The 112,642-nt window shown below is 70.7% G+C and carries 107 protein-coding genes (1 of these 107 cut by a window edge); 74 read left to right on the top strand and 33 right to left on the bottom strand.

The features are described 5' to 3' along the window. From PKE85_RS10490 to PKE85_RS10480, 3 genes are all read left to right on the top strand, one after another. Positions 1-554, top strand: partial view of an ABC transporter ATP-binding protein/permease gene (locus PKE85_RS10490; RefSeq protein ID WP_271204689.1) — the end only. 1,174 nt of this gene lie to the left of the window's left edge; 554 of the gene's 1,728 nt are visible here — the last part of the coding sequence; its start codon lies off the left edge, out of view; the stop codon is at positions 552-554. Between the two features lie 126 nt (positions 555-680). Next, a complete protein-coding gene (locus PKE85_RS10485; protein WP_271204688.1) occupies positions 681-1,610 on the top strand; it encodes an ABC transporter ATP-binding protein in 930 nt (309 codons plus the stop codon). A gap of 5 nt (positions 1,611-1,615) precedes the next feature. Further along, complete coding sequence (locus tag PKE85_RS10480) at positions 1,616-2,377, top strand: ABC transporter permease (protein ID WP_271204989.1); 762 nt, start codon at positions 1,616-1,618, stop codon at positions 2,375-2,377. 290 nt (positions 2,378-2,667) lie between these two features. On the opposite strand, the gene PKE85_RS10475 is transcribed toward PKE85_RS10480, so the two are convergent. From PKE85_RS10475 to PKE85_RS10465, 3 genes are all read right to left on the bottom strand, one after another. Continuing rightward, positions 2,668-3,549 (bottom strand): type 1 glutamine amidotransferase, encoded by an 882-nt coding sequence (locus PKE85_RS10475; protein WP_309299075.1) that lies wholly within the window; start codon positions 3,547-3,549, stop codon positions 2,668-2,670. A 314-nt stretch (positions 3,550-3,863) separates the two neighbouring features. Next, positions 3,864-5,366 (bottom strand): amino acid permease, encoded by a 1,503-nt coding sequence (locus tag PKE85_RS10470; RefSeq protein ID WP_271204687.1) that lies wholly within the window; start codon positions 5,364-5,366, stop codon positions 3,864-3,866. Positions 5,367-5,527: 161 nt separating this feature from the next. Continuing rightward, positions 5,528-6,343, bottom strand: a complete 816-nt coding sequence (locus PKE85_RS10465) for an SRPBCC family protein (protein ID WP_271204686.1) — start codon at positions 6,341-6,343, stop codon at positions 5,528-5,530. A gap of 105 nt (positions 6,344-6,448) precedes the next feature. Between PKE85_RS10465 and PKE85_RS10460 the strand changes: the two genes are divergently transcribed. Beyond that, entirely contained in the window at positions 6,449-7,138 is a 690-nt protein-coding gene (locus PKE85_RS10460; RefSeq protein ID WP_271204685.1) for a fumarylacetoacetate hydrolase family protein, read from the top strand. Positions 7,139-7,238: 100 nt separating this feature from the next. Further along, complete coding sequence (locus tag PKE85_RS10455; RefSeq protein WP_271204684.1) at positions 7,239-8,222, top strand: transporter; 984 nt, start codon at positions 7,239-7,241, stop codon at positions 8,220-8,222. Between the two features lie 330 nt (positions 8,223-8,552). Here PKE85_RS10455 and PKE85_RS10450 read toward each other — a convergent pair whose 3' ends face one another. Beyond that, a complete protein-coding gene (locus PKE85_RS10450; RefSeq protein WP_271204683.1) occupies positions 8,553-8,918 on the bottom strand; it encodes a DUF1127 domain-containing protein in 366 nt (121 codons plus the stop codon). A 192-nt stretch (positions 8,919-9,110) separates the two neighbouring features. Between PKE85_RS10450 and PKE85_RS10445 the strand changes: the two genes are divergently transcribed. Beyond that, complete coding sequence (locus tag PKE85_RS10445) at positions 9,111-9,998, top strand: LysR substrate-binding domain-containing protein (protein ID WP_271204682.1); 888 nt, start codon at positions 9,111-9,113, stop codon at positions 9,996-9,998. A 218-nt stretch (positions 9,999-10,216) separates the two neighbouring features. Here the strand turns inward: PKE85_RS10445 and PKE85_RS10440 are convergent, their stop codons facing one another. The 4 genes from PKE85_RS10440 to ypfJ all read right to left on the bottom strand — a co-directional run bounded on the left by PKE85_RS10440 (position 10,217) and on the right by ypfJ (position 12,741). Then, complete coding sequence (locus tag PKE85_RS10440; RefSeq protein ID WP_271204681.1) at positions 10,217-10,390, bottom strand: hypothetical protein; 174 nt, start codon at positions 10,388-10,390, stop codon at positions 10,217-10,219. Between the two features lie 91 nt (positions 10,391-10,481). Continuing rightward, on the bottom strand, positions 10,482-11,180 hold the full coding sequence (locus PKE85_RS10435; protein ID WP_271204680.1) for a DUF2076 domain-containing protein: 699 nt from the start codon (positions 11,178-11,180) through the stop codon (positions 10,482-10,484). Positions 11,181-11,338: 158 nt separating this feature from the next. Next, the gene (locus PKE85_RS10430) at positions 11,339-11,824 is read right to left on the bottom strand and encodes a DUF3617 domain-containing protein (RefSeq protein ID WP_271204679.1); all 486 of its coding nucleotides are present in this window, start codon (positions 11,822-11,824) and stop codon (positions 11,339-11,341) included. A gap of 14 nt (positions 11,825-11,838) precedes the next feature. Further along, positions 11,839-12,741, bottom strand: coding sequence for a KPN_02809 family neutral zinc metallopeptidase (gene ypfJ, locus PKE85_RS10425; RefSeq protein WP_271204678.1), 903 nt, complete (start codon positions 12,739-12,741; stop codon positions 11,839-11,841). Positions 12,742-12,892: 151 nt separating this feature from the next. On the opposite strand from ypfJ, the gene PKE85_RS10420 reads away from it, so the two are divergent. Then, positions 12,893-14,710 (top strand): methyltransferase domain-containing protein, encoded by a 1,818-nt coding sequence (locus PKE85_RS10420; RefSeq protein ID WP_271204677.1) that lies wholly within the window; start codon positions 12,893-12,895, stop codon positions 14,708-14,710. A 163-nt stretch (positions 14,711-14,873) separates the two neighbouring features. Here the strand turns inward: PKE85_RS10420 and PKE85_RS10415 are convergent, their stop codons facing one another. The 3 genes from PKE85_RS10415 to PKE85_RS10405 all read right to left on the bottom strand — a co-directional run bounded on the left by PKE85_RS10415 (position 14,874) and on the right by PKE85_RS10405 (position 16,818). Next, entirely contained in the window at positions 14,874-15,683 is an 810-nt protein-coding gene (locus PKE85_RS10415) for a uracil-DNA glycosylase (RefSeq protein ID WP_271204676.1), read from the bottom strand. 42 nt (positions 15,684-15,725) lie between these two features. Further along, positions 15,726-16,388, bottom strand: coding sequence for an FMN-dependent NADH-azoreductase (locus PKE85_RS10410; protein ID WP_271204675.1), 663 nt, complete (start codon positions 16,386-16,388; stop codon positions 15,726-15,728). Between the two features lie 115 nt (positions 16,389-16,503). After that, positions 16,504-16,818, bottom strand: a complete 315-nt coding sequence (locus PKE85_RS10405) for a DMT family transporter (protein WP_271204674.1) — start codon at positions 16,816-16,818, stop codon at positions 16,504-16,506. A 134-nt stretch (positions 16,819-16,952) separates the two neighbouring features. Here PKE85_RS10405 and PKE85_RS10400 point away from each other — a divergent pair, with 134 nt between their 5' ends. The 10 genes from PKE85_RS10400 (at position 16,953) to PKE85_RS10355 (ending at position 27,922) form a co-directional block, all read left to right on the top strand. Next, positions 16,953-17,864 carry a LysR substrate-binding domain-containing protein gene (locus PKE85_RS10400; RefSeq protein ID WP_271204673.1) on the top strand — a complete coding sequence of 304 codons (912 nt, stop codon included), beginning with the start codon at positions 16,953-16,955 and terminating at the stop codon, positions 17,862-17,864. Positions 17,865-17,901: 37 nt separating this feature from the next. Further along, positions 17,902-18,543, top strand: coding sequence for a CDP-alcohol phosphatidyltransferase family protein (locus tag PKE85_RS10395; RefSeq protein ID WP_428981342.1), 642 nt, complete (start codon positions 17,902-17,904; stop codon positions 18,541-18,543). Continuing rightward, positions 18,540-19,169: a lysophospholipid acyltransferase family protein gene (locus PKE85_RS10390; RefSeq protein ID WP_271204672.1), complete on the top strand. Its 630-nt coding sequence runs from the start codon at positions 18,540-18,542 to the stop codon at positions 19,167-19,169. The genes PKE85_RS10395 and PKE85_RS10390 overlap by 4 nt, the downstream gene beginning before the upstream one ends. Continuing rightward, a complete protein-coding gene (locus PKE85_RS10385) occupies positions 19,166-20,092 on the top strand; it encodes a phosphatidate cytidylyltransferase (protein ID WP_271204671.1) in 927 nt (308 codons plus the stop codon). Before PKE85_RS10390 ends, PKE85_RS10385 begins: the two co-directional genes overlap by 4 nt. Before the next feature lie 106 nt (positions 20,093-20,198). Next, positions 20,199-21,278, top strand: a complete 1,080-nt coding sequence (locus tag PKE85_RS10380; protein ID WP_271204670.1) for a methyl-accepting chemotaxis protein — start codon at positions 20,199-20,201, stop codon at positions 21,276-21,278. A 148-nt stretch (positions 21,279-21,426) separates the two neighbouring features. After that, positions 21,427-23,100: an electron transfer flavoprotein-ubiquinone oxidoreductase gene (locus PKE85_RS10375; RefSeq protein ID WP_271204669.1), complete on the top strand. Its 1,674-nt coding sequence runs from the start codon at positions 21,427-21,429 to the stop codon at positions 23,098-23,100. A 118-nt stretch (positions 23,101-23,218) separates the two neighbouring features. Further along, the gene (locus PKE85_RS10370; protein ID WP_271204668.1) at positions 23,219-24,286 is read left to right on the top strand and encodes an AAA family ATPase; all 1,068 of its coding nucleotides are present in this window, start codon (positions 23,219-23,221) and stop codon (positions 24,284-24,286) included. Further along, positions 24,279-24,887: a HEPN domain-containing protein gene (locus PKE85_RS10365; protein WP_271204667.1), complete on the top strand. Its 609-nt coding sequence runs from the start codon at positions 24,279-24,281 to the stop codon at positions 24,885-24,887. Before PKE85_RS10370 ends, PKE85_RS10365 begins: the two co-directional genes overlap by 8 nt. 907 nt (positions 24,888-25,794) lie before the next feature. After that, a complete protein-coding gene (locus PKE85_RS10360; RefSeq protein ID WP_271204666.1) occupies positions 25,795-26,541 on the top strand; it encodes an extensin family protein in 747 nt (248 codons plus the stop codon). Positions 26,542-26,617: 76 nt separating this feature from the next. Then, positions 26,618-27,922 carry an SAM-dependent methyltransferase gene (locus tag PKE85_RS10355; RefSeq protein WP_271204665.1) on the top strand — a complete coding sequence of 435 codons (1,305 nt, stop codon included), beginning with the start codon at positions 26,618-26,620 and terminating at the stop codon, positions 27,920-27,922. A 33-nt stretch (positions 27,923-27,955) separates the two neighbouring features. Here the strand turns inward: PKE85_RS10355 and PKE85_RS10350 are convergent, their stop codons facing one another. Next, the gene (locus PKE85_RS10350) at positions 27,956-28,501 is read right to left on the bottom strand and encodes a L,D-transpeptidase (protein WP_271204986.1); all 546 of its coding nucleotides are present in this window, start codon (positions 28,499-28,501) and stop codon (positions 27,956-27,958) included. A 160-nt stretch (positions 28,502-28,661) separates the two neighbouring features. Here PKE85_RS10350 and PKE85_RS10345 point away from each other — a divergent pair, with 160 nt between their 5' ends. Continuing rightward, complete coding sequence (locus PKE85_RS10345) at positions 28,662-29,177, top strand: thermonuclease family protein (RefSeq protein ID WP_271204664.1); 516 nt, start codon at positions 28,662-28,664, stop codon at positions 29,175-29,177. A gap of 148 nt (positions 29,178-29,325) precedes the next feature. Here the strand turns inward: PKE85_RS10345 and acs are convergent, their stop codons facing one another. Beyond that, complete coding sequence (acs, locus tag PKE85_RS10340) at positions 29,326-31,281, bottom strand: acetate--CoA ligase (RefSeq protein ID WP_271204663.1); 1,956 nt, start codon at positions 31,279-31,281, stop codon at positions 29,326-29,328. A 170-nt stretch (positions 31,282-31,451) separates the two neighbouring features. Between acs and PKE85_RS10335 the strand changes: the two genes are divergently transcribed. Together PKE85_RS10335 and PKE85_RS10330 are read left to right on the top strand one after the other, a co-directional pair. Further along, positions 31,452-31,679: a hypothetical protein gene (locus tag PKE85_RS10335; RefSeq protein ID WP_271204662.1), complete on the top strand. Its 228-nt coding sequence runs from the start codon at positions 31,452-31,454 to the stop codon at positions 31,677-31,679. Continuing rightward, complete coding sequence (locus tag PKE85_RS10330) at positions 31,676-32,065, top strand: type II toxin-antitoxin system death-on-curing family toxin (RefSeq protein ID WP_271204661.1); 390 nt, start codon at positions 31,676-31,678, stop codon at positions 32,063-32,065. The genes PKE85_RS10335 and PKE85_RS10330 overlap by 4 nt, the downstream gene beginning before the upstream one ends. On the opposite strand, the gene PKE85_RS10325 is transcribed toward PKE85_RS10330, so the two are convergent. Genes PKE85_RS10325 through tsaD form a run of 4 tightly spaced genes read right to left on the bottom strand, consistent with a single transcriptional unit; the run spans position 32,046 to position 35,193 of the window. Further along, positions 32,046-32,753: a class I SAM-dependent methyltransferase gene (locus PKE85_RS10325; RefSeq protein WP_271204660.1), complete on the bottom strand. Its 708-nt coding sequence runs from the start codon at positions 32,751-32,753 to the stop codon at positions 32,046-32,048. The genes PKE85_RS10330 and PKE85_RS10325 overlap by 20 nt on opposite strands. Beyond that, complete coding sequence (locus PKE85_RS10320; protein ID WP_271204659.1) at positions 32,714-33,136, bottom strand: EVE domain-containing protein; 423 nt, start codon at positions 33,134-33,136, stop codon at positions 32,714-32,716. The genes PKE85_RS10325 and PKE85_RS10320 overlap by 40 nt, the downstream gene beginning before the upstream one ends. 27 nt (positions 33,137-33,163) lie before the next feature. Beyond that, a complete protein-coding gene (locus PKE85_RS10315) occupies positions 33,164-34,135 on the bottom strand; it encodes an NAD(P)H-dependent glycerol-3-phosphate dehydrogenase (RefSeq protein ID WP_271204985.1) in 972 nt (323 codons plus the stop codon). Then, positions 34,135-35,193, bottom strand: a complete 1,059-nt coding sequence (gene tsaD, locus PKE85_RS10310; protein WP_271204658.1) for a tRNA (adenosine(37)-N6)-threonylcarbamoyltransferase complex transferase subunit TsaD — start codon at positions 35,191-35,193, stop codon at positions 34,135-34,137. Before tsaD ends, PKE85_RS10315 begins: the two co-directional genes overlap by 1 nt. A gap of 143 nt (positions 35,194-35,336) precedes the next feature. Here tsaD and hemC point away from each other — a divergent pair, with 143 nt between their 5' ends. The 12 genes from hemC (at position 35,337) to PKE85_RS10250 (ending at position 51,036) form a co-directional block, all read left to right on the top strand. Continuing rightward, positions 35,337-36,266, top strand: coding sequence for a hydroxymethylbilane synthase (gene hemC / locus PKE85_RS10305; protein WP_271204657.1), 930 nt, complete (start codon positions 35,337-35,339; stop codon positions 36,264-36,266). Positions 36,267-36,271: 5 nt separating this feature from the next. After that, positions 36,272-37,021, top strand: coding sequence for a uroporphyrinogen-III synthase (locus PKE85_RS10300; protein WP_271204656.1), 750 nt, complete (start codon positions 36,272-36,274; stop codon positions 37,019-37,021). Positions 37,022-37,075: 54 nt separating this feature from the next. Next, the gene (locus tag PKE85_RS10295; protein ID WP_271204655.1) at positions 37,076-38,641 is read left to right on the top strand and encodes a hypothetical protein; all 1,566 of its coding nucleotides are present in this window, start codon (positions 37,076-37,078) and stop codon (positions 38,639-38,641) included. A gap of 10 nt (positions 38,642-38,651) precedes the next feature. After that, entirely contained in the window at positions 38,652-40,355 is a 1,704-nt protein-coding gene (locus PKE85_RS10290; protein WP_271204654.1) for a heme biosynthesis protein HemY, read from the top strand. A 546-nt stretch (positions 40,356-40,901) separates the two neighbouring features. Further along, positions 40,902-42,110: an aminotransferase class V-fold PLP-dependent enzyme gene (locus PKE85_RS10285; RefSeq protein WP_271204653.1), complete on the top strand. Its 1,209-nt coding sequence runs from the start codon at positions 40,902-40,904 to the stop codon at positions 42,108-42,110. A gap of 127 nt (positions 42,111-42,237) precedes the next feature. After that, the gene (locus PKE85_RS10280; protein ID WP_271204652.1) at positions 42,238-43,179 is read left to right on the top strand and encodes a D-2-hydroxyacid dehydrogenase; all 942 of its coding nucleotides are present in this window, start codon (positions 42,238-42,240) and stop codon (positions 43,177-43,179) included. 179 nt (positions 43,180-43,358) lie between these two features. Then, positions 43,359-44,225 (top strand): NADP-dependent methylenetetrahydromethanopterin/methylenetetrahydrofolate dehydrogenase, encoded by an 867-nt coding sequence (locus PKE85_RS10275; protein WP_271204651.1) that lies wholly within the window; start codon positions 43,359-43,361, stop codon positions 44,223-44,225. After that, positions 44,225-44,851 carry a methenyltetrahydrofolate cyclohydrolase gene (fchA, locus tag PKE85_RS10270; protein WP_271204650.1) on the top strand — a complete coding sequence of 209 codons (627 nt, stop codon included), beginning with the start codon at positions 44,225-44,227 and terminating at the stop codon, positions 44,849-44,851. The genes PKE85_RS10275 and fchA overlap by 1 nt, the downstream gene beginning before the upstream one ends. A gap of 59 nt (positions 44,852-44,910) precedes the next feature. After that, entirely contained in the window at positions 44,911-46,089 is a 1,179-nt protein-coding gene (locus PKE85_RS10265; protein WP_271204649.1) for a malate--CoA ligase subunit beta, read from the top strand. A gap of 14 nt (positions 46,090-46,103) precedes the next feature. Beyond that, the gene (sucD, locus tag PKE85_RS10260) at positions 46,104-47,003 is read left to right on the top strand and encodes a succinate--CoA ligase subunit alpha (protein ID WP_271204648.1); all 900 of its coding nucleotides are present in this window, start codon (positions 46,104-46,106) and stop codon (positions 47,001-47,003) included. A gap of 98 nt (positions 47,004-47,101) precedes the next feature. Then, complete coding sequence (locus PKE85_RS10255; protein WP_271204647.1) at positions 47,102-49,873, top strand: phosphoenolpyruvate carboxylase; 2,772 nt, start codon at positions 47,102-47,104, stop codon at positions 49,871-49,873. 188 nt (positions 49,874-50,061) lie between these two features. After that, positions 50,062-51,036 (top strand): HpcH/HpaI aldolase/citrate lyase family protein, encoded by a 975-nt coding sequence (locus PKE85_RS10250; RefSeq protein WP_271204646.1) that lies wholly within the window; start codon positions 50,062-50,064, stop codon positions 51,034-51,036. A gap of 156 nt (positions 51,037-51,192) precedes the next feature. Here PKE85_RS10250 and PKE85_RS10245 read toward each other — a convergent pair whose 3' ends face one another. The 3 genes from PKE85_RS10245 to PKE85_RS10235 all read right to left on the bottom strand — a co-directional run bounded on the left by PKE85_RS10245 (position 51,193) and on the right by PKE85_RS10235 (position 53,577). Next, positions 51,193-51,936: a YebC/PmpR family DNA-binding transcriptional regulator gene (locus PKE85_RS10245; RefSeq protein WP_271204645.1), complete on the bottom strand. Its 744-nt coding sequence runs from the start codon at positions 51,934-51,936 to the stop codon at positions 51,193-51,195. A gap of 142 nt (positions 51,937-52,078) precedes the next feature. Continuing rightward, complete coding sequence (locus PKE85_RS10240; protein ID WP_271204644.1) at positions 52,079-52,354, bottom strand: hypothetical protein; 276 nt, start codon at positions 52,352-52,354, stop codon at positions 52,079-52,081. A gap of 17 nt (positions 52,355-52,371) precedes the next feature. Then, positions 52,372-53,577 (bottom strand): GTP-binding protein, encoded by a 1,206-nt coding sequence (locus PKE85_RS10235; protein ID WP_271204643.1) that lies wholly within the window; start codon positions 53,575-53,577, stop codon positions 52,372-52,374. A gap of 160 nt (positions 53,578-53,737) precedes the next feature. Here PKE85_RS10235 and PKE85_RS10230 point away from each other — a divergent pair, with 160 nt between their 5' ends. From PKE85_RS10230 to alr, 9 genes are all read left to right on the top strand, one after another. Further along, positions 53,738-54,841, top strand: coding sequence for an ATP phosphoribosyltransferase regulatory subunit (locus PKE85_RS10230; protein ID WP_271204642.1), 1,104 nt, complete (start codon positions 53,738-53,740; stop codon positions 54,839-54,841). Further along, complete coding sequence (gene hisG, locus PKE85_RS10225) at positions 54,838-55,848, top strand: ATP phosphoribosyltransferase (protein WP_271204641.1); 1,011 nt, start codon at positions 54,838-54,840, stop codon at positions 55,846-55,848. The genes PKE85_RS10230 and hisG overlap by 4 nt, the downstream gene beginning before the upstream one ends. Positions 55,849-56,187: 339 nt before the next feature. Then, the gene (gene rpsF, locus PKE85_RS10220) at positions 56,188-56,643 is read left to right on the top strand and encodes a 30S ribosomal protein S6 (RefSeq protein ID WP_271204640.1); all 456 of its coding nucleotides are present in this window, start codon (positions 56,188-56,190) and stop codon (positions 56,641-56,643) included. Then, positions 56,643-56,891 (top strand): 30S ribosomal protein S18, encoded by a 249-nt coding sequence (rpsR, locus tag PKE85_RS10215; protein WP_271204639.1) that lies wholly within the window; start codon positions 56,643-56,645, stop codon positions 56,889-56,891. Before rpsF ends, rpsR begins: the two co-directional genes overlap by 1 nt. 178 nt (positions 56,892-57,069) lie before the next feature. Continuing rightward, positions 57,070-58,023: a DUF2232 domain-containing protein gene (locus PKE85_RS10210; RefSeq protein WP_271204638.1), complete on the top strand. Its 954-nt coding sequence runs from the start codon at positions 57,070-57,072 to the stop codon at positions 58,021-58,023. A 46-nt stretch (positions 58,024-58,069) separates the two neighbouring features. Next, positions 58,070-58,669, top strand: a complete 600-nt coding sequence (gene rplI / locus PKE85_RS10205) for a 50S ribosomal protein L9 (RefSeq protein ID WP_271204637.1) — start codon at positions 58,070-58,072, stop codon at positions 58,667-58,669. A 162-nt stretch (positions 58,670-58,831) separates the two neighbouring features. After that, a complete protein-coding gene (locus PKE85_RS10200) occupies positions 58,832-59,464 on the top strand; it encodes a DsbA family protein (RefSeq protein WP_271204636.1) in 633 nt (210 codons plus the stop codon). Between the two features lie 176 nt (positions 59,465-59,640). Then, a complete protein-coding gene (locus tag PKE85_RS10195; RefSeq protein WP_271204635.1) occupies positions 59,641-61,131 on the top strand; it encodes a replicative DNA helicase in 1,491 nt (496 codons plus the stop codon). Positions 61,132-61,153: 22 nt separating this feature from the next. Next, positions 61,154-62,293 carry an alanine racemase gene (gene alr / locus PKE85_RS10190; RefSeq protein ID WP_271204634.1) on the top strand — a complete coding sequence of 380 codons (1,140 nt, stop codon included), beginning with the start codon at positions 61,154-61,156 and terminating at the stop codon, positions 62,291-62,293. A 264-nt stretch (positions 62,294-62,557) separates the two neighbouring features. Here the strand turns inward: alr and PKE85_RS10185 are convergent, their stop codons facing one another. From PKE85_RS10185 to PKE85_RS10175, 3 genes are all read right to left on the bottom strand, one after another. After that, positions 62,558-62,914: a DUF6481 family protein gene (locus tag PKE85_RS10185; RefSeq protein ID WP_271204633.1), complete on the bottom strand. Its 357-nt coding sequence runs from the start codon at positions 62,912-62,914 to the stop codon at positions 62,558-62,560. Between the two features lie 163 nt (positions 62,915-63,077). Next, the gene (locus PKE85_RS10180) at positions 63,078-63,380 is read right to left on the bottom strand and encodes a hypothetical protein (protein WP_271204632.1); all 303 of its coding nucleotides are present in this window, start codon (positions 63,378-63,380) and stop codon (positions 63,078-63,080) included. 154 nt (positions 63,381-63,534) lie between these two features. After that, complete coding sequence (locus tag PKE85_RS10175) at positions 63,535-64,350, bottom strand: cell wall hydrolase (RefSeq protein ID WP_428981341.1); 816 nt, start codon at positions 64,348-64,350, stop codon at positions 63,535-63,537. 329 nt (positions 64,351-64,679) lie between these two features. On the opposite strand from PKE85_RS10175, the gene PKE85_RS10170 reads away from it, so the two are divergent. The 21 genes from PKE85_RS10170 (at position 64,680) to PKE85_RS10070 (ending at position 85,225) form a co-directional block, all read left to right on the top strand. Then, on the top strand, positions 64,680-67,241 hold the full coding sequence (locus tag PKE85_RS10170; RefSeq protein ID WP_271204631.1) for an HWE histidine kinase domain-containing protein: 2,562 nt from the start codon (positions 64,680-64,682) through the stop codon (positions 67,239-67,241). Between the two features lie 50 nt (positions 67,242-67,291). After that, the gene (locus PKE85_RS10165; protein ID WP_271204630.1) at positions 67,292-67,840 is read left to right on the top strand and encodes a sigma-70 family RNA polymerase sigma factor; all 549 of its coding nucleotides are present in this window, start codon (positions 67,292-67,294) and stop codon (positions 67,838-67,840) included. Continuing rightward, a complete protein-coding gene (locus tag PKE85_RS10160) occupies positions 67,824-68,642 on the top strand; it encodes an anti-sigma factor family protein (protein ID WP_271204629.1) in 819 nt (272 codons plus the stop codon). The genes PKE85_RS10165 and PKE85_RS10160 overlap by 17 nt, the downstream gene beginning before the upstream one ends. Further along, positions 68,639-68,836 carry a hypothetical protein gene (locus PKE85_RS10155; protein ID WP_271204628.1) on the top strand — a complete coding sequence of 66 codons (198 nt, stop codon included), beginning with the start codon at positions 68,639-68,641 and terminating at the stop codon, positions 68,834-68,836. Before PKE85_RS10160 ends, PKE85_RS10155 begins: the two co-directional genes overlap by 4 nt. Positions 68,837-68,931: 95 nt before the next feature. Continuing rightward, positions 68,932-70,623 (top strand): Na/Pi cotransporter family protein, encoded by a 1,692-nt coding sequence (locus PKE85_RS10150; RefSeq protein WP_271204627.1) that lies wholly within the window; start codon positions 68,932-68,934, stop codon positions 70,621-70,623. A 167-nt stretch (positions 70,624-70,790) separates the two neighbouring features. Beyond that, the gene (locus tag PKE85_RS10145) at positions 70,791-71,348 is read left to right on the top strand and encodes a hypothetical protein (protein ID WP_271204626.1); all 558 of its coding nucleotides are present in this window, start codon (positions 70,791-70,793) and stop codon (positions 71,346-71,348) included. 73 nt (positions 71,349-71,421) lie between these two features. Further along, complete coding sequence (locus tag PKE85_RS10140; protein WP_271204625.1) at positions 71,422-72,192, top strand: dienelactone hydrolase family protein; 771 nt, start codon at positions 71,422-71,424, stop codon at positions 72,190-72,192. 403 nt (positions 72,193-72,595) lie between these two features. Then, on the top strand, positions 72,596-73,309 hold the full coding sequence (locus PKE85_RS10135; RefSeq protein ID WP_271204624.1) for an SIMPL domain-containing protein: 714 nt from the start codon (positions 72,596-72,598) through the stop codon (positions 73,307-73,309). 146 nt (positions 73,310-73,455) lie between these two features. Next, on the top strand, positions 73,456-74,796 hold the full coding sequence (locus tag PKE85_RS10130; RefSeq protein ID WP_271204623.1) for a methyl-accepting chemotaxis protein: 1,341 nt from the start codon (positions 73,456-73,458) through the stop codon (positions 74,794-74,796). Between the two features lie 139 nt (positions 74,797-74,935). Then, entirely contained in the window at positions 74,936-75,631 is a 696-nt protein-coding gene (locus PKE85_RS10125) for a response regulator transcription factor (RefSeq protein ID WP_271204622.1), read from the top strand. A gap of 157 nt (positions 75,632-75,788) precedes the next feature. Then, positions 75,789-77,672 (top strand): methanol/ethanol family PQQ-dependent dehydrogenase, encoded by a 1,884-nt coding sequence (locus PKE85_RS10120; protein ID WP_271204621.1) that lies wholly within the window; start codon positions 75,789-75,791, stop codon positions 77,670-77,672. Positions 77,673-77,788: 116 nt separating this feature from the next. Continuing rightward, the gene (locus PKE85_RS10115; RefSeq protein ID WP_271204620.1) at positions 77,789-78,472 is read left to right on the top strand and encodes a pentapeptide repeat-containing protein; all 684 of its coding nucleotides are present in this window, start codon (positions 77,789-77,791) and stop codon (positions 78,470-78,472) included. Then, entirely contained in the window at positions 78,469-78,882 is a 414-nt protein-coding gene (locus tag PKE85_RS10110) for a hypothetical protein (RefSeq protein WP_271204619.1), read from the top strand. The genes PKE85_RS10115 and PKE85_RS10110 overlap by 4 nt, the downstream gene beginning before the upstream one ends. A gap of 34 nt (positions 78,883-78,916) precedes the next feature. Beyond that, positions 78,917-79,330, top strand: a complete 414-nt coding sequence (gene pedF, locus PKE85_RS10105; RefSeq protein WP_271204618.1) for a cytochrome c-550 PedF — start codon at positions 78,917-78,919, stop codon at positions 79,328-79,330. Between the two features lie 7 nt (positions 79,331-79,337). After that, complete coding sequence (locus PKE85_RS10100) at positions 79,338-79,649, top strand: hypothetical protein (RefSeq protein ID WP_271204617.1); 312 nt, start codon at positions 79,338-79,340, stop codon at positions 79,647-79,649. After that, a complete protein-coding gene (locus PKE85_RS10095) occupies positions 79,646-80,335 on the top strand; it encodes a response regulator transcription factor (protein ID WP_271204616.1) in 690 nt (229 codons plus the stop codon). The genes PKE85_RS10100 and PKE85_RS10095 overlap by 4 nt, the downstream gene beginning before the upstream one ends. Continuing rightward, entirely contained in the window at positions 80,329-80,919 is a 591-nt protein-coding gene (locus PKE85_RS10090) for a rhodanese-like domain-containing protein (protein WP_271204615.1), read from the top strand. The genes PKE85_RS10095 and PKE85_RS10090 overlap by 7 nt, the downstream gene beginning before the upstream one ends. Further along, on the top strand, positions 80,916-81,632 hold the full coding sequence (locus PKE85_RS10085) for a quinoprotein dehydrogenase-associated SoxYZ-like carrier (RefSeq protein ID WP_271204614.1): 717 nt from the start codon (positions 80,916-80,918) through the stop codon (positions 81,630-81,632). The genes PKE85_RS10090 and PKE85_RS10085 overlap by 4 nt, the downstream gene beginning before the upstream one ends. Then, positions 81,629-82,588 (top strand): quinoprotein relay system zinc metallohydrolase 1, encoded by a 960-nt coding sequence (locus PKE85_RS10080; RefSeq protein WP_271204613.1) that lies wholly within the window; start codon positions 81,629-81,631, stop codon positions 82,586-82,588. The genes PKE85_RS10085 and PKE85_RS10080 overlap by 4 nt, the downstream gene beginning before the upstream one ends. A gap of 109 nt (positions 82,589-82,697) precedes the next feature. Further along, positions 82,698-83,864 carry an FIST N-terminal domain-containing protein gene (locus tag PKE85_RS10075; RefSeq protein ID WP_271204612.1) on the top strand — a complete coding sequence of 389 codons (1,167 nt, stop codon included), beginning with the start codon at positions 82,698-82,700 and terminating at the stop codon, positions 83,862-83,864. Next, a complete protein-coding gene (locus tag PKE85_RS10070; RefSeq protein WP_428981340.1) occupies positions 83,861-85,225 on the top strand; it encodes an ATP-binding response regulator in 1,365 nt (454 codons plus the stop codon). Before PKE85_RS10075 ends, PKE85_RS10070 begins: the two co-directional genes overlap by 4 nt. 16 nt (positions 85,226-85,241) lie before the next feature. Here PKE85_RS10070 and PKE85_RS10065 read toward each other — a convergent pair whose 3' ends face one another. Then, positions 85,242-85,940 (bottom strand): GntR family transcriptional regulator, encoded by a 699-nt coding sequence (locus PKE85_RS10065; protein WP_271204982.1) that lies wholly within the window; start codon positions 85,938-85,940, stop codon positions 85,242-85,244. A 136-nt stretch (positions 85,941-86,076) separates the two neighbouring features. On the opposite strand from PKE85_RS10065, the gene PKE85_RS10060 reads away from it, so the two are divergent. After that, the gene (locus tag PKE85_RS10060; protein ID WP_271204611.1) at positions 86,077-87,027 is read left to right on the top strand and encodes a PfkB family carbohydrate kinase; all 951 of its coding nucleotides are present in this window, start codon (positions 86,077-86,079) and stop codon (positions 87,025-87,027) included. A gap of 162 nt (positions 87,028-87,189) precedes the next feature. On the opposite strand, the gene PKE85_RS10055 is transcribed toward PKE85_RS10060, so the two are convergent. Both PKE85_RS10055 and xseA read right to left on the bottom strand, forming a co-directional pair. Next, a complete protein-coding gene (locus PKE85_RS10055) occupies positions 87,190-88,014 on the bottom strand; it encodes a patatin-like phospholipase family protein (protein WP_271204610.1) in 825 nt (274 codons plus the stop codon). Then, on the bottom strand, positions 88,011-89,474 hold the full coding sequence (xseA, locus tag PKE85_RS10050) for an exodeoxyribonuclease VII large subunit (RefSeq protein WP_271204609.1): 1,464 nt from the start codon (positions 89,472-89,474) through the stop codon (positions 88,011-88,013). Before xseA ends, PKE85_RS10055 begins: the two co-directional genes overlap by 4 nt. 320 nt (positions 89,475-89,794) lie before the next feature. Here xseA and PKE85_RS10045 point away from each other — a divergent pair, with 320 nt between their 5' ends. Together PKE85_RS10045 and purD are read left to right on the top strand one after the other, a co-directional pair. Next, positions 89,795-90,157: an amicyanin gene (locus PKE85_RS10045; RefSeq protein WP_271204608.1), complete on the top strand. Its 363-nt coding sequence runs from the start codon at positions 89,795-89,797 to the stop codon at positions 90,155-90,157. 129 nt (positions 90,158-90,286) lie between these two features. Then, positions 90,287-91,552 carry a phosphoribosylamine--glycine ligase gene (gene purD / locus PKE85_RS10040; RefSeq protein WP_271204607.1) on the top strand — a complete coding sequence of 422 codons (1,266 nt, stop codon included), beginning with the start codon at positions 90,287-90,289 and terminating at the stop codon, positions 91,550-91,552. A 23-nt stretch (positions 91,553-91,575) separates the two neighbouring features. Here purD and PKE85_RS10035 read toward each other — a convergent pair whose 3' ends face one another. From PKE85_RS10035 to PKE85_RS10015, 5 genes are all read right to left on the bottom strand, one after another. Further along, on the bottom strand, positions 91,576-94,293 hold the full coding sequence (locus tag PKE85_RS10035; protein WP_271204606.1) for a bifunctional acetate--CoA ligase family protein/GNAT family N-acetyltransferase: 2,718 nt from the start codon (positions 94,291-94,293) through the stop codon (positions 91,576-91,578). An 84-nt stretch (positions 94,294-94,377) separates the two neighbouring features. Next, the gene (locus PKE85_RS10030; protein ID WP_271204605.1) at positions 94,378-95,685 is read right to left on the bottom strand and encodes a methyl-accepting chemotaxis protein; all 1,308 of its coding nucleotides are present in this window, start codon (positions 95,683-95,685) and stop codon (positions 94,378-94,380) included. Between the two features lie 154 nt (positions 95,686-95,839). Then, entirely contained in the window at positions 95,840-96,751 is a 912-nt protein-coding gene (locus tag PKE85_RS10025) for a LutC/YkgG family protein (protein ID WP_309299074.1), read from the bottom strand. A 2-nt stretch (positions 96,752-96,753) separates the two neighbouring features. Continuing rightward, the gene (locus tag PKE85_RS10020; RefSeq protein WP_271204604.1) at positions 96,754-98,184 is read right to left on the bottom strand and encodes a LutB/LldF family L-lactate oxidation iron-sulfur protein; all 1,431 of its coding nucleotides are present in this window, start codon (positions 98,182-98,184) and stop codon (positions 96,754-96,756) included. Beyond that, a complete protein-coding gene (locus tag PKE85_RS10015; RefSeq protein WP_271204603.1) occupies positions 98,181-98,960 on the bottom strand; it encodes a (Fe-S)-binding protein in 780 nt (259 codons plus the stop codon). The genes PKE85_RS10020 and PKE85_RS10015 overlap by 4 nt, the downstream gene beginning before the upstream one ends. 213 nt (positions 98,961-99,173) lie before the next feature. On the opposite strand from PKE85_RS10015, the gene PKE85_RS10010 reads away from it, so the two are divergent. The 6 genes from PKE85_RS10010 (at position 99,174) to PKE85_RS09985 (ending at position 107,420) form a co-directional block, all read left to right on the top strand. Next, complete coding sequence (locus PKE85_RS10010; protein WP_271204602.1) at positions 99,174-100,619, top strand: FAD-linked oxidase C-terminal domain-containing protein; 1,446 nt, start codon at positions 99,174-99,176, stop codon at positions 100,617-100,619. Beyond that, positions 100,616-101,809, top strand: coding sequence for an FAD-binding protein (locus PKE85_RS10005; RefSeq protein WP_271204601.1), 1,194 nt, complete (start codon positions 100,616-100,618; stop codon positions 101,807-101,809). The genes PKE85_RS10010 and PKE85_RS10005 overlap by 4 nt, the downstream gene beginning before the upstream one ends. Further along, positions 101,793-102,398 carry a DUF2585 domain-containing protein gene (locus tag PKE85_RS10000; RefSeq protein ID WP_271204600.1) on the top strand — a complete coding sequence of 202 codons (606 nt, stop codon included), beginning with the start codon at positions 101,793-101,795 and terminating at the stop codon, positions 102,396-102,398. The genes PKE85_RS10005 and PKE85_RS10000 overlap by 17 nt, the downstream gene beginning before the upstream one ends. 27 nt (positions 102,399-102,425) lie before the next feature. Then, positions 102,426-103,763: a glycolate oxidase subunit GlcF gene (glcF, locus tag PKE85_RS09995; protein WP_271204599.1), complete on the top strand. Its 1,338-nt coding sequence runs from the start codon at positions 102,426-102,428 to the stop codon at positions 103,761-103,763. A gap of 248 nt (positions 103,764-104,011) precedes the next feature. After that, the gene (locus tag PKE85_RS09990) at positions 104,012-104,920 is read left to right on the top strand and encodes a sulfite exporter TauE/SafE family protein (protein ID WP_271204598.1); all 909 of its coding nucleotides are present in this window, start codon (positions 104,012-104,014) and stop codon (positions 104,918-104,920) included. A 25-nt stretch (positions 104,921-104,945) separates the two neighbouring features. Further along, positions 104,946-107,420 (top strand): P-type ATPase actuator domain-containing protein, encoded by a 2,475-nt coding sequence (locus tag PKE85_RS09985; protein WP_271204597.1) that lies wholly within the window; start codon positions 104,946-104,948, stop codon positions 107,418-107,420. A 34-nt stretch (positions 107,421-107,454) separates the two neighbouring features. Here the strand turns inward: PKE85_RS09985 and PKE85_RS09980 are convergent, their stop codons facing one another. Beyond that, complete coding sequence (locus PKE85_RS09980; RefSeq protein ID WP_271204596.1) at positions 107,455-107,778, bottom strand: hypothetical protein; 324 nt, start codon at positions 107,776-107,778, stop codon at positions 107,455-107,457. A 1-nt stretch (position 107,779) separates the two neighbouring features. Next, entirely contained in the window at positions 107,780-108,694 is a 915-nt protein-coding gene (locus PKE85_RS09975) for an exopolysaccharide biosynthesis protein (protein WP_271204595.1), read from the bottom strand. A 428-nt stretch (positions 108,695-109,122) separates the two neighbouring features. On the opposite strand from PKE85_RS09975, the gene PKE85_RS09970 reads away from it, so the two are divergent. From PKE85_RS09970 to PKE85_RS09960, 3 genes are all read left to right on the top strand, one after another. Then, entirely contained in the window at positions 109,123-109,530 is a 408-nt protein-coding gene (locus tag PKE85_RS09970; RefSeq protein ID WP_271204594.1) for a hypothetical protein, read from the top strand. 62 nt (positions 109,531-109,592) lie between these two features. Continuing rightward, a complete protein-coding gene (locus tag PKE85_RS09965) occupies positions 109,593-109,919 on the top strand; it encodes a hypothetical protein (RefSeq protein WP_271204593.1) in 327 nt (108 codons plus the stop codon). Between the two features lie 4 nt (positions 109,920-109,923). Continuing rightward, the gene (locus PKE85_RS09960) at positions 109,924-112,527 is read left to right on the top strand and encodes a heavy metal translocating P-type ATPase (protein ID WP_271204592.1); all 2,604 of its coding nucleotides are present in this window, start codon (positions 109,924-109,926) and stop codon (positions 112,525-112,527) included. Positions 112,528-112,642: the final 115 nt, after the last annotated feature.

Here is a 112,642-nt window from a genome sequence, read left to right as displayed (position 1 = left end):
CCGGCGGCTGCCTGTGGATCCGCGGCCGCTCCGGCCTCGGCAAGAGCACCCTGCTCAAGGCCGTCGCCGGGCTCTGGCCCCATGGCGAGGGCGTGATCGAGCGCCCCGGCGGCGCGGTCGCCGTGCTGCCGCAGCGGCCTTACGCGCCGCTCGGCGGCCGGCGCGAGGCCGCGCTCTATCCGCACGGCGACGGAAGCGACGACGAGGCCCGCGCGGCCCGCGTGCTGGCGGGGCTCGGCTCGGGGTCGCGGCCGGCCGCCGGCGGCGACGCGGCGTCCACGGCGCAGCTCGGCCTGTCCGGCGGCGAGATGCAGCGGCTCGCGCTGCGGCGCCTGAAGGAGAGCCGGCCGGACTGGGCCTTCCTCGACGAGCCCACCAGCGCGCTCGACGAGGCCGCGGAGCGGGAGGAGCTGTCCGCGCTGCGCGCCGCGCTGCCGGACGCGACCTTCGTCATCGTCGCGCACCGGCGGCCCGAGGGCCTCGGCGAGGTCGCCGAACTCCGGCTCGATCCGGCGGCGGACGACGACATGCGGGGGCGGCGCCGGCTGGGGTGACGCGCCCCTCCTCGCGCCCGAGGGTTCATTCGGGCGCACGATGGCGCTAGAACGCGGGCGACCTAAATCTCATCCGGCGACGCCGCCCCCCGCGGCGCCCCGCGTTCACGTCGGACCCGCCTCGCGATGCCCCCCATTCTGCAGATTTCCGGACTGGCGAAGACCTATTCGTCCGGCTTCCAGGCGCTGAAAGGCGTCGACCTCACCATCGAGGCCGGCGAGATCTTCGCCCTGCTCGGCCCCAACGGCGCCGGCAAGACCACGCTGATCTCCATCGTCTGCGGCCTCGTGAACCGCACCGGCGGAACCGTGACCGTGGCCGGCCACGACATCTCCGCCGACTACCGCGCCGCCCGCGCCCTGATCGGCCTCGTGCCGCAGGAGCTCGCCACCGAGCGGTTCGAGAGCGTGTGGCAGACGGTGTCGTTCTCCCGCGGCCTGTTCGGCAAGCCGAAGAACGACGCCTATCTGGAAAAGCTGCTGCGCGACCTGTCGCTGTGGGAGAAGCGGGACGAGCGCATCATGGCGCTGTCCGGCGGCATGAAGCGGCGGGTGCTGATCGCCAAGGCGCTGGCGCACGAGCCGCGGCTGCTGTTCCTGGACGAGCCCACCGCCGGCGTCGACGTGGAGCTCAGGCGCGACATGTGGCGGCTGATCCGCGAACTGCGGGAGACCGGCGTCACCGTCATCCTCACCACCCACTACATCGAGGAAGCCGAGGAGATGGCCGACCGCATCGGCGTCATCACCCATGGCGAGCTGATCCTGGTGGAGGAGAAGGCGGCGCTGATGGCGAAGCTCGGCCGCAAGGAGCTGATCCTCCAGCTCTGCGAACCGCTCGCCCGCGTGCCGGAGACGCTCGCCCGCCACGGGCTGGAGCTGCGCGACGGCGGAAACGAGCTGGTCTACGTCTACGATTCGGCGCGGGAGCGCGCCGACGTGGCGGTGCTCCTGACCGAACTCGCGGTGGCCGGCGTCGGCATCAAGGACCTGCGCACCACCCAGTCCTCGCTCGAGGACATTTTCGTCACTCTCGTGAACGGAGAGCGCGCGTGAGCGGCGTGAACCTGCGCGCGGTCGGCGCGATCTACAAGTTCGAGATGGCCCGGGCGCTTCGCACCGTGATGCAGAGCGTGATCTCGCCGGTGCTGTCCACCTCGCTCTATTTCGTGGTGTTCGGCGCCGCCATCGGCCAGCGCATCCAGCATGTGGACGGCGTGCCCTACGGCGCCTTCATCGTGCCGGGCCTCGTGATGCTGTCGCTGCTGACCCAGAGCGTGTCCAACGCGTCGTTCGGCATCTACTTCCCGCGCTTCGCCGGCACGATCTACGAGGTGCTGTCGGCGCCGGTGTCCTATTTCGAGATCGTCCTCGCCTACGTGGGCGCCGCCGCCACCAAGTCGATCGCGATCGGCCTGATCATCCTCGCCACCGCCTCGCTGTTCACGCCGCTCACCATCCTGCATCCGTTCTGGATGCTGTCCTTCCTGGTGCTGACGGCGATCACCTTCTGCCTGTTCGGCTTCATCATCGGCGTCTGGGCCGACGGCTTCGAGCAGCTTCAGGTGATCCCGCTGCTGGTGATCACGCCCCTCACCTTCCTCGGCGGCAGCTTCTACTCCATCGACATGCTGCCGCCGGTGTGGCGGACCATCAGCCTGTTCAACCCGGTGGTCTATCTGGTCTCGGGCTTCCGCTGGAGCTTCTACGGCAAGGCCGACGTCCACATCGGCGTCAGCCTCGCCATGACGCTGGCCTTCATGCTGGTCTGCATCCTGGTGATCCGCTGGATCTTCAAATCCGGCTACCGCCTGAAGGCGTGAGGCGGCCCCCTCACCCGGCCCTCCGGGCCGACCTCTCCCCGCCGGGGAGAGGTGAAGGGCGGGCTTCCTCACGGTCCTTTCCACGTGTCTTGGAACGCGACGGCCGAACCGCGCTCACCTCTCCCCAGTGGGGAGAGGTCGGAGGGCGTCAGCCCTCCGGGTGAGGGGCGTCAGGCCCAAAGCGCCCGTTTGAAAATTCTGGCGAACCGTCATGCCCGGCCTTCGCCGGGCCTGACGGCGGAGGCCGATCGCCCCCAAGGCGCCGTCACGTCAGCTCAAGGGGCCCTTCCTCACGCCCGGCCGCGGGCGCTCGCGGTCGGGGCCACCTGCCGGGCGAGCCAGTTGACGATCTCGTTGCGCCGCGCCTTCGGGTCGCTCGCCGAAGGCGACACGCCGAGCCGCCACGCCACGTCCCGCGGGACGGGATCGGCGTCGAGCGTCATCAGGTCGGCGATGTGCTTCTCCGCCTCCTGCGCGTCGCGCACGAAGCCCTCCGCCACCATCGCCGGGACGTAGCGCTCCAGGATGCCGCCAAGCTCCCTGAACGTGTATTCCGGGTGGTACTGGACGCCCCAGAACACGCCGCCGTCGTGGCGGATCTCCGCCGCCTGCACGCCGCAGAGGTCGTTGCCGGCGGTGACGGTTCCGCCGGGCGGGACCACCGCCACCTCGTCGGAATGGATCGCGGGCGCGTCGAACACGTCGCCGCGGCCCGCGTGCATCGGATGGGCGCGTCCCGCCTCCGTCAGCCGGATGGACCGGGCGAGCCCGACCTCGCGCCCCTGCGGGTTCAGCTTCACCTCGCCGCCGGCGGCGGCCGCCGCCACCTGCAGTCCCCAGCAGGAGCCGAAGAACGGGACGCCCGCGCGGAAGATCTCCCGGGCGAAATCCACCTGGATCAGCGACTCCGGCTCGCCCTTCCAGAGATTGAGCCCCGAACCGGTGATGACCACGCCGTCATAGGACGCGAGCCCGGCACCATCCGGCAGATTGGCGCCCGGATCGGTCGGGTAGGCGATGTCGACCGTGGCCTTGAGCCCCTCCCAGCCGGCGGCCTCCTCCAGCACCGCGGCGTAGAACGCGCTCGGCGTGTGGCCGGCGACCGCGGCGTGGCGCTCGCGCATCGCCTTTGTGTTGCCTTCGACGACGAGCAGGCGGAAGGGGCGGGACACGATGGGAGACTCCTGAAAGATCAGCCTTGCGGCGTCTAGAACCGGCGCGCGATGGTGACGCTGGACATCGCCATGTCCAGCGCGAACATGGCGCGTCTCCGCCGCCCTCGCCACATAGCTCACAGCGACGCTCAAGCGCTCCGATCCCGGTCCGGTCCCGGCACGAAAAAGCCCGCCGTGACGGCGGGCCAAGTCGGGGTTGAAACGCTCCGGGGAGGAGCATGCCCAATGTGGGGGACGCGACGGCGCCTGAAAAGGCCGGCGCCGTCACGAAACCGACAGAGCCGCGCGAGCGCGCGGCGCGCGCGGAGTCGTCAGTGCGACTTGTACTCCGCCGCGCCCTTGGAGAGGGCGAACTCCTCCTCCGGCGACAGCACCAGCTTGTGGCGGCCGTAGACCGCGAAATAGACGGTGGCGATCGCGAACCAGACCAGCACCCACATCACGCCCTTGGTGAAGTTCGGATCCTGCACCTGGTAGAACAGCGTCACCACCGCGATGACGATGGTGAGCGCCGCGCCCGGCACGCCGAGCGGGCTCCGGAACGGGCGGGCGATGTGGCTCGCGTTCTTGCGCAGCAGGATGAAGGACGCCGCCTGGGCGATGTAGGAGAACATGGCGCCCGAGACCGCCATGTTCAGCAGCACGCTGCCGATGGCGGCGCCGCCCGTCTCCGCGCCCAGCGCGAACCAGATCACCAGCATCACCGCGAGGCCGACCAGCGAACCCACGATCATGGCGACATGCGGCGTGCGGTACTTGGAGTGGGTGACGGACAGGCCGCGCGGGAAATAGCCGGCGCGGGAGAGCGAATAGACCTGCCGCCCCTGGGCGTAGAGGATGGTGTGGAAGCTCGCGATCAGGCCCGTGAGCGCCACGATCCCGAGGATGACCACGCCGCTGTCGCCGTAGACCGCCTTGAAGCCGTCGAGCAGCGGCTCCAGCGAGGTGGCGAGGTGGAACGAGCCCACGCCCACCACCGAGGGGTTCAGCAGCACGATCATGAAGGCGGAGACGATCAGCGTGAAGATGCCGAGCACGATGCCCTTCGGCATGTCGCGGGTGGGATCGACCGACTCTTCGGCCGCGAGCGGCAGCTGCTCGATGGCGAGGAACAGCCACACCGCGAAGGGCAGCGTGGCGAGCACGCCCGAGAACCCGAACGGGAAGAACGAGCCGCCGCCCTCGGGCAGCTCCGTCATGGCGCCGTCGGGGCCGACGCCGATGTTCAGCGCCCAGCGGGAGAAGTCCATGTGCGGGATGGCGCTGGCCCAGAAGAACACGAGCACCGCCAGCGACAGCAGCGTGAACACCATCGTCACCTTGAACGACAGCTCCAGCCCGAACACGTTCAGACCGACGAAGATCATGAAGAACACGATCCAGATCAGCGGCGAATAGGCCGGATCGAAGCCGAAGATGGCGTTCACGTAGCCGGTGATGAAGGTCACGATCACCGCCGGCGTGATGACGTACTCCACGTTCTCGCACAGGCCGGTGAAGAAGCCGCCCCACGGCCCCATGGCGGTGCGGGCGAAGGAGTAGGCAGCGCCGGTGTGCGGCAGCGCCGCCGACATTTCGGCGATGGAGAAGGTCAGGCCGAGATACATCACAGCGATGATGGCGCCCGCGGCCAGCATGCCGCCCCAGCCGCCGGTGGCGAAGCCGAAGTTCCAGCCCGAGAAATGGCCGGAGATGACGGCGCCGACGCCGAGCGCCCAGAGGCTCGCGACGCCCGCGTAGCGGGTCAGGCCCCGCTTCTCGAAATATCCTGCGTCCACCTTCTGGTAGGTGACGCCGCTCTGCTCCTGCGACATGGCCTGCGCGATCCCCGTTGCCGGGCGGGCGACGCCCACCCGCCTCTGATCACGGGATCGTTTGATTTGATGACGCCACTGTCAACGCATCGTGAGCGACATGGGCCCGACTTTCAGGCGCTGGCGCACATTTGAGCATATAACTTTCGTCGCAGGCGCCGTTACGGCGCGGAAACGGGCGCCGAAGGCGCGGCCGGAGCGGGCGCCTGGGGCGCGGGCTTCGGCGCGAAGGCCACATAGGCCACGATGCCGATCGCGATCACCACCGCCGCCACCAGCGTGATGCGCCCGACCGACGATCCGGCGGAGACCGGCGCGCGCCGGCCCTCGTCCGAAGGCGCGGCGGCGGGCGGCGTCCCGGCCGACAGGGCCGAAGCGGTCGCCGGCTCCACGGTGGCCGCCGGTTCGGCGACAGGCGCGGCCGGGGCCGGCGCCGGCTGCGACGACGGCCTGGCGACGGGCGCCTCCTCCTCGTCCGCGGGGGCGAGCGGCGGCGCGTCGGCCACGGCGGGCGCCGGGGCGTCGGCCGCAAGCTCCGGCCGCGCCTCGATCTCGCGGGCGAGATTTGCGAAGAAGGTCTCCACCGTCTGGCGCGCCACGCCGGTGACGAGGCGGGAGCCGAGCGCCCCGATCTTGCCGCCCACCTCGGCGTCGATGCGCCAGGTCACCACCGTCTCCGCACCGTCGCTCGCCAGCGCCACGTCGGCCACGCCCTTGGCGAAGCCGTCCGGCCCCGCGGCGCCCTGCCCCGAAAGCTTTGCGGAAACAGGGGCCTCGCGGCTCTCCACCGTCCAGCCGCCCTGCAGAGCGGCCTTGACCGGACCGATCTTGGCGGCGCCCGTGGCGCGGTAGGCGTCGCCGGTCCGCTCCAGCGTCTCGCAGCCGGGCAGGCTCGCCTTCAGCGTGGCGTCGTCGTTGAGCGCGGCCCAGACGCGCTCGCGCGCCGCGGGGATGCGGTGAGACCCGGTGAGCTCCATGGCGGCTGCCCCTTCGGCGGTTCGCTTTTCGTCGCGCGGAGTTCTAGAGTCCGGGTGGACGACGGTCCAGCGGCGACGCCCCTAAACGTCTGACAGGAACGCTTCATGCCCGATTTCGTGTTCGCGCCGCCGCCGCAGCCCGCTGTGGCGGTGCGGGGAAGCTCCGCGCTGTTCCCGGCGCGGCGGGTCTACTGCATCGGCCGCAACTACGCCGCCCACGCGGTGGAGATGGGCCACGACCCGGACCGGGAGCCGCCGTTCTTCTTCCTGAAGACGCCGGACGCCCTGCTCCCGGACGGCTCGGTCTTCCCCTACCCGCCCGGCACCTCGGACCTGCATTACGAGGTGGAGATGGTGGTGGCGCTGGAACGGGGCGGCCGGGACGTGGTCGAGGCGGAGGCGCTCGATCTGGTGTTCGGCTACGGCGTCGGCGTCGACTTCACCCGCCGCGACCTGCAGGCGGAAGCGAAGAAGCTGCAGCGGCCGTGGGAGATCGGCAAGGCGTTCGACCACGCCGCCCCCTGCGGGCCGCTCGCCCGCGCGTCCGAGATCGGCCACCCCACCCGCGGCGCGGTGACGCTCGACGTCAACGGCGCGCGCCGCCAGACCGGCGACCTGGACCAGATGATCTGGAAGGTCCCCGAGATGATCGCCTATCTCTCCCGCTATTTCGAACTGGCGCCGGGCGACCTGATCTTTTCCGGCACGCCGGCCGGGGTCGGCCCCACGGTGCGCGGCGACCGGCTGGTCGGCCATGTGGAGGGCGTGGGCGCGCTGGAGCTGACGATCGCATGACCGCTGGCGCCCTTCGCCGGAACGTCATAGAGGGGCGCTAACGGATCACGCCGGCGTTACGCCCGCCGGGGCGACCGCACCCCGCAGTCTGGAGGCCGTGATGCTCGTCAGCGACGACAAGCGCCTGATCTACGGCGTCCGCACCACCGCGGACGGCCAAGTGGAGCGGCTCGGCTGGGCGGACGTGGACGCCGCGCTCGCCGCGCCGGACGGCTTCGTCTGGCTGCACCTCGACGCCTCCGACGCCCGCGTCCAGCAATGGCTCGCCACCTGCCCGCATCTGCCGGAGGACGCCCGCGAGATCCTCGCCGGGGTGGACCGCCACATCCGCATCGAGGCCGGGCCGCACGGCGTCATGGGGGTGCTGGGCGACCTGCACCACGACTTCGCCGACGACCCCAACCGGGTGGGCACGCTGCGGCTCTATTTCGACGACCACCGCTTCGTCACCGCGCGGCGCAACGCGCTGCGGGCGGTGGACCGGCTGCGGCGGTCGGTGGAGCTGAACCGCTGCGAGCGCAAGCCGGCGCCGCTGCTGGTGGAGCTGCTGCACCACCTCTCGGACGCCTTTTCCGGCACGCTGCTGGAGACGATCGAGGAGCTGGACGACGTGGAGACCGACGTGCTCGCCGACCGGGTGAAGGACGGCGGCGCCGCGCTCGGCCGCGCCCGCAGGACGCTCGCGCATCTGCGCCGCCATCTCGGGCCCCAGCGCATCGCGCTCGGCGGGCTGCTGGCCCGCCTGCCGTCCTGGGCGACGCCGGAGGAGGCCGCGGACCTGCGCGACGCGGTGGCCCGGCTCGACGCGGTCGGCCACGACCTCGATCTGGCGCAGGAGCGCGCCCGCCAGCTTCAGGACGAGCGCGCCGGGCGCCTGGCCGAGATCACCAACCGCAACCTCTATGTGCTGTCGATCTTCACCGCCATGTTCCTGCCCATGACGCTGGTGACGGGCGTGTTCGGCATGAACGTGGGCGGCCTGCCGGGGGTGGAGTCCTCCCACGGCTTCTTCTGGACCATGGTGCTGATGTTCGGCACCGGCGCCTGCACCTACGGCGTGCTCCGCATCGCCCGCATCGTGTGACCTCAGCCGTCATGCCCGGCGTATGCCGGGCATCCACGACTTGAACGCGCAAGCCTTCAACGCCTGAAAGTCGTGGATGCCCGATGACCACGCTCGGGCATGGCGGCGAGCATAGCTTTTTGAACCGCCCTCAGACGCCGTCCGCCCCCTCACCCGGAGGGCTGACGCCCTCCGACCTCTCCCCGCCGGGGAGAGGTGAACGCAGGTCCGCCGTCGCGCTTCATCCCATGACGGCTTTTAGGCGCGGAAGCCCGCCCCGTCACCTCTCCCCGTCGGGGAGAGGTCGGCGCGTGAGCGCCGGGTGAGGGGGCTTGCGCCCAAAACGCCGCGTCAGCCGTCGGCGAGCTGCCGGGGAGCGGGACGGGGGGTCTCGGGGCGGCGCCGCCCGGCGATCACGCCCCGCCGCCAGCGCTGGTGCGCCCGCTCCGCGGCCCGGCGCTCCACCGCGAAGGCGGACAGCCGGAGCGTGGGGTCGCGCCACAGCGGCTCCGCCGTGGCGGAGGCGATGTCGCCGCGCGCAAGGCCGAGATCCGCCAGCATGCGGTCGTCGAGCGCGGCGAGCTCCATCAGGCCCGCGCGGCGGCGCCAGGCGCAGGCGGCGCGCCACAGGGTTCGCATCATGTCCTTCGCCACGAAGGCCACGGCCTTGGCCGGGGCGATCCGGGCGGGCGTGAGGCTTTCGAACGACGACGGCATGGCGACCTCCTGATCGACGGTCCGGCGGAAGAATCCGTGTTGGCGTGAGACGACGATCCGCGGCTTCGCCCATCGAAGCCACCCGAAACCGCCGCCCGCTGGGCCGGAACGCCGCCACCATGCCTGCGCTTGACTGATCAGTGAAACGAATGTTTCTAATGGTGGGCATCATCACCCGTGATGGATGACGCCATGACCGCCCTGCTCGACGTGGACCAGCTGCGCACCTTCGTCGCCATCGTCGACACGGGCTCCTTCACCCGCGCCGCCGACGTGGTGTTCAAGACCCAGTCCGCGGTCTCCATGCAGATGAAGCGGCTGGAGGAGCGGGTCGGCCGGCCGATCTTCGCCCGCGACGGCCGCGGAACCAAGCTGACCGAAGACGGCGAGCGCCTGCTGGATTACGCCCGGCGCATCGTGCACCTGTCGCGGGAGGCGGTGTCCGCCTTCGAGGACGACGCCCTCACCGGCCGCGTTCGGCTCGGCGTGCCGGACGACTACGCCGAACGCTACCTGCCTGAGATCCTGGCGCGGTTCTCGCGCTCCAATCCAAGGGTCGAGGTGTCGGTGATCTGCGAGCCCACCAGCCATCTGGTGCAGTTCGTGGAGCGGGACGAGCTGGACCTCGCCATCATCACCCACGCCGCGCGCCGGCCCGTGGGCGAGATCATCCGTCAGGAGCCGCTGCTCTGGGTCACCTCCCAGCGGGGACTGGCGCATGAGGAGGCGGTGCTGCCGCTGGCGCTCGGCACCGCGGTGTGCGAGTGGCGCGAGACCGCCATGGCCCAGCTCGAGGCCGCCGGACGGCCGAGCCGGGTGCTCTATTCGAGCTGCAACTTCACCGCCGTGGGCTCGGCGGTGCTGGCGGGGCTCGCGGTGTCGGTGCTGCCGGAATCCGCGCTCCGCCCCGGCATGCGGGTGCTCGGCCAGGCGGACGGCTTTCCGCCGCTGCCCACCTGCAAGATCGCGCTGCTGCGCAACGTGGGCTCGCTGACCGAAACCGCCCAGGCGCTGGCCGACCACATCGTGGCGAGCCTCGACAACCTCACCGCCGGACTGGAGTCCGTCGCCGCCGAATGACGGCGGGAACGGCGCGCCCAAGCCCCTCGTGTTTTGATTCCGCGCGCCCCCTCACCCGGATGACTGCGTCATCCGACCTCTCCCCGCCGGGGAGAGGCGAAGAACGGAGCCGCCTTGACCACCTCTACCCGACGGGGGAGAGATCGACGCGGAGCGTCGGGTGAGGGCGTAGTCGCGGTCCGACGGATGCGATGGCAAGGATCGGCCTCGCGCGCGCCTCACCAGCGCAACGCGCCGTCGCGGGGCGGCGTGAAGCGGTCGAGGAACGAGTCGGCGCCGGAATCCTCGACGCAGGTCGCGCCGTCCTCCAGATCGTCCGCCGGGTCTGCGCCGTGGGAACCGTCGTTCGCGGCCTGCGCCGCGAGGCGGGCGCGCTCGTCGTCCGTGATCATGTCCGCGCTCCTTTTGTCGGAAGGAGAACGGGCGTTCCGGGCCGGGAGCGGCCGGAACGCCCGGATCGTTCAGCGTGTCGGCGCAGGCTCGTCAGGCCCAGTCGCCGTCGTCTCCGCCCGCGTCGCCGCCGTCATCGCCGCCGCCGCCGAGCAGGCCGGAGAACCAGCCGCCGTCGCCGCCGTCCGCGTTGGCGTCCTGCACGTTGGCGTCCTGGGCGCCCGCGTCCGCCTGCGGCTCCGCCGCCTTGGCGGCCTCGGAAGCCGCGGCCTCCGCCTGGCCGCCGCCGAACAGGGACGAGATGCCGGAGAACAGCAGCGCGCCGCCGGCGACGCCCGCCGCCGTCTGCAGCGCGCCCGACAGGAAGCCGCCGCCCCGGGAGGGCGCGGCCTGCTGGCCGAAGGGGGCGCCCGGCTGCTGGCCGTAGCCGCCGGTGTTCGGCACGCCGAAACGGTTGGCGGAGGCGCCGCCGGCGGGCGCGCCCATGGCCTCGCTGGCGCGCGGCCCCCAGGGCGAGGCGCCCGGCTGCTCGTAGCCGCCGCCGAAGCCGCCGCGGGCCGGCTCCGCCTGCTGCCGCTCGAGCTGGCGCTCCAGCTCGGCGATGCGGGCCTGCGCCTGCTCCAGCGCCTGGTTCTGCACCACCAGCGTCTGGGTCATGGCGTAAGGCGCGTGGGGAATGCTGGACACCTCGGACCGGATGAAGGCCTCGGCGTCCGGGTCGCGATACCCGACGTCGGTTCCGCGCAGCCGCGCGAACAGGTCGGAGATCAGTCGGCGTTCTTCGGCGTTCATAAACGTCGTCGCTCCTCGGACAGCGCCCGTCGGACCGGACGCGCGGGCTCAGCGTTACGGCGAGTTGTGGCGCCCGTGTGATCAACTCCGCGATGGTTCGGTGACGCCTTCGTGACCGCAATGCGGCGGGGGCGGCGCCCCTCGTTCCGCCGCTTCGCTCACCCGCCCGCGGGCGGCACGTTCACCACGGTTCCGTTCGGCAGGATGACGTCGCCGGGGCGCTGGTCGGGGGCGCAGTCGCCCAGCCGGCGGGCCTCGATGGCGGTGAAGAACCGGCGCGACCCGCCGCTCTCCCCCGGCAGGCCGGTCATCACCGTCACGTTCTCGGCCCGGGCGAAGGTCTCGAAGTCGCCCGACAGCGTCACCTTGTTGTCGATGGACATGCCGCCCGACGAGCAGACGGCGCCGGCGGAGTAGCCCTCCGCCGTCACCTTGAAGTCGTCGTTGCGGCAGGTGACGCCCGCCATGATCTGCCGCGTCAGCCGGTCGGTGCGGGCGTCGACGCACTCCTTCGCCACGGTGCGGCCGGCGTCGGTGAGGGTGACGGTCTCCCACAGGCCCGGCGCCCGCTTGGGCGGCGAGGCGGCGAAGGCGGGGCCTGCGGCGAGAGCGGCGAGCAGCGCGGCGCGGAGCATGACGGTCATGGGCTGCGCCTTGGTCACAGCTGGCGGGTGGCGAAGGTGTTGCACTGCTGCGGATCGCCCGAGGACAGCCCGGTCTTGAACCAGCGCACCCGCTGGGCGGAGGAGCCGTGGGTGAAGCTGTCCGGCACCACCTCGCCGCCGGAGCGGCGCTGCAGCGTGTCGTCGCCGATGGCGGTGGCGGCGGTCAGCGCGCTCTCCACGTCGCCGGGCTCGATCACGTTGAAGCGCTTGTTGGCCCAGTAGCCCCAGACGCCGGCGAAGCAGTCCGCCTGCAGCTCGATCCGGACCGAGATGGCGTTGGACTCCTCCTCCGAGCGGGCGTTCTGCCGGCGCTCGTTGGCCATGCGCATGATGCCGAGCTCGTTCTGCACATGGTGCCCGATCTCGTGGGCGATGACGTAGGCGCGGGCGAACTCGCCCGGCGCGCGGAACTTGCGCGACATCTCCTCGAAGAACTCGGTGTCCAGATAGACCCGCTGGTCGCCCGGGCAGTAGAACGGCCCCATGGCGGCGCTGCCCAGGCCGCAGGCGGTGCTGGTGCGGCCCGAATAGAGCGTCAGGCGCGGGCGCTCGTACTGCTTGCCGGACTGCTGGAACAGCTGGTCCCACACGTCCTCGGTCTGGGCCAGCACGGCGCGCACGAACTCGCCCTGCTTGCGCTCGTCGTCCGAGAGCTGGCTCGGATCGCCCTGGGGCCGCTCCTGCTGGGAATAGCCGGAGCCGCCGCCCTGCACCGCGTCGAGGCCGGCGAGGATGACGCGCGGATCGATCCCGAGCGCCCAGGACACGAGACCCACCACGATCAGCCCGCCGATGCCGACGCCGCCGCCGCCGCCCGGGAAGCGGAACCCGCCGCCTCCCCCGCCGCCGCGCTCGTCATCGACGTTGTCGCTTCGACGAAAATCATCCCAACGCATGGTCCGTCCCCGGAACGCCCTCTCGAGTCCGGAACCTAGCGCGCTTCGCGCCCGCGCACACGGGTCCATGCGGCGGAAAGCCGGCTTCGTTGACAGCGGCGTGAGCGCGAGGTGATCCTCCGACCTGCACGACGGGAGGAACAACCGGAAGATGAGTCGCTCCACGCTTTCCGCCGTCGATCCGGCCTCCGCCGCCGCGCCCGACCAGCACGCCCATTTCCGGGCCAACGGCTTCAGCCTGCGCCGGGGGCTTCTGGACGCGGAGGAAGTCAGGGCGCTGTCCGCGCGGCTGCGCGAGGCCTATCTCGGCGAGCAGCTCAAGTTCCTGCGCAACGACGTCGCCAACAACGTGCCCGAGGTGACCCCGTACATCTGGGACCCGCGGGTGGTGGAGTTCGTGGAGGCCTCCATCGGCGGCCCGCCGAAGTTCCTGCAGGCCTCCGACTTCCAGATCAACCACAACGTGTTCGGCTGGCACCGGGATTCCCCGAGCCGCAAGTTCGGCGGGGTGGACTGGCAGGAGTTCGACGGGCCTTACGCCTGCGTCAAATGCATCCTCTACCTCGACACCACGGATTTCGGCCTCGGCGTCGTGCCCGGCAGCCACCTGCATCCGATCCCGGTCGAGGACGTGCACAACTACAAGGGCGAGACCGTGACGCTGGACGAGGGCGAGGCGCCCGACTTCGGCTACGGGCTCGACGACTGGCGCCCGGTGAACGTGGTGGTGCAGCCGGGCGACGCCCTGCTGTTCGACCAGCGGCTCTACCATCGGGGCTGGCCCACCGCCCGCCGCAGCGCCGAGGAGCGGCGCCTGCTCAGCCGCGCCGGCCAGTACAAGTATTCCGGCGGCAAGATCACGCTCGCGCTGTGCTACGGGCTCGAGAACTTCCACTCCCACCGCTACTACAGCGCCTTCCGCTTCCACCGCGTGGACCTGAAGTTCCAGGACCTCAAGCCGGACATCGTCCAGAAGCTCGACGAGCATGACCTCCTGCTGTCCAGCATGGGGCGCAACCTGTTCGAGGACGACGAGGCCGCGAGCCAGGACCTCTACTCCTCGCTCAAGATGGCGCTGGCGGTGGAGAAGCTGCCGGAGGCCGAGGACGTGGTGTTCGAGACGCCGCCGGCGACGCGTTCGGACAGCCGCATCAAGGGCGAGTCGCTGACCCGGCCGTTCATCAAGTTCCAGCGCCAGACCTGTCCGGCCTGCGGTTCGGCCGAGCCGCCGCTCGCCAGCAACTACCCGTCCGGCAATCAGGAGTTCTTCGCCAACCTCACCGTGCTCGGCTGCGCAGGCTGCGGCTTCGCCTTCGTGCCGAACCGGGTGCTCGGCCTGTCGCGCTTCCGCCGCCGCGCCGCGCCGGACGGCGCGCTGAACGACCCGGCGGCGATCGCGCGCTTCCGTCCCGACCATCCGTTCGCCGCCGCATGGCCGGAGGCGACGGCGGCGCTCGACGGCCGCACCGTGCTCGACATCGCCGGCGGCTACGGCGCGGCGCTGGCCGAGTTCGCCGGCGCCCGCCGCATCGCCGTGGAGTTCGATCCGGAGATCGCCGCCGTCGCCCGCGCGGGCGGCGTCGAGACGGTCTCCCGCCTGTCCCAGGTGGAGCCCGCCTCCGTCGACATCGTCATCGCCGACCGCTGGCTGGAGTCGCTGCCGCCGAAGGAGATCCTGGAGGAGCTGAAGGAGGCCCTCCCGAAGCTGAAGCCGGACGGCGCCCTGCTGCTGAAGGTCAGCAACGCCTCGCTGCTGCGCCTCAACACCAAGCGCGCCCGCCATGCGCCCAATCTCAGCTTCTTCTCCGCCCGCTCGCTGAAGGCCATGGTGAAGAAAGCCGGCTACAGAACCGTGGACGTGCGCGACGCGGGCGCGAATTTCAAACTGCACCGCACGCCGCTCTACGTCCCCTCCAAGGGGCGCGACGACGTGCGCGGCGAATGGCTGATGGCGCTGGCGCGGGTGTAAAGCGTCCTGCACGGCGCCGAGGCGCGCCATTCAAGCTCCCGTCATGCCCGGCGAAGCCGGGTATCCACGAATTTCTTTGGAGCGAACGCTTGCGCGTTCAAATCGTGGATGCCCGAGGCAAGCTCGGGCATGACGGGCGATGGCGTTCTCAAACCGCCCCCCCTCACCCGCCGTCGAGCGCGCGGCGGACGGCCTTGAAGTCGCGCCAGGCGAAAGCCTTCTGGCCCGGCTGGCGCAGCAGATAGGCCGGGTGCAGGGTCGCGAGCGCGCGGATGCGGCGGCGGCCGGTGTCGTAGTCGAGCCAGCGGCCGCGCAGCCTCAGGATGCCTTCCTTCGTCTGGAACAGGCTCTGGGCCGCGGGCCCGCCCAGCGTCACCAGCACGTCCGGATCGGCGAGCGCGATCTGGCGGCGGATGAAGGGCAGGCAGGTCTCCAGCTCCTGCGGCGTCGGCGTGCGGTTGCCGGGGGGGCGCCACGGGATGACGTTGGCGATGTAGGCGCTCGCGCGGTCGATCCCGATCGCCGCCAGCATGCGGTCCAGAAGCTGGCCGGAGCGGCCGACGAAGGGGAGGCCCGACAGGTCCTCGTCCCGGCCGGGCGCCTCGCCCACCAGCATCAGCCGCGCGCCCGGGGTTCCGTCGGAGAACACGGTGCGGCTCGCGGTGGCCTTCAGCGCGCAGCCGTCGAAGCGCTCCAGGATCGCGCGCAGTTCGTCGAGCGTCTCCGCGCCGGACGCCGCGGCGCGGGCGGCGGCCGCGGTCCGCTCGGGCCCGTCGAGCGCCTCCGCCGGCGGCCCCGGACGCCGAAGCGCCGGTTCGGGCGCGGGCGGCGGGGCCGCGGCGGCCCTGCGGGCGGCGACCTCGGCGAAGCGGTCCTGCCCTTCCTCCTCGATCGCGGCGTCCACGCCCATGGCCGCGTACCAGTCCAGCAGCGCGTGGGCGTCTTCGGGAGAGAGGGGCGGTCGGGTGTCCATCGCCGCCCAGTCTAGCGCCCCGCCGCCGCCCTGTCGCGGGGATCAGGCGGGGACGTGAGCCCCCGCAAGCTCCGCGACCAGGGCGTCCACCGCATGGCCCGCCGCGTCGCGGGAGCGGTCAAAGCGGTCGTCGTGGAACTCCTGATACTCGATCGCGACCGTGCGGATCGCCTCCGGCGCGACGCCGAGATAGGGCGCGACGGTGGCGAGGTGCGGATCGAGATGGTTGCGGGCGGCCCGCGCCCCGCCGGGAGCGAAGCCGAACTCGCCCCGCGCGCTCAGCACGACCATCCGCTTGCCCGTGAGGATCGGCGCGATCGGCTGGTCGCCCCGGGCGAGATCGAAGCTGAAGGTCCGCCCGACCCGGACCACCTGATCGACCCAGGCCTTCAGCGCCGCGGGCATGCCGTAATTGTACATGGGCGCGCCGAGCACGATCAGGTCCGCCTCCGCCAGTTCGGCGATGGCGGCGTCGGAGTAGCGCAGCGCCTCACGGGCGGCGGCGGCGCGCTCGGCCTCGGGCGTGAAGGCGGCGGCGATCCACGCCTCCGACAGCAGCGGCGGCGGCGCCTCCGCCAGATCGCGGCGGATCACCCTGTCCTGCGGCCGGGCCGCCCGCCAGCCGTCCACAAAGCGGCGCGACAGCGCCCGGGTGAGCGACCGCGACTGACGGCCCGAAGCGTCTATGTGGAGCACGGTCGACATTGTTTTCTTCCTTCTCAAAGCCCGTTTGGTGTTGGACGGGCGCGATGTTCGGGCTCCGTCATGCCCGATGACCAAGCTCGGGCATGACGCCAAGCGTGAAATCTCAAACAGGCTCTCAGGCCGAAAGCTTGAGGCCGGCGACGCCGCCGACGATGGCGAGCGCCGAGAGCACCTTCGCCGCCGTCAGCGCCTCGCCCAGCAGCGCGACCCCGAGCGCCACGGTCCCGAGCGTGCCGACCGCGGTCCAGACCGGATAGGCGACGCTGACCGGCAGCGTCTTCAGCGCCAGCGTGAGAAAGCCGATGCCGCCCGCGACGGCGATCACCGTGACGAGGGTCGGGCCGAGGCGGGAGAAGCCGTCGGCGTATTTCATGCTGAGCGCGAACACCACTTCGAACGCCGCCGCGATCGCGAGAAACACCCAAGCCATGGCGAACCTCCTGTTCTGGCTGAACCGAACTCAATCGTTCCTTCGGTCCTCAGAGCTAAGCCTTCCATTTCAAGGCGACAAACGACGATTTTTCAGGATATGGATGATCTGAATTCATCTGAATGGAGCGCGCCATGCGCCGCCTTCCGCCGCTCGCCGCGCTGCGCGCCTTCGAGGCCGCGGCGCGGCGGCTGAGCTTCAAGGACGCGGCGGAGGAGCTCGGCGTGACGCCCACCGCCGTCAGCCACCAGATCCGCCGGCTGGAGGAGGGTCTGGGCGTGGCTCTGTTCGTGCGCGGCCCGCGCCAGGTGGCGCTCACCCCGAAGGGCGAGGCCCTGCTGCCGCCGCTGCGTCGCGCCTTCGACGCCATGGCGGAGGCGGCGGAGGAGGCGCGCCGGCGCCCTTCGCGCCGGGTGGCGACGCTGTCGGCCACGGTCGCGTTCACGGCCAAGCTGCTGGTGCCGAAGGCGGCGCGGTTCCGGGAAATCAACCCGGACTGGGACCTGAGGCTGCATGCGGCCGACGGCGTGGTCGACCTTGCGGCGGGCGAGGCCGACGCCGCGATCCGCTACGGGATCGGCCCCCGCCCCGGCCTCGTAGGATCGCCGCTGATGACCGATCTGTTCGCGCCCCTCGCCAGCCCGCGGCTCGGCCTGTCCTCCCCGGCCGATCTGGCCCATGCGCCGCTGATCCATTTCGACTGGCGCGTCGGGGCCAAGAGCACGACGCCGACCTGGCGCGCCTGGGGCGAGGCCGCGGGCGTGTCCGGCGGCGACTGGCAGGCGGGCGTCACCTTCAACGACGAGGCGAGCGCGATTCAGGCCGCGGTGGCGGGCCAGGGCGCCGCGCTGCTCAGCCGCGTGCTGGTGGCGAGCGAACTCGCCTCGGGCCTGCTCGTTCAGCCGTTCGGACCGGAGCTCGCCGGCTTCGCCTATGAGTTCGTCTGCCCCGAAGGCGCCGGGGACCGGCCCGCGGTCGCGGCGCTGCGGCGCTGGATCGAGGCGGAGGTGGCGCCGGGTCGACAGCCGCCGTCCGATTTGGTGTAACTCGCGCGGCGCCTCACCGGAGGCGGCGAGGAGAACGATGCAGCCGGACGAGGCAATGACACGGGCGGAGCCCGCCCGCCGGCCGATCGCGAGCCGGTCGTCCGGCTGGGCGATCGGCCTTTCCAGACGGCTCGCCGCGTCGTCGGTCACGCCCAACCAGATCTCGGTGGCCTCCGTGGCGGTTTCGGCGCTCGGCGCCGCGCTGATGCTGCTGTGGGCGCATCCGGCGGCGTGGATTCTCGCCGCCCTGTGCGTCCAGTTGCGGCTGGTCTGCAACCTGCTCGACGGCATGGTGGCGATCGAGGGCGGCCGGAAGAGCGCCGTCGGCGCGCTCTACAACGAGTTCCCGGACCGCGTCGCCGACACGCTGTTCCTCGTGGCCGCCGGCTACGCCGCGGGTCAGCCCGCGCTCGGCTGGGCGGCGGCGCTGGCGGCGGCGCTCACGGCTTACGTGCGGGTGTTCGGCGGCTCGGTCGGGCTGCCGCAGGACTTTTCCGGCGTCATGGCCAAGCAGCGCCGCATGGCCGCGCTGACGGCGGCGCTCGTCGCACAGTCGGTGGAATGGGCCTTCGCCGACACGCGCTGGTCGCTCGGGATCGCGCTCGGGCTGATCCTCGCCGGGTCGCTCGTCACCTGCGTCACCCGCACGCTCCGCATCGCCAAAGGGCTCGCGTCATGATCGCCGGCGCCGTCCGCCAGATCCTCGTCATCCTGGTGCGCGTGCTGGTGGGCGCGCGGGGCGAATGGGTCGGCTCGGCGCCCGAGCCGCGCACCCGGATCTATTTCGCCAATCACACCAGCCATTTCGACACGCTGGCGGTGCTGTCCGCCCTGCCCCGCGGCCTGCGCCGGCGCACCCGGCCGGTGGCGGCGCGGGACTACTGGGGCGGCTCGGCGCTGAAGCGCTTCGTCGCCGAGGACGCGCTTCGCGCCGTGCTGATCGACCGCGACGGAAGCGGCGGCGGCGACCCGCTGGAGCCCGTCGAGGCCGCGCTCGCCCGCGGCGACAGCGTGCTGATCTTCCCCGAGGGCACCCGCGGCGCCGGCGAGACGGTGGCGCCGTTCCGCAGCGGCCTGCACCGGCTGGCGGAACGCTTCCCGGACGCGGAGCTGATCCCGGTCCATCTGGAGAACCTCGCCCGCGTCATGCCCAAAGGCTCGTTCCTGATCGTGCCCGTCACCTGCACCGCCCGCTTCGGCGCGCCGCTGCGCCAGACGCCGGGCGAAACCAGGGCGGAATTCCTGGAGCGGGCGCGGTCCGCCGTCGCCGAGCTCGACCCCCGCCGCGAGGGGACCGCGACATGAGCGCCTTCGGCTGGGTCATCGCGGGCGCGCTCGCCATCCTCACGGTGGCCACCATCGTGGGCGCGGAGCTGGAGCGCCGGGCGAAAACGCCCGAAGGCCGCGCCACCATCGCCAATCTCAACGCCCGCACCCGCTCGTGGTGGGTGATGGCGCTGATCTTCGGCGGCGCGCTGGCGCTGGGGCCGACCACGACCATCCTGCTGTTCGCCGGCCTGTCCTTCATGGCGCTGCGGGAGTTCTGGACGCTGGCCCCGTCCCGGCCCGGCGACCACCGGGCGCTGTTCCTGTCGTTCTTCGTGGCGCTGCCGATCCACTACGGGCTGCTGCTGGACGGCTGGTACGGCCTGTTCGCGGTGTTCATCCCGGTCTACGCCTTCCTGATCCTGCCCGCGATCTCCACGCTCGCCGGCGACGTGAAGGACTTCCTGTCCCGCACCGCGCGGGTGCAGTGGGGCCTGATGCTCACCGTCTACATGCTGAGCCACGCGCCCGCGCTGCTCATGCTCGACACCGGCTCGGACACCGCCATGCTGGTGCTCTATCTGGTGGTGGTGGCGCAGATCTCGGACGTGGCGCAATACGTGTTCGGCAAGCTGTTCGGCCGCACCCGGTTCTCGCCCAACGTCAGCCCGTCCAAGACCGTGGAGGGGCTCGTGGGCGGCTGGGCCTTCGCCGTTCTGGTGGGCGTGGCGCTGGCGCCGCTGACTCCGTTCTCGCTTCTTCAGGCCGCGGGCATGAGCCTCGCCATCGTGGTGGCCGGCTTCTTCGGCGGCTTCGTGCTGTCGGCGGTGAAGCGGGACCTCGGCGCCAAGGACTGGGGCTACGTCATCCAGGGCCACGGCGGCGTGCTGGACCGGGTGGACAGCATCATCTTCGCCGCCCCGATCTTCTTCCACCTCACCCGCTACTGGTTCACGCCCTGACGGCGCGCAACGCAGCCCATTTTTTGAGCGCGCCGTTTTAATCATCCACTAATCATCGTCCGACCAGTGTGCGCCTGCGGGATGTCATGGAATCGGGGCGGATAAAATGGCGGAAGACGCAGGCGACCGTTCGCTGGCGCGCATCGTTGGCGGAGCGGCGGACACGCTGAAGGATGCGGCCTGGGCCAACATCGCGGCCATCCGCGGCATCACCGGGCGCATGCGGCTGCTGGCGCTGAACGCGCTGATCGAGGCCGCGCACGCCGGCGACAAGGGCGCCGGCTTCTCCGTGGTGGCGCAGGAGGTGAAGGAGGTCGCGGCCGAGATCGAGCGGCTGGCCGCGGGCCTCGGCGACGACGTGGGCGCGCGGGCGGACGACCTGCGCCAGGCGGTGGCCGCGCTGTCGGCGGAGGCCCAGGCCGAGCGCTACACCGACCTCGCACTCAACGCGGTCGAGATCATCGACCGCAACCTCTACGAGCGCACCTGCGACGTGCGCTGGTGGGCGACCGATGCGGCCATGGTGGACTGCGCGCAGGCGCCCTCGGAGGACCGGGCGGCCCACGCCTCCCGGCGGCTCGGCGTCATCCTGTCGTCCTACACGGTCTACATCGACCTGTGGCTCTGCGACCTCGACGGACGGGTGATCGCCAACGGCCGCCCGGACCGCTTCCCCGGCGTGATCGGGCTGGACGTGTCGTCCGAGCGCTGGTTCGCCGCCGGCCGCAACCTGGCCTCGGGGGACGACTTCGTGGCCGCCGACATCGAGCGCGCCGCGGCGCTCGGCGGCGCGCAGGTGGCGACCTATGTGGCGCAGGTGCGCGAGGACGGCGACGCCCACGGCCGCCCGCTCGGCCTGCTGGCGATCCATTTCGACTGGGAGCCCCAGGCCCGCGCCGTGGTGCAGGGCGTGCGGCTGGCGCCGGCGGAGGCCGCCCGCAGCCGGGTGCTGCTGCTGGACGCCCGCGGCCGCGTCATCGCCTCGTCCGACGGGCGCGGCGCGCTGCAGGAGACCTTCCCGCTCGAGACCGGATCCGGCCCCTCGGGCGCCTACCACGCCGCCAACGGCCGGCTGATCGCCTATCACCTCACCCCCGGCTACGAGACCTATCGGGGGCTCGGCTGGTACGGCGTGATCGAGCACCATCCGGAGCGGGGCGCCGCGGCGCAGCGATCGGCCGCCTGACACCCGGCTGATCCGGCTTATTCGCAGGTCGGATAAACGAATTGCTCGTCTTCGACGATCCTCCCGATAGCGTCGGGCGCGCTAAAATGCGAACCGTTCCAACGTGCTTCGCAGCGCAACAGGTTTTGTCGAGGGAGTTTCGCCGGCCATGACCGACACCACCGCTTCGGAGGCGCTTCCCGAGCGCGAGGGCATGGACTACGACGTGGTGGTCGTGGGCGGCGGCCCTGCGGGCCTCAGCGTCGCGATCCGCCTGAAGCAGCTCGATCCCGAGCTCTCCGTGGTGCTGCTGGAGAAGGGCTCGGAGGTGGGCGCCCACATCCTGTCGGGCGCGGTGATCGATCCGATCGGCCTCGACGCCCTGCTGCCGGACTGGCGCGCGGACGAGAGCGCCTTCGCCCGCACCGAGGTGACGGACGACCATTTCCTCTACCTCACCGAAAGCCGCGGCTTCACGCTGCCGGCCTTCGGCATGCCGAAGATCCTGTCCAACCATGGCAACTTCATCGCCTCCCTCGGCGACGTGGCGCGCTGGATGGGCGCGCAGGCCGAGGCGCTGGGCGTGGAGATCTATCCCGGCTTCGCCGCCAACGAGATCCTCTATGACGAAAACGGCGCCGTCACCGGCGTCGCCACCGGCGACATGGGCGTGGGCAAGGACGGCGAGCCCGGCCCCAACTACACCCGCGGCATGGAGCTGCGCGGCAAATACGTGATCTTCGCGGAAGGCGCCCGCGGCCAGCTCTCCAAAGAGCTCATCCAGCGCTTCAACCTGTCCGAAGGACGCGACCCGCAGAAGTTCGGCATCGGCCTGAAGGAGCTGTGGCAGGTGGCGCCGGAGAAGCACCGGCCCGGCCTGGTGCAGCACTCCTTCGGCTGGCCGCTGGACGACAAGACCGGCGGCGGCTCGTTCCTCTACCACTTCGGCGACAACCTGGTGGCCGTCGGCTTCGTGGTGCATCTCAACTACCAGAACCCGTGGCTGTCGCCGTTCGACGAGTTCCAGCGCTTCAAGACCCACGCCGCGATCCGCGACGCCTTCGCGGGCGGAAAGCGCCTCAGCTACGGCGCCCGCGCCATCACCGAGGGCGGCTGGCAGTCGGCGCCGAAGCTCGCCTTCCCCGGCGGCGCGCTGGTGGGCTGCGCCGCGGGCTTCGTCAACGTGCCGCGCATCAAGGGCAGCCACAACGCGGTGCTGTCCGGCAAGCTCTGCGCCGAGCATGTGGTCGAGGCCCTGAAGGCCGGCCGCGCGCAGGACGAGCTGACCGCCTACGAGAACGCCTGGCGCGACAGCGCCATCGGCCGCGACCTGAAGCCGGTGCGCAACGTGAAGCCGCTGTGGTCGAAGTTCGGCACCCGCATCGGCGTCATGCTGGGCGGCCTCGCCATGTGGGCGGAGCAGTTCGGCATAAGCCTGTTCGGCACGCTGTCCCACGGCAAGCCGGACTACGCCGCCACCAAGCCGGGCAAGGACTTCGAAAAGATCGCCTATCCGAAGCCCGACGGCGTGCTCACCTTCGACAAGCTGTCCTCGGTGTTCCTGTCGAACACCAACCACGAGGAGGACCAGCCGCCGCACCTGAAGGTGAAGGACATGGGCCTGCAGAAGACGTCCGAGCACGACGTCTACGCCGGCCTGTCGCAGCGCTACTGCCCGGCCGGCGTCTACGAATGGGTCGAGGACGGCGCCTCAGGCCCCCGCTACCAGATCAACGCCCAGAACTGCGTCCACTGCAAAACCTGCGACATCAAGGACCCCAACCAGAACATCACCTGGGTCGCGCCGGAAGGCGGCGGCGGTCCGAATTATTCGGGGATGTGAGGGAGACAAGATACCGCCAATTCGGGCATCAAATCTACCGAACACCATTGACATAGAATAGGAACGAGATTCACTATCACGACATATATAATCGAATTTGAAGCGAGATGCCCCCGATATGGCTAGACCTCATCAGATAGCTTTTTTTAATCACAAAGGCGGGGTTTCCAAAACGACATCTGCATTCAACATCGGATGGAAGCTTGCTGAGTTAGGCAAGAAAGTACTTCTCATCGATTGCGATCCTCAATGTAATTTGACCGGATTGGTATTAGATTATAAGCACGAAGACGAGTATAATTTCGAAGGGCGAAGAGACCAGCCGCCACGCAACATTAGGGACGGACTTTCGCCAGCCTTTGATGCTAGACCCGTTCCCCTGACACCTGTACAGGTACAAGTCGTGCCTGCGCGTCCGGGTCTGTTTGTTATGCCGGGACATGTCGGCTTGTCCGAGAATGAAAACACGTTGTCGATAGCTCACGAACTGTCTGCATCCCTAACGGCATTCCAGAATATACCTGGATCGCTTCGTAAATTATTTGACATCACAGCTGACGCTAATGATATTGACTATACAATAGTTGATATGAGCCCGAGCCTAGGCGCTCTAAATCAAAATATACTTTGCACCAGCGATAGTTTTATTGTTCCTATGGCCCCTGATTTCTTTTCAGCGATGGCGATACGGTCGCTGGCTCGCGTTCTGCCTAAGTGGCGCGCTTGGTCGCAAAAGGCAGGGCAGTCAGAAATTCTGCAAGAAGCCGATTACCCTTGGCCTACCGTGAGCCCCAAATATTTGGGCTCAATCGTTCAGAACTATCGCAGAAGGTCGCGCGGTGGCCAAGAAGCCCGCCCTACGCAAGCATATCAAAAATGGTTTGACGCTTTAAATGAAGCTAAACTGACTTACCTCAATCCAGCGCTTAAGAGTATAGATTATCTACTTGATGAAGACATTTACGAAAGAACAAACGCGTCTCTTAGTGGGTTTTTGCTAGAAATCCCAGACTTTAACAGCCTTATTGCGGTAAGCCAAATCGTGTCAAAGCCAGTTTTTGCGCTGACCCAAGCCGATATTGGAAGCAGTGGAATTGTCTTTGAGGCTCAAGACAAAAATATACAAGATTTTAATGGAGTTTACGAATCTGGAGCTAATAAAATAATTGCACTGACCAATGGATAGATATCGAAAAGTTAGAGAGACATTTGAGTCAAGTCTTTATAGGGCGAGAAATTTAACTGAAGTTCAGGATTATTTGTCGAAAAACTACTCTGTTGCACTGGATACTTCAGACATGCTGAGGGCATCTGTTGTCCTAAGCGTTAGTTCGTTTGACCATCTAATCCATGAAATATTTCGCGTCGAGGTTTTGCATAGACTGAATTTTAAAAAAGAAATCAATAATTTCGATATACCATTTAATATTCAAATAGCGGATGCCGAACACTGGCCACACCTTGTGGAAAATTTTGTTAGGAATAAGAATTCCTATAAATCGTTCGTAGACCCTGGGAAATTTTCTGAGGCACTCAGCTGTTTTATATCAGACCCTTGGTCACATATAGCCGATGACACCGGGCTTAAGGCGAAAGACCTCAAGGCGAGACTACGAACGATATATATGTGGAGGAACCGAATTGCACATGAAGCAGATATAAATCCTGTCCTCGGTGGCGTCAGCCTGTGGCCGATAATCAAAGAAGACGTAACAAAAGCGATTGGTGATTTAGAAAAAATAGGCAAATCTGCAATAAAAATTATGCATAACGATAGCACAACATAACAGACGGTAAGTGCCGTGATTTTGACCGCTGCCGCAAGCACAGCAGCAAGACGCGTCATCAACGGCTCGCAGCTGCGAGCCAAACTCTGCCGTCACGCCTCAGCCTTCGCGCTGGCATGCACGACTGGGCGTCGAGCAATACGAGGGAAGTAACTTTTGAAAGCCTGCTAATGCGCGGCATTACTCCATCTTCAATCGCGAGCTGCGAAAATTTCCAGACGGGCCCTGCCGTCTACAGTCCAAATTACGACCCAACTCTTTATAGGATAAAATTCCTTGACATCCGCCTGAGCCTCCCGCACCCTGTCCTCGCCCTTCCCCCGGATGGGAGGCGTGTCCGGACCGGCCGGCCATGTGGGGAGGGGGCGGCGCTCAGGCGGAGGATGACCGGATGTCCTCCCCCTGGGACGTTGGTCTGCGGGGCCGTCCGCGCGCAGGCGTTTCCCTCGATCGGGGCGCCGGGGCGCGGATGCGTTAAGAGGCCCGCCCGCGAACGACCGAAGCGGGCGTTCCTGGAGGGGAGCGGACACGCAGGGTCGCGGGGCGCGCACAGGGCCCGGCTCCAAAGGCCGGCGTTCCGAGGCGCTCCGCGGGACGACCGGGGTTTCGGCGCACGGCTTTCGCCGCGCACCGGGAACGCCCGGCCCGTCAGGCCCTGAGCGGTCCGGCGCCGTCCGCAGCCGACGCGAAACCGCCGCGCGCGGAACGCCGGAAGACCGGCATTCTGACTGCCAGATATGGGTCGACCGGCGTTCCGCGCCCGTCCCGCAATCTCGATCCCCCTCGCGTGGGCGCGACGCGCCCCGCGGGAACGCGCCCCCGTGCCGGGAACGTGAGGCAGGCCGCCGCTTGGCGCGGGGGCCTTCGCGCTCCAGGTGAGGCAGGCCCGCCCTCCGCCTCGAGCCCCATGGCCGCCGCACCGCCCGACCCCGCTCCGCCGCCCAAACCGGCCCCCTCCCCGCGCCGGCGGCCGGTCGCGGGCCGGCTGCTGCTCACCGCGCTGCTGGGGCTCGGCGCGGTGGCGGGCGCGACCCTCACGTGGGTGGCGGCGGCGCCGGAGGAGCGGCTCGCGTTCGATCTGAACGCCCCGCCGGACGCTTTCACGGGCCTGCGGCTCCGGCTGCTGGCGCTGTCGCCGGGCGCCTGCCGGGCGACGCTTCAGCGCTCCGGCCTCGGGGCCGCCCCCGCCCCGCCGCGGCCGTTCACGGACGGCTGCGGCTATGACGACGGGGTGGTCCTGAGCGGGCTCGCGCTGGCGCCCGCTCCCGTGATGCGCTGCCCGCTCGCGGCTGCCTACGCGCTGTTCGAGCGCCACGTGCTGCAACCGGCGGCGGAGCGCCGGTTCGGCGCGCGGGCGGTGGCGGTGGGGCATTTCGGGACCTACGCCTGCCGCAACGTCTATCACCGGGCGTCCGGCCGGCGCTCCCAGCACGCCACCGCCAACGCGCTCGACCTCGCCTCGGCGCGGCTCTCCACCGGGCGCGTGGTGACGGTGGCCGGCGGCTGGGACGAGCCCGGCCCGGCGGGCCTGTTCCTGCGCGACCTGCGCGCCGGCGCCTGCGGTCTGTTCGGGACGGTGCTGTCGCCGGACTACAACGCCGCCCACGCCGATCACTTTCATCTCGACCGCGGCATGGCCCGCATCTGCCGGTGAAACGGCCCGCGGCTTGACCGGGGCGCCCATCCGGGCGACACGACGGCGGGCCGAAACAGGGGGACACTGCCGCGCCATGACCGCCGCCGAACGCCGTCTCGCCCTGGCCCGCGAACTCGCCGACGCCGTCGCGCCGCTGCTCGGGCCGCATCTGGCGCTGAAGCTGTGGGACGGCGGGACCTCGCCGCGCCAGGTCGGGCCGGACAAGCTGATCGTGCGCTTCGGCGACGAGGGCACGCTGGCGGCGCTCGCCAAATCGCCCAAGCTCGACACGCTGGTGCGGCTGCACGCGCTCGGCCGCATCGACCTCGAGAACGGCGACCTGTTCGATCTGGCGGAGCGGCGGCCGTCGCTGCGCGGGCGCGATCTGCTGCGGGCGGCGGGGCCCTTGCGCCTCGCCCGCACCGCGGCGGCGTTCCTGAAGGTGCCGGCGGGCGAGACCCGGCTGCCCTGGGAGGGCCAGCCCGGCGCCGCGCCCGGCCGCTCCGGCGATCCGGACGACAACCAGAAGAACATCGCCCACCACTACGACGTCTCCAACGCCTTCTACCGGCTGTTCCTGGACGAGCAGCTGATCTACTCCTGCGCCTATTTCCACGACTGGGACGAGGATCTGGACGCGGCCCAGCGCAACAAGATCGACCTCGTGTGCCGCAAGCTCAGGCTCCAGCCCGGCGAGCGCTTCCTGGACGTGGGCTGCGGCTGGGGCGCGCTGATCTGCCATGCGGCGGAGGCCTACGGCGTCACCGCCCACGGCGTGACGCTGTCGCGGGAGCAGCTCGCGGGGGCGCAGGCGCTGATCCTTGAGCGCGGGCTGCAGGGCCGGGTCACGGTGGCGCTCGCGGACTGGAGCACGGTGGGCGGCGAGTTCGACAAGATCGCATCCGTCGGCATGTTCGAGCATGTGGGGCTGAAGAACGCCGACGCCTATTACAAGGGCGTGCGCCGGCTGCTGAAGCCCGGCGGACTCTACCTTCACCACGCCATCACCCGCCGGGCCAAGCGCGGCGACGACCGCAAGCTGCGCCCCGAGGCCAAGGCCATCCTGCGCCACATCTTCCCCGGCGCGGAGCTGGACCACATCGGCTCCACCCTGTCCGGTCTGGAGCGGGCCGGCTTCGAGCCGCAGGACGTGGAGGCGCTGCGCCGGCATTACGCCCGCACCACGGCATTGTGGTGCCGCAGGCTGCAGGCCAACCGAGAGGCCGCGATCGCCGAAGCGGGCGAGGTGCGCACGCGGATGTGGATCGCCTATCTCGCCGGCGTGTCGCTGGCCTTCGCCCGCGGCTCCATCGGCGTGTGCCAGACGCTGGCCTCGTCGCGGACGAAGAGCGGCGCGGTCGACCTGCCCTCGACCCGCGCCGACATCTACCGCGCCTGAGCGGTCTGGTCTGGTGGTCCGCGGACGCCGGCGTCAGGGAATGACGACGACCTTCGCGCCCACCCGCACCCGGTCGTACAGGTCGATGATGTCCTCGTTGCGCATGCGGATGCAGCCGTAGGACGCGTAGGTGCCGATGGATTTCGGCCGGTTGGTGCCGTGGATGGCGTACTGGTCCCGGTCGAGCAGCAGCGCCCGCGGGCCCATGGGGTTCTTCGGCGAGCCGCCGGGGATCACGTCCGGCAGGTTGGGCTTGTCGCGCCGCACCTCCTCCGGCGGCGACCAGGCGGGCTGGACGTATTTGCCCTTGATCCACGCGGCGCCGAACCACTGCTTGCCGGGCTTGCCCACGGCCACCCGGTAGCGCAGCGCGCGGCCGTCGCCCCCGACCAGATAAAGCGCGCGCTCGGCGTTGCGGATGACGATGGTGCCGGCGCGGTAGTCCTCGCTGGCGAAGGGCACGATCTCCCGCGCTTCGGCCGCCGCGGCGCAGGCGATGAGCGCGCCGCAGACCACGACCGCCCGCACGCGCCCCGCGACCGCCGAAACGCCCCGCGCCACGACCACCGACCCGTCCATGTTCCGCCACGCCTTGTTGAACGCCACGGCCACGACGCCGTCCGCTTCTCTATGGACCGGCAACGGTTAGCGCCCGGTTGCCGCGTATGGGCGGACAGGCGCGAAATGGCCTTCTAATGATTATATTCCTTTAATGTGCGGATTGTGATATGCGTATGGGATGATGATCCGCACCGCCCACCGCTTTACTCTTTACCGCCGCCTCCGCGACGCCGCCGCCGGCCTCGCGCTCGGGGTGGCGGGAACGCTCGCCGTGACCGGGGCGGCCTCGTCGCGGCTCGACGTCGCGCCCTCGTCCACCCCCGCCGCCATCGCCCCGGCGCCGGGCGTGTCCGCGCGGGCGCTGGGCGTCATCGACGGCGACACGTTCGAGGCGCGGATCGCCGCCTTTCCGGGGCAGGAGATCGTGGCGCGCGTGCGCGTGGACGGGGTGGACGCGCCGGAGCGTCGCGGCCGCTGCGTGAGCGAGACCCGCGCGGCGGAAGCCGCGACCGACGCGCTGGAGCGGCTGCTGCGCGACCGGCGCCTGACGCTGACCGGACTGCGCGGCGACAAGTATTTCGGCCGGGTAATCGCGCGCGTGTCCGCGGACGGGATCGGCGACGTCGGCGCCCGGCTGATCGCGGACGGCCACGGCCGCGCCTATGACGGCGGCCGGCGCCAGGGCTGGTGCTGACGGGCGGCCGCCAAAAAGAAGCCCCGGAGCGCCGTTCGGGGCTATTTCTACATGTGTGGCCCGCCGTCAGCTCCCGTCATGCCCGATGACCACGCTCGGGCATGACGGCGCGTCCGGCTTTACGACAGGCGCCGACCGCGACGCCCCGTCAGGCCGCCGCGTCCTTGCGGCGGTTCTGGCGGTGGTCGATCAGGTCCTCCACCACCGCAGGGTCGGCGAGCGTCGAGGTGTCGCCCAGCGCGCCGAACTCGTCCTCGGCGATCTTGCGCAGGATGCGGCGCATGATCTTGCCCGAGCGGGTCTTGGGCAGGCCCGGCGCGAACTGGATCAGGTCCGGCGCCGCGATCGGGCCGATGTCCTTGCGCACCCAGGCCACCAGCTCCTTGCGCAGGGCGTCGTCGCCCTCCACGCCGGCGTTGAGGGTGACATAGGCGTAGATGCCCTGCCCCTTCACGTCGTGCGGATAGCCCACCACCGCGGCCTCGGCCACCTTCTCATGGGCCACCAGAGAGCTCTCCACCTCGGCGGTGCCCATGCGGTGCCCGGAGACGTTGATGACGTCGTCCACCCGGCCGGTGATCCAGTAATAGCCGTCCGCGTCCCGGCGGCAGCCGTCGCCGGTGAAGTACTTGTTCGGATAGGTCGAGAAGTAGGTCTCCTCGAACCGCTTGTGGTCGCCGTAGACGGTGCGCATCTGGCCCGGCCACGAGTCCGCGATCACCAGATTGCCCTCGGCGGCGCCCTCCAGCACCTTGCCCTCGGCGTCCACCAGCTCGGGCTTCACGCCGAAGAACGGCTTGGTGGCGGAGCCCGGCTTCAGGTCGGTCGCGCCCGGCAGCGGGGTGATCAGGATGCCGCCGGTCTCGGTCTGCCACCAGGTGTCGACGATCGGGCAGCGGCTGTCGCCCACCACCCGGAAGTACCATTCCCAGGCTTCCGGGTTGATGGGCTCGCCCACGGAGCCCAGCAGGCGGAGCGAGGCGCGCGAGGTCTTCTTCACCGGCTCCTCGCCGCCCGCCATCAGGGCGCGGATCGCGGTCGGGGCGGTGTAGAAGATGGTGACGTTGTGCTTGTCGACCACCTCCCAGAACCGGGATGTGGACGGATAGTTCGGCACGCCTTCGAACATCAGCGTGGTGGCGCCGTTCGCAAGCGGCCCATAGACGATGTAGGAGTGGCCCGTCACCCAGCCCACGTCCGCGGTGCACCAGTAAACGTCGCCGTCGTGGTAGTCGAAGATGAGCTGGTGGGTGAAGGAGGCGTAGACCAGATAGCCGCCGGTGGTGTGCAGCACGCCCTTGGGCTTGCCCGTGGAGCCGGAGGTGTAGAGGATGAACAGCGGGTCCTCGGCGTTCATCTCCTCGGGCGGGCAGTCGGGCGAGGCTTCCGCCACCGCGTCCTCGTAACGGACGTCGCGGCCCTCGGTCCAGGCCACGTCCGCGCCGGTGCGGGCGACCACGAACACGGTGTCCACTCCGCCGACCTTGGCGATGGCGGCGTCGGTGTTGGCCTTCAGCGGCACCTTGCGCCCGCCGCGCAGGCCCTCGTCCGCGGTGATCACCACCTTCGACTCGCAGCCCTCGATGCGGCCCGCGAGGCTGTCCGGCGAGAAGCCGCCGAACACGATGGAGTGGACCGCGCCGATGCGGGCGCAGGCGAGCATGGCGTAAGCCGCCTCCGGGATCATCGGCAGGTAGATGGTGACCCGGTCGCCCTTCCGGACGCCGCGCGCCTTCAGCGCGTTGGCGAGGCGGCAGACCTGATCATGCAGCTCGTTGTAGGTGATCGCCTTGGAATCCTTGGGATCATCGCCTTCCCACAGGATCGCGGTCTGATCGCCGCGGGTCGCCAGATGCCGGTCCACGCAATTGGCCGACACGTTCAGCGAACCGTCCTCGTACCATCTGATCGAGACGTTTCCCGGCGCGTAGGAGACGTTCTTCACCGTGGTGAAGGGCTTGATCCAGTCCACGCGCTTGGCGATCTCGCCCCAGTAGCCCTCGGGGTCCTGAATCGACCGCGCGTAGTCGGCGTCATACGTGGCGGCGTCCACGAAGGCGCGCTCCGCCCATTCGGGCGTCACGGGGTGCAGTTTCTCGGACATGACGCGTCGCTCCCGGCATCTTGGCCCGGCGTTGTTCCGTGTCGGGCTTCTCTCAACATCGGAGCATAGAGCGCGCAGGCGAGCGCCCTCAAGCGTCTCGCGTCGTACTTTAGCGCGATCCGGCGCACGCCCATGTTACGATGGCGGCCGGCCGGAAGGAGCGAGACCCCATGACCCGCATCGTGCGCTTTGAAGAGATCGACGGCGATCTGGTGCTCCGCATCCCCGCGGACATCGCCGCGCGGCTGAAGTTCGCCGCGGGGGACGAGGCGGCGCTGAGCACGAACGACGCGCGGCTGAACGTCGATCGCCTGACCGACGAACAGAAAACACAGCTCGCTATCGTCAAACGCATCATGGATGAGGACGACGCCGTGCTGCGCGCTCTGGCGCGATGAGCCTGCTCTCCGAACCGTTCTGGCTCGACGATGAAATCCTCTTGCAGGCGCATGACTGGTCGATCGCCATCCACGGCGGATTGAGCGGTCTGCGCGACGTCGCCGCGCTTGAGTCCGCATTGGCGAGGCCTCGCAACAAGTGGGCCTATGGCGAGACCGACCTGTTCGCGCTCGCCGCGTCCTACGGGTTTGGGCTGGCGCGCAACCATCCCTTCGCGGATGGCAACAAGCGTGCGGCCTATATGGCGACGCGACTGTTTCTGGAACGGAACGGAAGCAAGCTGGCGGCGTCGGAGGAGGACAAGATCAAGACCTTCCTGGCCCTCGCCGCGGGAACCCTGTCCGAAGACGACCTGGCGGCGTGGCTCAGGGCGCGGGGGCGATGAGGCGGAAGACGGTGACGCGCTTCACCTCGGCGTCCTCCAGCTCCCGCGTCACCGGCACGGCGTAGTCGGCGAGCGGTTCGAGCCGGTGGCGGGGCAGATAGCTGCGGCCGGGATCGCCCACCAGCACGGGCGCGCCGAGGGCGAGAAAACCGTCGAGCCAGGCGAGCAGGCGCTCCGCCAGATCGCGCTCGTAGAACAGGTCGCCCACCGTCACCAGATCGACCGCGGGATGCGGGCCGCCGATCAGGTCGTCGCCGCAGGCCTCGACCGCGACCCCGTTCGCCGCGGCGTTGACCGTGATGGCGGCGAGCGCGAACGGGTCGATGTCGCAGGCCCGCGCATGGGCCGCGCCCGCCCTCATCGCCGCGATGGCGACGAGGCCGGAGCCGGCGCCCATGTCGAGCGCGCGCCGCCCGGCCACGAGATCGGGATGGTCCAGAAGATAGCGCGCGAGCCCCTGTCCTCCGGCCCAGGCGAAGGCCCAGAACGGCGGCGGCAGGCCGATCGCCTCGAGCTCCTCTTCGGTTTTCGTCCAGAGCGGCACGGCCTCGTCCGCCACATGGAGCGTGATCTCGGGCGCGTGCGGCACGGGCCGCGCCCGCGTGTTGGCGCGCACGAAGGCGACCGGATCGAGTTCCGGACGAGGGCTCAGGACGCGAACCCGCCCATGCGCCGCACCTCGGCCCACTCGTCCTCGGTCACCGGCTGCACCGAAAGCCGCATGGAGGTGACGAGCGCCATTGTGGCGAGCTTCGGGTTGGCCTTGACGGCGGCGAGCGTCACCGGCTGCGGCATGTCCTCCACCGCGCGGATGTCGACGCACTCCCAGCGGGCGTCGTCGCTGGCGGTGGAGTCGTGATGCGCGGTCTTCGCCACCTCCACGAGGCCGACGATCTCCTTGCCCTCGTTGGAATGGTAGAAGAAGCCGAGATCGCCGACCTTCATGGCGCGCATGTTGTTGCGCGCCAGATAGTTGCGCACGCCGGTCCATTCGGTCCCGTCGCGGCCGGCGGCCTTCTGCTCGTCCCAGGACCAGGCGTCGGGCTCGGATTTGAACAGCCAGTAGGCCATTGGAACTCTCGTCTCCGGTTCAGGGCGTCACGCCTCGGCCCTGAGCGGCCGGGCGAGCAGGTCCTCGATCGCCGAGGCCACGCTGGCGCGGCCCGCGATCACGTCGGCCACCGCGCGGGAGATCGGCATCTCCACGCCGTTCGCCTCCGCGAGCGCCACAAGCGCCTCGGCCGTGGCGGCGCCTTCGGCGAGCTTGTCGGGGGCGGGCTCGCCCTTGCCGAGCGCGAGGCCGAGCGCGAAGTTGCGGGACTTCTCCGAGGTCGCGGTCAGCACCAGATCGCCGAGGCCCGACAGGCCCGACAGCGTCTCGGGCTTCGCGCCGAGCGCCACGCCGAGCCGCGTCAGCTCCGCGAAGCCGCGGGCGATCAGCGCCGCGACGGCGCTCGCGCCAAGGCCGCGTCCCTCCACCGCGCCGGCGGCGATGGCGAGCACGTTCTTGGCCGCGCCGCCCAGCGCCACGCCCGTCAGATCCGTGCTGTGATAAGGACGGAAGCTGCGGGTGGCGAGCCGCGCCGCAAGCCGCGCCGCGAGCCGTTCGTCGCCGGCGGCCAGCGTCACCGCGGTCGGCAGGCCGCGCGCCACGTCGTCGGCGAAGCTCGGCCCGGACAGCAGCGCCGCCGGGTGCTCGGGCAGCGTCTCGCCCAGCACAGCCGGCGGCAGCAGCAGCGAGCCGCGCTCCACGCCCTTGGCGCAGGCGACGACCGCCGCGCCGGGCTTGAGGTGGGGCGCGAGTTCGGCGGAGACCGCGCGCAGCGTCTGGGTCGGCGTCACAAGCAGCACGATGTCGGCGCCGGACAGCGCGTCCCAGCCGGCGCAGGGCGCGACCTGAGGCCGGAGCGTCACCCCCGGCAGCCGCGCGGCGTTCTCCCGCGTCGCGGCCATTTCGGCCATGCGGGCCGTGTCGCGCCCGATCAGCGGCGCCTCGGCGCCGGTCGCGTCCGCCGCCACATTGGCGAGCGCCGTGCCCCAGGCGCCCGCGCCCACCACCGCGACGCGCATCACGCTTTGGCTCCGGGCGCCGCCGCCATGGCGTCGAGCGGCCAGCGCGGCCGGGGCGCGAAGTCGAGCCCGTCCGCGAGCCCGAGCCGCAGCCGCTCCGCGCCGGCCCAGGCGATCATGGCGCCGTTGTCGCCGCACAGGGACAGCGGCGGCGCGACGACCGGGAGGCCGTACGCCGCGCCGAGCTCCACCAGCGCCCGGCGGATCGGCCCGTTGGCGGCGACACCGCCCGCAACCACCAGAGCGGAGGGCCGGCCGAACCGCGCCTCGAACAGCCTGAGCCCCGCCTGCGCCCGGTTCGCCACCACGTCCACCACTGCGGCCTGGAACGACGCGCAAAGATCGTCCACGTCCCGCTCGGTCAAGGGCGCGACGCGCTCGGCCTCCAGGCGCACGGAGGTCTTGAGGCCGGAGAGCGAGAAGTTCGGTTCGGCGCGGCCGAACATGGGCCGGGGGAAGGCGAAGCGGGCGGCGTCGCCGTTCTGCGCCCGGCGCTCCACCTGCGGACCGCCGGGATAGCCCAGCCCCAGCATCTTCGCGACCTTGTCGAAGGCCTCGCCCAGCGCGTCGTCCAGCGTGGTCCCGAGCCGCACATAGTCCCCCACGCCGCGCACCGCGAGCAGCTGGGTGTGCCCGCCGGAGGCGAGCAGGAGCAGATAGGGGAAGGCCACGCCGTCGGTCAGCCGCGCCGTCAGGGCGTGCGCCTCGAGATGGTTCACGGCCGCGAACGGCTTGTCCCCCGCAAGCGCCAGCGCCTTGGCGGCGGTGACGCCGACGATGACGCCGCCGATCAGACCCGGCCCCCCGGCGGCGGCCACTCCGTCAAGATCGGCGATCGCGACGCCCGCATCGGCGAGCGCCTTCGCCACAACGCCGTCGAGCGCCTCCACATGGGCGCGGGCGGCGATCTCGGGCACCACGCCGCCGTAGGCCGCGTGCTCCTCCACCTGAGCGCGCACCACGTTGGACAGGATTTCCCCCGGCCCCTCCGGCGCCGTCAGGCGCACGACCGCGGCGGCGGTTTCGTCGCAGGTGGTCTCTATGCCGAGGACGAGCATGGGCGGCGGAGAACTCGCGGATGGCCGGGCGCGATTGGACGGCGCGCGGAATTTCGGGCTTTAACGGACGAACGCTTTAACGCTTTCCGGCCCGCGGCAAAACCGCGGCGTCTCAATCTCACCGCAAGGCGGACGTTTCTCCCATGAGCTTTCCCCTCCGCATCGGCACCCGCGGCAGCGCGCTCGCGCTCTGGCAGGCGAATCGGGTGCGTGACGACCTGATCGCCGCCCATGGCTTCGCTCCGGAAGCGGTGGAGATCGTGGCCATCGCCACCACCGGCGACGTCATCCAGGACCGGCCGTTGAGCGAGGCCGGGGGCAAGGGCCTGTTCGTGAAGGAGATCGACGAGGCGCTGCTGGACGGCCGGGTGGACCTCGCGGTGCATTCCGCCAAGGACCTGCCGACGGAACTGGCGCCCGGCACCGTGCTCGCCGCCACGCTGGAGCGCGCCGACGTGCGCGACGCCGTGATCGGCGGCGCCGCCGAAACCCTCGACGCGCTGCCTCAAGGCGCGGTCGTCGGCACCGCCTCGCTCCGCCGCGGCGCGCTGGTGCTGCGCCGCCGGCCGGACGTGACCGTGGTCTCGTTCCGCGGCAACGTGCAGACGCGGCTCGCCAAGCTCGCCCGCGGGGAGGTCCACGCCACGCTGCTGGCGCTCGCCGGCATCACCCGGCTCGGGCTGGAAGGCCACGCCACCGAGCTGCTGGACGTGGAGAGCTTCCCGCCCGCGCTCGGACAGGGCGCGATCGCGGTGACGGCGCGGGCGGACGACGACGCCACGCTGACGGCGCTCGCCGCCCTCGACCATGCGCCGACCGCCGCGGCGCTCGCCTGCGAGCGGGCGTTCCTCGCCGTGCTGGACGGCTCCTGCCGCACGCCGATCGCCGGCCTCGCCCGGCTGGATGGGACGGGGCGGCTCGGCTTCCGCGGGCTGGTGCTGTCGAAGGACGGCCGACGCAGCGTGGAAGGCGCGGGCGAGGCCTCGCCCGCGGACGCGGCGAGGCTCGGCGCGGACATCGGCCACGAGGTCAAGGGCCGCACGCCCCCCGACCTTCTGGCCGCGTTCGGGTGACGGCCATGGCGGTTCTGGTGCTCCGTCCCGAGCGTGCGGCGCGCCGCACGGTGGAGAGCCTCGGCGCGATCGGGCTCGACGCCATCGTATCGCCCGTGCTCGCCATCGAGCCGCTGGACGGCCCGATTCCCCAGGGCGCCTACGACGCCGTGCTCGCCACCAGCGCCAACGGCCTGCGCAAGCTGAAGGAGCGGCCGGAGATTTACGAGCTCATCCGCGGCCCGCTGATGGCGGTGGGCGACCGCACGGCGGACGCGGGCCGCGAGGCGGGCTTCACCGCGATCGAGGTGGCGGAGGGCGACGGCCGGTCGCTTGCGGCGGCGGTCGTCGCCCGGTTCAGGACTCCAAGCCGCTTCCTGCACGCGGCGGGCGCAGACCGCGCCTTCGACCTCAAGGCGGCGCTCGAGCCTCACGGCCATGCTGTCGAGGTCGTGGAGCTCTACCGCGCCGCGCCGGCCTCCCGCCTTTCACCCGAGGCCGAAGACGCCTTGCGCGGCGGCGAGGCGACCGCCGTGCTGCACCATTCCCGCCGCATCGCCGAAACCTTCCTGTCGCTCGCAGAATCGGCAGGGCTGTCCGACGCCGTGCGCGCCGCCCCCCACGCCGCCCTGGCGCTGCGGGTGGCGGAGCCGCTGTTCGCCGCGAACTGCAGGACCATCGCCGTGGCGGAGCGGCCGGACGAACCGGCGCTGTTCGATGCGCTCACGCGTTTGATCGGGACCGGCTCGCAATCCGGCGGTGAGCGTTCTAAGTAGGACAGCGGCGGGAGACCTTCCGTCCTCGTCTGCGAGCATCCCAAGGAGCGGCCCATGGCGGATCCGAAAGGCCCCGAGCAGAAATCCGGCGGTGCGGCCTCCTCCGCGCGGCCGCGGCCGCCGGTGCTGGACTTGCCCGCCGCCGACGTGACGTCCAAGACCGGCCCGGCGGGCTCGGGCCCCGCGGACGCCAAGCCGGCCGACGCCAAGCCAACTGACGCCAAGACGCCCGACGCCAAGCCGGCCGCGACCGCCGCCGATGCGGCCAGGACCGCCGGCGGGCCATCGGCCTCACCCGCAGCCAAGCCTGCGGACGCCCCTCAGGGCGCCAAGCCGACATCCGGCCCAGCCGCGCCCGCCTCTGCGGCGGCCGATTCGAAACCCTCGGCGTCGGAGCCTCTGAAGGCCGCGACGCCGGGCCTGGCGCAGCCGGCGGCCTCCTCCGCAGGCGCCGCCAAACCCGGCCCCGACAAGCCCTCCGCCGCCACGCCCCAGACGCCGCCCCAGCCGTCCGTCTCGCGCTCGGGCGCCGGACCGCTCGGCCTCGCGGTCGCGACCCTGATGGGCGCCGCCATCGCGGTGGGCGTCGTCGCGCTCTACGGCCGCGATCTGATCGGCGTGAGCAATGTGGCCGCGCCCGCCGCGGCGCCGGACATGTCCCGCGTCGCCGCGCTCGAATCCAAGCTCGACGGCGTCGCCGGCGATCTTGCGGCCTTGCGCGACCGCGCCGCCCAGACGGCGCAGACCTCCGACACCAGCGCCATCGACGCCCGCATCGGCGAACTCGGCAAGGCGGTCGAAGGCTCCAACGCCCGATTCGAGGGGCTTGAGCGCGAGGTGCGCACGCTGGCGGAACGGCCCGCGGAGGTCTCCATCGACACCAAGGCCACCGACGCCCTCGCCGGCCGGCTCGACGCGCTGGAGGAGCAGCTTAAGGCCGCGCCGACCTCCGAGGCGATGACCGAAATCGGCCAGCGGCTCGACGGGGTGGCCCAGCGCCTCGAGGCCCTTGGCCAGCGGCTCGACGGCGTCAGCGACAGCGTGCAGCAGGCGGTCGCCCCGATCGCGGGCAAGATCGATGCCGTGGAATCCGAGCTGAAGGCGCGCCCCGTGGGCGACCCCGACGCCCGTCTGGTGGTGGCGCTCGGCGCGCTGGAGCAGGCGATCGCGGCCGGCCGGCCGTTCACGGCGGAGCTCGCGGTGGCGAAATCGGCCGGCGGCGACGTCTCCGGCGGCCTGGAGGCCTTCGCGGCCGATGGCGCGCCGACGCCGCAGGCCCTCGCGGCTGAGCTCAGGACCCTCATGGACGGCCTGCCGCCGCTCAAGCCGCCGACGGACGGCTCGGTGCTCGACCGGCTGCTGGCCAACGCCGGCTCGATCGTGAAAGTCACGCCCACCGGCGTCCCCGCCGGCTCCGGCCCCGAGGCCGCCCGCGCGCGCGTGAGCGCGCTTGCGAGCCGCGGCGATCTCTCCGGCGCGCTGGCCGCCCGCGACGAACTCGACGACGCGGCCAAAGCCGCGACTGCGGCCTGGGCGGAGAAGGCTCAGGCGCGCCTGGCGGCGAACGCCGCCCTGAACGACGCCCGGCAGGCGGCGTTCACCCGTCTCGGCGCCAAGTGAGGGACCGTCCATGATCCGCGTCCTGCTTTACCTCGCCCTTGTGGGCGTGTTCGCCCTCGGCGCCATCTGGATCGTCGATCGCCCTGGCGAGCTGACGCTGACCTGGCAGGGCTATCGGGTCGAGACCAGCGTGGCGGTGGCCGCAGCGGCCGTGGCGCTGGTGGCGGCGCTCACCGTCGTGCTGTGGAACGTCACGCGCTGGATCCTCGCGGGTCCGGAGGCCTTCGCGCTGTTCCGCCGCAACCGCCGCCGGAGCAAGGGCTATCAGGCCATCGCCCGCGGCGTGGTGGCGGTCGGCACCGGCGACGCCCGCCTCGCCAGCAAGGAGGCGAACGACGCCCGCCGCCTGCTGGGCAAGGAGCCGCTGACGCTGGTTCTGGCCGCCCAGGCCGCCCAGCTTTCCGGCGACCGCATGGGCGCGGAAGCCGCCTTCCGCGCCATGACCGAATCGCCCGCCACCCGCGCGCTCGGCCTTCGCGGCCTGTTCGTGGAGGCGGAGCGGCGCGGCGACCAGCATGCGGCCAAGGCGCTGGCCGAGGAGGCCGCGCGGCAATCGCCTCAGGCTCCTTGGGCGGCGCAGGCGCTGTTCGACTTCCAGTGCGCCGAACGCGACTGGACCGGCGCGCTGACGACGCTGGAGCGCCTGACCGCCAACAAGCTGATCGAGAAGCCCGACGCCAAGCGCCGCCGCGCCGTGCTGCTGACGGCACAGGCCATGGACGGCGCGGGCGCCGACCCCGCGCTCGCGCTGCGCCGCGCCAAGGAGGCCCATGGCCTCGCGCCGGATTTCGTGCCCGCCGCCGCCATCGCCGGGCGCCTGCTCGCCGAGCAGGGCGAGGCCCGCAAGGCGACCAAGATCGTTGAGGCGACCTGGCTCAAGGCGCCCCATCCCGATCTGGCCGAGGTCTACGTGCACGCGCGCCCCAGCGAGCCCGCGCGCGACAAGCTGAAACGCGCCAAGGCGCTGTCGGAGCGCTCCGGCGACCACCCGGAAGGGCTGATCGCGGTGGCCCGCGCCGCCATGGCCGCGCGGGAGTTTGGCGCCGCCCGCGCCGCGCTCGACAAGCTGCTGTCCACCCGCCCCACCGCGCGCGTGTGCCTGCTGATGGCGGAACTGGAGGATCTGGAGCACGGCGCCACCGGCGCCTCCCGCGAGTGGCTGAGCCGCGCGCTGCGCGCCCCGCGCGATCCGCTCTGGGTCGCCGATGGCGTGGCGAGCGACGTGTGGGAGCCGGTGTCGCCGATCAGCGGACGTCTGGACGCGTTCGTCTGGAAGACGCCGGTTGAGGACACCCGCCCCCGGATCGCCGCCGAAGACTGGCTGCAGCAGGCGCCTGCTGAGCTCACCGTGACGGCGCCGTCCGCGCCGGTGGCGGTCCTGCCGCGCAAGATGCCGGAGTTGCAGGACGGCGCGCCTGCGCCGGAACCGGCGAAGCCTGCGGCGACCGCGCCGGCGAAGGTCGACGTGATCACGCCCGCGAAACCTTCGGCGCCTGTCGTCGAGAAGAAAGTCTCGGAGGTTGCGGTCGAACCTGCGCCGGAACCGGCGAAGCTGGAGCCTGTGAAGCCGGGCTCCCCCGCCCGTGCGCCTCAAAAGCCCACCGCCGCGGTGTTTCCGCTCAGCCGCGCTCCCGATGATCCCGGCCCGAGCGGCGCCGAGGCCACCGACACGGTCATGACCCGCTCTCTGCCGGCGACCCGACCAAACTACTGAACGGGAGGACGCCCCGAACCCGCGTTTCAGCGGCCTCCCGGTGGTCCGGCGCCCCGGACACGCGCGGCGACGGTCGTCTTTTGGTCGGCGGTTTCCGATGCCGGCGCTGGCGGGCGTTTTGTCATAATGCCGAAGCGGCGGCGGGCTGTGCGCCGCCGCTTCGGGCCGTTCGCCACCCTTGAGCGCGCCGGACGTCCGACCTTTCGCGCCTCTCGCCGCCAGGATGAGACCTGCGGCGCTCTGGTATAATGCGAAAGTTGAACTCGTGCGCTGACCTATTTCCGGGCCATTTAGCGCTGCAGCCACGCGCCCGCGTGGCTCTTTGGCGTGCGCGCTTTTCATCGTGCGACAAAGGCAACTCAATCGAATTTACGTCGATCTCACAGTCCTACAAATTTTCCTGAAGGGCTGAAATAGATTGACTGAATTCAGACAGACTATGCGGCATGGCTCGCGTTCATTGGTCTAACGTGACCGCCTGTCGCATAGTCACACCGAAGGTTATGCTTATTTTGCGCGTCAATTGCGCGCTCCTAGGAGGACACTATGGCGAGACGCCCCGGTAAGAATTTCCTGTTCGTCCCCGGCCCGACGAACGTTCCGGAGCGCGTGCTCCGCGCCATGGTCGTCAGCCAGGAAGACCATCGTTCGCCGATCTTCCCCGAGCTCACCAAGCCGCTCTATGAGGGCCTGAAGAAGGTCTTCAAGACCACCGAAGGCCAGGTCTTCATCTTCCCGTCCTCGGGCACCGGCGGCTGGGAAGCGGCGCTGACCAACACCCTCGCCCCCGGCGACAAGGTGCTGACCGCCCGCTTCGGCCAGTTCTCGCACCTGTGGACCGACATGGCCCAGCGTCTCGGCCTGGACGTCCAGATCCAGGAAGAGGAGTGGGGCACCGGCGCCCACGAGGAGAAGATCGAAGAGGCTCTCGTCGCCGACAAGAACCATGAGATCAAGGCCGTCATGGTCGTCCACAACGAGACGGCGACCGGCGTGACCTCCAACATCGGCGCCATCCGCAAGGCGATCGACGCGGCCAAGCACCCGGCCCTGCTGTTCGTCGACTCGGTCTCGGGCCTCGGCTCGATCGACTTCCGCTTCGACGAGTGGAAGGTGGACTGCGCGGTCTCCGGCTCGCAGAAGGGCCTCATGCTGCCGGCCGGCCTTGGCTTCGTCTGCGTCAGCCAGCGCGCGCTCGGCCTCCGCAAGAACGCGGGCCTGAACAAGGTCTATTTCGACTTCCAGGACCACATCAACACCAACCCCTCCGGCTACTTCCCCTACACGCCGGCCACCCCGCTGCTGCACGGCCTCAAGGAGGCCCTGGCCTGCATCGAGGACGAGGGTCTGGAGAACATCTTCCGCCGCCATCACATCCTCGCCGAGGCCACCCGCAAGGCGGTCGCCGCATGGGGCCTGAAGGTCTGCGCGAAGGAGCCCCGCTGGCACTCCGACACCGTGTCGGCGATTCTGGCGCCGGAAGGCATCGACGCGGCGAAGATCATCCGCCACGCCTATGACCGCTACAACCTCGCGCTTGGCGCCGGCCTGTCGAAGGTCGCGGGTCGCGTGTTCCGCATCGGCCACATCGGCGACCTGAACGAGCTGATGCTGCTCGGCGCGATCGCCGGCGCGGAGATGTCGATGCTCGACAACGGCGTGAAGATCAAGGCGGGCTCGGGCGTGGGCGCCGCGCAGGACTACCTGCGCGACAACCCGATCGAGCCGCAGGCTGCGGCCCCCAAGGCGGCCTGACACCGGGATCACACCACCGGGCGCGCTTGAAACCGCGCGCCCGGTGGGCATTCTGCCCGGGTTTGAAAACGCCGCACGCGCAGCGGGGCCTCCCTCCGCACGAGATGCCGGCGGCATGGGGAGCGCAATGACGCACAAGATTGTCTTTCTCGACCGCGAGAGCGTGGACGCGAACGTCCGCCGTCCGAATTTTCCGCACGACTACGTGGAATATCAGTCGACCTGGACGCCCGACGAGATCGTCGAGCGCCTGAAGGACGCCGACATCGCCCTGATCAACAAGGTGCCGATGCGGGCCGAGGTGCTGAAGCAGCTTCCGAAGCTGAAGCTGATCGCCGTCGCCGCCACCGGCACGGATGTGGTCGACAAGGTCCAGGCCAAGGCGCAGGGGATCACCGTCTCCAACATCCGCGGCTACGCCTTCAACACGGTGCCCGAGCACGTCATCGCGCTGATCTTCGCGCTGCGCCGCTCGATCGTGCCTTACGCGAACTCCGTGAAGCGCGGCGACTGGAACAAGTCGCAGCAGTTCTGCTACTTCGACTATCCGATCTACGACATCGCCGGCTCCACGCTCGGCATCATCGGCTACGGCGCGCTCGGCAAGTCCATCGGCAAGCGCGCGGAAGCGCTCGGCATGAAGGTGCTGCCCTACGACGTGTTCCCGCAGGACGGCCTCGTGGACTTCGAGACCGTGCTGACCCAGTCGGACGTCATCACCATCCACGTTCCGCTCACGCCCGACACCAAGAACATGTTCGGCGCCGAGCAGTTCAAGAAGATGAAGAACAGCGCCATCCTCATCAACACCGCCCGCGGCGGCCTGGTGGACGAGGCGGCGCTGATCGAGGCGCTGAAAGCCGGCGAGATCGGCGGCGCAGGCTTTGACGTGGTGGCGCAGGAGCCTCCGAAGGACGGCAACATCCTGTGCGACGCCGACCTGCCGAACCTCATCGTCACGCCGCATGTGGCCTGGGCGAGCAAGGAGGCGATGCAGATCCTCGCCGACCAGCTCATCGACAACGTCGAGAACTTCGTCGCCGGCAAGCCGTCGAACGTCGTGGAGTGACGTCTTAAGCCCTCGGCCTCCGTCGCGACGCCCGGGCGAGCCGGGCGGTCGCGCCGGCGGGGGTTCGGGGCGAGGCGACATCTGAAACGCCCGCACGAAACGGGCAGGACGCCGCGCGAGGTCTGCAGCCTCGGGCGTCTTACGAAACGGCCGCGGACGCGCGGACCACAGGGAAGATCATGACCAAGAAGCTTCTGTTCCAATTCGACACCGACGCCACCCCGAGCGTGTTCGACGTGGTCGTCGCCTATGACGGCGGCGCGGACCATGTGACCGGCTACGGCAATGTCACGCCCGACAACGTCGGCGCGTATGTGGACGGCACCATCTACACGCGCGGCGGCCCCGAGAAGAAGTCGACGGCGATCTTCGTGGGCGGCGGCGACATGGCGGCCGGCGAGGCGGTGTTCGACGCCGTGAAGAAGCGGTTCTTCGGTCCGTTCCGCGTTTCGGTCATGCTGGACTCGAACGGCTCGAACACCACCGCCGCGGCGGGCGTGGCGCTGGCGGTTAAGGCCGCCGGCGGCGACATCAAGGGCAAGAAGGCCGTGGTGCTCGCCGGCACCGGTCCGGTCGGCATGCGCTCGGCCGCCATGCTCGCCAAGGAAGGCGCGACGGTCGCCATTACCGGCCGCGACCTCGCCAAGACCCAGAAGGCGGCGGACGCCATCGAGAAGCGCTTCGGCGTCAAGATCGAGGCCGTCGCGGCCGCCGACGAGGCGTCCCGCAAGGCGGCGATCTCCGGCGCGAATCTGGTGTTCTCCGCCGGCGCCATCGGCTTCGAGCTGATCTCGGAAGAGAACTGGTCGTCGGAAGCCTCGGTCGAGATCGTGGTCGACTACAACGCGCAGCCCCCGCTCGGCATCGGCGGCATCGAGGCCTTCGACAAGGCCAAGGAGCGTCACGGCAAGCTCGCCATCGGCGCGCTCGGCCTCGGCGGCCTGAAGCTGAAGCTGCACCGCACGCTGATCGGCAAGCTGTTCGATTCGGCCGAGCAGTCGTTCGACGCCGACGAGATCTACGCCCTCGCGAAAGAGATGGCGTGATGGCGCGGGAGCAGGCTCTCGGCCGGTTCCTCGACGAACTGGCGAGCGAAGCGCCGACGCCGGGCGGCGGCGGCGCGGCCGCGATCTCCGGCGCCATGGGGGCGGCGCTCGTCTCCATGGTCGCCAACCTGACCATCGGCAAGCCGAAATACGCCGAGGTGGAGGAGCAGGTGAAGGCGGTGCTGGCGAAGTCCGAGCCGCTGCGCGCCAAGCTCACCGACGCCATCGCCGACGACGTGAAGGCCTTCGACGCCGTGATGGGGGCCTATGGCCTGCCGCGCGGCACCGATGAGGAGAAGGCCTCCCGCTCCGAGCGCATCCAGGCGTCGCTGAAGGTGGCGACCGACGTGCCGCTGGAGGCCGCCCGGCTCTGCGCCGAGGCGATCGAGCTCTCCGCCGAGATCGCCGAGATCGGCAACCTCAACGTGATCTCGGACGCGGGCGTCGCGGTCCAGTCGGCCTACGCCGGCCTGATGAGCGCCGCCCTCAACGTTCGCGTCAACGCCAAGTCGATCAAGGACCGCGAGTTCGCGGACGCCCGGCTCGCCGAGCTGGAGACCCTGATCGCGGACGCGGGCGCTCTGACCGGAAAGACCTACGAGCTGGTCAAGAACAAGCTGGGTTGACCGCCCAACGACAACAACAGGCTCGCGGGAAGACTCTGAACGCTTAGGGAGGATTCGTGATGGACGTTCACGAGTATCAAGCCAAGGAACTGCTCGCGAGCTTCGGCGTCGCCGTCCCCAAGGGGGCGGTGGCGTTCAGCCCCGATCAGGCGGTCTACGCCGCCACCGAACTCGGCGGCGGCGCCTGGGCGGTCAAGGCCCAGATCCACGCCGGCGCGCGGGGCAAGGCGGGCGGCGTCCGACTGTGCCGCACCTACAACGAGGTGCGCGACGCCGCCAAGTCCATGCTCGGCAAGCGGCTCGTCACGGTCCAGACCGGCCCCGAGGGCAAGCCCGTCCAGCGCGTCTACGTGGAGGCGGCCGATCCGTTCGAGCGCGAGCTCTATCTGGGCTATGTGCTCGACCGGAAGGCGGAACGGGTGCGCGTCATCGCCTCCACCCGCGGCGGCATGGAGATCGAGGAGATCGCCAGGACCGACCCGGACGCGCTGATCCAGGTGGTGGTGGAGCCGGCGGTCGGCCTGCAGCCGTTCGAGGCGCGGGAGCTCGCCTTCAAGCTCGGGCTCAACATCCGGCAGGCCTCAGCCGCCGTGAAGGTGATCCTGAACGCCTACCGCGCCTTCCGCGACACCGACTGCGTCATGCTGGAGATCAACCCGCTGGTGGTCTCCCGCGACGACCGGGTGCTGGCGCTCGACGCCAAGATGTCCTTCGACGACAACGCGCTGTTCCGCCGCCCCAACGTGGCCGACATGCACGACCCCTCCCAGTCCGACCCGCGCGAGGCGCAGGCGGCGGAGCACAATCTGAGCTACATCGGCCTCGACGGCGAGATCGGCTGCATCGTCAACGGCGCGGGCCTCGCCATGGCCACCATGGACATGATCAAGCACGCCGGCGGCGAGCCGGCGAACTTCCTCGACGTGGGCGGCGGCGCCTCGCCGGACCGGGTCGCCACCGCCTTCCGGCTGGTGCTGTCCGATCCGAAGGTGAAGGCGATCCTGGTCAACATCTTCGCCGGCATCAACCGCTGCGACTGGGTGGCCCAGGGCGTGATCCAGGCCGCTCGCGAGGTGAAGATCGACGCGCCGCTGATCGTGCGCCTCGCCGGCACCAACGTGGAGGCGGGCAAGAAAATCCTTGAGGAAAGCGGCCTCGACATCATCGCCGCCGACACCCTGTCGGAAGCCGCCGCCAAGGCGGTGGCGGCCTGCGCCGACGCCAAGCGCGCGGCCTGAGGGGAGACGGTTCCATGAGCATCCTCATCGACGAAACCACCCCGATCCTCATTCAGGGCATGACCGGCGACAAGGGCACCTTCCACGCCCGTGAGATGATCGCCTACGGCTCCCGCGTGGTGGCGGGCGTGACGCCCGGCAAGGGCGGGACCACCCATCTGGACGTTCCGGTGTTCGACACCGTGAAGGACGCCGTGGCCGCCACCGGGGCCACCACCTCCATCACCTTTGTCGCTCCCCCGTTCGCGGCCGACGCCATCATGGAGGCCGCCGACGCCGGGCTGAAGCTGGTCTGCTCCATCACCGACGGCATTCCCGCCCAGGACATGATGCGCGTGAAGCGCTACCTGCGCCGCTATCCCAAGGACAAGCGGACCATGGTGGTGGGCCCCAACTGCGCCGGCATCATCTCGCCGGGCAAGGCCATGCTCGGCATCATGCCGGGCCACATCTACCTCAAGGGCAACGTGGGCGTGATCTCCCGCTCCGGCACGCTCGGCTACGAGGCCGCCTCCCAGATGAAGGCGCTCGGGATCGGCGTCTCGACCTCGGTCGGCATCGGCGGCGACCCCATCAACGGCTCGTCCTTCCTCGACCATCTCGCCCTGTTCGAGCAGGACGACGAGACCGACGCGGTGCTGATGATCGGCGAGATCGGCGGCCCGCAGGAAGCCGAAGCCGCCGCCTGGATCAAGGACAACATGACGAAGCCGGTGGTGGGCTTCGTGGCCGGCCTCACCGCGCCCAAGGGCCGGCGCATGGGCCATGCGGGCGCCATCATCTCCGCCGCCGGCGACAGCGCCGCCGAGAAGGCGGAGATCATGCGCTCCTACGGTCTGACGGTCGCCCCCTCCCCCGGCGATTTCGGCACGACGGTTGCAGAGGTGCTGGGCAGGCTGAAATCCGCAGCCTGAACCTTCGAACGCCGGCGGCGGCGCCTGAATTCTCCGCCGCCGCCCGCGTCATCCGCCTTACCTGACGGCGCCCGCCGCCCGCAGACATGGACCTTGCGATGTCTCCCCAAGCTCAATTCGCCGCGCCCATGCCGGACACCATCGAGCCCTTCGCGCCGCCGGTCATCACCGGAACGGCGCCGGACGCGGCCACCGAAATCCTGTTCCACGCTCTGATCGAGGTGTGCCGCCGGCACCAGCCGGAGCTTGAATCCGTCCTGCGCGGCGAGGCGGACATCTCCCAGCTCACGCCGGAGCTGCTGGGCCGGGCGCTGCAGGTGCAGGGCATCTGGTTCCGCCTGCTGTCGATCGTGGAGGAGAACACCGCCATGCGCCGCCGCCGCCATGCGGAGCGGACCCAGGGGCGCGACGCGGTGCGCGGCACCTTCTCCCACGTTCTCGCCGAGGCGGTGGCGGCCGGCGTGAAGGCGCCCGAGATCCATGAGCTGCTGAAGTCGATCCGCATCCGCCCGACGCTCACCGCGCATCCGACCGAGGCCAAGCGCGTGACGGTGCTGGAGAAGCTGCGCCGCATCTATCTCGACCTGCGCGAGCTGGAGCTGCCGCGCTGGACCGAGCGCGAGCGCGCGGCGCTGCTCGCGGACCTGCGCGACCAGATCGAGCTGATCTGGATGACGGGCGAGCTGCAGCTCGAGAAGACCACCGTCGAGCGCGAGGTCTCCTGGGGCCTGCACTTCTTCGACGAAGCGCTGTTTGAGATGATCCCCGAGGTGCTGTACTCGCTCGAAGCCTCCCTCGCCGAATATTATCCGGACGAGAGCTTCGAAGTGCCGGCCTTCTTCCAGTTCGGCTGCTGGATCGGCGGCGACCGGGACGGCAACCCCTTCGTGACCTCGGACGTCACCCGCACCACGCTGAAGCGCAACGGCCGCGCCTCCATGCGGCGGTTCCGCGCCCGGCTCAACGACCTCGGCAAACTGCTGTCGATCACCGAACGGGCGCTGCCGACGCCGATCGCCTTCCGCAAGGAGCTGACCGCGCGGCTTGCGGCCAGCGGCGACGGCGAGGCCATTCAGGCGCGCAATCCCGGCGAGCACTTCCGCCAGTTCCAGACCTGCATGCTGCGCAAGCTCGACGCCACCATCGAGCGCAACAAGGAGGAGCCGGTCGTCCTGCCGGGCCCGTTCTATGTGGACGCGGACGAACTGATCAACGACATCAAGGCGCTGGAGCAGGGCCTGATCGACTCCGGCTGCCGGTCGCTTGCGGTCAATCAGGTGCGCCCGGTGCGTCGCATGGTGGAGATCTTCCGCTTCTCCACCGTCAATCTCGACATCCGCGAGAACTCGACCCGCACCACCAACACGCTGCGGGAGATCTGGGCCTCGATCCAGGGTCGCCCGGTGGAGGAGGCGCCGGACGTCGAATCGACCGAATGGCGCACCTGGCTGACCTCGGAGCTGTCCAAGCCCCGCACCGTAAAGCGTTCGCTGGACGGCCTGTCCGACGCGTCGCGCGAGACGCTCGCCACCTTCGCGCTGGTGGCGGAGATGAAGACCGAGCTCGACCGCGAGGCGGTGGGCAGCTTCATCCTGTCCATGACGCGCTCGGTGAACGACATCCTCGGCGTCTACCTCATCGCCAAGGAGGCCCGGCTCTATCTGGACAGCCCCGGCGTGGAGATCTGCCAGCTGCCGATCGTCCCGCTGTTCGAGACCATCGAGGACCTGCGCGCCGCGCCCGCCATCATGAAGGAGCTGCTGTCGATCCCGCTGGTGCGCCGTTCGGTGCGCTGGCAGGGCGGCTTCCACGAGGTCATGGTCGGCTATTCGGACAGCAACAAGGACGGCGGCTACTTCGCCTCCAACTGGGAGCTGTACAAGGCGCAGTCCAAGCTGACCGAAGTCGGCCAGCAGGCGGGCGTGCCGATCGCTTTCTTCCATGGCCGCGGCGGCTCGGTGTCCCGCGGCGGCGCGCCGACCGCCCGCGCCATCGAGGCCCAGCCCCCCGGCTCCATCAGCCGCCAGTACCGGGTGACCGACCAGGGCGAGGTGGTGTCGTTCAAATACTCCAACCGCGGCACCGCCGCCTATCAGATGGAGCTCACCGCCGCTTCGGTGATGGAGCACATCCTGAAGTCGAAGCTGGAGAAGAACGGCTCCCGGCCCGAATTCGACGACGCCATGGAGGCGCTGTCCGGCGCGTCCCGGGCGGTCTACACCAAGCTGATCCAGCACCCCGGGCTGGTGGAGTATTTCCAGAACGCGAGCCCGCTCGACGAACTGGCGCTGCTCAACATCGGCTCGCGCCCGGCGCGGCGCTTCGGGGCGCGCTCGCTCAGCGACCTTCGGGCGATCCCCTGGGTGTTCGCCTGGGCGCAGAACCGGCACATCGTCACCGGCTGGTACGGCATCGGCTCCGCCTTCAAGAACTTCATCGACGTGCGCGGGCAGGACGGCGAGGCGCTGCTGAAGCGCATGTTCGAGCAGTCCAAGCCGTTCCGCCTGATCCTCGACGAGGTGGAGAAGACATTGCGCATGGTCGACCTGTCGATCGCGCGCGAATACTCCACTCTCGTGCCGGACCAGCAGATCCGCGACGAGATCTTCCGCATGATCGAGGAGGAGTACGCGCTCACCTGCGAGATGGCGCTGCGCGTCTCCGGCGGCGGCGAAATCGCCTTCCGCTACCCCGCTTTCCGGGAAAGGCTGGAGGAGCGCCTGCCGGTGATCAACCAGGTCAGCCGCGAACAGGTGGAGCTGCTGCGCCGCTTCCGGGCGGAGACCGACGAGTTCAAGCGCGAGGAAAGCAAGTCCGCGCTGCTGCTGTCGATCAACTGCATCGCGGTCGGTTTCGGCGCCACGGGCTGAGCCTCTCCGCCGGCACGCGAACCATCGCCACGGCGCCGCAGGGCGACGCCGTGGCATACAAGACGTGACAAGAATAATATGTCGCGCGCGTCACAAAGACGTAAGTCTAACGGACTAAAAAGACGCGCTTCAAGAAACGCCGTGTTCGTTATAGACGAACAAGCATCCGGACATCCGAGGAGGATATCATGAGCTTCACGCTGGTTCAGCAGGCCACGCCGCGTCTTCATCGCTCCGAGCTGGCGGTGCCCGGCTCCAACCCGACCTTCATGGAGAAGTCGGCCCAGTCGAAGGCGGACGTGATCTTCCTCGATCTCGAGGACGCCGTCGCGCCCGACGACAAGGAGCAGGCGCGCAAGAACATCATCCAGGCCCTGAACGAGATCGATTGGGGCGCCAAGACCATGATGATCCGCATCAACGGTCTCGACACCCACTACATGTACCGCGACGTGGTCGACATCGTTGAGGCCTGCCCGCGCCTCGACATGATCCTGATCCCGAAGGTGGGCGTTCCGCAGGACGTCTACGCCATCGACGTGCTGGTCACCCAGATCGAGCAGGCCAAGAAGCGCGAGAAGAAGATCGGCTTCGAGGTGCTGATCGAGACCGCCCTCGGCATGGCGAACGTGGAGGCGATCGCCACCTCGTCCAAGCGCCTCGAGGCCATGTCCTTCGGCGTGGCGGACTACGCCGCCTCCTGCCGCACCCGCTCCACCGTCATCGGCGGCGTGAACCCGGACTACTCGGTGCTCACCGACAAGGACGAGTCCGGCAAGCGCGAGACCCACTGGCAGGATCCGTGGCTGTTCGCCCAGCAGCGCATGCTGGTCGCCTGCCGCGCCTATGGCCTGCGCCCGATCGACGGCCCGTTCGGCGACTTCTCCGATCCGGACGGCTACCTGTCCGCCGCCCGCCGCTGCGCGGCCGCGGGCTACGAGGGCAAGTGGGCGATCCACCCCTCGCAGATCGAACTCGCCAACGACGTGTTCACGCCGTCCGAGGCCGAGGTCACCAAGGCCCGCCGCATCCTCGAGGCCATGGAAGAGGCCGCCAAGGCCGGCCGCGGCGCCGTGGCGCTCGACGGCCGCCTGATCGACATCGCCTCCATCCGCATGGCGGAAGCGCTGATCGAGAAGGCCAACGCCATGAAGGCGGCCTGATCGGCTTAACGCCTCCCAGACACGCGGAACGGCCGGGAACATCGCGTCCCGGCCGTTTTCGTTCGCGGGCTTCGCCGCCGCGCCGGCGGGCGCATGAAAAAACCCGCGGACCTTCGCCCGCGGGTTTTTCGCAATGGGGGGACTGAAAGGCCGGGCTCAGCCGATCTTGGCCATGATCTCTTCGGAGATCTCGTAGTTGCCGTAGACATTCTGCACGTCGTCGTCGTCGTCCAGCGCGTCGACCAGCTTGAGCAGCGAGACCGCCTTGTCTTCGTCCAGCGCGGTGGTGGTGGAGGGGCGCCACACCGCCTTGGCGGCCTCGGCCTCGCCGAGCTTGGCCTCCAGCGCCTTGGACACCTCGTTCAGGTCCTCAAAGGCGCAGGTGACGACGTGGCTTTCCTCGTCGGACTCCACGTCGTCCGCGCCGGCCTCGATCGCCGCCTCCAGCACCTCGTCGGGGGAGCCTGCCTTGGCCGGATAGACGATCTCGCCCACCCGGCTGAACATGAACGCCACCGAGCCGGTTTCGCCCATCGCTCCGCCGGATTTGGTGAAGTAGGAGCGCACGGCGGCCGCGGTGCGGTTGCGGTTGTCGGTCAGCGCCTCGACGATGACGGCGACGCCGCCGGGGCCGTAGCCCTCGTAGCGCACCTCTTCATAGTTGTCCGCGTCGCCGCCGGAGGCCTTGTTGATGGCGCGCTGGATGTTGTCCTTGGGCATGGACTGGGCCTTGGCCGCAGCCACCGCGAGGCGCAGGCGCGGGTTCATGGCCGGGTCCGGCAGACCCGACTTGGCGGCGACGGTGATTTCGCGCCCGAGCTTCGAGAACAGCTTGGCCCGCACCGCATCCTGGCGGCCCTTGCGGTGCATGATGTTCTTGAACTGCGAATGTCCGGCCACGGACGCCTCCGGCGGTTGCGGGACGGGGTCCGCCGCCGTTTCCGGCGCAAGGCGGGATCAGCGGTGAACGCTCGTCCGACGAATGAGATCGGGGCGCGTTATAAGACCACGGATTTCTGTTGGAAAGAGAGGCGAAGGGCGGTCAGGCCGCTTCTTCGGCCGCACGGCGCAGGGCGTCTTCCGTCACCTGCGCCATGGGCATGGCGAGCTTCAGCGCCTTGGTGCGGGCCCCGACGCGCATGACGAGGATCACCGTCTCCGCCCCGCCGCAGGCGGGATCGCCGCAGGCGATCTCGCTGACGGTGAGGGCGTCGTCCTCGCCGAGCGCAAGCGCCGCCCGCGCCAGATCGTTGAGCCGGCGCGAGACGGCGGCGCGCTCGGGGTCTTCGGCGCGTTTCGAGCGGAAGAACAGGGCCATGGCCCTAACCTCTACCCTCAGGCCGCATCCCGGCGCCAGAGCGGAAACGGGTCTGGCAGCCGCGCGTAGAGCGACCAGTCCGGCCCGGTCTCCGAGCCCACCAGCGCCTCCTCCAGGGCCGCCTCGATCGCGGCGCGGTCGAGCCCGACGCCGATGAACACCAGTTCCTGCCGGCGGTCGCCCCAGACCTTGTCCCAGCGCGCCTTCAGCCAGTCGCGCCATTCGGGATGCTCCGGCCAGTCGCGCTTCGGCACCGCAGCCCACCAGAAGCCCGCGCCCTCGGTGCGGCAGATCGTGCCGGCAAGCGACATCTCGCCGGCCCAGTCCGGCCGGGTCGCGAGCCAGAAATGGCCCTTGGCCCGCACCAGCCCCGGCCAGGTGCGGGCAAGCACAGCCGAGAACCGCTCGGGGTGGAACGGACGGCGCGCCCGGAACACGAAGCTCGAGACGCCGTACTCCTCGGTCTCCGGCACATGGTCCTTGAAGCCGAACAGTTCCTTGGCCCACAGCGGATTGCGCCGCGCCTGCTCGAAATCGAACCGGCCGGTGTCGACGAGCTTGGCCAGCGGCACGCGTCCAAAATCCGCCTCCACGATCTCCGCGTCGCCGTTCAGCGCGCGGATCACGCCCCGGGCCGCGGCGCGCTGCTCGGGCGTCGCCGCGGAGGCCTTGTTCAGCACCACCAGATCGGCGAACTCGATCTGCTCCACCAGCAGATCGACTAGCGTGCGCTCGTCGCCCTCGCCTGCGGTCTCGCCGCGGTCCTTCAGGAAGTCCTTGCCGCCGTAGTCCTTCAGCAGGTTGGCCGCGTCCACCACCGTCACCATGGCGTCGAGCCGGGCCACGTCCGACAGCGAGAAGCCGTTTTCGTCGCGGAAGTCGAAGGTGGCGGCCACCGGCATGGGCTCGGCGATGCCGGTGGATTCGATCACCAACGCGTCGAAGCGCTTCTCGGCGGCGAGGCGGCGCACCTCCGTCAGCAGGTCGTCGCGCAGGGTGCAGCAGATGCAGCCGTTGGTCATCTCCACCAGCTTTTCCTCGGTGCGCGACAGCCTACCGCCGTTCCGCACCAGATCGGCGTCGATGTTCACCTCCGACATGTCGTTGACGATCACCGCCACCTTGAGGTCCGCCCGGTTGGCGAGGATGTGGTTGAGCAGGGTGGTCTTGCCGGCGCCGAGGAAGCCGGACAGCACGGTGACGGGAAGGCGGGGGTCGGCCATGGCCAGTCCTCATTATGTAATGTTATTTTATAACATATAAGACGCATCCCAACCTCGCAACCCGCGCGCCATGGCCGCGGCCCGCGGGAAAAGGGTCGCGCTCGCGGCCCCCGTTTGCTATTCGCGCGGGCAACCCGCCCCCGTTCAACCGTGCGAGCCGATGTCCCCGCTGGTTCCGATCCCTTCGACCCTGCTCGACCGTTTCGAGGCCGCAGGCCTCCGCCGGGTCGAGCCCTCGATCCTGCAGCCAAGCGAGCCGTTCCTGCATGTGATGGGCGAGGAGCTGCGCCAGCGCATGTTCCTGACCTCCGACGCCGAAGGCCGGGAGCTCTGCCTGCGTCCGGATTTCACCATTCCGGTCGCCCGCGCCCATCTCGCGGGCCCGGATGCGGCGGCCGCGCGGGCCTATTTCTACGCCGGCCCCATCTTCCGTCAGCGGCGATCGGGCCCAAGCGAGACCCCGCAGGCGGGCGTGGAGAGCTTCGGCCGCGCCGACAGCCTCGCCTGCGAGACCGAGATGCTGGCGCTGGCGCTCGAGGCCTGCGCCACGCTCGGCGTGGCTGAGCCCCACATCCAGCTCGGCGATCTGGGCCTCATCGCCGCCGCGGTCGAGGCCGTCGACGCGCCGGACGCCCTGAAGCGGCGCCTCACCCGCGAGATCGCCTATGGCGGCGCGACGCTTGACGCGCTGGCCGACCCCGGACCCGCTCCGCAGGAGCTCGAAGGCCTGTTCGCGGCGCTCGACGCCGCCGGCCCAAAAGCCGCCCGCGCGGTGATCGAGGACGTGCTGTCGCTCGCCGGCATCGCCGCCGTGGGCGGCCGGACGCCGGCGGAGATCGCCGACCGCTTCATCGAGCAGAACGCCGCCCGCTCCGCCGGCGCGCTGGACGACGAGGCCCGCCGGGCGCTGAACGCCTTCCTCGCCATCGAGGGCGGCGCGCGCGAGGCCGCCGACCGGCTGGCGGCGCTGGCCTCATCCGGCCTCGGGCTCGGCGCCGCGGCCGAGGCCTTCGCCGCGCGGCTCGACGCCTTCGAGGCCGCGGGCCTGCCGGTGAACCGCATGCGCTTCTCCGCCCGCTTCGGCCGCCGGCTCGACTACTACACCGGCCTCGTGTTCGAGCTGTCGCAACCGGGTCAGGCCGAAGGGCCGCTCGCCGGCGGCGGACGCTACGACCGGCTTCTCTCCGCGCTGGGAGCTCCCTCCCCCGTGACGGGCGTCGGCTTCTCGCTCTGGCTCGACCGCTTCCCCGGAGCCGCCCGATGACCCGGCCCCTGATCCTCGCCGTTCCCTCCAAGGGCCGCCTGCAGGAGAACGCGCAGGCCTTCTTCGCCCGCGCCGGCCTGCACTTCACCCGCCCGAACGGCGCGCGCGACTATCGCGGCGGCATCGCCGACCTGCCGGCGGTGGAGATCGCCTATCTTTCCGCCTCCGACATCGCGAGCCAGCTCGCGAGCGGCGGCGCGCACCTCGGCGTGACCGGAGAGGATCTGATCCGGGAGCAGATTCCGGACGCCGCGACCCGCGTGAAGCTGCTCCAGCCGCTGGGCTTCGGCCATGCGGACGTTGTGGTGGCCGCGCCCAAGGCCTGGATCGACGTCAACACCATGGCCGATCTCGACGACGTGGCCGCCGACCTGCAGCGCCGCCACGGCCGCCGGCTGCGGGTCGCCACCAAATACGTCAACCTGACCCACGGCTTCTTCGCATGGAAGGACCGCGCCGACGGCCGCGGCCGCGCGGGCGTCTCCAACTACCGCATCGTGGAGAGCCTCGGCGCCACGGAAGGCGCGCCGGCGGCGGGCGCCGCGGACGTGATCGTGGACATCACCTCCACCGGCGCCACCCTGTCCGCCAACGCGCTCAAGATCCTGAGCGACGGCGTCATCCTGCGCAGCCAGGCCCATCTGGTGGCGGGGCTGTCCGCCGACTGGTCGGACGCGGCGCGCACCGCCGCCCGCGTGATCCTGACCCGGATCGCGGCCGAGGTGCGGGCGCGGGAGATCCGCGAGGTGCGGGCGCGCTTCGACGCCGGCGTGGAGCGGGTGCTGGTGGACGTGGCGGCCCGCTTCGACGCCCGCGCGCCGTTCGGCCCGCCGGCGCCCGGAACGCCGCTGACGCTGCACGCGCCGAAGAAGGCGCTGTTCCCGCTGATCGACGCTCTCACCGCCGCGGGCGCCGGCGCGATCACGGTCGCGACGCTGGAAGACGTGTTCGAGCCGAACCCGCCGCTGGTGGCGGGCCTGTTCGACGCGCTGGCCGGCAAGGTCTGAAAGCAAAGAGAGCGATTCAAGGCCGGCTTGAAAATCGCCGAAACGCGCGATCAAAACCCCTTCCCGCCCCAAGCTTGATAACCGGTCACGCCGCTCTCGCGGCCCTCTGCGATCCGGGGGCGACGGCGAAGGTCTTGCGCGTCACGGGGGATTCCTCTATAGGGCGCGCTTCGCGTCGTTCGGCTGGGGGCTGAACGGAGGGTTCGGGTTCCGCCCGATCAGGACCGTAAGGGGTCCGACCTCCCGTGTCTCCGCCTTCGAGAATCTGTTCGGGCCTTCGCGGGCTCGAAGGGCTTCGCGCCGGACGGCAGGATCCACCGCAAGAAGGTTCAAGCCCTCATGCCGCTTTACGAACACGTCTTCCTGGCGCGCCAGGACGTGACGGCGCAGCAGGTCGAGGCGCTCACCGAACAGTACAAGGCCGTCCTTCAGGGGCTCGGCGGAGAGGTCACCAAGACCGAGTACTGGGGCGTGAAGCCGCTCGCCTACCGCATCAAGAAGAACCGCAAGGCCCACTACACGCTCCTGAACATCGACGCGCCGGCCTCCGCCGTCGCCGAGCTGGAGCGTCAGCAGGGCATCAGCGAAGACATCCTGCGCGTGCTCACCCTGAAGGTGGAGGAGCTCGAGGAGGGCCCGTCCGCGATGCTTCAGCGCCGTGACCGCGACGACCGCGACGACCGCCCCCGCGGCGGCCGCGACGGCGAGCGCGGCGGTTTCCGCCGCGAGGGCGGGGACCGTGGTCCGCGCCGTGACGACCGCGGCCCGCGCCGCGACGAGCAGGGAGCCGAGTGATGGCCGCCGCAGCGTCCGGCGGCCAGCGCCGCCCCTTCTTCCGCCGTCGCAAGACCTGCCCGTTCTCCGGCGCCAACGCCCCGAAGATCGACCACAAGGACGTGCGGCTTCTGCAGCGCTACATCTCCGAGCGCGGCAAGATCGTGCCCTCGCGCATCACGGCGGTCTCCGCCAAGAAGCAGCGCGAGCTGGCCCGCGCCATCAAGCGTTCGCGCTTCCTCGGCCTGCTGCCCTACGTCATCAAGTGATCTGAGGCGGCCTCGCGCCGCCTCCCGTCACTGAGACGACCGTTTCCGGCTTCGGCGTCCGCGCCGAAGCCGTCTTCCAGTGATCCGAAGCGCCGTTCCGACGGCGCCGTTGGGCCGGGCCCGAAGACCCCGCCCTAACCGCTCAGGCGCCCTCGCCCGCGGGACAGCAGGACGACCGATGACGAACGCGCCCCTCTTGCTTGTAGGCTTCTGCGCCGGACTTGCGTCCGCGCTGCTCTACGCCTCGGCCGCGTCCGGCTCCGTCCTCGCCATCTTCCTGTTCTACATCGCCCCGCTGCCGATCCTGATCGCGGGCATCGGCTGGCGCCACCACGCCGGCCTGATCGGCGCCGTCGTGGCCGCGCTGGCGCTCGGCGTCGCGCTCGGGCCCACCGGCGGCCTGTTCCACGCCGTCGCAGTGGGCCTGCCGGCCTGGTGGCTCGCCTATCTGGCGCTGCTGGCGCGCCCCGGCGCGACCGAGAGCCAGACCGAATGGTACCCCGTCGGCCGGCTGGTGCTGTGGACCGCCGTCATCGGCGCGCTGCTGGTGACGCTGTCGATTCCCATGGTCGGGACCTCGCTCGACGAGTATCGCGGCGCGCTGAAGGCCCTGTTCGGCCGGGTGTTCGAGACCGCGCCGGCCACGCCCGGCCTGCCCGAGGGCGAGGACCGCGCCCGGCTGTTCGACCTGATGGCGGCGCTGCTGCCGATCATGGCGGCGCTGCTGTGGACGGTGTCGTCGCTGGTCAACCTCTGGCTCGCCGGCCGCATCACCCGCGCCTCCGGCCGGCTCATCCGGCCGTGGCCGGATCTGTCGGCCATGACCTTCCCGCGCACCGCCTCCTACGGCTTCTTCGCCGCCATGCTGGGCTCGTTCCTGCCGGATCTGGCGGGGCTGGTGGCGGAGCTGTTCGCGACCACGCTGCTGGTGGCCTTCACCCTGCTCGGCCTCGCGGTGGTGCACGTCACCACCCGCGCCATGCCGACGCGCGGGCTCATCCTCTTCGGCGTCTACGCCCTGCTGCTGATCCAGCCCTGGGTCGGCGTGTTCCTCGCCGCCCTCGGCCTTGCGGAGCAGAGCATCGGCGTGCGCAAGCGCTTCGGCGGTCCGCCGGCAGCGCCCACGCCCTGACGCCGCGCTTCATCCCGATCCACGCTCAAACACACGGAGAACTCCCATGCAGGTCATCCTTCTCGAACGCATCGCCAAGCTCGGCCAGATGGGCGACGAGGTGCGCGTGCGCGACGGCTACGCCCGCAACTTCCTGCTGCCCAACCACAAGGCGCTCCGCGCCAACGAGGCGAACCGCAAGAAGTTCGAGAGCCAGCGCGCCCAGCTCGAGGCCCGCAACCTCGAGCTCAAGAACGAGGCCGAGGCCGTCGGCTCCAAGCTCGACGGCGTGTCGGTGATCCTCGTCCGCCAGGCGGGCGAGACCGGCCAGCTCTACGGTTCGGTGTCGGCCCGCGACGTGGCCGAGGCGCTGACCGCCGAGGGCTTCACGGTGGCCCGCAACCAGGTGGTGCTGCACGTGCCGATCAAGACCATCGGCCTGCACAAGGTGCCGGTGCGCCTGCACCCGGAAGTCGAGGTCTTCGTCGAGATCAACGTCGCCCGCTCCGAGGCCGAGGCCGTGCGCCAGGCCGAGGGCGAGGACCTCACCGTGCGTGAGGAAGGCCCGGCCTTCGAGACCTTCTCCGAGGACGACGAGGACGACCGCCGCGACCGTCGCGACCGGGACGAGGCTCCGTCCGACGAGGCCGAGGACGACGCCCGCTGATCGGCGGACGCAACCTCAACTCTTCAGGAAACGCCCGGCCTCGCGCCGGGCGTTTTCGTTTTCACCGACTGTTGATGCGTCGCCCCTTGAGCGCGACCCGCGGCGGGCGCTTAAGCTCCGCCGGCCCGCGGTCCTTCCGCCCGCGCCGGAGCCTTGACGCCCATGCCCCTGTTCACCCGCCGCGACCTCATGCTGCTCGCCGCCGCCTCGGCGCTTGCGGGCGCGAGCCCGGCCCTCGCCCAGACCGAGGCGGAGAAAGCGCTGGCCCAGTCCGGCCCACTGCCGGAGAACTCCTTCGGCGCCGCGCAGGCGCCGGTCACGGTGATCGAATACGCATCGCTCACCTGCCACCGCTGCCGCGACTTCCACCTCAAGACCTGGCCGGCGGTGAAGGCCAAATATGTGGACACGGGCAAGATCCAGTTCGTGTTCCGGGAGTTCCCGCTCAACGCCCTCGACGCCGGCGGCTTCATGCTGGCGCGCTGCGCGGGCGAGAAGGGCTGGCACGGCGTGGTGGACATGCTCTACCGCTCCGACGAGGCTTGGGCCCACGCGCCCGATCCGCTGGAGGGCCTGCGCGGCCTGATGCGCCAGTTCGGCATGGGCGCGGAGCAGGTGAACGCCTGCCTCGCCGACCAGAGCCTGCTCGACGGCGTCAACGCGGTGGCCCGGCGCGGCGTCGCCGCGGGCGTCACCGGCACGCCCACCTTCTTCATCAACGGCCGCAAAGCCGCCGGCATGATGACCGTCGACGAGTTCTCGGCGCTGATCGACCCGCTGCTCGCGGCGCGCTGACGCCGGCCGCCCCGAGTCGGCCCGCAAGTCAACGGACTCGCCCGGCTCGTGTTTTTGGCCTGTGGGAATCGGGGGCGACGCCGGATCGCGGCGTTTCCGGTCCCGGTTCGTTCTCGCAGGGCGCACGGGCGTGTTAGGCTTGCGCGCAACCCGTCGCAGCCGAAGACCCGTCCGCCATGGCCCTCGCCGATTCCCTCGCCCGCCGCCTCATCGACCCCGAGCCGCAGTACCGGCAGGCCCCCTCCAACGTGGAGGTGGAGCAGGCGCTGCTGGGCGCGCTGCTGGTGAACAACGACGCCTTCTGGCGCGTCTCGGACTTTCTGGAGGCCGCGCATTTCCACGAGGGGCTGCACCAGCGCATCTACGAGATCGTGGCGAGCCTGGTGCGGGCCGGCAAGGCGGCGACGCCGGTCACCATCAAGACCTTCCTGCCGGTGGAGATCGACCTCGGCGGCATGACCGTGCCGCAGTATCTCGCTCGCCTCGCGGCCGAGGCCACCACCGTCATCAACGCCGAGGACTACGGCCGCACCATCTACGACCTCGCCATCCGCCGCTCGCTGATCGGCATCGGCGAGGAGCTGGTGAACGAGGCCTACGACGCCGGCGTGGACGCCTCCCCCCGCGGCCAGATCGAGGACGCGGAGCGCAAGCTGTTCGCCCTCGCCGAGACCGGCCGCTACGACGGCGGCTTCCAGCCGTTCTCCCAGGCGCTCGCCACCGCCGTGGACATGGCCGCCAAGGCCTACAAGCGCGACGGCGGCCTGTCCGGCATCGCCACCGGCCTCGACGACCTGGACCGGCTGATGGGCGGACTTCAGGCCTCGGACCTGATCATCCTCGCGGGCCGCCCCGGCATGGGCAAGACCTCGCTCGTCACCAACATCGCCTACAACGTCGCCCAGGCCTACAAGGGCGAGACCCTGCCCGACGGCCGGGTGGAGACGGTGAACGGCGGCGTGGTCGGCTTCTTCTCGCTGGAAATGTCGGCCGAACAGCTCGCCACCCGCATCATCGCCGAGCAGGCCTCGATCTCGTCGTCCAAGATCCGCCGCGGCGACATTCTGGAGAGCGACTTTTTCAAGCTCACCGAGGCGGTGGCGGAGATGCAGCGCGTGCCGCTGTTCATCGACGAAACCGGCGGCATCTCCATCGCCCAGCTCGCCGCCCGCGCGCGGCGCCTGAAGCGCTCCAAAGGCCTCGACGTGATGGTGGTGGACTATCTGCAGCTGCTCTCCGCCTCCGCCAAGAAGGGCGAGAACCGGGTGCAGGAGCTGACCGAGATCACCACCGGCCTGAAGGCGCTGGCGAAGGAGCTCGCGGTGCCGATCATCGCCCTGTCCCAGCTCTCCCGCCAGGTGGAGAGCCGCGAGGACAAGCGGCCCCAGCTCTCGGACCTGCGCGAATCCGGCTCCATCGAGCAGGACGCCGACGTGGTGCTGTTCGTGTTCCGCGAAGAGTATTACGTGAAGAACAAGAAGCCGCGCGAAGGCACGCCGGAGTTCGACCAGTGGTTCACGGAGATGGAGAACGTGGCGGGCAAGGCCGAGGTCATCATCGGCAAGCAGCGTCACGGTCCCACCGGCACCGTGCTGCTGCAGTTCGAGGCCGAGTTCACCCGCTTCGGCAATCTGGCCCAGCCCGACCATCTGCCGGAGCAGATGTGAGCCGCCGCATGGCGGGGCGGCCGTGAGCGCTTCGTTTCCCGGCGCGCGGCTGACCATCGACCTCGGCGCCATCGCGCGCAACTGGCGGACGCTGGCGGCGCTCGACCCGTCCTCGGAATGCGCCGCCGTGGTGAAGGCCGACGCCTACGGCCTCGGCGCGGCCGAGGTGGTTCCAGCGTTGCGCGCTGCGGGCGCGCGCACCTTCTTCGTCGCCCATCTGAGCGAGGCGCGGGTGGTCCGCGCCGCGGCGCCGGACGCTGTGATCTACGTGCTCAACGGCCTGCCGCCGGGCGCGGCCGACGCCTTCGCCGCGCTCGACGCCCGCCCCGTGCTGGGCTCGACCGAGGAGGTCCTCGAATGGGCCGCCTTCCGCGCCGCGACCGGCGCCGCGACGGAGGCCGCGCTGCATCTCGACACCGGCATGACGCGGCTCGGGCTCACGCCGGACGAGGCGCGTGCGGTCCTGTCCCGGCCGCCGTTCCGTCCGGCGCTGGTGATGAGCCACCTCGCCTGCGCCGACGAGCCCGACCGGCCCGAGACCGAGCGCCAGCGCGCGCTGTTCGCCGAACTCTCCGCGCTTGCGCCCGACGCTCCGGCCAGCCTCGCCAACTCCGCCGGAACGCTGCTTGGCGCGACCTCCGGCGGCGGACTCGGCTTCGCCCTGCGCCGGCCAGGCGTGGCGCTCTACGGCTCGAACCCGATCGTCGGCCGGCCCGCGCCGCTCAGCCCGGTCGTCACCCTCGAGGCCCATGTGGTCCAGGTCCGCGAGGCGGAGGGCGGAACCGCGGTGGGCTATGGCGGCGCCGAGCGGCTGACGCGGCGTTCCCGGCTCGCGATCCTGTCGCTCGGCTACGCCGACGGCGTGTTCCGGGCGGCCGGCTCCGCCGACGGCGCGCCCGGCGCGGTCGCCGCCTTCAACGGCGCGTTCTGCGCCTATGTGGGCCGCATCTCCATGGACCTGATCGCCATCGACGTCACCGCCCTCCCCGACCCGCCCCGGCGCGGCGAGGTCGTGGAAATTCTCGGTCCGCGTGTGACGGTCGACGACCTAGCTCGCGCCAGCGGCACCATCGGTTACGAGGTGCTGACCGCGCTCGGCCCCCGCTTCGCACGGCGGCACGTGGGGTGTGGAGACGGCGCCCTGTTCCGCTCCGGAATCTGAGCCAGGCGCCGAGCGCGAAAGGAAGCCGTCCCGCGCGAGTAAGACAGATCAGCCGCGAACCTCGGAACGCGGGTTGGCCTGCAATCTCCCATCAGCGAGGTTCTGAGATCGGGACCGGGGCGGACCGGAGACGGCCAAAGAAAAAGCGCCGAGCGGAACTCGGCGCTTCGGGTCACGATCTATCGTGACGGCGTCGGCGCGATCCTGGCGGGACAAAAGCCAACGCCAAACGCGCGACGCGGGGCTTCCGCGTTCGGACGGCGATCAGGCCCGGCGGCGGATGTCGCCGACCACGGAGGCGAGAGCGCGCGCGGCCATGAAGGTGGAAGACTTGCGGCGTGCGGCTTCGGTCGCAGCGGCGGCCTCGGCGCGCAGGCGCTCCTCCTCCGCCTTGCGGGCGGCGATCTCTTCCTGAATGCGACGCTCTTCCTCTTCCTGGATGCGGCGCGCTTCAGCCTTCACCCGCTCACGCTCCGCCCGCGCATCCGCGATGGCCTTGCGCTCAGCGGCTCGCTTCTGAGCTTCCGGGTCCTCGGCCGCAGACTTGAACTTAGCGAGAAGCTGCTTCTTAGCTTCCAGAGAGGATTTGCGGCGGGACTCGAGGCTGTCGTCAATCGGCATGTGCGGCGGGCACCTTTGCTTATGGTTTCGGGAGCGCCCAGCACATAGGGGCCGGCGCGCCCAAATACAATTGCATTCTGCGCGAAACAGGCGCCCGAAAACGCAAAGGCCGCGCCCTGTGGCGCGCGCGCCGCGCTTAAGCGGCGACGCGCGCGGAGCGCCTTTATGGGTTCACGCGGATGGTGACCCCCGGACGGGGCGCCGGACGATAGTGCGGGCGGTCGCGGTAGACGCGGCGCTCGCGATAGACCGGCCGTCGCGTGTCGGTGCAGGTGCGGGTCCGGACCATGCGGACGGTTCCGTTCGGGCGCACCACCCGGCGCACGACCGTGCGACAGGCCACATCGGTCACGACCACGGGCGCGGCCAGCGGCGTCGCCGGAACCAGATAGGTGGCCGCGCCGGCGGGGACCGCGGCCAGGCCAAGCCCGAGGGCGAAGCCGCAGGAAAGCAGAACCGTCTTCATGAGCGTATCCTCACATGCGCGGACCGGATGACGCGACTGAGGGGCGATCCCGATCCGCAACCCCACGCGCCTGAAACGCGCGCGGACGTCGCGCCCTGCGGTCAGGACGCCAGAAATCGGAGCTTCGGCGCGCTTTTCCGCCGGGGGCGTCGGATCAGCGCCGCAGTTCGGCGAAGCCGGGCAAGGGCGCGGCTTCGGTCGCCTGCGCTGTGCCCACCGCGATCGGCCCATCCACGGACGCGGTGGGCTGGGCGAAGGCGAGCGCCGTCGTCGAGGGAGCGGGAACAGGGATCGGCGCAGACGCGGCGGTCGGCGGAAGCGGGGCGACGGTCGGCGACGATGCGCCGACCGCCGGCGCGGCGGCCCGAAGCTGATGCTCCGGCGCCAGTGAGGCGATCATGATGGGCTTGGCCGCGGCGGTCGGATCAACCTTTGCGAAGGCCAGGGCCAGGGCGCGCGAACGGGCGTTGGCGCGGGCGTCGGCGACGGTGGTCACGCTGCGCTTCTCGTAAAAGGCGTTGCCGCCCGCCACCAGAACGTAATGCATGTTCGGGTAGGGGAAGCGCAGGCCCGCGGTGTGGAAGAACATAGCGTTGCGAACGCCCGCATGGCGCTTGCCGGAGAGCACCGCATCGGCGTTCCGGCGCGCGCGCTCGGCGCCGGAGTCGGTCATGGAGCGGGTCATCACGCCCGGCGCGAACTGACCTTTCTGGGCCACCACATCGCAGAAGGTGGGGCCGTAGCGGCCGGACTTCACCCGGTTCGCCACCACGGTGCCGACGGCGAGCATGCCGTCGTCGCTGCCGCGATGGGACTCGAAATACATCGCCCGGGCGAGGCATTCGCGGTCTGCGGCGGAGTGGCTGACCTTCACGATCGGAGCCGTTTTCGGCTGTTGCGCGCAGGCGGCGAGCGACATGGCGGCGCCCGTGGCGACAGCGAAACGAACGACGAGCCTATCCGTCTTCACGGCGGGCGGTCCCCCTGTTCTCAGTCTTTTCGCCAATCCCCCGACGGGCGGCGTCATCACGGTTAATGGAGGCGAACTTCGTTAGCAAATGGTTAATGGGGTATCCCGCTGCGGCTGCGGAACACCCTTCGCGCGGCGGTGGGTGGGGGGCGGCGACCGCGCAGCGGACGTGGGCTGGTCCGTCCGGAGACCGTTTTCTTGGCGCGAGGCCGCCCTATCTGCCCCTCAAGACCTAAGGTATCCGGCGTCGCACGGACCGCCTGGACCATCATTCTGGGGTGACCTATGGCGCCTCGACAAAGGGAAGCGCCCTCGCTCGTCACCGCCCAATGACCTATCCCTACAGCGTCGATCTCACCAACTGCGATCGGGAGCCGATCCACATTCCGGGCAGCATCCAGCCCCACGGCTGCCTGCTCGCCTGCGACGCGGCGGCGGGCGTGGTGCTGCGACGCTCGGAGAACGCCGAAGAGATGCTCAGCCTCCGCGGCGAGGCCATCGGCCGTCCCCTGGAGGACGTGATCGGCCCCGAGGCCGCGCACACGGTGCGCAATGCGCTCGCCGCCGCGGCGGACGCGTCCCGCCCGGCGCTCGCCTTCGACGTCGCCGTCCACGGTCGCGCGTTCGACGTGGCCGTCCACCGCTTCAAGGGCGTGTCCATCGCCGAGTTCGAGCCGGCCGCAGCCGAGACCCGGCAGCCGCTGGAGCTGTCGCGCATGCTGATCGGCCGCATCCGCGAGGCGGACGCCCCGGAGCGGCTCGTCGCCTCGGCGGCGCGGCTGGTGCGGGCCATCGCCGGCTACGACCGGGTGATGATCTACCACATGGAGGCGGACGGCTCCGGACGGGTCGTGGCGGAAGCCAAGCGCCCGGACCTCGAAAGCTTTTACGGACAGTATTTTCCGGCCGGCGACATCCCGCAGCAGGCGCGCGCGCTCTACCTGCGCAACACCATCCGCGTGATCTCGGACGCGTCGGGAGCCCGCTCTCCGCTTGTCCCGATGCTGGACGCCTCCGGCGAGCCGTTGGACCTGTCCTTCGCGCATCTGCGCAGCGTGTCGCCGATCCATTGCGAGTATCTGCGCAACATGGGCGTCGCGGCGTCCATGTCGATCTCCATCATCGTCGGCGGCGAATTGTGGGGCCTCATCGCCTGTCATCATTATTCGCCGCGGGTGCTGCCGATGCCCGAGCGGGTGGCGGCGGAAATGTTCGGCGAGTTCTTCTCGCTGACGCTTGAGGCGCTGAAGCACAAGCGCAAGCTCAGCACCGCAGCGGACGCCCGCCGCGCATTGGACGGCGTGTTGCGTCTCGCCTCTCATCATCAGGACGTAGGCGCCGCAGTGCGCGAGAGCCTCGCGTCCATCGCCCGCCTGGTTCCCTGCGACGGCGTCGGGCTCTGGATGAACGGAGAATGGACGGCGGAGGGGTCTACGCCGCCCCGCGACGCGGTGGCGCGGCTTGTGGCGCTGGCGGCCGAGGCGGGAGAGGGCGCGATCTACGCGTCGCATTGCCTGACGCAGGTCGTTCCCGGCGCGGAAGACTTCAGCGCCGAGGCCGCGGGCGCCATGGCGGTTCCGCTGTCCCAGCGGCCGCGCGATTATCTGTTCTTCTTCCGCAAGGAGCTGGTGCAGACGCTCGACTGGGCGGGAAACCCCGACAAGATCTACTCCACCGGCCCGCTCGGCGACCGGCTGACCCCGCGCAAGAGTTTCGACATCTGGAAGGAGACGGTGCGGCTTCAGGCCCGGCCGTGGTCCGAGGCGGACCGCGAAACCGCAGAGGCGGCGCGCTCGGCGCTGGTGGAGATCGCGCTGCGCCACAGCGAGCTGCTGCAGGACGAACGCAACAAGGCCGACGTGCGCCAGCGCATGCTGAACGAAGAACTGAACCACCGGGTCAAGAACATCCTCGCGATCATCAAATCGCTGGTGGGACGTCCGGCCGCGGACGGGCAGGAGCTGGCCGATTACGTCACGTCGCTGAAGGGCCGCATCCAGGCGTTGGCTTTCGCCCATGATCAGGTGGTGCGGGGCGACGGCGGCGGTCGGCTTTCGGCGCTGGTGGCGGCCGAAGTGTCTCCCTATCGCGAGCCCGCCGCCCAGATCGTCTGCAGCGGCGACGACATCTGGCTCGATGCGCGCGCCTTTTCGGTGATGGCGCTGGTGCTGCACGAGCTCTCCACCAACGCCGCCAAATATGGCGCCCTCTCCCGGAGCGGGGGACGGCTCGACGTGTCGTGGCGGCGGACGGAGACCGGCGACTGCGAAATCCTGTGGCGGGAATCCGGCGGCCCGGCGGTGGCGCCGCCCACCCGCGAAGGCTTCGGCACCGTGCTGGTGGACCGCAGCATTCCTTACGATCTCGGCGGCGAAAGCGACGTGCGCTATCTGCCGGACGGGGTGCAGGCGCGCCTGCTGCTTCCATCCCGCCATGTGTCGTCGGCGGAAGGCCGCGGGGCGATGCGGGACGGGCCGGCCTCCGTGCGCGTCGCCGCTCCCGCGCTTCCCGCCGAGACGACCCTGAGCGACCTGTCGGTGCTTCTGGTCGAGGACCAGCTCCTGATCGCCATGAACGTGGAGGAGCTGCTCGCGAAGCGCGGAGCGCTGTCCATCTCCACGAGCGCATCGGCTGCGGAGGCCCTGCGCAAGCTCGAGACTTTCCGGCCGGACGTGGCGGTGCTCGACGTCAATCTGGGCGCCGGCACCTCGCTGCCGGTGGCCGAAGCGCTGGCGCTGCGGGGCGTGCCGTTCATCTTCGCCACGGGGTATGGCGACCGGTCGATGATCCCGCCGGATTTTTCCCACGTGCCGGTGGTGCGCAAGCCCTATGAGGCCGACGCGCTGATCGCCGCGATCCTCCGCGCGTGGAGACCCGACGGGGCGGAATAAAAAATGACGCCGGCAGGGATGAAGCGGCCCTCCTGCTCCGTATGCCCGGCATGACACGCGCTTCCGCGGACTTCGACGTGATCGGCGAACTGCCTGTTCTCAGGCGGTACGCGCTCGCGCTGACGCGGGATCCGTCGGACGCGGAGGATCTGGTGCAGGACGCGCTGGTGCGCGCCTACGACCGCCGCGCCGCCTTCGACGTGACGCGCGACCTTCGCGCCTGGCTGCTCGCCATCCTGCACAACGTCTTCGTGGACGGCGTCCGCAGCCGACGGGCGGAGCTGATCCGCATCGCCGCGGCGGGCGAGGTCGCACACACCCATGAGCCGCCGGCTCAGGAGCACTCCATCCGCCTCGCCGAGGTGCGGGCGCGCTTCCGGGCGCTGCCCGAAGACCAGCGCGCGGCGCTGCATCTCGTCGCGGTTGAAGGCCTGTCCTACGCCGACGCCGCGGCGGTGGTCGGCGCGCCGGTCGGCACGCTGATGTCGCGTCTCGCCCGCGCGCGGGAGACGCTCCGACGCCACGACGCCGGAGAGGCGCGTCCGCGCCCCGGCGCCCATCTTCGCATTGTGAGAGGAACCGATGGTCACGACGGCTGAGCCGATCCTCGACGCGGAAATCGACGCCTATGTGGACGGGCAGATGGACCTCGACCGCCGGATCGAGATCGAAGCTCTGCTGGCGCGGAACCCGCCGCTTGCGAGCCGGGTGATGGACGCGCTGCGCCTGAGGGACGAATTGCGCGCGGCGTTCGGCGGCGAACCCGAAATCCCGCCCGCTCCGCTGGTTCGGAAGCGCACCGAACGGCTTGCCCGTCGGCTGCAGGGCTCGCGGTCGCGGACGCGCATGGTGGTCGGGCTGAAGCGGGCGGCGGCCGCGGCTCTGCTGGTGGGCGCCGGCTGGGCGGCGAACGCGGCGCTCGGCCCGCTGCTGATCGGCACGGTGTTCGCCTATCCCCAGGCCCCGGCCTATGTGTCGGACGCGGTCATGTCCCATCGCACCGCTCTGCTGCGGGCGGGCATGCGCTCGCAGGTGGAGACGCCGGAGTTCGACCGCGACGAGGTGCGCGCCGCCACGGCCATCGTGGTGCCGAAGCTGCCCCGGGACTGGAAGGTGCTCGACGCGCAGGTGTTCCCGTCCAAATACGGACCGAGCCTGCAGATGGCGATCGAGACGCCCGACCTGGGTCTGATCTCGTTCTACGCCGTGCGGCCCGGCGTGTTCGACATGGAGGCGCCGGTGGTGCGCGCCATGGAAGGGGCGCAGGCCGCCTACTGGCAGGTGGCCGATGTCGCCTACACCCTCGTCGCCCAGCACCGCGGCGAGGAACTTCTGGCGCGCGCCCAGCGTTTCGCCGGAAAGCTCGATCCCTACAAGACCAAGCCGGGGGCGCGGCCGTGACGTTGCTCGAGGACATCCGTTCCGCCTACGCTTCAGGCCGGCTCGGCGATCTGCTGGAACGCGAGGTCGCGCTCGCCGCCGCCGGCGTCGAAGCGCCGCGTCGCGGAGCGCTCGCCCGCATGTGCCGCCCGGCGCGTCCGGCCAACCAGAACGACCATGCGGCGTCTCGCGTCGCGGTTCCGCAAGGGCGCTGACGCGCCCGGCGCCCACGTCATAAATGTGAATGCAAAGTTAAAGTACGTCTCCCCCTGACGCGCCGGTCCCGCCGGCGATCGGGGGGAAGGCTTACATGGACATCTTCAAGGACATCATCGTTCCGGTGATCGGCGGCCTCGGCATCTTCATGCTGGGGCTGGAGTTCATGTCGAACGGCATTCAGGCGCTGGCGGTGAACCGCATGCGCTCCGTGCTCGGCCGGGTGGCGGGCACGCCCATCAAGGGCCTCGCCGCCGGCACGCTCATCACCGGCGTCATCCAGTCCTCCACCGCCATGACCGTGATGGTGGTCGGCCTCGTCAACGCCGGCGTGATGGGCCTGCGCCCCGCGATCAGCGTGATCATGGGCGCCAACATCGGCACCACGCTGACCAACACGCTGATCGCGCTGCCGCTTGGCCTCTACGGCCTGCTGGTGGCGGGCTTCGCGGCGCTGGTCTACGTGTTCGCCAAGAAGGACTCGGTCCGCAACGTCGCGCTCGCCCTCATGGGCTTCGCGCTGATCTTCTACGGCCTCTCCATGATGACCGGCGGCCTCAAGCCGCTGCGCAACATTCCCGAGGTGATGGACGTCATCTCGACCCTGAACGCCGACACCTATGGCGGCATCCTGCGCTGCGTCGTCACCGCCGCCCTGATCACGGCGATGATCCACTCCTCCTCCGCCACCATCGGCATCGTCATGGGCCTCGGCGCCTCGGGCGTGCTCGACTGGCAGACCGCGCTCGCCTTCTCGCTCGGCGCCGACCTCGGCACCACCATCACCTCCTTCATCGCCTCGCTGAACCTGTCGAAGAACGCCAAGCGCGCGGCCTACGCCCACATCTCGTTCAACTTCATCGGCGTGGCGGTGATGCTGCCGCTGTTCCCGCTGGCCTGCCAGCTTCTGGTCTACTTCATCGGCGACCCCGGCGCGCCGTCCACCGCGCCCAACGGCGAGGTCACCTATCCGCTGGTGCCGATCGCGGTCGGCGTCTATTCGACCGTGTTCAACATCTTCAACACCGCGCTGCTGTTCCCCTTCATCGGCATGTTCGAGCGGGTGCTGTCGCGGGTCGGCGCGTCCGCCGTCGACGACATCGAGGATTACAGCCAGCCGAAGTTCCTCGATCCGCGCCACGACGGCGCGTTGTCCACGGGCCTGCCCGCGGTGCAGGCCGAGACCGGGCGCTACCTCCAGGCGGCCTCCCGCTTCATCGACATCGCCCGCGGCGCCAAGGACGCCCCGGACGACGTGGAGGAGCACGCCGCGGCCATGGACATCCTGAACCGGGAGATCCGGCGCTACACCTCCGCCATGTTCCGGCCCGATCTGGGCTACGGCCGCAGCGACCTGCTGGCGAGCCTGATCGAGGAGGAGGACTTCACCGCGAGCCTCGGCGAAACGCTCCACCAGATCGCCCGCCGGGTGAAGCGCGAGCCATTCTCCGCCGCCGGGCGCGAGATCGTCGACGCCATGCTCGCCCGCGTGGAGGCCGCCATGGCGCCTCTCCTCGCCGCCCGCGAGGACGCCGGCCGCTCCGCGGCGCTCGGCGCCGGCGAGGCCTTCCTGCTGGCGATGCGGGAAAAGGCGCTGCGGGCGACCACGGACATCGAATGGTCGGAGCGCGGCGCCATCCTGGCCCTGCTCGGCAGCGCCGAGCGCGCGCTCTTCCTCATCGACCGCATCGACGCCGAGCGCCGCTCGGTGACCCGCGCCTCGCCGGACGAGACCCCGAAGGCGGAGCCCGCCCCGATCGGCGGCGTGGCGAGCGCCCACCCCTGACGACGGGCGGACGCGCTTGAGAAACCCGGCTCACGTCCGGGTTTCTCCGTTTCGACGCGGCGGCGGCGCGTCCTTCGTCGTGGGGCGCATTGCGCGGGCGCGGGCCGTCGCTAGACTGCCGCGCCAAGGGCGTCGGACGGCGGCGCAGGCGTATCGTGGAGCACCTGATGGCGGTCCGATTCTTGCGCGTGAGCGTTCTGGCCGCAGGCGTCCTGCTGTGCGCGCCGGCGCTGGCGGAGCCCGCGCGCGACGAGGCCACCGGTCTCGCCGTCGATCCGCCTCCCGGCTACGCCGCTCATCGCACCGACGCCGGTCAGCGCTACGCCGCTGCGTTCGACATCCGCAAGCCCGACCCGTCAGAGCCCGGCTGCCGGGTCGGCTTCCAGGAAAGCCCGCAGAACGCCGGCCTGACCCAGGACCAGATCAACGCCTTCACCGCCAAGAAGGAGTGGAACGACCTGATCCGGGCGACGCTTGCGCTCTATTACGACGTGGTGAGCGTGGAGCCGTTCGAGCAGGGAGGCCTCGCCGGCGCGGCGGTGGTGGGCGACATCAAGCCGGCGGAAGGCCAGCCGCCCGCCAATGCGAACGCCCGTTCCTATTTCGTGCTGCTGGACACGCCGCGCGGGCGAACCACCGTGGTCTGCGTGACGGCGAAGGAGCAGTTCGACCAGCACCGCGCCGAGTTCGAGGCGGTGGCGCGCTCGGTCCAGCCGCCGCGCTGACGGCTCCGTGACGGCGCTCCGGCCCGCGGGTCGTGTAGGCTGGCCCTCACTCATGCGCATGCGAGGATTCGCGATGACCGTCTCAGCACCGCGCCGTGACGGCGTGTCCGATCCTGTCCGGAGCCCCGATCGCCGAAGCGTGCTCGCGGCGGCGCTCGGGTTCTGCGCTTTGGGCGCCGTCGCCGCGGGCGCGGCGGTGGTCTCGCCCGACGACCGACGGCTGGAGACCGAGCGGGTCACTGCGGAGCAGGCGGGCGTCGCCGGCCTGATCGCGCGGGGAAAAACCGAGACCAAGCGGCCGGCGGTGCTGATCCTGCCCGACGTCGACGGCCTCACGCCGCACCGCGAGGACGTGGCGCGCCGGCTGGCGGTCGCGGGTTTTCTGGTGCTTGCGGTGGAGACCCCACCCGCTGACGGCGACGAAGCGCTCGGCCGCGCCGTGGCCTATCTCGCCCATCATCTGGAGTCCAAGGGCGACGTAGGCGTGTTCGGCTTCGGCGCGGGCGCCGACGGAGCCCTGCGGCTCGCGGCGCTGACGCAGGTGAAGGCCGTGGTCGCCTATGACGGGCGCGGAAGCGAGGCGGTGGCGGAGCGGGCGGAGGCCCCGCTTCAACTGCACTACGCCGGGCTGGACGACGCCGTGACCGCCACGATCCCGGCCTTCAAGAAGGCCCTGGAGGCGGAGGAGAAGACCTTCGAGCTGTTCCTTTACGAAGGCGCGGCCCATGGCTTCGAGGACGCGGACAAGCCGGAAGCCTACGCCCGGCGCCCCGCCGAGCTGGCCTGGGACCGCGCCATCGCCTTCCTGGAAAGCCGGCTGGGCACGGCGCCGCCGGTGCGCTGAAAAAATCCGTAAAAAAACGGATGGGGCGGGAACCGAACCTCCGGCCCCGCGTTTGTTGGCTGAAAGCTCGCAACGAGCCTTCCAAAAGGCCACCGGCCCCCCCGACCGGCGCGCCTTGCGCAGAGGCGGAACCGCTCCCCCCGAGGCGGTTCCGCCTTTTCTTTTTTCCATCCCGGCATTGTCTTGATGCGGACCGCTTGCGGCCCTCCATCGCTTGCCTTCTCCGGCGTCTCAATGACGTCGGGAGCGGAAACGGCCTCCGCCCCGCCGCGAGGCGCGTTCAGACACCATGCCGCGCCGGCGCCCCATCAGGGACGCAATCCTTGGTATGGATAGCGCCACCCGCCGGACGCCTCCAACGTGTGCGCCCGGCCGCCATGTCACCGGCCTCAAGGAGCGCGCCATGCGTCTTTCCCATCTCGTTCTCGCCGCCGCCGCGGCCGGCGTTCTGGCGACAGGGGCGGCGCGGGCGGAACCACGGGGAGAGCGGCCGTTCCATCTCACCCTCACCGGCGAGGGCGTCGCGACCGCCGCGCCGGACGTCGCCATCATCACCACCGGCGTGGTGACGCGCGCCCCGAACGCCGGCGACGCGCTGCGCGCCAACGCCGAGGCCATGACCAAGGTGTTCGCCACGATCAGGGACGCCAAGATCGCCGACCGGGATTTCGGCACCTCCGGGCTCACCGTCCAGCCGCAATACGATTATGGCGACGGCCGCCCGCCGGTGCTGACCGGCTATGAGGTGCGCAACGCCGTCACCATCCGCGCGCGCGACATCGACAAGCTCGGCGGGCTGCTCGATTCGATCGTCGCCTCCGGCTCGAACCAGATCGAGGGCCTCGCCTTCGAGGTGTCGGACCGCGACGCCAAAATGGACGAGGCGCGCCGCGCGGCGGTGGCCGACGCCAAGCGCAAGGCGGAGCTTTACGCCACCAGCGCCGGCGTCACCCTCGGCAAGGTCGAATTCATCCAGGAGAACGATGCGCCCCAGGGCATCGTGCGCCCTTACGCCATGCGCGCGGCGGCCAAGGACGCCGCCGCGCCCACGCCGATCGCCCGCGGGGAGCAGGACATCCGGGCGGAGGTCACGATGCGCTGGTCCATCCAGCCCTGACGCCGAATTCACATTCGCCGAATGTCCTAAATCGCTTCAAAAAGGTTGCGCGGTGACCGGACGTTAAGGTCGCCGCGCAACAATCGCCTCGTCATTGGCGGCCAGCACGCAAGAAGGCTGCGCCCGGAGAGCCTGACGAGGACATCATGACTTTCGGTTTTGGCCGCTTCGCTTCGAACGCAAAGGCCGCGGCCGCCCAGCCCGCCCCTGCGGCGGAACGGGAGTTCGATCACTCCGCCATCGTGGCGGCGCTCGACGCCATGAAGCGCGGCGCGACGCCGTCCGCGTGGCCCGAAGGCGCTTCCGGCGCCGCGCTGGAGGCGTTCTCCGCCGCCCAGCAGGCGCGCGGACTCGACGATCTCAACGTCATGGTCGGGCTCGCCACCAGCGCATCGGGAACCGCGATCTCGGTCGGCTGGGTCACCCACGACGTGCGTCAGGTGGCGGAAAGCACCTCCACCATCGCCGGCGCGGTCGAAGAGCTGGCGAGCTCCATCGCCGAACTGTCCTCCACCAGCCGCGTCGGCGCGGACGACGCGCTCGCGGTGCGCGAGGAGACCCGCCTCTGCGTCGACGAGATGCGCGGCGCCGCCGGCTCCATGACCGTCATCAGCGACCGGGTCTCCGCCATCGCCCAGCGCATCGACGTGCTGGAGGACGCCGTGCGCCAGATCGCCGAAATGGCCGGGGCCATCGAGGCCATCTCCAGCCAGACCAACCTGCTCGCCCTGAACGCGACCATCGAAGCCGCCCGCGCGGGCGAAGCCGGCCGCGGCTTCGCGGTGGTGGCGAACGAGGTGAAGTCGCTGTCCGGGCAGACCGCCAAGGCCACCGAGCAGATCCGCGCCCGCATCGCCACGCTGACCGAGGAGACCGACGCCATCAAGCGCGCCACCGGCGAGAGCGCCGAAGCGGTCGCGGCCGGCGACGCCACCATCCGCATGGCCGGGCAGAAGGTCGAAGGCGTCGGCGAGCGGGTGTCGATCATCACCAACCACATGAACGCGCTCGCGGAGGTGCTGGGGCAGCAGCGGGCCGCCACCAACGAGATCGCCGAAAACGTCAGCCGCATCGCCGAGACCGCCCGCAAGACCCGCGGCGAGATCGACCAGGCGCTGGAGCAGCTGGTGTCCGCCGAGACCACGGCGCTGAACGGCGTCGACGCCGCCGGCGAGCGCGGCCTGCCGCGCTACGACCTCGCCCGCCTGCCGGCCGACGCCGAAGCCATGCGCCGCCGCCTCGCCGGCGCGCTCGTCGGCCTGACGCCGCCGCTGACGGACGTGGACGGCTTCGGCAGGCGCCTCGACGTGATCCGCGGCCAGGGCCGCGCCGCCGACGAGGCCATCGCCGCGCGTGACGCGGTGCGCCGCGAGGCCGGGCAGATGATGCAGCACATCCAGGCGCAGGACTGGGACGCCGCCTCCGCCGCCTTCCAGCGCAGCGAAGGCCATCTCAAGGAGCTGTCCCGGATCGCGGGACGCCGCTGACGCCTGCGCGGGCCGCCGGGAGGGCTGTCCGGCCCGGCTTCGCCTTTCGCACGGATTGATCCCGGTCATCGGCCATGGTTTCGGGCGTCATGTCCGCCGTCGTTCGGAGACGTCGGTCGCTGATGAGGCCTGAAGCGGGATGACCTCCGTCGTCGTGATCGAAATCGGCGGCCTGCGCGGCTATCTCGCCACCGCGCTCGACGCGGAAGGCTTTGCGGCCCGCACCTTTGAGACCCTGCCGGAGACCGGCGCGGCCGAGATCGTCCTGATCGCGGCGCCCGCCGCCGACGCGCGGGTGTTCGCGGAGCTGGCGGCGCTCCGCGTCCGGGCGCCGGACGCGATCGCGGTGGTCGCCACCGACGCCGACGTCCTCGCGGAGCGGCTCGCCTGCTACGAGGCTGGCGCCGACGCCTGCTTCCATCGCCCGTTCCATTTGTCGGAGCTCGCCGCCAAGTTGCGCGCCCTGCTGCGCCGCCGGGGCGGCGGCGCCATGGCGCTCATCACCGGCGGCGACGCCGTGCTCGACCATCGGGGGCTTGAACTGAAGGTCGGCGACCGCCGGCAGGACCTCACCCGCCGCGAGACGGAGCTTCTGGCGCTGCTGGCGCGCGCCAACGGGGCGCTGGTGGACCGGGAAAGCGTGCTTCGGGAGGCCTGGGGCGCGCCGAGCTCCATGACCCACAATTCGGTCGACGTCTATGTGGGCTACGTGCGGCGCAAGCTCGCGAAGCTCGGCTCGGACGTGACGGTGCGCACCGTGCGCGGCGCGGGCTTCCATCTGGTCCGCAGGCCCGCGCCTGCGCCGGCCCGAAGCGCGGCCGCGATTAGGAAATAATGAAATAATAATCTATATCGGCGCCAGGTTCGCCTTCCGCCTCATGTCCCTATGTTCCACATGATCGTGAGAATTTTCTCACGAACTAGTCTTGGCTTGTCTGTAACGTTTCCATCCAACGGCTGGCGATAAAGACCAAGGCCGTGGGAGGAACACTATGACCGACTTCACCCGTGGGGGCCTGCGCCTCCTGGCGGCGGGCGCGTCCGCGCTCATTCTCGCCGCCGCCACGCCTGCGCTCGCCGCCGAGATGCGGCCGGTGACGTGGGAAGACATCGTCAACGACCAGGCCAGCAACGACGACGTCCTGATGTACGGCCTCGGGATCAAGGCGCAGCGTTACAGCACGCTCGACCAGATCAACGCCGAAAACGTCGCGCAGATGAAGCCCAAGTGGTCGTTCTCGTTCGGCGACGAAAAGCAGCGCGGCCAGGAAGGCCAGGCGCTGATGCGCGACGGCGTGATCTACATCACCGCCTCCTACAGCCGCATTTTCGCGCTCGACGCCAAGACCGGCAAGAAGCTCTGGAGCTACGCCCACCGTCTGCCGGACGACATCCGCCCCTGCTGCGACGTGGTGAGCCGCGGCGCCGCCATCTATGGCGACAAGATCTACTTCGGCACGCTCGACGCCTCCATGGTCGCGCTCGACCGCAAGACCGGCAAGGTGGTGTGGAACAAGAAGTTCGCCGACCACACCGCCGGCTACACCTTCACCGGGGCGCCCATCGTCGTGAAGGACGCGAAGTCCGGCAAGGTTCTGCTGGTGCACGGCAATTCCGGCGACGAATTCGGCGCGGTCGGCGGCCTCTACGCCCGCGACCCGGAGACCGGCGAGGAAGTCTGGTACCGTCCCATGGTCGAAGGCCATGTGGGCCGCCTGAACGGCAAGCCCTCCAACCCCACCGGCGACGCGGCCGCCCCCTCCTGGCCGAACGACAAGGACGGCAAGAAGGTCGAGGCCTGGAACCATGGCGGCGGCGCGCCCTGGCAGAGCCCGGTCTATGACGAGAAGACCAACACCATCGTGGTCGGCACCGGCAACCCGGCGCCCTGGAACCACCACTACCGCTCCGGCCCCGGCGGCGACTGGAAGCCCTACGACAGCCTCTACACCTCGGGCCAGATCTACATCGAGCCCGCGACCGGCGAGCCGGTGGGCTTCTTCCAGCACACGCCGAACGACGCCTGGGACTATTCGGGCAACAACGAGATCATCCTGTTCGACCTGGAAAAGGACGGCAAGAAAGTCCGCGCCGGCGCCCACGCCGACCGCAACGGCTTCTTCTTCCTGACCGACACCGACAAGCTGACCGCCCGCGACGGCAAGATCAACAAGCCGAACGCGCTGATCGCGGCCTATCCCTTCGTGCGCGACATCTCCTGGGCCAAGGGCTTCGACCTGAAGACCGGCCGTCCGATCGAGGTGGAGGGCCAGCGCCCGCCGGCGCCCAAGGAGGGCGAGGCCAAGGGCCAGGCGATCAAGGTCACGCCGAACTTCCTCGGCGGTAAGAACTGGAACCCCATGTCCTACAGCCAGGACACCGGGCTGTTCTACATCCCGTCGAACGACTGGATGGAGGACTACTGGACCGAGAACGTCACCTACAAGAAGGGTGCGGCCTATCTCGGCCAGGGCTTCCGCATCCAGCGCAAGTTCGACACCCATGTGGGCGCGCTGCGGGCGATCGACCCGAAGACCGGCAAGATCGTGTGGGAGCACCTGGAGCCCATGCCGCTGTGGGCGGGCACCATGACCACCAAGGGCAATCTGGTCTTCACCGGCACCAGCGACGGCTACGTGAAGGCCTTCAACGCCAAGACCGGCGAGCAGCTCTGGGCGTTCCAGACCGGCTCGGGCGTGGTGTCCGTGCCCATGACCTTCGAGATGGACGGCAAGCAGTATCTCGGCATCGCCTCGGGCTACGGCGGCGCCGTGCCGCTCTGGGGCGGCGACATGGCCGACCAGACCAAGCTCGTCAGCCAGGGCGGCTCGTTCTGGCTGTTCGAGGTGCCGCAGCAGACCGCCTCGAAGAACTGAGACCTCGCGGCGCGGGCGGCTCCTCTTCCGGCCCCCGCGCCGACCTCCGCCGGCGGCGACATGAGCCCTTGAGGGTCGCCGCCGGTTCTTTTCCCGTTCTTCGCGAGACCGACGCCATGTCCGGAACTCGACTCCCCCGCGCCCTGCGGCGCCTTGCGCCCGCGCTGCTGATCGTCCTCGCCGCCGGCGCGGCCCGCGCCCAGACCGTGATCCAGAACGACGAGCCCCGGCCCGACCCCTGGATCGTGAACGGCTGCGCCATCGCGCCCAAGGCCTCCTGCCCCGGCGCCGATCTGCGCCACGCCGACCTGAAGGGCGCCGACCTCGCCGGCGCCGACCTCACCAACGCCAATCTCGCCCGCGCCGACCTCCGCCACGCCAATCTGCGCGGCGCGCGGCTCGACGGGGCCAACCTGTCCGGCGCGCAGTTGCAGATCTCGTTCCTGCAGGGCGCGCAGGCGGTGAACGCGCGCTTCATCGGCGCCAATCTCGACCACGCCCGCATGGCCGGCGCCGATTTCACCGGCGCGGATTTCACGGTCGCGGCGCTCGAAATGGCCCAGGCCGGCAAGGCCAAGTTCCGCAAGGCGATCCTGAACGACGCCGACCTGCAGGAGGCCAAGTTCTACGAGGCCGACTTCACCGGAGCCTCCATGGCCGGGGCCTCGATCCGCTTCACCATCTTCCAGGACGCCTGGATGGAGGACTGCCCCACCTGCCCCCAGACGTGGCAGACGGCCTCCCCCGCGTGGGAGATGGGCTCGCCGGACGAGGCCCGCGACCGGCGCAAGGCGCCGTGAGGACGCCATGGGCCGCGGTCGCGCTCATCGCCGCTCTCGCGCCGTGCGCGGCGCGAGGCGAGGAGGGTTCGGCCGCAGCCCAGATCGCCGCCTGCCGGACGACGGCGGACCCGGCCGAACGGCTCGCCTGCTACGACGGCGCGGCGGCCCGGATGACGCCGCCCACCTACGCCGGGCGGCTCACGGTGCAGACGGACCCCTTCACGATCACGGGTCCGACCGCGCTGCGCTACGAGAGCGATGGCCCGATCTTCGTCCTCTACCTCAAGGACGATCAGGGACAGGTCGTCCAGAACCTGCACATCGGCGGCGGCGGATCGGCCGTCCATCTGATCGAGAAGCCCGGCTCCTACTCGCTGCTCATCGCGGGCGCGGAGACCTGGCGCGTCTGGCTCGAACCCCGGCCCTGACGGCCGACGCCCCCCACCGGAAGGACCCGTGTCCATGCTGAAACCTTTCGCCCTCGCCTCGCTTCTGGCGCTCGCCGCCGCGGGCGTCGCCCTCGCCCATGGCGACGGCGCCCCGAGCCCCGTCGACACCAAGGGCCTGAAGGAGCTTGGCGAAGACCCCGTGGCCGAGAACCCCTATCGCGGCGACAAGCTCGCGATCTCCATCGGCGCCGGCGGCTACAACCAGAACTGCGCCCGCTGCCACGGCCTCGACGCCAAGTCCGGCGGCATGGCGCCGGACTTGCGCGAACTGCCCTCCGACGCCGAGGGCGACTCGTGGTTCTACGCCCGCGTCGCCGGCGGCGCGACCAAGGACGGCCGCGTGCGCATGCCGCCCTTCCTCGGCATCCTGAACCAGGAGGCCATCTGGGCGATCCGCACCTATGTGGAGAACCAGCCGAAGGACTGACGCGGCCGTGGTCCGCGCGCGCGTCCTCGGCGCTGTTCTGGCGCTTGGCGTCGGGACGGCGCCGGCGGGGGCCGAGATCAAGGACTACCAGATCGCGCGCATGCTCAACCTGCGCACCGACTGTCAGCTCCACGCGCTTCGGCGGGTGGCGCCGAAACCGGGCGAGGCGGAGCGCTTCGTGGGAGAATGCGGCAACGCGACGTTCTATCCTGACGGGATCGACATCGCCTGCCCCGAGCCGGACGATGAATGGTCATGCACGGTGGAAACCGAGAAGAAGTCGTTCCCGAACCTCGACCTTCTGAGGAGGCCGCAATGACCGCGCCGCTCGCCCTCGACCTGCCGCGCCGTTTCCTGATCGTGGACGACCATCCGCTGTTCCGGGACGCGCTGCGCTCGGCGCTGAGGGCCTCGTTCCCGGACGCGGAGATCGAGGAGGCGGCTTCGATCGAGAGCGCCCGCTCCGCGCTCGCCGGGTCCTCCGACGTGGACCTGATCCTGCTCGACCTGTCGCTGCAGCGGTTCGACAATTTCGAAGGTCTGGTGCGGCTCCGGAAGGAGTATCCCTTCGTGCCGGTGCTGGTGGTGTCCGGCCTGGAGGAGCCGAAGCTGGTCTACGAGGCGCTCTGCCTCGGCGCCTCCGGCTTCGTGCCCAAGGCCTCGGGCAAGGCGGCGCTGTCGGAGGCCATTCTCGCGGTGCTGGGCGGCGCGATCTACGTGCCCCAGAGCGGCGACGCCGGCCGCGCCGCGCCGAAGCGCGCCGAAAAGGACCTGAGCGAGCGCATCGCGAGCCTCACCCCTGCGCAGGGGCGCGTTCTGGCCATGGTGCGGCAGGGCCTGCTGAACCGGGAGATCGCCACCGAGCTCGGCATCGGGGAATCCACCGTCAAGGCGCATGTGTCGGAGATCATCCGCAAGCTCGGCGTCATGAGCCGCACCCAGATCGTGATCGAGACCGCCCGGCACGACCTGGCCGTGGCGCAGGCCGCGCGGGAGAAATGCTGAGCCGCGCCGCGGTCGCGGCCGCGGGCGTCGGGCTCGCGGCTCTCGCGTGGGCGGCGCCCGCGGCGGTCGCGGGCGACCTGTTCGACCCGGCGACCGGCTACCGGATCGACCGCTACCGCGCGCCGGTGGACCGACCGGCGGAGGGCGGCGCGGCGGTCGACCTCGCGGAACTGGACCGCCTGATCACGGAGCGCGGCGCCGCGCTGATCGACGTCATGCCCGCCCGCGCCGGCTACGACCCGGAGACCGGCGTCTGGCGGCTGGTGGACCGGCGCGACAACATTCCGGGCTCGGTCTGGCTGCCGGAGGTGGGCCGCGGCGCGCTGGATCCACGCCTCGCCGCCTATTTCGAGCGGGCGCTGGCGCGGCTCGCCGCCGGCCGGCCCGACCGGCCGCTGGTGTTCTACTGCATGGCCGACTGCTGGATGTCGTGGAACGCCGTGCGGCGCGCGAGCCGCCTTGGCCATCGCGCGGTCTACTGGTTCGCCGACGGCTCCGACGGCTGGTTCGACGCCGGGCGGGAGCTTGTCCGCGCCGAGCCGTGGCCGGTTCCCGCCCCCGCCCCGGAGACGCCCGCGCCATGATCCCGCCCGATCCGCTCAACTCGCCGCTGTGGCCGTCCATGGCCGCGGCCCACCTCGCGGACGCGCCGATCGCGTTCGACGAGCGCGTGCGGGTGATCCTGCCGCCGGTGACCGAGGACCAGACCCAGGCGCCGCTGGCGGTGGACGCGCGCGGCCTGCTGGCCGACGGGCCGGTGGGCGACGTGCTGGTGATCGCGGACCTGAACCCGTTTCCGCTCACGCTGAGACTGTCGCCGGTGAAGGCCGCGCCCTTCGTCGCCTTCCGCATGAAGATCGAGCAGGGCACGGCGCTGCGCGCCGCCGTGCGGCAGAACGGGGTCTGGCGGGTGGGCGGGGCCTATCTCGACGCCGCGGGCGGCGGCTGCTCGGTCAAGCCGGCCACGCAGGCCCGGGCGGACCTGTCCACGGTCGGCGAGATCCGCGCCCGGAGCTGGGCCGCGGAGAACGGCCGGACCCGGCTTCGCCTGCGCATCGACCATCCCATGGACAACGGCCTGATCGCCGGCGCGCCGGCCTATTTCGTGGAGACGGTGGAGATTTCGGCCGCAGGCGCCCCGCTCGCCCGTCTCACGCTGTCGGAGGCGGTGGCGCCCGACCCCACCTTCACCCTGCTGGTCGAGACGGGCGACGGCGCGGCCCTCGCCATCCGCGCCCGCGACAACAACGGCGCGGTGTTCGACGCCCGCCTGCCCGGACCGGAGGCCGAACGATGATCGGGCCGCTTTCCCGCCGCGCGGCGCTGGCGCTGGGCGCCGGCGCTCTCGCCGCGCCCCTCGCCGTGACGACGGCCCGCGCGCGACGCGCCTACGACATCAGGCCCGAACCGATCGGCGACGGCGTCTGGCTGGCGCGGGGCCTCGACGAGCCGATCACGGCCCAAAACGGCGGCGCCATCGCCAACGTCGTCATCTTCGACACGCGCGAGGGCGCGGTGCTGGTGGACGCCGGCCCGTCGCGCGCCTATGGCGAGGCGCTGCGGGCCGCCGCGCGGGAGCTGACGGGCAAGCCCGTGGCGCGGGTCTACCTCACCCACATCCACGCCGACCATGTGTTCGGCGCCGGCGCCTTCACGCCCGACACGGTGTGGACGACGGCGGCGTTGCGGGACGATCTCGCGGCCCGCGGCGACGCGCTGGCCGACGCCATGTACCGGGTGGCCGGCGACTGGATGCGCGGCACCGAGACGCCGGCCCCCGCCCGCGCGGTGGGCGCGGAGACGGAGGACGTGGGCGAGCGCCGCTTCCGGTTCCTGCCCCTGGCCGGACACACCGGCTCGGACCTCTGCCTGTTCGAGGAGCGTTCGGGCCTGCTCGTGGCGGGCGATCTGGCGTTCCTCGACCGCGCGCCCACCACCCCGGACGCGGACCTCGGCCTCTGGCGGTCCGCGCTCGACACGCTCGCCCCCATCTCCGCCCGGCGGCTCTGCCCCGGCCATGGGCCCGCGGAAGCCGGCTCCCGAGGGCTGAAGCAGACCCGGGACTGGCTCGACATGATCGAGGAGCGGATCGACGACGGCTTCGAGCGCGGGCTCGACGTGATCGAGCTGATGGCCGAACCGCTGCCGGCCTGGACCGACAGGCTCGCGGTGGCGCGCTACGAATTCGCCCGCTCCGTCATGCATCGGCTGCCGCGTCTCGAACGCGAGCGGCTGCCGGCACGCAGCGCATGAGGCCGCCCGTCTCGGCCCTATGGCGCGATTGCCCGCGTCCCGCCCGGCGCCTAGGCTCAGGGTCCCGTCTGGCCTCTTCCGCGGCCTGACGGTGCTCGGAGGGCAGCACATGGGCCAGGCCGCCCGCGCGATCACCCACAAATGCGGCGTGCGCAGCGCCTGGACCACCCTGCCCGACCCGCAGGCCGCCGCTTCTGCGCTGGCCGAGGCCATCGGCTCCATGGCGCTCGCCCAGCTCGTGGTGTTCTTCTCCCCCACCTATCCGGCGGACGATCTGGCCCGCGCGCTCGCGGCGCGTTTTCCCGGCGCGCCGCTCGCCGCCTGCAGCAGCGCGGGCGAGATCAGCCCCGACGGCGGGCTCGACCGGGGGCTGGTCGCCATCGCCTTCCCGCAGAAGGGCTTCCGCATCGTCTCGACGCTGGTGCGCGACCTGAGCGCCTTCGACGCCGAGCAGACCGCCGCCTCGGTGAGCGCGCTGCGCTGCCGTCTCGCCGGCGAACAGGCGGCGGAGGGCGGACGCTTCGCCCTCACCCTGATCGACGGCCTCGCCGACGCCGAGGAGCAGGTGGTGTCCGCCATCGACCGGGCGCTGGCGGGCGTGCCGCTGGTGGGCGGCTCCGCCGGCGACGACCTGTCCTTCCGCCGCACCGCGCTGATCTACGACGGCGAGGTGGCGACCGACGCCGCGATCGTGATGATCTGCGACACGGATTTTCCCGTGGAGACGTTCAAGACCGACAATTTCGAGCCCACCGAGGTGAAGTTCGTCGTCACCGCTTCCGACGACGGCGCCCGCACCGTGCGCGAGCTGAACGCGGAGCCGGCGGCGGCCGAATACGCCATGGCGGTGGGGCTCGACCCCCGAAACCTCACCCCGATGAGCTTCGCGTCCCACCCGCTGGTGGTGCGGGTCGGCGGCGAATATTTCTGCCGCTCGATCCGCCGGCTCAACGCCGACGGCTCCCTCAGCTTCTTCTGCGCCATCGACCGCGGGCTGGTGCTCACTCTCGCCCGGCCGAAGGACATCGTGGAGGTCACCCGCGCGGAGCTGGAGCGGCTGGAGGCCTCGCTCGGCGGCGTCGACCTCATCATCGGCTTCGACTGCGTGCTGCGCCGGCTCGACGCCGAGATCCGGCAGAAGCGCCGCACCATCTCCAGCCTCTACCGCCAGTACGGCGTGATCGGCTTCGAGACCTATGGCGAGCAGTACCGCTCCATGCACCTCAACCAGACCTTCACCGGCGTCGCCATCGGCTTCGCGGAGAGCGCGCCGTGACGGTCGCGCCCGACGACGACGAACCGACCCGGCTGCGCCGCCGCATCGCGAAGCTGGAGCGCATCAACGAAGCGCTGATGGAGCATGTGGAGCGCGCCACCGACCGGCAGGGCAACGCCTACTCCATGTTCCAGACCGCGATCATGCTGGACGGGCGGGTGCGGGCCCGCACCGAGGAGCTGATCGGGCTGATGCGGCGCCTCGAACGCTCCAACCAGGCGCTGGTGGAGGCGAAGGAGGAGGCCGAGCTCGCCAACCGCTCCAAGACCCGCTTTCTCGCCGGCGCGAGCCACGACCTGCTGCAGCCGCTGAACGCGGCCCGGCTGTCGCTGTCCACCCTGGTCGACATGCCGCTCGGGGAGGAGGCCCGCGCGGTGGCGCTGCAGGCCGAACGCGGCATGACCACCATCGAGGAGCTGATCAAGGCGCTGATCGAGGTCTCGAAGCTCGACGCCGGCGTGGTGCGCCCGAGCGTGAGCGCGATCGACCTCAACGAGCTGATGGCCGAGATCGCGGCGAGCTTCGAGCCGGCCGCGGCCGCCAAGGGCCTGCGGCTGGCGGTCAAGGCGCCGCCGCTCGGCGTGGAAAGCGACCCGGTGATGCTGAAGCGCATCCTGCAGAACCTCGTCTCCAACGCGGTGCGCTACACCGCCCAGGGCGGCGTGCTGCTGCGCGCCCGGCCCCGCGCGGGGCTCTGCGCCATCGACGTGGTGGACACCGGCCCCGGCATCTCCGCGGACGACCGCGCCCGCGTGTTCGACGAGTTCTACCGCTGCGACGGCGGACGGCGCGACGAGGTGGGGCTCGGCCTCGGCCTGTCCATCGTGCGGCGCATGACGCTGGCGCTCGGCCACGGGCTGCAGCTCACCTCCCGTCCGGGGCTCGGCTCCCGCTTCCGGCTGCGGCTGCCCATGGCGACCGCCGCGCCGTTGTCCCGGACCTCGGCGCTGGCCGCCTTCGGCGTCGCGCCGCCCACGCTCGCCGGGCTGAAGGTGGCGCTGGTGGAGAACGACGACGACGCGGCGGCCGCGCTCGCCCGGCTGCTGGGCGGCTGGGGGGTGGAGACCGCCGCCGCGCGCGCCCTCGCCGAGCTGGAGGCCCGGCTCGACGACGCGGCGCCGCCCGAGATCGCGCTGGTGGACTTCCATCTCGACGACGGCGAATGCGGGCTCGACGCGGTGGCCGCGCTCCGGCGGCGGTTCTCGCCCGACCTTCCGGCGATCGTCACCACCGCCGACCACACCGCGGAGGTGGCGGAGCGGGTGCGCGCGGCGGGATGCGCGCTGATCCACAAGCCGATCAAGCCGGGACAGATCCGCGCCATGCTGTCCCACCTGCGCAGCGCGGAGAGAGGCCTCTGAATTTCAGAATGTGCGCCTACACGGCGAGCGTCAGGCGGTAGGCGTAGGCGTCGCCGCGGAACAGGCCTTCCACGTACTCCACCATGCGCCCGTCCTTGGTGCGGGACTGGCGCTTGATCAGGAGGCAGGGCACGGGCTGCTCGAAGCCGAACACCCGGCACTCCTCCGCGTCGGGCGTCGCCGCCTCGATGGTCTGCTCGCAGGACGTCAGCGCGGCGCCGCACTCCCGCAGGACCTCGTAGACCGAACCGGTGAGGTCGCGCTGGTCGAGACCCGGCGCTGCCGCCAGATCGTACCACGCCACCTCCCGCGACAAGGGCACGTCGTCGCCAAAGCGGATGCGCACGAGCCGCAGGAAGGTCGCCGTCGACGGCTTGCCGAACAAGGAGGCGATGGAACGGTCGGTGACCACCTGCTGCTCGAGGATTCTGGACGACGGCGTGCGGTTCAGCTCCCGCATTTCCTCGGTGAAGCCCTTGAGCCGCTCCATGCCGGGCTGGATGCGCGGCGGCGTCTCCACGATGAAGCCCAGCCGGCCGTGGGCGCTGACCAGCTTGCGGCGGCGCAGGGCGTCATAGGCGTGGCGCACCGTGGTGCGGCTGATGTTGAGGTCCTCCGCCAGCCGCCGCTCGGCCGGCAGGGTCGCGCCGGGCTGCAGCGCGCCGCGCTCGATGAGCGCGCCGATCTGAATGTCCAACTGGCGATAGATCGGCATGGCGGTATCGTCGCGCAGCCGGAGCAGGGTATGAAGGCTCGGGTCGTCGATCACCGCGGACGCGTCGCATGTTCTGTGGTGGCAAGGGGAACGGCAGGCGGCGCGGCGTGATGCGCACCGCGAACGGCGAAAGCCCATGATGCAGCAAAACGCGGCGAGAGCGAACATTTTCGTTCTGGGAAGTTTCGTCGCGGCCTGTTCCGCGAAGGTCCTCACGGCTCCACGCGCAGGGGAATCCGTCGCGGCCGAGGCCTTCCTGCTGGAGGCCGGCGGCAAGGGGTTCAACCTCGCCGCCGCGTGCCGACGGCTCGAATCCGCGGTCGACGGCCTGTTCGCCATCGGCGACGACGCGCTTTCGGCGCTGGCGGAGCCGGCCCTCATCCACGCCGGTCTGCCGGCCGGCATGCTGCGCCGGCGGCGCGGCCCCACCGGAGCGGGCGTCGGCTTCATCTCGGCGAGCGGCGAGACATGGGTCGCGGTGCATGCCGGCGCCAACATGACGCTCGGGGCCGCCGACGCCCGCGACAGCGGGTCGGCGATCGCCGCCGCGGACATGACCATCGCCCAGTTCGAGACCTCCGACGCGGTGATCGCGGAGGCCTTCGCCCTCGCCCGGGCGAGCGGACGCCGCACCCTGCTCACCCCCTCGCCCTTCCGTCCGATCCCGCCCGCCATCCTGAGCGCGACCTCGATCCTGTGCGTCAACCGGGTGGAGGCCGCCGCGCTCGCGGCCCAGCTCGGCCTGCCCGACGCCGACGACGTGGGCGCGCTGGGCGCGGCGCTGTTTCCTCACGGCCCCGAGGCGCTGGTGGTGACGCTCGGCGCGGAGGGCGCGCTGGCGGCGCTGCCCGACGGCGCGCTGCTGATCCAGCCCGCCTTCGCGGTGACGGCGGTCGACACGCTGGGCGCCGGCGACGCCTTCGCGGCCGGCCTCGCCGTGGCGCTGTGCGAAGGCCATGGCTGGACGCAGGCCCTGCGCCGGGCGGCCGCCTGCGGCGCGCTGGTCGCCTCCCGATTCGGCGTGTTCGACGCCCTGCCCGCCCGGGACGCCGTGGACGCCATGACGCAGGACGGCTCCCGCCCGTAGCGCGCGAAAAGGCGCATTGACGGTTCCGGTTTCTGGCATCACACTGGTATTGTCACGTCACTTCCGGGAATTGGGGCGGTCGCCGGGGGGTCGCCGTCCCGTGGACGTCGCCATGCGCGCCTGAACCTTTCGAGGTGAAGCCCCGCATGGCGACGGCTCCCGTCATCCCGCCAGAGCGGCCTCCACGGCGCGCTTGACCTCGTCCCTGGCGCCTTCGCTGGCCCGCAGCACGGCCGTGGTCTTCAGGAAATCCAGCAGCGTGATGGCCTCGACCCGGGGCCGGATCACCGCCGTCGGCGCACGGCGCTCCAGCTTCCCGGCCACGATCGCCGCCTGCATGATCTGCAGCGCCCCGAGCGTCGCCTCGAAGGCGTTGGGCATGCGCGCCGCCTCCATCACCGGACCGCCGGTGACGTCGATGGCGATGACGGCGTCCACGTCGTCGAAGACGTCGAACGGCAGCGGATTGGTCATGGCGCCGTCGATCAGCGTGCGTCCGCGATGGACCACCGGCCGGAACAGGCCGGGAATGGCGGCGGAGGCCGCCACCGCCGGCAGCAGCGGCCCGTCCCGGAACACGATCTCGGCCTTGGCGAAGAAGTCGGTGGCGACCACCGACAGCGGCGTCGCGGCCGTCTCGAACGTCTCCGCCATGCCCTCCGGCAGGAAAGACGCCAGCATGGCCTCGGCGTCGACCAGCACAGGATTGCGGGAGCCGGAGCCGAACAGGTCCGCCAGCCGGCCCACGCGGGCCTTCATCAGCTTGGCGAACACCTCGCCGCGGTTGCGCAACTGCGCCGCGGTGTGGGCGCGCAGCTCCGCCGCCGTCAGCCCCGAAGCATAGGCCGCCGCGTAGATCGCCCCGATCGAGGTTCCGGCGATGGCCGCCGGGCGCAGGCCCAGCTCGTCGAAGGCCTGCAGCGCATGGAGATGCGCCAGTCCCCGCGCGCCCCCGCCGCCGAGCGCAAGGCCGATGCGGCGGCTCACCCGAACAGGTCCGCCTGCTTCGCCGGAGCCACGGGCTTCGGCCTGGTCCGCGGCTCCTTTCGCGGCGGCGGCGCGTCCTCAGGCGCAGCCCCGGCGTCCGCTGACGCGCCGCCCGCGACGGCCTCCCGCCGGCCGTCCACGAACACCAGCCGCAGCGCCTCTCCCTCGACCACGTCCGCAGCCCGGCGGCGCACGGCGCCGTCGGCCGTCTCCACCAGCGCGTAGCCCCGCTCCAGCACGCCCTCGTAGCTCAGGCTGCGCGCCAGCTTCCACACGCCCTCCAGCCGGTCGCGTCGGCGGGCGGTGAGACCGGCGAAGGCGCGTGCGAGCCGCGCCTCATGACCGCCCAGGCGCTCCCGGAGCAGCGCCACGCGGCCCGTGAGCGTGGCCGGCGACAGCCGCGCGCCCGCGGCGGCGAGGCGCGCCCGGTGGCGGCCGGCGTTGGCGGCGAGCGCGGGGCCGAGCCGGGCCGACGCGTGGTCCAGCCGCTGCCGGGGCGACTGCACCAGCGCCTCCAGCGAGGGCAGAGCCCGGGCGGCCGCCCGCAGCTCCACCCGGCGGGCGTCGAGGCCGCGGAGCATGGCGCCTTTCAGCCGGGCGCCGCGCTCGGCCGTCACAGCCAGCAGTTCGGCGCGCACCGGCGTCACCATCTCGGCGGCGGCGGTCGGCGTCGGGGCGCGCACGTCCGACGCGAAGTCGATCAGGGTGGTGTCGGTCTCGTGGCCGACCGCGGAGACCAGCGGGATGGCGCTTTCAGCGGCGGCCCGCACCACGATCTCCTCGTTGAAGGCCCAGAGGTCCTCGAGGCTGCCCCCGCCGCGGGCCACCAGCAGCACGTCCGGCCTGGGTATCGGCCCGCCGGACGGAAGCGCGTTGAAGCCGCGGATGGCGGCGGCCACCTCCGCCGCCGCGGTGTCACCCTGCACCCGCACCGGCCACACCAGCACCCGGCGCGGGAACCGGTCCGCCACCCGGTGCAGGATGTCGCGGATGACCGCGCCGGTGGGCGAGGTCACCACCCCGATGACCTCGGGCAGATAGGGAAGCGGCCGCTTGCGCTCCCGGTCGAACAGGCCTTCGGCGGCGAGCTTCTTGCGGCGCTCCTCCAGCAGCGCCATCAGCGCGCCGACGCCCGCGGGCTCCAGCGCGTCCACTACGATCTGGTAGGCGGACTTGCCCGGATAGGTGGTGAGCCGCCCGGTGGCGATCACCTCCATCCCCTCCTCCGGCTTGAACCGGAGCTTGGAGAACGAGCCGCGCCACACGACGGCGTCGATCTTGGCGCCCTCGTCCTTCAACGCGAAATAGGCGTGGCCCGAGGAGTGCGGACCGCGATAGCCGGAAATCTCGCCGCGCACGCGCACATAGCCGAACGCGTCCTCGACCGTGCGCTTCAGCGCCTGCGACAGCTCCGAAACCGTGACGTCCGGGGCGTTGGTGGCGGTGTCCTTGGGCGGCATGGAATCCTCGCGGCTGCGATCCCCGATGCTTATCGCGCCCGCGCCGGAAACGCGAACGCGCCGCCTCGAATAATAAGAAAAACAGAAGCATCACATTTTCGCTTGGACCCGCGCGAGGCCTTGCGTGGATTATAAAAGTCTTATTTCAAAGCGTCGCGAAACGGCTGCCGGCGATGCGCGCCGACGGCCGCCACGCTCTTCAGAAGACGCCTCGGAACAGTCGGGCTTCGTCCGATGTCCACGAGACGCCCAACGCGATCTTCGGGCTCATCTTCGGAACAGCAGCCCGGAGGTCGGCCCCAAGCCCCAAGGAGACTTCCATGCGCACCGCCCTTCTCGCCGCGTTCTGCCTCGCGCTTCCCTTCAGCGCGGCCCATGCCGCCGACGCGATCGAAATCGTCGAAGGCGGCGCGCCGAGCGCCAACGCCATCGTCATCGACAAGATGGCCTTCGCCACCCCCGAGATCAAAATCAAGGCGGGCGACTCGGTGACCTGGACCAACAAGGACACCATGGCCCACAACGTCCACTTCCGTCAGGGCCCGGCCAAGGGCGCGCCGAACGCCCAGGGCAAGATGCTGGCGACCGACGCCACCTGGACCGTGAAGTTCAACACCGCCGGCGAATACAGCTACATCTGCACGCCGCATCCGATGATGAAGGGCAAAGTCATCGTCGAGTGACGGCGCGCCGCTCGCGCCTCCGATCGGACGCACGCTTCGACGCCCCGGCATGGTCCGGGGCGTTTTCGTTCGCGCGCGGCTGGTCTAGATAGGGCGCGACCGAACCCTTCTTCCCCGCGCGAGGCTGCCATGATCGTTCTCCTGCTCGGCTCCGGCGGCCGCGAACACGCGCTGGCGGCGGCTCTGGCCCGGAGCTCCGCGCTCACGAAGCTGATCGCGGCCCCCGGCAATCCCGGCGTGGCCGAGCACGCCGAACTCCGCGACGTGGCGGTGGACGACATCGACGGGGTGGTGGCGCTGGCGAAGGCCGAGACGGTCGATCTGGTGGTGGTCGGCCCCGAGGTGCCGCTGGTGCTCGGCGTCGTCGACCGTCTGGCGGAGGCCGGGATCAGGGCCTTCGGCCCCACCGCCGCGGCCGCCCGCCTCGAAGGCTCCAAGGCCTTCACCAAGGAGCTCTGCGCCGCCCACGATCTCCCGACCGCGGGCTTCCGCCACGCGAAAAGCCTCGACGAGGCCCGTGCGGCGCTCGGCGCCTTCGGCGCGCCGGTGGTGGTGAAGGCCGACGGCCTCGCCGCCGGCAAGGGCGTGACGGTCGCAACGACCATCGAGGAGGCGCACGCCGCCGTGGAGGCCATCTTCGCGGACGCGGGCGCGGAGGCCGTGATCGAGGAGTTCATGACCGGCGAGGAGGCCAGCCTGTTCGCGCTCTGCGACGGCGAGACCGCCCTGCTGTTCGGCGACGCCCAGGACCACAAGCGCGCCTATGACGGCGACGAAGGCCCCAACACCGGCGGCATGGGCGCCTATTCCCCCGCCCCCGTGCTGACGCCCGAGATCGCCGAGCGCGCCATGGCCGAGATCGTGCGCCCCACCATCGCCGCCATGAAGGCGGCCGGGACGCCGTTCACGGGCTTCCTCTACGCCGGGCTGATGATCGAGGGCGGCGCGCCCCGGCTGGTCGAGTACAACGTGCGCTTCGGCGATCCGGAGGCGCAGGTGGTGCTGCCCCGGCTGAAGGACGACCTGCTGGAGCTGCTGCTGGCCGCGGTCGACGGCCGGCTTGAGGACAAGGCGCCCGCCTTCTCGCCGGACGCGGCGCTCACCGTGGTCATGGCCGCGAAAGGTTATCCCGGCGCCTACGCCAAGGGTTCGGAAATCAGGGGCCTGCCGCAGGCGCAGGCCCGCGAGGGCGTGACCGTGTTCCACGCCGGCACCGCCCGCGACGGCGAGCGGCTGCTGGCGAACGGCGGCCGGGTGCTGGCCGTCACCGCCACCGGCGCCGACGTGCGCGAGGCCCAGGCCCGCGCCTACGCCGCGGTGGACATGATCGACTGGCCGGAGGGCTTCTGCCGCCGGGACATCGGCTGGCGGGCGGTGGCGCGGCTGGAGGAGTAGCGCCGCCGCGCGACGCGCGAACCTCAGACCGTGACCGTTCGCGCGCGTTCCGCCTGCAGCGGCAGGGTGACGAGGCGCACGCCGGTGTCCTCCGGATCGATGCGCACCTCGAAGCCCAGAGCCCGGCACATGGCGAGCATGGCGCCGTTCTCCGCCAGCACCTGGCCGGTGACGCAGCGCAGGCGCTCGTCCCGGGCGCGCTCGATCATCTGGGTCATCAGCCGCCAGCCGAGGCCCCGGCCCTTGAAGTCCGAGCTGAGCAGGATGGCGTATTCGCCCTCCCGCCCGTCCGCGTCGGCGTGCAGCTGCACCAGCCCCACCACCCTGCCCCTGGCGTCGACCGCCAGCAGCACCATGGTGCGGGCGTAGTCGATCTGCGTCAGGCGGGCGATGAAGGCGCGCGGCACCTCCTTGACCGGCGTGAAGAAGCGCTGGCGCAGGTCGTCCGGCTCCACGGCGCGGAAGAAGGCGGCGACCTCCGGCTCGTCCTCCGGCCGCACCGGGCGCACCTCGATCGTCGAGCCGTCGGAAAGCTGGGTCCGGGTCTCGAACTCCTTCGGATAAGGGCGGATGGCGAGGCGCAGATTGGCGGGGCCCGGCCGCAGGTTGCGGGGCGCCATGCGCACCCGGGCGCGGGCGTCGAGCGTCACCACGCCGCGCGGCGTCGCCAGCAGCGGATTGACGTCGAGCTCGCCGATCTCCGGCATGTCCTGCGCGAGCTGGGCGAGCTTCACCAGCGTGAGCGCGATGGCGTCCACGTCCACCGCCGGAACGCCTTCGTAGCCGTGGAGCAGCGCGCCGATGCGGGTGCGGGCGATCAGGTCGCGGGCCAGCCCCATATGAAGCGGCGGCAGGGCGAGCGCCACGTCGCGCACGATCTCCACCGCGCCTCCGCCGGCGCCGAAGGCGATGACGGGGCCGAAGGTGCGGTCGTCGTAGAGTCCGGCGAACAGCTCGATCCCGTCCTGCGGCCGCACATGGGGCTGCACCAGCAGGCCCTCGATCCGGGCGTCGGGGGCGCGCTCGGCCATGCGGGCGAGCATGGCGGTCGCCGCCTCCTCCACCGCCGCTTTCGAGTCGAGCGCGAGGCGCACGCCGCCCACCGCCGCCTTGTGCGACAGGTCTTCGGAGACGATCTTCAGCACCGCCGCGCCGCCGGGGCTGAGAAAGGCCTCCGCCGCTTCCGCGGCCGCCTTCGGCGTGTCCACCACCGCATGGGGCAGCACGGGGATGTCGTAGGCCCGGAGCACCTCGGCGACGTCGGTGGGCGACAGCCACTCCCGCGCCGAGCCGAGGGCGAAGTTCAGCGCCTCCCGCGCCCGCGCCGGCTCGGGGGCGAAATCGTCCGGCAGCGAGGGCGGGGTCTCCACCAGCGCCGCCTGCGCCTCCACATGGCGCACCAGGTGCATCAGCCCCGCGAGCGCGCTTTCCGGCGTGCGGAAGAACGGGATGCGCGCCTGCTCCAGCACGCGGCGCGAGGCGGCGTCGGAGCCGAGGAAGGCCGCGAACACGGGCTTGGGCGGATAGACCCGGCTCCGCGCGCGGCGGGCGCTCGCCGTGACCGCCTGGGCGCAGGCGACCGGCTCGGACAGCGTGGTGGGCGCATGAACCACCAGCGCCGCGTCCACGCCCCTGTCCGCCAGCACGGCGTCGAGCGCGGCCTCGTAACGCGCGGGCGTGGCGTCGCCGGCGAGATCGACCGGATTGGCCCGCGACCAGTCGCAGGCGAGCGCGACGTCGAGCGTCTCCACGGTCGCGTCCGCGAGCGTCGCCGACACGCCGCCGAGGTCGATCAGCCGGTCCACCGCCAGCACGCCGAGTCCGCCGCCGTTGGTGACGATGGCGATGCGCTTGCCCGACAGCGGCGACACATGGGCCAGCGTCTCCAGCGCCGCGAACAGGTCGGCGAGGTCGGCGACCCGCAGCAGGCCGGCGCGGCGGAAGGCGGCGTCGTAAGCCGCGTCCGAGGTGGCGAGCGCGCCGCTGTGCGTGGCGGCGGCCTTGGCGCCGGCGGCGTGGCGGCCGCCCTTCATCACCACCACCGGCTTGGCGCGGGCGGCGGCGCGGGCGGCGGACAGAAAGCGCGGCGCGTCGGTGATGGCGTTGAGATAGAGCACGATCGCCCGGGTGCGGCGGTCGGTGGCGAAGTGGTCGAGCAGGTCGTCCACATCCACATCCGCCATGTCGCCGAAGGACACGACGCCGGAAAAGCCGATGCCGCGCGCGCCGGCCCAGTCGATCACCGCCGAGACCACGCCGCCGGACTGGGACAGCAGCGCGATGTCGCCGGGCGCGGCGTGGGGAGCGAAGCTGGCGTTGAGTTTGGCGTGCGGGCTCAGCACGCCGAGGCAGCCGGGGCCGATCAGCCGCATGCCGTGGCGCCGGGCGGCGGTCTCGGCCCGGTCCCTGAGCGAGCCCGGCCCGTGGCCGAGCCCCTTGGTCACCACCACCGCGGCCCGCGCGCCTGCGGCGCCCGCCGCCTCCAGAACGCCCGGCACGGCGCCGGGCGGCGCCGTCACCACCACGAGGTCCGGCGTCTCGGGCAGCGAAGCGAAATCCGGCGCGGCCGCCATGCCGTCGAGTTCGGCGTGGTCCGGATTGACGAGGCGGATGGGCCCGGCGAAGCCGCCGTCCCGGAGGTTCGCCAGCACGGCCCGCCCGACGCTGCCGGGGCGCGGGCTGCCGCCGGCGAGGGCGACCGCGCGGGGCGCGAAGACGGCGTCGAGGTTGCGGGTCGACATAAGCGTTCGGGGCTCCCGGAGTAGGCGACCCTAACCTCGAACCGTGCGGGCCGCACCCGTCTTTCGCGTGACCCGCGGCGATCCTCAGCCGATGGAGCGGGACGCCTCCTGAACCTGCCGGGTGGCGGCGTCGATCGCGCCGGCGGCGGCGGCGATCGCGCTCAGGCTGCGGGTGACGCTTTCGGAGGAGCCGGCGGCCCGGCTCATGCTGGCGGACATGTGGCGCGTCACCACCGACTGCTCCTCCACCGCGGCGGCGATGCCGCCGGAGGCCTGATGGATGCGGTCGATGAGCGCGACCACCTCGTCGATCGCCCCCACGACGCTGGAGGTTGAGGCCTGCACCGTGGTCACGTTGCCCGAGATCACGTCGGTGGCGCCGGCGGTCTGGGCGGCGAGCGTCTTGACCTCGCTCGCCACCACCGCGAAGCCGCGCCCCGCCTCGCCGGCGCGGGCGGCCTCGATGGTGGCGTTCAGCGCCAGAAGGTTGGTCTGCGAGGCGATGTCGCGGATGACGTTGGTGATGGAGCCGATCTCCGCCACCGAGGCCTCGAGGCTGCGCACGCGGCTGGACGCGGCGGCCACCACCTCCACCGCCTCCCGCGTGGTGGCGAGCGCCACGTCGAGCTGGCGGCTGATTTCATCGATCGAGACGGAAAGCTCGGCCGCGCCGTGCGCGACGCTCTGCGCGCCGGCGAAGGCGCCTTCGGCCGCGTCGGCGGCGCTCGCCGCCTCCCGGCTGGTCTGCCCGACCCGCTCGCCGATGCGGGCGAGCTCGCCGTCGATCTCGGTCCGCAGCCGCGCGCGGCGCTGGCTGTCGTCATGGGCGGCGGTGACGTCGATCGCGAACTTCACCACCCCGACGACGGCGCCCTGCTCGTCGACGATCGGGTTGTAGGTGGCCTGCAGCCAGACGTCGCCGCCGGACTTGGAACGGCGGCGGAACTCGCCGCTCTGGAACCGACCCTCGCGCAACTCCCGCCAGAAGGCGCGATACTCCGCGCTCTCCGCCTCGTCCGGCCAGACGAACAGGCTGTGACGCCGGCCGACGATCTCGTCCAGTTGATATCCGCTGGCCGCGAGAAAATTCTCGTTGGCCTCGACGATCTCGCCCTCGGGCGTGAACTGGATCACCGCCTGCGAACGGCGGATGGCCTCCACCTGCGCCGAGGCCAGAGCGGCGCTGCGGCGCGCCTCGCGAGCCTCCGCCAGCAGCGCCTCATAGCTGCGGCCGACGAGGTCGCCGCCTGTGGCGCCCAACAGATCGAAGAATTTCGTGTTGCCCGCCTGGATCACGCCCGCCGCGTCGCACGCGAACCAGGCCCCCGTACGGTCCAGATCCTTGAAACGGACGTGCGCGGGAGAAGCGGTGAAGGGCCAACCGAACGACATCGATCCAACTCATGCGGCGAGGGGGGCGCGCGGGCCGGTCGCGTCGCGACGCCCTTGAGATATCGATAACTGTGGTTTCCCAACCCGCCGTTAACGCGGCGCGCCACGGCGCCTCTTCATCTCCCGACCGGCTCGCCCAGCCGTGCGCCGTCCGTCACGGCTGCGTCTGGGACGGCGGGTCGCTCGCGGGGAAACTCTCGTCCAGCTCCTCGTCGAGCTTTTCGTCCTCCTCCTGCTTCTCCGACGGAGCGGAGGGCGGGGGCGGTTCCGGCGCGCGCTCTTCGTCGTCGCCGCCGGACGGCGCGACCGCGAGCGTCGAGCCGCCCACGGGCCCCGCGGGCGTGGAGCCCGCCGGGACGGCCGCGTCCCCGTCCGCTTTGGCCGCGGCGTGCTCCGGGTCGATCAGCACGATGTGCAGCCGCCGCGGGCCGTGAGCGCCCATGAGCAGGATCTGCTCGATGTCGGCGGAGCGGGACGGGCCGGTGATCCAGTTCGCCACGCGGGGCATCACGCCGGCGCCGTAGCGGGCGCGGAGCCGGGCCCACAGCTCCTCATAGGTCGCGCCCACGTCCGCGGCGTCGAGCACGACCACATGATTGTCCGGCAGGAAATTGAGCGACGTCGGGTTGTCGGGACCCGAAGCCAGCAGCAGCGTTCCGGTCTCCGCCACGCCGCCGAACGCGGCGCTGAGCCCGACCGGGTCGTCGCCATAGGTCCGCCCCTCCTTGAGGGTGAGCGCGGTGGTCGCCCACGGCAGGCGCGCGAGCCGGGGGTCGCCGCCGCGCCGGACCTCGGGCGCGAGGTTGTGGGCGCGGAGATAGGCGGCGACGGCGGCGGGCGCGTCCGCCTCATCGCGCACCACGTCGACGGTTGCGGCGGAGGCGAGCGCCATCTCCACGAACAGCGCGATCCGCTCCCGCGGGCCCCGCGCCGCCGCCCGCGCCGGGATGACGCCCAGCGGCGGCCGCGCCAGCCGGTCCTCGACCGCCTTCAGCCGGGGCCGCTCCGCGCCGGTCGCGCCGAGCGACCGGCGGACGGCGCCCAGCACCTGATCCCGCGCGCTCATGGTCATCGCTTCGCCCTTTCCGCCCGCCAGCGGGCCTGAAACGTGCCGCCTTCGGGCGCCGCCAGATCCCGCGTCGCCGTCCAGCCCTTCGCGAAGGGCAACGAACGGAACCGGCCCTTGTTCCGCCCGAGCAGCGCCAGCGCCGCCATGCCCGTGCGCGTCGCCAGCCGGTAGAGCCGCGGCCGCGTGGCGAAGAAGCCCCAGACCCCGAGGCCGTAACGCACCGGCGCGGGCGAGAGGTGGCGCTCGAACTCCCGCTCGCGCCAGTGCCGCATCAGCTTCGGCAGCGGAATCCGCACCGGGCACACGCTCTCGCAGCGCCCGCAGAAGGTGGAGGCGTTGGGCAGGTGGCCCGCCTTGTCCACCCCGATCAGCGACGGGGACAGCACCGAGCCCATGGGGCCGGGATAGACCCAGCCATACGCATGGCCGCCGACGGCGTGGTAGACGGGGCAGTGGTTCATGCAGGCGGCGCAGCGGATGCAGCGCAGCATGTCCCGGAACTCGCCGCCGAGCATGGCCGAGCGGCCGTTGTCCAGCAGCACCACATGGTATTCCTCAGGCCCGTCCGGATCCTCCGGCCGGCGCGGGCCGGTGGAGAAGGTGGTGTAGACCGACATCTCCTGCCCCGTGGCCGAGCGCGCCAGCACCCGCAGCATCTGCGCCGCGTCGTCCAGCGTCGGCACCAGCTTCTCGATCGAGGCCAGCACGATGTGGACCCTGGGCAGGGTCTGGCTGAGATCGCCGTTGCCCTCGTTGGTGACGATGATCGAGGTTCCGGTCTCCGCCACCAGGAAGTTCGCGCCGGTGATCCCGACGTCGGCGGCGAGGAAGCGGGCGCGCAGCATGGCGCGCGCCTCCGCCAGCAGCGCCTCCGGGGCCGAGAGGTCGCGGTCCTGCGGCAGATCGGCGTGGGCGGCGCGGAAGTTGGTCTCGATCTGGTCGCGGTTGAGATGGATCACCGGCGCCACGATGTGGCTCGGCCGCTCGTTCCGGAGCTGGATGATGTACTCGCCGAGATCGGTCTCGACGGGCGTGACGCCGATCGCCTCCAGATGGGCGTTGAGGTCGATCTCCTCGGAGACCATGGTCTTGCCCTTGACCACGGTGCGGGCGCCGACCCGCCGGCAGATGGCGGCGACGATCTCGCGCGCGTCCGCGGCGGTGGGCGCGAAATGCACCTGCCCGCCGGACTCCGTCACCTTGCGCTCGTAAGCCTCGAGATAGAGGTCGAGATGGGCCAGCGTGTGGTTCTTGATATCGCGCGCGGAATCCCTGAGCGCCTCGAACTCCGGCAGCTTGTCCGCCGCCTTGCGGCGCTTGAGGATGAAGCCGGTCTCCACGTTGCCCAGCGCCCGCTGCAGCGCCGGATCGTTGAGCGCCCTGTGGGCGTTGGCCTTGAAGGCGGGCGAGGTGGGCGCGTGGGCGGTCATGAGCGGCCCTCCGGCTCGCCGATGGCCGGGCCGTCGGCCATGCCCGCCAGCACCTCGGCCACATGCCGCACGCGCACGGTCTTCCCCTGCCGCTGCAGCTTGCCGGCCATGTTCATGAGGCAGCCCAGATCCCCCGCGAGCAGGGTGGCGGCGCCGGCGTCCGCGACGTTCGCGGCCTTCTTGGCCACGATGGCGTCGGAGATCTCGCCGTACTTCACCGCGAAGGTTCCGCCGAAGCCGCAGCAGACGTCGGAGTCCTTCATCTCGGTCAGCGTCAGGCCGTCGACGGTTTCCAGCAACTTGCGCGGCTGGTCGCGCACGCCGAGCTCGCGAAGGCCCGAGCAGCTGTCGTGATAGGTCACCGCGCCGTCGAACCGGGCCGCGACCTTCGTGACGCCGCGCACGTCGGTGAGGAAGGACACCAGCTCGTGGACCTTGTCGGCGAGACCCTGCGCCCGCCGTTCGAGGTCCGGCTCGCCGGCGAACAGCTCCGGCACATGGCGCTTCAGCATGCCGGCGCAGGAGCCGGAGGGCGCGACCACGTAATCCACGCCCTGGAAGGCGTCGAGAATCTCGAGCGCGATCGCCCGCGCCGTCGCCCGGTCACCGGAGTTGAAGGCCGGCTGGCCGCAGCAGGTCTGCTCCGGCACCACCACCTCGCAGCCGGCGTCCTCGATCAGCTTGGCCGCCGCGAACCCGACCGAGGGCCGGATCAGATCCACGAGGCAGGTGGCGAACAGACCGACGCGCGGCCGCGAGCCCTGCGAAGACACCACTTGATAACGACTCCAGCCGGGCCGACAAAGGGCAGCCGCATGAGATGGATGGCGGAGCTTGACCCCAAGCGCGGACGGGCGCAAGCCATGGGCGCCCCGCGGAAGGTCAGGGTTCCGGCCGCGGCCTGCGCGCCCTAGATGCCGCGTTTGGCCGAACGGCCCACGCGCGAACGACCGCCGGTCAAGGCGGCCCCGGGAGGAGCACGAGACCCGATGTCCGGCATCGCCATGCCCGCCCCCGATCCGAACATCCTCGTCCGGCGCGACGCCATCGTCGCGGGGCTGGAGGCGCTGGTTTCCGGCGAAGGCGTCATCTCCTCCGAGACCGAGCGCCGGGCGTTCGAGACCGACGCTCTCACCGCCTATCGCCGCCTGCCGCTGGCTGTGGTTCTGCCCGCCACCACCGAGGAGACCGCGGCGGTGATGCGCTACCTTTACGCGCAAGGGGTGCCGATGGTGCCCCGGGGCGCGGGCACCTCGCTCGCGGGCGGGGCGCTGCCGCAGGAGGACGCGGTGGTGATCGGCGTCTCCCGCATGTCGAAGGTGCTGGATGTGGACCTCGCCAACCGCACGGCGCGGGTGCAGACCGGCGTCACCAATCTGGGCGTCTCCGCCGCCATCGCCCATGAAGGCTTCTTCTACGCCCCGGATCCCTCGTCCCAGCTCGCCTGCACCATCGCCGGCAACGTGGCCATGAACTCCGGCGGCGCCCACTGCCTGAAATACGGCGTCACCACCAACAACCTGATGGGCGTGACCTTCGTCACGGTGGAGGGCGAGATCGTCGAGATCGGCGGCGACGCCATGGACGCGGCCGGGCTCGACCTGCTCGGCCTGATCTGCGGCTCCGAGGGCCAGTTCGGCATGGTGACCGAGGCGACGCTGCGCATCCTGCCAATGGCGGAGGGCGCGCGGCCGATCCTGTTCGGCTTCCCCTCGCCCGAAGCCGCGGGCGCCTGCGTCGCCGCGGTGCTCGGCGCCGGCGTGGTGCCGGTGGCGATCGAGTACATGGACCGGCTCGCCATCGACATCTGCGAGGACTTCGCCAGGGCCGGCTACCCCCGCGACGTGGGCGCCATGCTGATCGTGGAGGTGGAAGGCTCCCCCGCCGAGATCGACGAGCAGCTCGCCCGCATCGCCGCCATCGCCGAAGGCCACGGCATGACCCACATGCGCGAGGCCCGGACCCCGGCAGAGGCCGCCGCCATCTGGAAGGGCCGCAAGTCCGCCTTCGGCGCCATGGGCCGCGTCTCCGACTACATCTGCATGGACGGCACCATCCCAACGGGGCGCCTGCCCGAGGTGCTGACCCGGATCGAAGCCATCTGCGAGGAGCAGGGGCTGAAGGTCGCCAACATCTTCCACGCCGGCGACGGCAACCTGCATCCGCTGGTGCTCTACGACATGAACGATCCGGTCTCGCTGGCGAAGGCCGAGAGGGCCGGCGAGGACATCCTGCTCGCCTGCGTCGAGGTGGGCGGCTGCCTCACCGGCGAGCACGGCGTCGGAATCGAGAAACGCGAACTGATGACGGCCCAGTTCACACGCATCGAACTCGAACAGCAGATGCGGGTGAAGAGCGCCTTCGACCCCAGATGGCTGATGAACCCGGCCAAGGTGTTCCCGCTGGAGAACCGGCTGACGGAGGCCGCGGCGTGACCCTGGCGGCCGACGTCATAGCCCCGTTCGACGAGGCCGGGATCGAGGCTGTGATCCGCGAGCATGTGGAGACGCGGGCGCCGCTCGCGATCCGGGGCGCGGGCACGCGCGCGGGGCTGGGGCGGCCGGTCGAGGCCGCGCCGCTCTCCACCGCGCGGCTGACCGGGATCACGCTGTTCGAGCCGTCGGAGCTGGTGATCGCGGCCAAGGCCGGCACGCCGGTCGCGGAGGTGGAGGCGGAGCTCGCCCGCGCGGGGCAACGGCTCGCCTTCGAGCCGTTCGACCACCGGCCGCTCTACCGGACGACCGGAGAGCCCACCATCGGCGGGCTGGTGGCGACCAACGCCTCGGGCCCCCGCCGGGTGCAGACCGGCGCGGCGCGGGACGCGCTGATCGGCGTGCGCCTCGTCACCGGGCGCGGCGAAGCGATCCGCGCCGGCGGGCGGGTGATGAAGAACGTCACCGGCTACGACATCACCAAGCTCGCGGCCGGCTCCCACGGAACGCTCGGCGTCATCACCGAGGCCACCTTCAAGACGCTCCCCATCGCCGAAAGCGAGACCACGCTGGTGATCGAAGGGCTCGACGACGCCCATGGCGTGGCGGCGCTCTGCGCCGGCATGGGCTCGCCCTACGAGGTGTCGGGCGCGGCGCATCTGCCGGGCGAGGGCGGCGCGCCGGCGCGCACGCTGCTCAGGCTCGAGAACTTCGCCAACCAGCTGCGCTACCGCGCCGGCGAACTGGCGGACCGGCTGCGCAGCTTCGGTCCCGCCGAGCGGCTCGCACCCGACGACAGCCGCGCGCTGTGGCGCTCGGTGGCTCAGGCCGCGCCGTATCTCGGACCGGCCGACCGGGCGGTGTGGCGCGTCTCGGTGGCCCCCACCCGCGCGCCGGGGCTCGTGGCGCTGCTCCGCGATCTGGCGCTGGCGCATGTCTACGACTGGAGCGGCGGGCTGATCTGGATCGCGACCTCCCCTGAGGGCGACGCCGGCGCGGCGCGCCTGCGCGCCCTGACCCGCGAGCTGCGCGGCCACGCCACGCTGGTGCGGGCGCCGGACGCGGTCCGCGCCGCGGTCGGCGTGTTCGAGCCAGAAGCGCCGGCGCTGGCGAAGCTGAGCGAAAAGGTGCGCGCCGCCTTCGATCCCGCCGGCGTGCTCAACCCGGGAAAGATGCATGACCGCCGCGCCTGACGCCGCCCTGCCCCGCTCCTTCGCCAGCCCACGGCCCTGGCTCGTGGGCGCGGGCCTGATCGCGCTGTTCGCGGCGATCCTCTATCTGATGGGGCGGCCGCCGATCTGCCCCTGCGGGACCATCGAGCTGTGGCACGGCAACGCCAACGACAGCGGGACCTCCCAGCACGTCAGCGACTGGTACACGCCCTCCCACGTCATCCACGGCTTCATCTTCTACGGCGTGGCGGCGCTGATCTTTCGCGGGCTCAAGGTTCCGATGCCCTTCGCCTGGGCGCTGGTGGCGGCGATCGCGGTGGAGGGCGCGTGGGAGGTGATCGAGAACTCCCCGCTCGTGATCGAGCGCTACCGGGCCAACACCTCGTCGGACTCTTACGCCGGCGACAGCGTGCTGAACTCCGTGTCCGACATCCTGGCGATGGTTCTGGGCTTCCTGTTCGCCCGCAAGGCGCCCTGGCCGCTCACCGTGGCGCTGGCGCTCGGGATGGAGCTGACCACCCTGATCCTGATCCGCGACAACCTCACCCTCAACGTGCTGATGATCCTCTATCCGCTGGAGGCGGTGAAGGACTGGCAGACCGGCGGCTGACCGCCGGCCGCATTCTCCGAGAGAGCCATGCAGACCTCCTTCGCCCCCGAGCGTCTCGCCGCCGATCCGCAGCTCGCAACCAGCGAAAGCATCCTGCGCACCTGCGTGCATTGCGGCTTCTGCACCGCCACCTGCCCGACCTATGTGCTGCTGGGCGACGAGCTCGATTCCCCGCGCGGCCGCATCTACCTCATCAAGGACATGCTGGAGAACGACCGGCCGGCGACGGCGGAGGTGGCGCGCCATGTGGACCGCTGCCTGTCCTGCCTGTCCTGCATGACCACCTGCCCCTCGGGCGTGCATTACATGCACCTCGTCGACCACGCCCGCGCCCACATCGAGAAGAGCTATCGCCGCCCCTTCGCCGACCGGGCGCTGCGCGCGCTGCTGGCGAAGCTCCTGCCCTATCCCGGCCGGTTCAGGCTGGCGCTCGCCGGGGCCGCCCTCGCGCGCCCCTTCGCCGGCTGGCTGGCGAACATTCCCGCGCTGAAATCCCTCGCCGCCATGCTGGCGCTGGCGCCTGCGGCGGTTCCGGCGCGGTCGGCCAACGAGGGGCCGCGCGCCTTCCCGGCCCAGGGCGAGCGCATCGCCCGCGTGGCGCTGCTGCAGGGCTGCGCCCAGAAGGTGCTGGAGCCCGCCATCAACGACGCCGCCATCCGCCTGCTGACCCGCTTCGGCGTCGAGGTGGTCCATGTGGAGGGCGAAGGCTGCTGCGGCTCGCTCGTGCACCACATGGGCCGCGAGGAGGAAAGCCTCGCCAGCGCCCGCCGCAACGTGGACGCCTGGACGCGGGAGATCGCGGCCAACGGGCTCGACGCCATCGTGGTCACCACGTCGGGCTGCGGCACGACCATCAAGGACTACGGCTTCATGCTGCGCGAGGACGCGGCCTACGCGGCGAAGGCCGCGCGGGTGTCGGCGCTGGCGAAGGACATCTCCGAGGTGCTGGCGACGCTGCCGCTCGCGCCCGCGCGCCGCACCGGCCAGACCATCGCCTACCACGCCGCCTGCTCCATCCAGCACGGCCAGCAGATCAAGGAGGAGCCCAAAGCCGCGCTGAAGGCGCTGGGCTTCCGGGTGAAGGAGCCGGCGGAAGGGCACCTGTGCTGCGGCTCGGCCGGCACCTACAACATCCTGCAGCCGGAGATCGCGACCCGCCTGCGCGACCGCAAGGCCGCCAACATCGCCCGCACCCAGGCGCAGGCGGTGGTCGCGGGCAACATCGGCTGCCTGACCCAGCTTCGCGGCGCGAGCGATCTGCCTCACCTGCATCTGGCGGAGATCGCCGACTGGGCCACCGGCGGCCCCCTCCCCGCCGCGCTGGAACATCGCGGATTCGAGCGCATTCCGGAGGCGGCGGAGTAAGGCGCAGCCGCCGTCGGGCTCCCGGTGGACGCGGCTCGGTCTTGTTTCGCACGGAACGGCGCCGGAAATTACGAGCCCATCACGTAAAAATGTGGCATATTCCATAATTTATATAGAAAATATTTGACAACACGGTCACGCGCAGGACTATGGGAGGCGCTGGCTTGCGGATCGACGGTAGGCCAAAGTTTTCGCTTACGCGGCGCCTGCGGCCGTCGCGTTCCTCAACCCTGATGCGAGCGCCGTTCATGACCGCCCAGGATGCTTCCGTCTCCGCGCCCGAGGCGCTGTCCCGCCCCGTCCGCATCGCCGTGCTCGCCGGCCTGACGCTGGTCGTCGCAGCGATCGCCGTGGGGCTTTACCTTGCGCCGATCGACTGGGCGGCCGCCCCCGACGAGATCGCGACGGGCCTCGCGTCCCGCGGCTTCTGGACCGCGGTCGCGGTCGGCCTGTTCGCCCAGATCGTCGACGGCGCGCTTGGCATGGCCTACGGCGTGACCTCGACCACCTTCCTGCTGTCCACCGGCGTGCCGCCGGCCGCGGCCTCCGCTTCGGTGCACATCGCGGAAATCTTCACGACCGGCTTTTCGGGCCTGTCCCATTGGAAGCTCGGCAACGTGAACGTGCGGCTGTTCCGCCGCCTGCTGATCCCCGGCGTCGTCGGCGCCGTGACCGGGGCCTTCGTGGTCACGTCCATCGACGGCGACATCCTGAAGCCGTTCATCGCCGCCTACCTGCTGCTGATCGGCGTCTACATCATCATCAAGGCGTTCAAGACCATCCGCATCCGGACCGAGCCGCCGACCTACATCGCCCCGCTCGGCCTTGCCGGCGGCTTCGTAGACGCTGTAGGGGGCGGCGGCTGGGGCCCGGTGGTGACGACCTCGCTCGTGGGCGGCGGACAGGATCCGCGCACCACCATCGGCTCGGTCAACGCCGCGGAGTTCTTCCTGGCGATCACCAGCGGCTTCTCGTTCGCGCTGCTCGGCGGCTTCACGCACTGGACCACGATCGCGGGCCTTGTGTTCGGCGGCATTTTCGCGGCCCCGCTCGCGGCGCTGCTGGTCAAGAAGCTCCCCACGCGCGTGCTGATGATCACGGTCGGGGTGCTGATCACGACGTTGAGCCTGTTCAACCTCTACAAGGCGCTGGCGTAAGCCTGAGCGAAGGTCCGGACGCCGCATGAGCGATCGAGTGACGTTGCGCATCGCGCCGGGCGCCGGCGGCGTGTCGATCTGGAGCGAAGACCTGTTCGCGGAGCCGGGCGCGCCCCGGCTCCGCGACTTCATCGCCCGCGCCTTCTCGGTGGACGACGTCGCCGCCGTCGACATTCGCAGCGCCGAGGCCTTCGGGCGCATCCGCTACGCGCCGGCCGCGGCGCCCGAGAGCGTCTGGCGCCGGATTGCGCAGGCGCTCCGCCCATCCCAGCCGCGCGATCTGGAAAGCGCCGCCGCGTTCGAGCGGCAGTCGGACCCGCTCGACGCGTCCAACCTCTACCTCGACCATCCGGGCCGATGGCCGCTCCGCGTCAGCCGGATCGGCGGCGCTCTCTCCACATGGCGGCTGCGGCGGGAACGCGACGGCGCCCTGCGTCTTGCGCATCCGGCGCTCCGGAACCGGCGCGACCTGTCCCACCGGCTCGAGGAGCGGATCATCGCGATCCTTGGGGTCGACGACGTGCGGTCGCGCGCCTTTTCGTCGGACCTGCTGCTGCGCTTCGATCCCAAAACCCTGCCGCTCGAACGGCTCGTGCGCGAGCTCGAGCGGGCCTGGCCGGCGCTGATCGAGGGCGAGGACCAGCCCCCTTCGGTCAAGCGCCTCTATGCGGCCGGCTCGCTGCTGACGCTTGCGGCCGTGGCGCAGTTCGCGGTTCCGGCGCTCCGCCCGGTCGCGGTCGGCGCGGTCGTGGTCTACGCCGCGCCGAACGTCGCAAAGGCCGCCCGGCAGCTGCGCCACGGCCACATCGGCCTGCCGGCGCTCTATTCGTTCGGCCTCGGCCTGATGCTGCTGAGCGGCCTGCCGCTGACCGGCACGATCATGGCCGCGCTGATGCAGCTTTGGCCCTACCTCACCCACCGCACCATCGTGAACCGGCAGCGCCGGCTGTTCGCGGCCCACCGCAAGCGTCCCGTCTGGGCGCGGGCGCCCGGCGGCGACGGCGAGGTCGAGGTTCATGTGGACGACCTGAAGGCCGGCGACGAGATCGTGGTCCGGGCGGGCGAGACCGCGCCGGTCGACGGCGTCGCGGTTTCGGGCCTCGCCTTCGTGGCGGACGGCCTCGGCCGTCCCGCAAGCCCGCTCCACGACGTCGGGCCGGGCGACCCGATCTACGCCGGCGCGGTCGTGCGCGACGGCGAGCTGACCATCCGGGTCGAGCGCACGGGCGAGGCCACGGCGGCGGCTCACGTCGGCCGGATCCTGCCGCATGCGGCGTTCCGGAACCTGCCGTCGCTCTACGAGGCCGAGCGCGTCGCGAACCGGAATGCGCGGCCGGCGCTCGCGCTCGCGGCCCTCAACCTGATGACCGTGCGCGCGCCGCGCTTCTCGCAGGCCGTCATCCGCCCGGACTACGTCACGGCGCCGAGGCTCAGCGCCCAGCTTTCCGCGCTCTACGATCTGGCCGACGGGCTGCGCCAGGGCGTGCTGTTCCGCAAGCTCGCAGCCCTCGATGCGCTGTCGGACATCGACGTCGTGGTGCTCGACGACGGGGCCGGGCTCGAGCGGCGGACGCTCGAGGTCGACCAGGTCGCGCTGCTGTGGGGCTCGGCGGAGGATGCGATCGCCCATGTGGCGGCCGCGTTCGCGGCCGACGGGTCGGCGCGCGGGCGGGCGATCGCGCGCGTCGCGGCGCAAGGGGCCGCGACGGGGCGCCATGTCCATGGCCTGCGCCGCAGCGCGGGCGCGGTATGGTTCCGGGACGAGGCCGAACGCGAGATCCTGGTGGCGTCCACCGCCTATCTCGCCAGGCACGGCGTCTCCCTGCCGCCGAAACTTGAACGCCTCGCGACGGCGCAGGCCGCCGACGGGACGCCGCCCGCCATCCTGTTCCGCGACGGAGCGCCTTACGGCGTCGTGACGTTCCGCGGGAGCGGCGAGCCGGAAGCCCGCGCCGTGCTGACGGCGCTCAGGCGGCGGGATCCGAAGATCCGCTTCGTGCATGTGTCGAGCCGGCGGACCGCGGCCGCCCGCGCGGCCGCCGAAGCGGTCGGGATCGAGTTCGCGTTCGGCGGGCTCGACGCCCGGGGAAAGGTCGCGATCCTGCGCAGCCTCGGACGACGCGCCGTCTGGGTCGGCGACGGCGCCGCGCCGGACGCCGCCGAGGTCATGGCGGCGAGCGACGTCAGCGTTTCGGTCGCAGGGTTTGGAAACGCGCCGGACGACCTGGCCGACGTGGCGCTGCTGCGCGGCGAGCTCGCGGGCCTGACCACGCTCGGCGAGCTCGCGCAGGCCCATCGGGCGCGCCTCCGCGGCGACTACCGCACGGTCTATGCGGCCAATCTGCTTGGCGTCGCGGGCGCGTTCCTCGCCAATTTCGGCAGCCTGCAGGCGGGACTGCTGTCCAACCTCGGCTCCGGCGTGGTGTTCGCCCGGCACGTGAAGCGCCTGAACAGCCTGATCGCCGCGATCGAGGCGCAGCGGGAGCGGCTGGCGGGATAACGGAAAGGCCGGCGAAGATCGCCGGCCTTTCCGTTCAGGGTTGCGCCGAGATGAACTCGGACTCCCGCAGCACCGTCTCGACCAGCCGCTGGAGCTCGGCCTTCTTCTTGGCGGTGAAGCCGACCTTCGCCCAGGCCGGAGCCGTCACGTAGAGCTCGACCTTGTCGTCCAGAAACTCGACCTCGATGTCCGCCGGGTCGATCAGGATGTGGAGGATGTCGGCGTCCTCCTCCCAGCCGTATTCGAACGGCTTTGGCGACAGACCGGCGTTCTTCTCGATGTTGGCTTCGAGCGCCTCGCGGCGCTCATCGTTCAACGGCGCGTCGATGTCGAATTCGTAGATCTTCTGTCGCTTCATCTCAGGCCGTCAGCAAGGATTTGGATCGGAGCGCCCCGGGTCGGGCGGATTTGGAGGTGCGCACGTCGCGCCGCGCAGCCGGACGCGGACGCTCGCCCGCAGCGGCCGGACCGGCCGCCTTTTCCCTGGCCGCCTGCTCGCGCGCGCGGCGCTCGGAGGCGCGGCGTTCGGGGTCCCACCACAGCAGCATGTCCTGCCACTCGAAGCGCAGGATCGCGGCAAGCCGCGTCCAGCCTCGCGTCTCGCACATCCGGGCGAGCGCTTTCCCGCCGGCCTTCCGGGCGAGCTTGCGCAGCCACGTCACAACTTTCGATTTCAGCATCTTGGCGGTCAAGCCGGAGGTGACGATCAGCGCGAGCGAGATCAGTCCCGCCGTGACCCCCAGCAGGATCGCGAGGCCGTCCTGTTCGGCCAGACCGAGCGAAATCACCGAAACGGACGCGGCGTGAAGCGGATCGAACCCGATGACCGGGAACGCGATCGCGACCGCGAGAATGAACAGCAGCAGGCCGAGGACCCGACGCGCCAACGGGCATGTGGCCCAGCGCAGGCGGGGCTTGGACAGCTTTTCGGCCGCTTCGATGACCGGCGCCAGCGTATGGATCGCGACCGCGAGCGACCGGCGCGGCACCTTCCGGTTCAGCACGGCCTTGGGGAGACGGGTGGTCTTGCGCCCCGCGGCCATCTGGCCGGCCAGGAGGCCGGTCGAGACCCCGCTCATGGACGGCAGATCGGGAACCGCAATGATCGACGGCATGGAGAAGAAGACGAGCGAGGCTTCGGTCCGCTCGGCCCCGAGGGTGTCGAGGATCTGGCCCACGGTGAAGACTTCGACGTTCGGATGCGCGAGCAGGATGTTGCGCAGCAGATCCGAGGTGCGGGCCATGGCGTTTGGCCGAAGCGCGACATCGGTCATCCGGACGTCGTCTTTCGGCTGCCGAAGCCCCTGAGCCGCTGGTCTGACCATAGATCGACGCCTTGCATATCGACTGACCCGACGTGTCGTTTACGTCTGCGGCGCCACAGTTTTTTGACAGCGCGCGAACCTTGCGGTTTCAACCCGTCCCGGCGCGGCGCCATTCTTGCTGTGACAGATGGACGTGAACCCCCTCGGAGCGCCGTCATCCATTTGACAAGAACGGACGCGACCGTTACGCGTCACATACAGTCTATAGACTTGATTGAATATGCAGACAAGACAGCTTTCTCGCCTGATCGTCGATCCATCGGATAAGCGAGACGGGCGATCGCCAAAGGCGGGCTGAACTCCTTCAGACCGCCGCGCCTCCGAGATTTCAGACCGACCCTCCTCCACGACCTCCTCACGACGTAAAGGACCTGCCCATGGCCGCCGCCGCCGAAGCCCCCGACAGCAATCCCCTCTCCGTTCTCGGCGACGCGCTCGAAGCCGCGGCCCAGTCGATCGGCGACGCGCGCGCGGACGCCAGCGAGTCGGCGAAGGCCGCCGCCCAGAAGGTGAAGTCGGGCGTCTCGACCGGCGCCTATCACACGGCCTACGGGCTCTCCTTCGGCGTCGTGTTCGCCGCGGTGTTCCTCAAGGAGCTGCTGCCCGAGGACAACGCGCTGCGACGCGGATTCGAGGATGGCGCGGAAGCCGCGATCGACGCGGTCGCGAGCCGTCGCGTCGTCCGGGAGCCCGAGCCCGAGGAGCCCGAGGACGCCGAAGAGGCGCCGGCCCCCAAGCCCAAGGCCCGCAAGGTCGTGATCAAGCCCCGCAAGCCGGCGGCGTGATCGTCGCGCGCGGCGGGGCATGAGCCCCGCCGCGCCGTGCAGCCTTTCAGGAGCGGCCCACCATGACCGTCACGTCCGAACCCTCGAAACGGCCGCCTGCGCCGGGCGCCGCCAAACGGCGAACTCTGCCGCAGGGGCGGTCGCCCGCCTATGAGATCGACTTTCCCAAACGCCCCAGGGGCGCCTCGACCCTCAAGGCGCTGTTCGGCGCGCTGCGGGAGGCCTGGTCGCGCGGCGGCGACGCGGTCGGCGACGCCTATGCGTCGGGCGCGCGCGTCGTGCTCGACCGCAAGGAGGCGCTCGAGGACCTGAACGCGGAACGACGACATGGCTCCCGCGCGCAGGCCTCGACGCAGAACCGCACAGCTGAGCTCACATCCGGAAGCTGAATCCATGGCCATCGTCCAGGCTTCGCCGAAAAACCAATCCAGGCCGCGGGCGGCAAGCCCCGGAGCGCATCGTTCCGGCGCCGCCGCCCATGCGGGCGCCCGCGCGCCCCGCCAGCGCGGCGCGACGGCGCCGGCCGGGGCCGACCTCAAGGTGTCGTTCCCCTCGCCCACGCGTGTCCGCTTCACGAGCGCCAGACTGTTCGGCGACCCGCGCAGCGCCACGGCGCGCGACTTCTTCGAGCGCGCCTTCCAGGCCCAGACCGTGGCGCAGGTCGAGATCGACGGAAGGTCCGGCAGCGCCGAGCTCTTCCTGGACGCGCCGCTTGCGCGGGGCGAAGGCGTCGCCGCGCTCGCCGCGCTCCTCACCCGCCCGGTCGGGCGGACCGACGACGCCGACGCGCTCATCTTCCCGGACGATTTCGGACGCGGCTCGTCGCGGACGATCCGGCTCCAGCGCTACGACCGCCGCCTGTCGAGCTGGACCGTCCGGCACGCCCTGCCCGGCCGGGTGCGGCTCTACAATCCGGGCCTCGTGCGCCGCCGCGACGTCTGCCAGCTGGTCGAACGCGAGTTCATGAACACGTTCGGGATCGACCGTTACGCGACCAACGAGCTGACCGGCACGGTGCTGCTGCACTTCAATCCGAAGCAGCTGAAGCTCGCCCAGATCATCGCGCTGCTCGACGCGGTGACGGCGTCCGCCCCCGACGCGGAGCCCTCGCCGGTCGATCTCGACCTGCCGATCAACACCGCCTCCGTCGCGCTTGCGGTCGCGGCCCGCTTCTTCGTTCCGGCGCTTGCGCCGGTGAGCGCGGCGCTCTTCCTCTATTCGGTGATCCCGAGCTTCAAGAGCGCCTACGAGGTCGTGGTCAAGGAGAAGCGCGTCGGAGTCGACGTGCTGGACGCCATCGTGGTCACCGCGTGCCTTGCCACCAACCAGGTGCTGGCCGGAACGGTGCTGGGCTTCACGCTCTCGGTCTCGCGCCGCCTCGTGCAGAAGACCGAGGACGACTCCAAGAAGATGCTGCTCAACGTCTTCGGCAAGCAGCCGCGCTTCGTCTGGCTCGAGGTGAACGGCGCCGAAGTGGAGACGCCGCTCGAAAAGCTGAAGCTCGGCGACGTCATCGTCATCCACACGGGCGAGACCGTGCCGGTGGACGGCGAGGTCGTGGACGGCATGGCCATGGTCGATCAGCACACGCTGACCGGCGAGTCCGCGCCGGTGGAGAAGGTGAAGGGCGATCCGGTGCTCGCCTCCACCACGCTGATCGCCGGCAAGGTGCGCGTCGCGGTGACGAGCGCGGGCGACCAGACCACGTCGGCGAAGCTCACCCGCATCCTCAACGACACCGCGGGCTACAAGCTGAAGTCGCAGTCGCGCGGCGAGGAGCTCGCCGACAAGGCGGTGGTCCCGACGCTCGCGCTCGGCGGCCTCGGCTACGCCCTGACGGGCGTCAACGCCGCGACCGCGGTGGTCAACTGCGACCTCGGCACCGGCATCCGCATGGCGGCGCCGATCGCCATGCTCACCTCGCTGACGCTCTCGGCCGAGCTTGGCATCTTGGTGAAGGACGGCCGCGCGCTCGAGCAGCTGAAGAACGTCGACACCTTCCTGTTCGACAAGACCGGCACGCTGACGCGCGAGCGGCCGGAGGTCGGGCGCGTGCTCGTCTACGGGAATCATTCGGAGAACCAGATCCTCGCCTGGGCGGCCGCCGCCGAGAAGCGGTTCAGCCACCCGATCGCCAAGGCCATCGTCGAGAAGGCGCGCGAGCTGAAGCTCGATCCGCCGGCGATCGACGATTCCAAATACCATGTGGGCTACGGCATCACGGTCTCGGTCGACGGCCATACGGTGCGCGTCGGCAGCGCCCGTTTCATGGAGCACGAAGGCATCGAGCTTCCGCCGGCGCTGAAGCGCGAGATCGAGGCCGCGCATGAGGAGGGGCACTCCCTCGTCATGGTGGGGGTCGACGACAAGCTCGGCGGCGCGCTCGAACTCCATGCCGCCGAGCGGCCGGAGGCCCGGGCCGTGATCGAGGGCCTTCGCGCCCGCGGGGCCAAGCAGCTCGTCATCATCTCCGGCGACCACGAGCAGCCGACCAAGAAGCTCGCGGAGAAGCTCGGCATGGACCGCCACTTCGCGGAGGTGCTGCCCCAGGACAAGGCGGCCTATGTGGAGCTGCTGCAGAAGGAAGGCCGCACGGTCTGCTTCATCGGCGACGGCGTGAACGACTCGATCGCGCTCAAGACCGCCAACGTCTCGATCTCGCTGCGCGGCGCGTCCTCGATCGCCACCGACACCGCGCAGGTGGTGCTGATGGAGGACAATCTGACCAAGCTCCTGCAGCTTCGCGACGTCTCGCAGGAGCTGTCGCGCAACATCAGCCGCAGCTGGGGCGTGATCCTGATCCCGAACATCATCTGCATCGCGGGCGCGCTGTTCGGAGGCTTCGGGGTGATGCACTCCATGATCTTCAACCAGATCGGCGGCATGCTCGCGGTCGGCAACGGGCTGCTGCCGCTGCGCAAGGCCGCGGCGATCCGGCAGGAAAAGGACAGGCTGCAGGCCCAGAGGCTTCTGCCGCCGCCTGTCGCCGCAGGGTAGAACGCACGGTCCTCCCGACTGTCCTGCCCGCGCCTTTCGCGCGGGCAGGACAGGTTTCAGAACCAGGCTCCAAACACCAGAAAGCCCGCGGCGCTTCGGCGCCGCGGGCTTTCTT

Origin of the sequence: Methylopila jiangsuensis, from assembly GCF_027922305.1 — a bacterium.
In the GTDB taxonomy this organism is placed as follows: Bacteria; Pseudomonadota; Alphaproteobacteria; order Rhizobiales; family Methylopilaceae; genus Methylopila; species Methylopila jiangsuensis.
This window is presented reverse-complemented; position numbering and strand designations above follow the sequence as displayed.

Coding starts and splice junctions, on each gene's coding strand:
- tsaD (WP_271204658.1), bottom strand. CDS start 35,193: ATGCTCGTCCTCGGCATAGAGACCACCTGCGACGAAACCGCCGCCGCG.
- PKE85_RS10085 (WP_271204614.1), top strand. CDS start 80,916: ATGATCCCGCCCGATCCGCTCAACTCGCCGCTGTGGCCGTCCATGGCC.
- PKE85_RS10470 (WP_271204687.1), bottom strand. CDS start 5,366: ATGTCGCAGGAGCAGAGCGGCGTCACCTACCAGAAGGTGGACGCAGGA.
- PKE85_RS10255 (WP_271204647.1), top strand. CDS start 47,102: ATGTCTCCCCAAGCTCAATTCGCCGCGCCCATGCCGGACACCATCGAG.
- PKE85_RS10485 (WP_271204688.1), top strand. CDS start 681: ATGCCCCCCATTCTGCAGATTTCCGGACTGGCGAAGACCTATTCGTCC.
- PKE85_RS10065 (WP_271204982.1), bottom strand. CDS start 85,940: ATGCCGATCTATCGCCAGTTGGACATTCAGATCGGCGCGCTCATCGAG.
- PKE85_RS10290 (WP_271204654.1), top strand. CDS start 38,652: ATGATCCGCGTCCTGCTTTACCTCGCCCTTGTGGGCGTGTTCGCCCTC.
- PKE85_RS10025 (WP_309299074.1), bottom strand. CDS start 96,751: ATGAGCGCGCGGGATCAGGTGCTGGGCGCCGTCCGCCGGTCGCTCGGC.
- PKE85_RS10385 (WP_271204671.1), top strand. CDS start 19,166: ATGAGCGCCTTCGGCTGGGTCATCGCGGGCGCGCTCGCCATCCTCACG.
- PKE85_RS10460 (WP_271204685.1), top strand. CDS start 6,449: ATGCCCGATTTCGTGTTCGCGCCGCCGCCGCAGCCCGCTGTGGCGGTG.
- PKE85_RS10115 (WP_271204620.1), top strand. CDS start 77,789: ATGTCCGGAACTCGACTCCCCCGCGCCCTGCGGCGCCTTGCGCCCGCG.
- PKE85_RS10420 (WP_271204677.1), top strand. CDS start 12,893: ATGAGTCGCTCCACGCTTTCCGCCGTCGATCCGGCCTCCGCCGCCGCG.
- rpsF (WP_271204640.1), top strand. CDS start 56,188: ATGCCGCTTTACGAACACGTCTTCCTGGCGCGCCAGGACGTGACGGCG.
- PKE85_RS10335 (WP_271204662.1), top strand. CDS start 31,452: ATGACCCGCATCGTGCGCTTTGAAGAGATCGACGGCGATCTGGTGCTC.
- rplI (WP_271204637.1), top strand. CDS start 58,070: ATGCAGGTCATCCTTCTCGAACGCATCGCCAAGCTCGGCCAGATGGGC.
- PKE85_RS09980 (WP_271204596.1), bottom strand. CDS start 107,778: ATGAAGCGACAGAAGATCTACGAATTCGACATCGACGCGCCGTTGAAC.
- PKE85_RS10140 (WP_271204625.1), top strand. CDS start 71,422: ATGACCGTCTCAGCACCGCGCCGTGACGGCGTGTCCGATCCTGTCCGG.
- PKE85_RS10390 (WP_271204672.1), top strand. CDS start 18,540: ATGATCGCCGGCGCCGTCCGCCAGATCCTCGTCATCCTGGTGCGCGTG.
- PKE85_RS09985 (WP_271204597.1), top strand. CDS start 104,946: ATGAGCGATCGAGTGACGTTGCGCATCGCGCCGGGCGCCGGCGGCGTG.
- PKE85_RS10440 (WP_271204681.1), bottom strand. CDS start 10,390: ATGATCACGGACGACGAGCGCGCCCGCCTCGCGGCGCAGGCCGCGAAC.
- acs (WP_271204663.1), bottom strand. CDS start 31,281: ATGTCCGAGAAACTGCACCCCGTGACGCCCGAATGGGCGGAGCGCGCC.
- PKE85_RS10000 (WP_271204600.1), top strand. CDS start 101,793: ATGACCGCCGCGCCTGACGCCGCCCTGCCCCGCTCCTTCGCCAGCCCA.
- PKE85_RS10405 (WP_271204674.1), bottom strand. CDS start 16,818: ATGGCTTGGGTGTTTCTCGCGATCGCGGCGGCGTTCGAAGTGGTGTTC.
- PKE85_RS09990 (WP_271204598.1), top strand. CDS start 104,012: ATGACCGCCCAGGATGCTTCCGTCTCCGCGCCCGAGGCGCTGTCCCGC.
- PKE85_RS10045 (WP_271204608.1), top strand. CDS start 89,795: ATGCGCACCGCCCTTCTCGCCGCGTTCTGCCTCGCGCTTCCCTTCAGC.
- PKE85_RS10195 (WP_271204635.1), top strand. CDS start 59,641: ATGGCCCTCGCCGATTCCCTCGCCCGCCGCCTCATCGACCCCGAGCCG.
- glcF (WP_271204599.1), top strand. CDS start 102,426: ATGCAGACCTCCTTCGCCCCCGAGCGTCTCGCCGCCGATCCGCAGCTC.
- ypfJ (WP_271204678.1), bottom strand. CDS start 12,741: ATGCGTTGGGATGATTTTCGTCGAAGCGACAACGTCGATGACGAGCGC.
- PKE85_RS10375 (WP_271204669.1), top strand. CDS start 21,427: ATGACCGACACCACCGCTTCGGAGGCGCTTCCCGAGCGCGAGGGCATG.
- hemC (WP_271204657.1), top strand. CDS start 35,337: ATGAGCTTTCCCCTCCGCATCGGCACCCGCGGCAGCGCGCTCGCGCTC.
- PKE85_RS10135 (WP_271204624.1), top strand. CDS start 72,596: ATGCGTCTTTCCCATCTCGTTCTCGCCGCCGCCGCGGCCGGCGTTCTG.
- PKE85_RS10285 (WP_271204653.1), top strand. CDS start 40,902: ATGGCGAGACGCCCCGGTAAGAATTTCCTGTTCGTCCCCGGCCCGACG.
- PKE85_RS10360 (WP_271204666.1), top strand. CDS start 25,795: ATGGCCGCCGCACCGCCCGACCCCGCTCCGCCGCCCAAACCGGCCCCC.
- PKE85_RS10240 (WP_271204644.1), bottom strand. CDS start 52,354: ATGGCCCTGTTCTTCCGCTCGAAACGCGCCGAAGACCCCGAGCGCGCC.
- PKE85_RS10150 (WP_271204627.1), top strand. CDS start 68,932: ATGGACATCTTCAAGGACATCATCGTTCCGGTGATCGGCGGCCTCGGC.
- fchA (WP_271204650.1), top strand. CDS start 44,225: ATGGCGCGGGAGCAGGCTCTCGGCCGGTTCCTCGACGAACTGGCGAGC.
- PKE85_RS10020 (WP_271204604.1), bottom strand. CDS start 98,184: ATGACCGCCCACGCGCCCACCTCGCCCGCCTTCAAGGCCAACGCCCAC.
- PKE85_RS10395 (WP_428981342.1), top strand. CDS start 17,902: ATGCAGCCGGACGAGGCAATGACACGGGCGGAGCCCGCCCGCCGGCCG.
- PKE85_RS10330 (WP_271204661.1), top strand. CDS start 31,676: ATGAGCCTGCTCTCCGAACCGTTCTGGCTCGACGATGAAATCCTCTTG.
- PKE85_RS10265 (WP_271204649.1), top strand. CDS start 44,911: ATGGACGTTCACGAGTATCAAGCCAAGGAACTGCTCGCGAGCTTCGGC.
- PKE85_RS10345 (WP_271204664.1), top strand. CDS start 28,662: ATGATGATCCGCACCGCCCACCGCTTTACTCTTTACCGCCGCCTCCGC.
- PKE85_RS10355 (WP_271204665.1), top strand. CDS start 26,618: ATGACCGCCGCCGAACGCCGTCTCGCCCTGGCCCGCGAACTCGCCGAC.
- PKE85_RS09975 (WP_271204595.1), bottom strand. CDS start 108,694: ATGACCGATGTCGCGCTTCGGCCAAACGCCATGGCCCGCACCTCGGAT.
- PKE85_RS10090 (WP_271204615.1), top strand. CDS start 80,329: ATGCTGAGCCGCGCCGCGGTCGCGGCCGCGGGCGTCGGGCTCGCGGCT.
- PKE85_RS10295 (WP_271204655.1), top strand. CDS start 37,076: ATGGCGGATCCGAAAGGCCCCGAGCAGAAATCCGGCGGTGCGGCCTCC.
- PKE85_RS09960 (WP_271204592.1), top strand. CDS start 109,924: ATGGCCATCGTCCAGGCTTCGCCGAAAAACCAATCCAGGCCGCGGGCG.
- xseA (WP_271204609.1), bottom strand. CDS start 89,474: ATGCCGCCCAAGGACACCGCCACCAACGCCCCGGACGTCACGGTTTCG.
- PKE85_RS10450 (WP_271204683.1), bottom strand. CDS start 8,918: ATGCCGTCGTCGTTCGAAAGCCTCACGCCCGCCCGGATCGCCCCGGCC.
- rpsR (WP_271204639.1), top strand. CDS start 56,643: ATGGCCGCCGCAGCGTCCGGCGGCCAGCGCCGCCCCTTCTTCCGCCGT.
- PKE85_RS10430 (WP_271204679.1), bottom strand. CDS start 11,824: ATGACCGTCATGCTCCGCGCCGCGCTGCTCGCCGCTCTCGCCGCAGGC.
- pedF (WP_271204618.1), top strand. CDS start 78,917: ATGCTGAAACCTTTCGCCCTCGCCTCGCTTCTGGCGCTCGCCGCCGCG.
- PKE85_RS10210 (WP_271204638.1), top strand. CDS start 57,070: ATGACGAACGCGCCCCTCTTGCTTGTAGGCTTCTGCGCCGGACTTGCG.
- PKE85_RS10275 (WP_271204651.1), top strand. CDS start 43,359: ATGACCAAGAAGCTTCTGTTCCAATTCGACACCGACGCCACCCCGAGC.
- PKE85_RS10010 (WP_271204602.1), top strand. CDS start 99,174: ATGTCCGGCATCGCCATGCCCGCCCCCGATCCGAACATCCTCGTCCGG.
- PKE85_RS10400 (WP_271204673.1), top strand. CDS start 16,953: ATGCGCCGCCTTCCGCCGCTCGCCGCGCTGCGCGCCTTCGAGGCCGCG.
- PKE85_RS10145 (WP_271204626.1), top strand. CDS start 70,791: ATGGCGGTCCGATTCTTGCGCGTGAGCGTTCTGGCCGCAGGCGTCCTG.
- PKE85_RS10350 (WP_271204986.1), bottom strand. CDS start 28,501: ATGGACGGGTCGGTGGTCGTGGCGCGGGGCGTTTCGGCGGTCGCGGGG.
- PKE85_RS10445 (WP_271204682.1), top strand. CDS start 9,111: ATGACCGCCCTGCTCGACGTGGACCAGCTGCGCACCTTCGTCGCCATC.
- PKE85_RS10465 (WP_271204686.1), bottom strand. CDS start 6,343: ATGGAGCTCACCGGGTCTCACCGCATCCCCGCGGCGCGCGAGCGCGTC.
- PKE85_RS10120 (WP_271204621.1), top strand. CDS start 75,789: ATGACCGACTTCACCCGTGGGGGCCTGCGCCTCCTGGCGGCGGGCGCG.
- PKE85_RS10250 (WP_271204646.1), top strand. CDS start 50,062: ATGAGCTTCACGCTGGTTCAGCAGGCCACGCCGCGTCTTCATCGCTCC.
- PKE85_RS10075 (WP_271204612.1), top strand. CDS start 82,698: ATGGGCCAGGCCGCCCGCGCGATCACCCACAAATGCGGCGTGCGCAGC.
- PKE85_RS10185 (WP_271204633.1), bottom strand. CDS start 62,914: ATGCCGATTGACGACAGCCTCGAGTCCCGCCGCAAATCCTCTCTGGAA.
- PKE85_RS10160 (WP_271204629.1), top strand. CDS start 67,824: ATGGTCACGACGGCTGAGCCGATCCTCGACGCGGAAATCGACGCCTAT.
- PKE85_RS10230 (WP_271204642.1), top strand. CDS start 53,738: ATGTCCCCGCTGGTTCCGATCCCTTCGACCCTGCTCGACCGTTTCGAG.
- PKE85_RS10435 (WP_271204680.1), bottom strand. CDS start 11,180: ATGAACGCCGAAGAACGCCGACTGATCTCCGACCTGTTCGCGCGGCTG.
- PKE85_RS10030 (WP_271204605.1), bottom strand. CDS start 95,685: ATGTCGTTCGGTTGGCCCTTCACCGCTTCTCCCGCGCACGTCCGTTTC.
- PKE85_RS10365 (WP_271204667.1), top strand. CDS start 24,279: ATGGATAGATATCGAAAAGTTAGAGAGACATTTGAGTCAAGTCTTTAT.
- PKE85_RS10380 (WP_271204670.1), top strand. CDS start 20,199: ATGGCGGAAGACGCAGGCGACCGTTCGCTGGCGCGCATCGTTGGCGGA.
- purD (WP_271204607.1), top strand. CDS start 90,287: ATGATCGTTCTCCTGCTCGGCTCCGGCGGCCGCGAACACGCGCTGGCG.
- hisG (WP_271204641.1), top strand. CDS start 54,838: ATGACCCGGCCCCTGATCCTCGCCGTTCCCTCCAAGGGCCGCCTGCAG.
- PKE85_RS10165 (WP_271204630.1), top strand. CDS start 67,292: ATGACACGCGCTTCCGCGGACTTCGACGTGATCGGCGAACTGCCTGTT.
- PKE85_RS10320 (WP_271204659.1), bottom strand. CDS start 33,136: ATGGCCTACTGGCTGTTCAAATCCGAGCCCGACGCCTGGTCCTGGGAC.
- PKE85_RS09965 (WP_271204593.1), top strand. CDS start 109,593: ATGACCGTCACGTCCGAACCCTCGAAACGGCCGCCTGCGCCGGGCGCC.
- PKE85_RS10370 (WP_271204668.1), top strand. CDS start 23,219: ATGGCTAGACCTCATCAGATAGCTTTTTTTAATCACAAAGGCGGGGTT.
- PKE85_RS10125 (WP_271204622.1), top strand. CDS start 74,936: ATGACCTCCGTCGTCGTGATCGAAATCGGCGGCCTGCGCGGCTATCTC.
- PKE85_RS10455 (WP_271204684.1), top strand. CDS start 7,239: ATGCTCGTCAGCGACGACAAGCGCCTGATCTACGGCGTCCGCACCACC.
- PKE85_RS10200 (WP_271204636.1), top strand. CDS start 58,832: ATGCCCCTGTTCACCCGCCGCGACCTCATGCTGCTCGCCGCCGCCTCG.
- PKE85_RS10060 (WP_271204611.1), top strand. CDS start 86,077: ATGATGCAGCAAAACGCGGCGAGAGCGAACATTTTCGTTCTGGGAAGT.
- PKE85_RS10130 (WP_271204623.1), top strand. CDS start 73,456: ATGACTTTCGGTTTTGGCCGCTTCGCTTCGAACGCAAAGGCCGCGGCC.
- PKE85_RS10170 (WP_271204631.1), top strand. CDS start 64,680: ATGACCTATCCCTACAGCGTCGATCTCACCAACTGCGATCGGGAGCCG.
- PKE85_RS10410 (WP_271204675.1), bottom strand. CDS start 16,388: ATGTCGACCGTGCTCCACATAGACGCTTCGGGCCGTCAGTCGCGGTCG.
- PKE85_RS10415 (WP_271204676.1), bottom strand. CDS start 15,683: ATGGACACCCGACCGCCCCTCTCTCCCGAAGACGCCCACGCGCTGCTG.
- PKE85_RS10235 (WP_271204643.1), bottom strand. CDS start 53,577: ATGGCCGACCCCCGCCTTCCCGTCACCGTGCTGTCCGGCTTCCTCGGC.
- PKE85_RS10315 (WP_271204985.1), bottom strand. CDS start 34,135: ATGCGCGTCGCGGTGGTGGGCGCGGGCGCCTGGGGCACGGCGCTCGCC.
- sucD (WP_271204648.1), top strand. CDS start 46,104: ATGAGCATCCTCATCGACGAAACCACCCCGATCCTCATTCAGGGCATG.
- PKE85_RS09970 (WP_271204594.1), top strand. CDS start 109,123: ATGGCCGCCGCCGCCGAAGCCCCCGACAGCAATCCCCTCTCCGTTCTC.
- PKE85_RS10300 (WP_271204656.1), top strand. CDS start 36,272: ATGGCGGTTCTGGTGCTCCGTCCCGAGCGTGCGGCGCGCCGCACGGTG.
- PKE85_RS10095 (WP_271204616.1), top strand. CDS start 79,646: ATGACCGCGCCGCTCGCCCTCGACCTGCCGCGCCGTTTCCTGATCGTG.
- PKE85_RS10280 (WP_271204652.1), top strand. CDS start 42,238: ATGACGCACAAGATTGTCTTTCTCGACCGCGAGAGCGTGGACGCGAAC.
- PKE85_RS10080 (WP_271204613.1), top strand. CDS start 81,629: ATGATCGGGCCGCTTTCCCGCCGCGCGGCGCTGGCGCTGGGCGCCGGC.
- PKE85_RS10035 (WP_271204606.1), bottom strand. CDS start 94,293: ATGTCGACCCGCAACCTCGACGCCGTCTTCGCGCCCCGCGCGGTCGCC.
- PKE85_RS10180 (WP_271204632.1), bottom strand. CDS start 63,380: ATGAAGACGGTTCTGCTTTCCTGCGGCTTCGCCCTCGGGCTTGGCCTG.